Raw genomic sequence first — 114,401 nt, forward strand, 5'->3', positions numbered from 1 at the left:
TGCCGACGATGCCGTTGTCGGTCTCGACTTCCACCACCAGCCAACCGTGAAAGCGGAAAGAGCCCATGGCATCGCCACGTTCGAAAAGGATGTCGCTGGCGTTGGTGCAGAAGTGCGCCTGAGGTGGAACGACTTTGCCTTTCCATTCGAAGACACGGGTACGGATTGCTTTGATTTTCATGAGAAGAGTCCTTGCCACTGCTGGTTGCGCCCAATCGTTCCACGGGGTTCGGAACAGGGCTTCTTGTAATTGTTCTTCGATTCGCAGGCTTTGCATCGCGGCTCGATGGAAGGAATTTAGCCAGTCGCGAAGGGGGTCGGCTAATCACTTATGCGTATCCAGTGATAGCCGGTGGTGATCGGTGGCAAGACATAACCGGTTTGGGAGTTATAGGAGGGACAAAGGTTGTTTGATCGTTGCCGCGCTCCGCGTGGTAACCCGGCGATGGACGCTCCGCGTCACAGGCAACCTCGGACGCAGAGCGTAGGAACCATCACAACGCCCACCTGTAGGAGCGCGCTTGCCCGCGATGACGTCGGTCCAGACACCACCGAAATCCAGACAAAAAAAACCGCAGGACGCTCATCTAACGTCCTGCGGCAAAAACGTGGTCTTTTTTCACTCAGCCCGAAGGCCCGAACCGTTAAACGTTGCTCTGCCCCATCCTGCAGGCGATTTCGAAGGCCTGGCGGATAGCACCGACGTTCGCCTTGCCCTGGCCCGCAATATCAAACGCCGTGCCGTGCGCTGGCGTGGTGATCGGAATCGGCAACCCGCCCTGCACCGTTACCCCGCGAGAAAAGCCCATCAGCTTGATCGCGATCTGCCCCTGGTCGTGGTACATCGTCACCACCGCATCGAACGCGTTGGCGTCGCCCTGCACTTTCAAGAAAATCGTATCGCCCGGATACGGTCCGTCTGCATTCATGCCCTGCGCCTGGGCGGTTTTGACTGCCGGACCGATGATGTCGATTTCCTCGCGTCCGAACGAACCGTTGTCGCCGTTGTGCGGGTTCAGTCCGCAGACACCGATGCGCGGCGCTTTCAGACCGTTGCGTTTGAGCGCGGTATCGATCAGCCGAATCGCCTCGACCACCCGCTCCTGACTCAACATGCCCGGCACCGCTGACAGCGCAACGTGGGAGGTCACGCGAGAGGTCCACAGGTTATCCATCACGTTGAATTCGCAGAACGGCCCGGTGAAGCCCAACAGCTCGGCAAACCAGTGCAACTCGTCGTTGTGATCCATGCCCGCCATGTGCAGCGAGGTTTTGTTCAACGGCCCGAACAACACCGCATTGGTGACTTTTGCGGCCGTCAGCTCAACCGCGATCTTCAGGGTGTCCAGGCAGTAACGGCCGCCAATGGCGCTGGCTTCGCTGCGCGGGAACTCGCCCACCGCGTCCCCACGGAAGTTGTAAAACAACGGCGTGTCGTCAGTGAAATCCAGCGTGTCCAGTGAATCGATCTGTCGATAAGGGAACGACAGCCCGGCAAGGTCCATGCCCCGACGCATTTCGGCTTCATCGGCGATCAGGACCACCTGCGCCTGACTGCGGACCTTTTCATCGCTGAGCAGACGCGCGATCAATTCCGGGCCGATGCCTGCCGGGTCACCGAGCACCATCGCAATTCGGGTTTTATTCATGCCTGACTCCTCATGTGTTCTTGCCGCGGACGGTCCACGGCGCACGGCTCGCAACGGTAAATACGCTGCGCGTTACTGTAGAAAAGACGCTCCTGATCGGCGCGCGGCAGATCACGAACGATGTGTTTGAAACCGCTGTAGATGTCGTCGAACGAGCCGCACAGGCTGTCGACCGGGAAGTTGCTGGCGAACATCGCCCGGTCAGTGCCGAACATCGCGATGATCTCGCGCACGATCCAGCCATTGTCCTGAACGCTCCAGCGTTTGCCGGGCAAACCGAGGCCGGAGATTTTCACGATCACGTTGGGTTGCTCGGCCAGTTTCGCCATCGCCCCATGCCACCCTGCCAGGCCTTCGGTGCTGCGATCCGACGGCAGCCCGGCGTGGTTGAGAATCAGCGTCGTGTCCGGAAAGTCCCGCGCCAGCAACCCGGCTTCCGGCAGGTTCCACCACGGCGTCTGCAGGTCGAAACGCAGGCCCAGGTCGTGCAAGGTCGCGTAACTGCGGCGCCAGTGTTCATTGCTCATCAATGTGTGTTGCGAGCCCACCTCGTTTGGCGACGCAGGGCCACCGGGTTTGTGCCGCACGCTGCGGACGCTGGCGAACAACGCCTGCTCGGCGAGCACGGCAATCGCATCCGGATGATCGAGCCAGGCCTGCGCGACGACCGCATTGGGGACGCCGTACCGCGCGGCGATCTGCTCGATGAAACGGGTTTCACCGATCGGGTCGCTCGGGTCCCACTCGGTCTCGACGTAGACCGTCTGCACCACATTGTGCTCGCCCACATCGGCGAAGTACTCGGGTGGCAGGTAACGCCGCTTGATCGCCGAATAGTCACCGTAGCGGAACGGGATGTTTGCCCCCTCTGCAAGCCACGGATGGTGGTTGGTCTGCGGGTCCCAGAAATGATGATGGGCGTCGACGATCGGGCCGCTGTAGACCTCCTCAGCCATTGCTCACCTCACGCTCGCCGTCGAGGCCGATCAGCAGGGTGGCGAGGACGAACAGCGCAGCGCAGACCGCGAAGAACCCGAGCACCGCACCGAAACCGCCGAAGTATTGCAGGATCAGGCCCACCAAAATGGGTACGAAGATGCCGCCGATGCTGCCCGCCAGGTTCATCACCCCGCCGATCAGGCCGACCCGGGCCGGTGCCGCGAGCAATGCCGGGAAGCTCCAGTAGAGGCTGCCCCACATCAGGAAGAACGCCGTCATTGCCAGCAATGCCACTGCGCCAATCGGATCGCTCAGTTGCGGCAACAACAGCAAGGCACCCAGGGCAATCACACCCGAGAAGGTCAGCAAGCCTTTGACCGCCACACCCCGGCGCACGCCCTTGCGAATCAGGCCGTCGCAGAGAAAACCGCCGGTCAGCGAGCCCAGAGAACCGCAGATGAAAATCACGAACGTTGCGAAACCGATGCCCTTGATGTCGAAGCCTCGTGCTTGAGCCAGGTAGCTCGGCCCCCAGGTCAGCAAACCGAAATACACCATCGCCCAGGTCGAGCGGCCGATGAGCAGGCCCGTCAGCGAGCGAGCGGCGATGCCCAGACCTTTGACCTTGGCCCGCGCCGCTTCAGCCGCCGGGGTTTCACGGCCTTCATTGATTTTCGCCAGCTCCGCTTCGTTGACCTGCGGGTGAACCGAAGGGTCGTCACGCAGATACCGCCACGACACCCAGCCCAACAACAGCGTCGCGACCCCGGCGATCACAAAGGCCGAGCGCCAGGAGTCCAGCGACACGATCAGGAAGGCGATGATCAACCCACCCAGCGCTACGCCCAGCGGACTGCCACTGTCCATCATCACCGCACCACGGCTGCGCTCGCTTGGCGCCAGCCACAGCGAAATCAGCTTGCCGCCCGACGGAAACAGAGGCGCTTCCGCAGCCCCCAGAAACATCCGGGCGAACAACAACGACGCGCCGCCCGTGGCAAAACCGGCCAACACCTGGAACGTGCCCCACAATCCGGTCGACCACGTGATCACACGGCGCGGCCCAAAGCGGTCGATCATCCAGCCCCCGGGGATCTGCAACAGCGCGTAGGCCCAGAAGAAACTGCTGAGGATCAAACCCTGCATCGCAGGTGAGAGGGTGAATTCCTTGGCGATGGTCGGCATCGCGATGGACAGCGAAACCCGGTCGATCAGGTTGACCATGGTCAACACGAAGATGATTGCGAAGATCCGCCACCGCACCGTACTGGCTTTGGCCCCGGAGGCAACGCTGGAAACGGGAGGGGCATACGGTTCACCTGTCGCGGACAGGTTCACGTCGGCGCTGCTGCGAGCCATGGGTGCGTACCTCAATGTTGTTGTTTTTATTGTTGGCGATCTTCTGTGAGATCACCCGTCGTGGCCATCACTATCGAAGGCTCAGCGATAACCGTCTAATCAAAAGTGGAGATAGGGTGATAGCTGGAGGGTATAGCGGCGGGTCCGGGATATTCGCTGTTCACTCATCAGGAACTCGCACATCAATCCCTGAATCCACTCGCAGGCCTGACGCCGCGCATCCCTGACTATCGCAACCGGATGAACAGTGATTCGGTGTGGCGGGGAAGAAGTGATCCATTCTGGAATCGGGCGACCGCTCCCCTTAATCATCCAGAAAGAACGGAAGCCAGGCCCTCCTCGATGAGGGCCTAGCGTTTGTTTTTTTCAGCGCCTCAAGGCCCGTTAACCACTCTGCGGAGAGCAAAACCGCCAAATCAGATGGCAATCTGCCCTAAAGCTGAAACGTTTCAGGTCGATAGGGCAATACATGTATATGAATAGGCTCTTCACAATGAATCTGCGCAGTCTGAATATCGCACCCCGATCATTGATCTGTTTTGGCTTCTTCGCCCTGTTGATTACAGTCGTCGGGCTGTTTTCCCTGCAGCAGGCCTCGCGGCTGAAGGATGCCAGAGAACTGCTGCAGGACAACGTGCTGCCCACCCTGCTCACGATCGATCAGATCAGAAGCGATCTGCTGAGCATTCGCTTGGGCAATACCGGCCTGCGAGCCGCGCAGACTGAAGACGCGAGAGCAGATGCACGAAAACGCGTCGATCAGGGTCGTCAGGATCTGGAAAAAGACGTCCTTGAGCTTAAGCCACTGCTCCTCACCGCTCAGGGTCTGAAGGCTTACGAGGAGATGACGCGCAGCATGTCAGCCTATCTTGAGGTTCATGCCCGTTATCTGCAGGCCGTCGCACAGAAGCGTGAGGAGATCATTACCGCGATGACCCGACCGGAAGGAGAGCAGACGCGGGCAGCGGAGATCCTGGCCAAAAACATTGCAACCGTCTCGCAGTTGGCTCGCGAGAAGATGGATGCCTCTGATGCTGCTGCTGATGACACCTACGCACAGGCGAGCCAAGTGGTCATCGCAGCGATCCTGATCGCACTGGTTGCAACGCTGCTGCTGGCCACGCTCTTCACCCGCAGCCTGACAACGCCGATCCAGAAGGCACTGGCCGTGGCTCAGCAGATTGCCGACAACGATCTGGGCAAACCGATCGTCGTTGACGGTAAAGACGAACCCGGCCGCCTGCTGGCGGCACTGGCGGTGATGCAACAGAACCTGCGCACCACCTTGTCCGAGCTATCCCATTCGTCGAACCAGTTGGCTTCGACCTCCGAAGAAATGAACGCGGTCACCGAAGACGCCTTGCGCGGTATCCAGCGTCAGGACGACGAAATCAATCAGGCGGCCACCGCGATCAATCAGATGAGCACGGCCGTGGAAGAGGTCGCACGCAATGCCGCGCACGCTAGCGAGGCGGCGCGCCACTCCACCCAGTCTGCCGAGAACGGGACACGTCGTGTGGATGAGACCCTGCAGGTAATTCACGAGCTGCACAGCACGGTCGGCGCCACGGCGGTCGAGATCGACGGTCTGGCGGGTGAAGTACAGAACATCAGCGCCGTGCTGGATGTGATTCGCGGCATCGCCGACCAGACCAACCTGCTGGCGCTCAACGCTGCCATCGAGGCCGCCCGCGCGGGCGAAGCCGGACGCGGTTTCGCGGTGGTGGCCGACGAAGTGCGCGCCCTGGCCCACCGCACCCAGCAATCGACCGCGGAAATCGAGAAGATGATCGGCTCCATTCAGGCCGGTGCCAGCAAGGCCGTCACCGCCATGGGCCAAAGCAGCGAGAAGGCCCGAGCGAGCCTCGAAGTCGCAGAAGCCGCCGGCCGTGCGCTGGCGGACATCTCAGCGGCCATCGTGCAAATCAATGAACGCAACACCAGCATTGCCACGGCGACCGAAGAGCAGGCACACGTCGCGCGCGAAGTGGACCGCAACCTGACCAGCATTCGCGATCTGTCGCTGCAGACCTCGGCCGGTGCCAACCAGACGTCCGCGGCCAGTTCGGAACTGTCGCAACTGGCAGTCGGGCTCAATCAACTGGTCCTTAATTTCAAGATGTAACGAGCACAGCGAGCCGCCCATCCTGTTCTGCATCTTGCAGCCGCTCAGCAAGTGGGCGGCCGCCTCTGGAGAATCGCTGCCGCCCATGCCCCGGACCGCCAACGTACTGACCTTGGGTGTGGGCTCATCCACCCTCACCCCTGCGCCGCTATAACCTCAGGCTATCGGTGTATGTGATGTTTTGAGTAGACGCGACATAGCAACTTTCACACACTCGGCGCATGGCTGATCGACACGACAGCCACTCATAACAACTACAAAAATGAGGATCACCATGCGAACCGCATCTTTTCGACGCGCGTCACGTCTGCTGCTCGGTTGCACGCTGATGTGCGCCACAGCACTTCCCACCCTCGCCCTCGCCGCATGGCAACCTGACAAGAACGTCGAGATCGTCGTGGCCGGTGGTCCTGGCGGCGGCACCGATCAACTGGGCCGACTCATTCAGTCGATCATCAGCACCCACAAGTTTCTGGATGTGAACACCATCGTCCTGAACAAGGGCGGCGGCAATGGCGCCGAAGCCTTCCTCGACATGAAAGTCTCCAAGGGCGACGCCGATAAACTGGTCATCGCCACCAACAATATTTACCTGCTGCCTTTGGTCTCCAAGCTCGGCTACGAATGGCAGGAGCTGACCCCCGTTGCTGCCGTCGCCGAAGATGACTTCATTCTCTGGACCTACAAAGACGCGCCGTGGAAGGACGCCAAAAGCTTCTACGAAGCGGTCAAGACCGATCCGTCGAGCATGCGCATGGGGGGCAGTCAGTCCAAGGACGTCGACCAGACCCTGACCCTGCTGCTCAACCAGACCAACAACACCAAGCTGGTCTACATACCGTTCAAGAGCGGCAGCGAGGCCGCCACGCAACTGGCGGGCAAACACATCGCCGCCAACGTAAATAACCCCGCCGAGAGCATCAGCCAATGGCGCGGCGATCAGGTGCAACCGCTGTGCGTGTTCAGTAAGGACCGCATGGGCTACACCGAGAAAGTCGCAGGCGATAAATCCTGGGCCGACGTCCCCACCTGTCACGAAGCCGGACTGGGCATCGACCAGTACCGTTTTCCGCGCACGATCTTCATGCCGGGCAATGTGACGGCCGAACAGCGCACCTTTTACATCGACCTGATGCGCAAGGTGTCGCAGACACCTGAGTTCAAGGCCTACGTGACGCAGAACGCGTTGGTGCCGACCTTCCTGGAGGGCGATCAACTGACCGCCTACATCGAGAAGGACACTGCGCGCGTCACCCCGGTGTTCAAGGAAGCTGGCTGGCTGCGCAACTGATCCGCCCTGCTGCCGCGTGCCCGACGATCAAGGCGCGCGGCAGTCACTCGCTGGAGGTGTTTCATGTCCCATTCTTCTCACTCGACCTCGCTGGTCGGCACCCGCTGGGTGGAGCTCGGCCTGGCCGCGTTCACCCTGTTGATCGGTGCGGTGGTGATGTTCGGCAGCATCGAGCAAGGCATCGGCTGGGGCGACGCCGGTCCCGAGCCGGGCTATTTCCCCTTTTACATTGGCCTGCTGCTGGCCACCGCCAGCGTGGCGAACGGCGTGTTGACGTTCATTCGCTGGAAGCCGCTGAGCATCAGTTTCGTCAGCCGTGGCGAATTCCGTCAGGTGCTGTCGGTGTTCATCCCGATTGCCCTGTTCGTCTGCGCCATGCCCTTCACCGGCATCTACCTGGCCTCGGCCGTGTTCATCGCCTGGTTCATGTGGCGTGACAAAGTCCGCGCCAAGCCCTATGGCCTGATCATGATAGGCACCGTGTCGATCGGCGCGGTGCTCGCCAGCTTCTTGATCTTCGACCTGTGGTTCAAGGTGCCGCTGGACGCAGGCCCTTTGGGCGACCTGATCGCCATGGCCGGGAGATCGCTGAAATGAGCGAATTCGATTCTTTGTTGCAAGGCATGAACCTGATCCTCACACCCGGTCATATCGGGCTGATGGTCATCGGTGTGCTGCTGGGTATTCTGGTCGGCGTATTACCAGGGCTGGGCGCACCCAACGGCGTGGCATTGCTGTTGCCGCTCACCTTCACCATGTCGCCGGTGTCGGCGATCATCCTGCTCTCGTGCATGTACTGGGGGGCGCTGTTCGGCGGGTCGATCACCTCGATCCTGTTCAATATTCCCGGTGAGCCGTCATCGGTCGCGACGACCTTCGACGGCTACCCGATGGCCCGCGAAGGCCGCGCCGCTGAAGCGCTGACCGCTGCATTCAGTTCCGCGCTGATCGGTGCGCTGGCTGGCGTGCTGCTGTTGACCTTTCTTTCGACGCGCATCGCTGCGTTCGCCATGACCTTCAGTTCGCCGGAGTTCTTCGCGGTGTACCTGCTGGCGTTCTGCACCTTCATCGGCATGAGCAAGAACCCACCGCTGAAAACCGTGGTCGCGATGATGATCGGCTTTGCCATGGCGGCGGTCGGCATGGACACCGTCTCCGGCAACCTGCGCCTGACGTTCGATCAACCGGCGTTGATGACCGGCATCAGTTTCGAAGTGGCGGTCATCGGCCTGTTCGGGATTGGCGAGATCCTCTGCACTGTTGAGGAAGGGCTGGTTTTCCGGGGTGAACACGCACGCATCACGCCGATGGTGATCTTGCGCACCTGGGCGAAACTGCCGCGTTACTGGTTCACGATCCTGCGCAGCACCCTCGTCGGTTGCTGGATGGGCGTCACCCCCGGTGGCCCGACCGCTGCGTCGTTCATGAGCTACAGCATCGCCCGCCGTTTCTCGAAAAACCGCGACAACTTTGGCAAAGGCGAAATCGAGGGCGTCATCGCCCCGGAAACCGCCGACCATGCAGCCGGCACCAGTGCGCTGCTGCCGATGCTGACGCTGGGCATTCCAGGATCGGCCACCGCTGCGGTCATGTTGGGCGGCTTGATGATCTGGGGTCTGCACCCCGGCCCTACCCTGTTCGCCGAGCAGCATGATTTTGTCTGGGGTCTGATCGCCAGCATGTACCTGGGCAACGTGGTCAGTCTGCTGGTGGTGTTGGCGACGGTGCCGTTGTTTGCATCGATCCTGCGCATCCCGTTCTCGATCATTGCCCCGATCATCATCATGGTCTGTGCCATCGGTGCGTACTCGGTGCATAACTCGATGTTCGACGTGATGTTGATGCTGGGCTTCGGGGCGCTGGGGTATCTGTTCAAAAAGCTCGGCTATCCGATTGCGCCGCTGGTGCTGGCCGCCGTGTTGGGCGACAAGGCTGAAGACGCGTTCCGTCAGTCGATGCTGTTCTCGGACGGGCAACTGGGCATCTTCTGGTCCAACCCGTTGGTCGGCAGCCTGACCACCGCCGCGCTGTTGATGCTGTTCTGGCCGTTGATCTCGGGTGGCATCAAAGCCGCCTTCGGTTGGCGTAATCGTCACGCAATCAAACCGAAAACGCTGTGATGACAAGCAATGCTGGAAATGCCCTGCAGTTCTTGTCAGGCTCGCCGCAGTCTTTCACGCGAGCCAATCCCATGACCAAGATTCCCGAGGCCAACGTTATCCACAGCCGCCTGCGCTTGCGCCAGTTGCGGCTGATGCTGGCCTTGCAGGAATTCGGCTCGCTGCGTCGCGCCGCCGACAACATCGGCATGACCCAGCCGGCAGCCACCAAGATGCTGCACGAAGCCGAGGATCTGCTCGGTGTCGAACTGTTCGAGCGTCTGCCACGCGGCATGCGCCCGACGCCCTTCGGCGAAACGGTCATCTACTACGCGCGCATGGTCTTCGCCGAGTTGAGCGGCATGCGCGAGGAGCTGGTGGCGCTGGAGTCGGGCAACCTGGGCCGTGTGGCGGTCGGTGCGATTCCCGCACTGGCGTCGGGCTTGCTGACACGCACCATCGCCAACCTCAAACAGAGCCATCCGCGCCTGTCGATGAGCATTCAGGTCGACACCAGTGACGTACTCGTCCAGGCCTTGCTGCAGGATCAACTCGACGTGGTGTTGGGGCGGATTCCCGGCGGCGCACGCGCCGAAGAACTGCTGTTCGACAGCCTGGGCGAAGAAGAACTGTGTGTGATTGCCGGCGCGAAAAACCCGTTGGTGCAGGCCAAGGACCTGAGCTGGTCGGCGCTGCAAAATGAAACCTGGGTGCTGCAACAGCACCCAAGCCCGATGCGCGCGATCGTCAATCAAGTGTTCCACAACGCGCGGGTCGACATCCCCAACAGCATCGTCGAAACCACCTCGATCATGACCCTGCTCTCACTCGTACAGCAGACCGACATGCTCGGCATCACCCCGGTGTCGGTGGTCGAAGATTACGCCGGGCGCGATTTGCTGGCAGTCCTGCCGATCAGCTTTGAAGCCCGCCTGCCGCCGTATGGGTTGATCACGCGTCGTCATCGCATCCAGTCGTCGGCGATGCAGGCGTTCATCAGTTCGGTGAAGGCTGAGCAGGGTGATGCGTAGGAAGTCTCCTCTCACAAAAGTAGGGACGTTCTGAATTTTCTGAAAGCGCGTCCCAGCGCATCGTAAGTACCCTGCCCTTTTCCCTATCCTGCCCCGCTCGCATTCTTCAGGGACAGGAAAATGGCCGTCGGCAGCAAGCCTTATGTGTTCATCAACGATCAGTTTCAGCACTACCCCACCCTCAAATCGAACGTAAGTGGCGGCGCAAAATTCGACGCGCTCAATGCTTACATCCGCAACACCATGGTCATGCCCGGTCAGCTCATCGTGGTGGGCGACGAATCGACCCCGAAGATCTCGGCCGAAGAAGCCGAAATGGTGCGCCTGGCCTACGGCACTCATCATTCCCTGTTCGGGAACCAGGCCAGGGCCGATGGCGACATCATCAAGAACTACGACCTGCTGCAGCAGATGCTCGGTTACGGATCGCTGGGCCTGGGCTCAACCTCCGGAAGCTGGAACACCCACCTCAAGGGCGTTGAACAAACGCTGCAGGATATCGAACGGCTGTATCGACTGTCCCTCAAACGCGGCACCCCGATTGCCCGCCAGGAATTCATCAACCAGCGCAAAGTGCTCTTCACCAAACTCGACACCCAGCTCGAGGGCATTGCCCGCTGGGGCACAGGAATGCACAACAAGGGCTCGATCAAAAAGATGCTCGGCATCTCGACGAAAAGTTACCTGCACACCCAGGAGCTTCGCGGGTACTCGCAGCGGCTTGGTCACATCGCCAAGGCTTCGAAATTGTTGCGAATGGGAACGCCGGTCGGGATTGGGTTGAATGCGTGGTCCACGCATCTGGAAATCAAAGAAGCGTGCTCGACCGGGAGGGAGGAGATGTGCCGCAAGGCGAAATATGTTGAGGGGTCGAAGCTGGTTATGGGTGTTGCGGGTGGAATGGGAGGAGGGGGTTTCGGGACTGTAGTGCTGGTACCGGTTTGTATGATCATCTTCGGCGTGACGACCGCTGGTGTTGGTGCAATCGGGTGCGGGATCGTCGCCGCTACGATGGGCGGATACGCAGGGGGAGTTGCAGGTGAGGCGATTGGCGAGGGTATGGGCGAAATGATTTATGAGTGGAGGCCATAATGCCAGTCTTGGGCCTGTTATGTTTGTTTTGGGGAGTCTCCATGTGGAGCAACCTGATCCTGCTGATGTGCTTCACCTCTAAACAAATCGATTTGCTGGAAACACGTTTGTCCGGATGCCGGTGCATCTCCGACACTAAAACGCTTTGGCAAGGCGGCATCTTTGGCAGACATATGCGACTGAATATGGTGTTTATGGTTATCTACATGCCGGGAGTCATGTACCGCAAGGGCCACATAACCAAAGACGCTCACCTCAATATTCCCCGCCGGTTGAAATGGTGGATATGGGGCCTATATGGTTGGCTTTTGACGAACGTGAGCGCGATGGCCGCGCTGTATTACTTTATAAAAACTTCTTGATATCCCTTCCTTCGGCGCATGCCCCGACGTTAAGAAGGCATGCTCTGAACCATTCCCCGCTCCGCCCCCTCTTAGTCCCAACAGTCAGACGCCGCACCTCCCTCGCCGTCTACACTTCCTACACGACAAAAAGAGGATTCCTCCATGCTCTGGAAAAAAGGACGTCGCAGTGACAACGTCGTCGACGCACGCGACGACACCGGTGGTGGTGGCGGTGGCGGCATGCGCATTGGGGGCAAGGGGCTGGGGATCGGCGGGATTGTGATCATCGTCGCCATCGGCCTGTTGACCGGGCAGGACCCGATGCAGATTCTCGGGCAGCTCACCGGTCAGGTGGGCACGCAGCAGACGTCGGCGGTCAATCCGCAAACGCGGCAGGCGCCGCCCGCCAATGATGAGCAGGCGGATTTCGTGCGGGCGATCCTCGGGGACACCGAGGACACCTGGGGACAGATCTTTCAACAAGGCGGGCGGCAGTACAAAAATCCGACCCTGATCCTGTTCCGTGGTCAGGTCCAGTCGGCCTGCGGCTATGCGACGTCAGCCAGCGGGCCGTTTTATTGCCCCGGCGATCAGCGCGTTTACCTGGACATGGATTTCTTCCGGGAAATGACGCAAAGGTTCAAAGCGGCAGGGGATTTCGCTCAGGCTTACGTGATTGCACATGAAGTTGGCCATCATGTGCAGACCTTGCTAGGGGTTTCAGCTAAAGTTGACGCCGCCCGCCAGCGTGGCATGCGCATGGAGGGCGACAACGGTCTGTTGGTGCGTCAGGAGCTGCAAGCTGACTGCCTGGCCGGTGTTTGGGCCGCGAACGCACAAAAGCGTTTGAACTGGCTTGAGCCCGGTGATATTGAAGAGGCGCTGAACGCCGCCAACGCCATTGGCGATGACCGCTTGCAGCAACAGAACCAAGGGCGTGTAGTACCGGACTCGTTCACCCACGGGACGTCTGCCCAGCGCGTGCGCTGGTTCAAGACAGGTTTTGCCCAAGGACAAATCAACCAATGCGATACATTCGCCGCCAAGAGCCTCTGATCACATGATGAAACCGCTTTCGATCCTGTTGTTGGGCACCCTGATGAGCGTGACGGCTCATGCTGCGGATCAGGCGGTCAAATCCATCAGCCCCGACCGGCTGCTGATCAATGGAACGTCCCAGGCCACGCTGGGGCTGAGTCAGAGCTGGGTGCGCCCTAGCCCTCAGATTCAGCGGGTGGTCATTGTGTTTCACGGGCGCCTGCGCAACGCACAGACCTATCTGCGCAGCGTCGAGCGCGCGGCGAACCAGTCCAAGCAGCGGTCCAAAACCCTGCTGATCGCGCCGCAGTTTCTCGATGAGAAAGACATCGCCGCGCACCATTTGCCGGAAACGATCCTGCGCTGGCACGGCAATGACTGGATGGCCGGTGATAAATCACTCGGTTCCAAGTCAACCGGCGTCAAGCCGATCAGCTCGTTCGTGGTCATCGACCACATCCTCAAGCGTTTGAGCGACAGCAAACTGTTCCCGAACCTGAAAGAAATCGTGATTGCCGGGCATTCCGGGGGCGCTCAGGTGGTGCAGCGCTATGCGTTGATTGGCGGCAAGGAAGACGCGTTGCTGAAGAAGGAAGGCATCAAGCTGCGTTACGTAATCGCCAACCCGTCGTCGTACGCGTATTTCGACGCCACGCGACCCGTGCCGGTCGATGCGGCGACGTGTCCGACGTTCGACACCTGGAAATACGGCCTGAATAAACTGCCCGCCTACGCGGACAAGGAAACCGCCGCAGGGCTTGAAGCCGGCTATGTGAAACGCGACGTCACGTATCTGTTGGGCGAACTGGACACCGACCCGAACCATCCTGCGCTGGACAAGGATTGCGGCGCAGAAGCACAAGGGCCGAACCGGCTGGTGCGGGGGCATAACTACTTCGATTACCTGACCAAGCGCCATCCGGAAGGCCTGAACCAGCGTCTGATCGAGGTGAAGGGCGTCGGCCATAACGGCGAAGGGATGTTCACGTCGCCTGAAGGCCAGGCGGCGTTGTTCAAGGGGAATTAAGGACCGCGTCTGCGGGGGCGAGGAAACGGTCACTGGATGTCGGCTAAGTACCGGCCCTGTGGGAGGTTCTATGGTTCTCAGACCAGTGGTGTCAGTCCGTTTCTTGAGTGGCGAATGCCTGACAGCATGCGCCATATCCCGGATGACGCGGAGCGTCATTGAATGGGTTACCACGCGGAGCGTGGGAACCATCAGGTTGCTCGCGATGGGAGTGAGCCAGTTTCATCAAGGATGAATGACACACCGCATTCGTCAGCAAGCTGACTCCCACAGGTTTTGTGCTCCGCCAGTGACAGGAATTCTTTACCCAAAACAGCGCAAAGCGCGCTTCGCTCTTGATCTTCATACCGCAGCAGCCCAGACACCACAAAACGCGACTTGGGTGCAGGCTGAACGCAGGCGGCGTGGAGTGGGCCGAGCGGCATGGATGCCGCGAGAGCGCCGCAAGGACATGGATGTCCGTTCGGCGCGGGCCCACGGAGCGTCGCCGGAGTGAAGGTATTCCGACGAAGGAGGAACCAAGCCAGGAGCAAAGACACTTGGTTACTTGGTGTCCTTTCAATTAACCCGCCGAAGGCGGAACAGTTTGGCCGTCAGGACAAACCAAACCCTCAGCCGTCACCCCAAACAGTGGAAATGCACACCATAAAAGCGAGCTAGTTCGCGCATGCGTCAATACATTCGATGTATTGATGTCGGCTGTACGTCAGCCTTCGCGAGCTTGCTCGCTCCCACCGGTTGCACAGGTATCAGGTATCGCGTCCTTGCTGCAGCATCTCCCGCAACACCCCACAATCACTCGCATGCCAGTCCGTGAGTTCCGGCCAGGGGTTTTCCGGGAGGTTGACCAGCACCGTATGGGTGCCCGCCGCTTTCCCGCAGGCCAGGTCGAACTGGTAATCGCCGACCATCACCATCTGCGAGGGCTCGACGTTCCAGGCCTGGGCCAGTTTCAGCAATCCGCCGGGATCAGGTTTGGGCAGCGCTTCATCGCGCCCGAGCACGTCTTCCACGTTGAAACAGTCGGCAATGCCAATCGCCTCCAGCGTGACATGCGCCAGTTCTCGCGCATTGCGGGTGAGGATGCCCAATCGATAGCCTCGCACGGCCAGTTCCCGGACCAGCTCGACCGCTCCCGGCGCCGGTTTCGACGCGACGGCGAGCTCGCGCTCATGTTCCAGCAACCACGCATGCTTCTGCGCGGCAACGTCCGCCGGCAATGCCGCCAGATGGCTCAGAATGTCGTCTTCCTGCGGGATGTCCAACGCGCGCTTGATGGCGGGAAAATCATGCACGGCGATGGTCAGGGTGCCGTCCATGTCGAACACCCAGTGACGCAGTTGCGAGAGGCTCACGACCAGTCCTTGCGATGGCGAATCAGGCCTTCCTGACTGACCGACGCGACGAGCTTGCCGGCCCGGTTGTAGACGCTGCCCCGCGAGAAGCCACGCGAGTTGCCCGCCCATGGGCTGTCCATGGCGTACAGCAACCAGTCATCGGCTCGCAGTTCCCCGTGAAACCACAGCGAATGGTCGAGGCTGGCGATCTGCATGTCTTTCTGCCAAACCGTCTTGCGGTGAGGCAGCAGCGAGGTGGTGAGCAGATTGAAGTCGGACGCGTAGGCGAGCATGTACTTGTGCAACGCCGGGATGTCCGGGAGCGTGCCGTCGGCGCGGAACCAGACGTACTTCACCGGATCGGTCGGCTGGGGGTTATACGGGTCGGACTCAGTCATCGGGCGAAACTCGATGGGTTTCGGGCACAGCAGCTTGTCCTTCATGTGCGCAGGAATCAGGTGCTCGCGCTGACGCATCAGTTCGACTTCAGACGGCAGGTTTTCCGGGCCGACCACCTGAGGCATCTGGCTCTGGTGTTCGAACCCTTCTTCGTCGTACTGGAACGATGCACTGCAGGTGAAAATGGGCTGGCCTTTCTGGATGGCCGTCACGCGGCGGGTGCTGAAACTGCCGCCATCGCGCACGCGATCAACCTGATAGACGACCGGAAGATGGGCATCGCCGGGACGCAGAAAATAGCCGTGCAGGGAATGAACATGGCGCTCGTCCTCCACCGTTTTGCTGGCCGCCGACAACGATTGGCCAAGCACCTGACCGCCAAACAGCTGGCGAAAACCAAGGTCCTGGCTACGCCCACGGAAGAGGTTCTCTTCAATCGGTTCCAGGCTCAACAGCGACACCAGATCATCCAGCACATGGCTCATTCGGGGCTCCTCGCACACAGTCGTCACACACCATTCATTGCACAGACCGCCCACGGAGGCCGAAGCACAGCCGTCACGGGGCGGTGGGCGAGATGATACAGGTGTTTGTAGCCCGATTCCCACGATTCACAAGGTCGCCAGCCACTGCTGGCGGTTGATGCGATAGAGCACGTGAGGCCGCAGCGGGTGGCCTTCTGGCAGATTCGGATGATCGAAATCATCGGCCGGCGTGTTCTGCATGCCGATGGCTTGCATGACTTTCTGCGACGGCAGATTACTGACCGCTGTGAACGACACGATTTCGTCCAGCTCGACATGCTCGAACCCGCAGCCCAGGACCGTCCAGGCCGCTTCACTGGCATACCCCAGGCCCCAGTGTTCGCGGGCCAGGCGCCAGCCGATTTCCACCGCAGGGGTGAATGCCGCGTCGAAACCCACCACGTTCAGCCCGGTGAAACCGATGAATTCCCCGGTGTCCTTACGTTCCAGCGCCCACAGACCAAAGCCGTATTCAGCAAAATGCCCCCGCACGCGACCAATCATCTTGGCGCTTTCGAGCCGTGTGAGCAGCGCAGGAAAATACCGCATCACCTGTGGATCGGCGCACATGTGTGCAAAGGCTGGCAAATCATCATCTCGCCACTGACGCATCAACAAGCGTGCGCTGTTGAGCTCAAGTATCGGCTCCATTGAACATCTCCCCTGCCCCGCACCTCAAAGTGTTTACCCGTTACAACCACGACGGCACGCGCCAAATCGCTGTGCGGTCGCGGTCATAACTGGCAAGATTCCCCGTCGAACCCTACGCGTACGCACTATGTCCCTGCCGCTTATCTATCACGAAGACTACAGTCCGGCGTTCCCGCCCGACCATCGTTTCCCGATGGACAAATTCCGCCTGTTGCACGACCACCTTATTGACAGCGGACTGACCACGGATGCTCAGTTATTCCGTCCAGAGGTCTGCCCGGACGATATTCTCGCGCTTGCCCATGACCCTTCGTACATCCGGCGTTACATGGATGGCGACTTGTCGCGCGAAGATCAGCGTCGTCTGGGGCTGCCCTGGAGCGAAGACCTGGCCCGACGCACCGTGCGCGCCGTCGGCGGGTCGTTGCTGACCGCCGAGAAGGCGCTGCAGCACGGTCTGGCCTGTCACCTGGCGGGCGGCACCCATCACGCGCATTACGATTATCCTGCGGGGTTCTGCATCTTCAACGACCTGGCGATCATCAGCCATTACCTGCTGCAAAGCGGGCGGGTCGACCGGGTGTTGATCTTCGACTGCGACGTCCATCAAGGCGATGGTACGGCGCGGATTCTCGAACACACGGACGACGCGATCACCGTCTCGCTGCATTGTGAAAAAAACTTCCCCGCGCGCAAGGCCCAGAGTGATTGGGACATTCCGCTGCCGATGGGCATGGGCGACGACGATTACCTGAAGGTAGTCGATGACACGCTCAATTACCTGCTGCCGCTGTATCGACCCGACCTGGTGCTCTATGACGCGGGTGTCGACGTGCACAAGGACGATGCGCTGGGCTACCTGCAATTGACCGACGACGGCGTGGCGCGTCGCGATGAAGCCGTGATGCGCCATTGCCTGGCGCGAGACATTCCGGTGATGGGGGTGATCGGCGGCGGTTACAGCAAGGACCGCGAAGCCTTGGCGCGTCGGCACGGGATTCTGCATCACAGCGCGCAGCGGGTATGGAGCTCGGAAGGGTTATAGCAACCGGGCGCGAACAGGCTTACCCACATCCACTGTGGAACCGCCTGTGGATAACCTGAGCGCAACGCGACAGACGCCATATGGTGCAAGGTGTAGAGCGGGTTGTATGTTTTTTGCTCAATAGTTGTCCACAGGCCGTTCGTTTGCCCTGCACCTCAGTTAGAATGCGCGCCCCACGTCAACGATCCGCAGCTTGCCCATGACCTCAGACACGTCCTCCCCTGCCCCCACTGTTGCCATCATCGGCGGCGGCCCTGCCGGTTTGATGGCGGCCGAAGTGTTGAGCCAGGCGGGCTTCAAGGTCGATCTGTACGACGCAATGCCGTCGGTGGGACGCAAGTTTCTGCTGGCCGGCGTGGGCGGGATGAACATCACCCACTCCGAGGCCTACCCGGCATTTCTGTCGCGCTATGCCGAACGCGCCCCGATGATTGCGCCACTGCTGCGCGGCTTCGGTGCCGAGGCGTTGTGCGAATGGATTCACGGGCTGGGCATTCAAACGTTCGTCGGCAGTTCGGGCCGCGTATTTCCCACGGACATGAAAGCCGCGCCGCTGCTGCGCGCCTGGCTCAAGCGTCTGCGCGACGCGGGTGTCGTTATCCACACCCGCCACCGCTGGCTGGGCTGGAATGCCGACCACAGCCTGCGCATTGCCCACCCGGAAGGCGAACTGACTCTCCAGCCCGCGGCGACGTTGCTCGCATTAGGTGGCGCCAGTTGGGCACGCCTGGGCTCGGACGGCGCGTGGTTGCCGTTACTTGAGGAACGCGGTGTGCCCGTCGCACCCCTTCAAGCCGCGAACTGCGGTTTCGAGGTGTCGTCCTGGAGCGATCTGTTGCGCGACAAGTTTGCAGGCGCGCCACTGAAGAACATCGCCATCGGCCTGCAAGGGCATCCTCTGCGGCTGGGCGAATGCGTGCTGACCCAGACCGGTGTCGAAGGCAGTCTGGTCTACGCGCTGTCGGCGCAGATCCGTGAGGCGATCAATCAACAGGGCTCGGCCACGGTGGAGATCGATCTGCTGCCGGGGAAAAGCCTGACCGATGTGCAGAAAGCATTGAGCAAACCACGCGGCGCCCGCTCCATGTCCAAGCACTTGCACAGTCAGCTTGGCATCGACGGCGTGAAGGCAGGATTGCTGCGTGAATTGGCGCCTGTCGAGGCGTTCGCTGATCCGGCGCAGCTGGCCCAGGCCGTGAAGCGGTTGCCATTGACGCTGATCAGGCCCCGCCCGTTGGACGAGGCCATCAGCACGGCGGGCGGCGTTCCCTTTGAGGCCCTCGACGAGCGCCTCATGCTCAAGCCTTTGCCGGGCGTGTTCTGCGCCGGAGAAATGCTCGACTGGGAAGCCCCTACCGGCGGCTATCTGCTCACGGCCTGCTTTGCCAGCGGCCGCGCGGCAGGCCTGGGGATGGTGCAATGGTTGCGCGGTTGAAGGACTCATCACACCCGTAGGCGAGCTGAGCCCGCAATGGCTTATGCCACTCGATCAACCCGCTGTTCCATGGCGGGCAGTGCCCCCTGCTTGTCCGCCGCCGTTTTGGCGTTGGCAGAACCTCCAAGCACGCGTTTGCCCAGTTCGTAGCCTTTCATCTCGACGTACTTGTGCGCGAACCCTGCAATCACGACACAAAACACAGCAACCGCCACCACAAACAGGTTGTTGCCGAGCATCGATCCTGTGTCCATGAAGCGCTGACCGCCGATCATCGGCGCCAGCTCCAGGCCCGTGACTTTCTGCGCCACGATGAACACCGTCGAGAGGCAGAACAGGAACGCTGCATGGGTCATGTAGATCGAGTACGACAGTTTGCCCAGCAGGACGAACACGCCGGTCTTAAGCAGCGCAGACACCAGGCCGCCTTCGAACGCGAACAGCAACACCAACCCGCAAAACGTCAGGCTGCCAACGGGCGAGCGATAGTCGAAGTCGTTCATCACGATCCAGTAGGTCGCGTACATCATCGCGCACTCAAGAACGGTCATCAGCCAAGGCCGGGGCACGAACTTGTCCCGGATGAGCAGGTACACCACATAGGTGATGTTGCCCGCGAAGAAGCAGGACAACCCGAGCATTGCCCGCTCGACCAAGGGCTCGTTCTCGGAAAAGATCAAGGCAAAGGCCGTCAGCGATATCGCGGCGAACAGCAGGAAGCGGTTTCTCATGGAGAACATGCACAGGGCGCCGAACAGCATATAGATGTAGAACTCGATGCTGATGGTCCAGGACGGATAATTGAACGACATGGTTTCCGTCAGTGTGGTCCAGGCCTGAACCAGGAACAGGTTGGGCAGGATTTCCTTCGGCGCGAAAAGCCCGGTAAAAGGCACGTTGTTCAGATAGAAACCCTTGTTGTAGGCGATCCAGCGGACCGTCTCGAACAGGATGAATACGGCCAGCATCACCAGGTGCAGCGGATAGAGGCGGAACACGCGGGAAATGAAGAAGGATTTGAACGAAAGATTCGGCTTCATGCCGTAGGTGTGAGCGAGAACAAAACCACTGAGGACAAAGAAGAAATTGAGCAGTACCTCGTCTCGTCGGAAGAACGGCAGCTGGATGAACGTGTCGACCACATGCAGGTGGAAGAACACGACCAGCAATGCGCAAACACCTCTGAAACTGTCGAGTGTGGTGAATCGCTGAACAGGTTTCATAACGCAACTTCCATACTGGTTAGAAGACCGCCACCCTCGGCGGAGACTGAAGCCAGTACACGGTATTTTGTTCGGCCCAACCTCGACAGTTGAAATATTTCATCCCTGATACAGACGAGGGAGGGAAAGTTGACGTCAGCGTTTGACGCGTCTGACTAAAGGGTCATGCACAGACCTGATGGTCAACTGTTCGTCAGATTGCTCGACGAAATGCTGACGCCATCAGGCCCGTCTTCAGGGTCTCGGTACCCGTCACTGTATTGTCTTGCCAGACCGCAGCAACTGACGCGCCGAGTCCGCAATCATCACCACCGCGCCTGCGAGCATCAGCACATCCTTGAGCACCAGACGGCCTCCGCCAGAGAGGTAAGGGAATCCATAGTTGGCATCGCCAAGGTTGGAGACCCAGGCTTCGGGTGTCGTGAAGAGAAACGAAAGGGTCACGATGGGCGTCAGGAAGGCGAGGATCGAACCGAGCATGCCCAGACGACGAGAGAACCCGTATGACAGCACCAGCAAGCCGATCAGGATTTCGACGGTGCCCAGACCGTCGGAGAACGCATAGGTGTGGTTGCTGACCTGCCATTCGCGTTTGACCGGGTCCAGTTGGCCTTCGTGGGTCAGGTGCTCCTTGTACTCGTGCGGGTGTTCATAAAAGAACGACATCACCGGGCTGTTGGCCACGAACGGGGTAATGCTGTCGGCCTCGTAGGGCACGAACTTCAATGCACCGATCCAGATAAAGATGATGGCGACGCCGATCCTGATCAGGTGGATGCCGAGTTTGTCGAGGCGGGAAGCCTTTTGCAGCAGGGTATTGAGCGTGAGCATGGCGTTGAGCCCTTGGTGATTTCAGTGGACTCAAGGTTAAGGAGACGCGGATCTCAGGTTACGTGCGATCCGCTCAAGCTTTTGCGCAATCGTCTCAAACCGGATCGAGGGTACTCCGTGTTTCTTCATTCGCCCGTGGGGACTTTCCCACTATCAACCACAGCGATGATCGCTACCAATACGATTGACTTCTTAATAATCCAGCGCCGCGTAACATTGCCTCCATACCGAGTTAACAACTGACGAATTCTGGAGCAACCCTCATGAAAACCAACTCACTGATCCTTGGCCTGGCCTTCTCCGTACTGGCAAGCAGCGCATTCGCTTTGCCCGCTGTCGATGCCAGCCAACACCTGAATTCGCCGGTCGTTGCCGAAAACGGTTCTGACCACACCGGCCTGGGTCGCATCGCTGCTGACGGCGCCGATCGTGTCGGTGCCAACCGTGTGGCGGCTGATGGCGCTGACCGCGTTGGTGCTAACCGTGTCGCTGAAAACGGTTCTGATCACACCAACATGGGTCGCGTCGCTGCTGACGGTGCTGACCGCGTAGGTGCCAACCGCGTTGCTGAAAACGGTTCTGACCACACCCAACTGGGCCGCATCGCTGCTGATGGTGCTGACCGCGTAGGCGCCAACCGTGTCGCTGAAAACGGTTCTGATCACACCAACATGGGTCGCGTCGCTGCTGATGGTGCTGATCACGTCGGTGCAAGCCGCCTGAGCTGATTCACCCTTCGCTCCCTCCCAGCCCGGCCTTTGCCGGGCTTGATTGTTTTTGGGCTCCGCGAACGCCCATGCCAAGGCTCTCCACGCGTCCCGGTAAGAAAAAATCCCGCCATTGCTCCGACATTTCTTACAGATTTCCCGGTTCCCGCCGATGCATTCGTACATTTGAATGTTTTGCTGGCTTTATAGAACAACAACTCTCCAGCTGACGATTTCAAAAAATGGACATTCTGGAGAATTGTGATGAAGAGCTGGTTCGCCAACATCAGCGTCAATATGAAGCTGGCCCTCGGGTTCGGTGTCGTACTCGTTTTTACTGCCCTGCTTGCACTGATCGGCTGGAACAGCCTGGGCAACATGACGTTCCGCAGTGATCGCGTGGCAGACATCACCAAACTCGGCTACAAACTCACCGACCTGCGCGTGACCCGTCTGCAATACATGCTCAGCAACGGCGATGAGGCCGTGGCCCAAACCGTGCAGACCGCCCTGGACACCTACAAGGCTCAACAGCAATACCTGCAGACCACGTTCAGCAACCCGCTGAACGTACCCGCGATCAAAGCGTTGGGCGATCAGATCAGTGCCTATCAGAACTCACTGAACAAGATGCGCGATGGCTATAAGACCAGCGCCAAAGTACGCGCCGATATGGGTGTCGATGCCGTGAAGGCGGCCGAGTTGATCGCTGCGATCAACGCTGACGTGATGAAGCTGGACCCGACCGACGAACGTCGTTTCGAACAGTACCAGACCATCATCAAGGCCAAAGAAGACGTCATGCTGGTGCGCTACGAAGTGCGCGGTTACACCGGCAACGTCAACGCCAAGACTGAAGAAGCCGCCACTCGTCAGCTGTCTGCCGCCATCAGTGGCCTTGAGAAATTGAATGCGACGTTCGGCAGTACGCATGCCGATCGGTTGAAACAGCTGGAAGCGTCGCTGATCGGGTACCGCAACTCGGTTCAAGGCTTCAAAGCCGCCACCGACAGCATCAACGCCGCGCGCGCCGAGATGACCGAAGAGCAAGCCCAGATCATCAAACTGAGCCAGCAACTGATCGACATTCAGAACACGCTGGGCGAGTCCGATGTTCATGAAGCGCGCACGTTGCAAATCGGCGGTACCCTGCTGGCGCTGATCTTCGGTGCCCTGGCGGCGCTGATCATTACTCGCCAGATCACCGGCCCGTTGCAGGAAACCCTGAAGGTCGTCGACCGCATCGCATCCGGCGATCTGTCACACGACATGATCGTTACCCGCAAGGATGAGCTGGGCGTGCTGCAGCATGGCATTCAACGCATGGGCACCACCTTGCGTGAACTGATTGGCGGCATCCGGGACAGCGTGACGCAAATCGCCAGCGCCGCCGAAGAACTGTCTGCGGTCACCGAGCAGACCAGCGCTGGCGTCAACAGCCAGAAAGTAGAGACCGACCAGGTCGCCACTGCCATGCACGAGATGTCGGCCACCGTTCACGAGGTCGCGCGCAATGCCGAACAAGCGTCGGTCGCCGCCTCCGATGCCGACAAGCAGGCCCGTGATGGCGACAAAGTCGTCGGCGAAGCGATTGCACAGATTGAAAAGCTGGCCAGCGAAGTGGTCCGCTCCACGGACGCCATGAGCGTTCTGGAACAGGAAAGCGACAAGATCGGCAAGGTGATGGACGTGATCAAGGCCGTTGCCGAACAGACCAACCTGCTGGCGCTCAACGCCGCGATCGAAGCCGCTCGCGCAGGCGAAGCCGGCCGTGGATTTGCGGTCGTGGCCGATGAAGTCCGTGGCCTGGCGCAGCGCACCCAGCAATCCACCGAAGAAATCGAAGGCCTGGTTGCCGCCCTGCAGAACGGCACGCGTCAGGTCTCGGACATCATGCTCAGCAGTCGCAACCTCACCGACAGCAGCGTGGCGCTGACCCGCAAGGCCGGTACTTCGCTGGAAAGCATTACCAACACCGTCTCGAACATTCAGGCGATGAACCAGCAGATCGCCGCCGCGGCCGAGCAGCAAAGCTCGGTGGCCGAAGAAATCAGCCGCAGCATCCTCAACGTGCGAGACGTCTCCGAACAGACCGCCGCCGCCAGTGAAGAGACCGCCGCGTCCAGCGTCGAACTGGCCCGTCTGGGCAACCAGTTGCAGATGCTGGTCAGCCACTTCAAGGTGTAAATCGGAAAACAGGCCGCGCCGGGTTCAACACCCGGCGCGGCCTTTTTTTAACTGAACCCAGTGTGGCAAATGGCGTCTGTGAATCCGAGGTCGCAAGAAAGGGATTTACTCAGCGCACATTTGCCACATACTGCCCGCGCTGTTTTTATTCGTCAGATTCACCTCTAACAACGCCAGGTTCATCTTCATGAAAAAAATTCTGCCTTACCTGCTGAGCGCCGCCATCACCTTTATTCCTGCGGCTTTTACCCACGCGGCAACGGCCACCGCCCCTGTTCAACTGATCGTCTTGAGTTCCGGCGGCATCATGGGCGCCTTCAAGGCCGTCACCCCGGATTACGAACAACGCGTGGGCGTCAAACTGCAAGGTGAAGTGGCACCGTCCATGGGCGCAACCCCGCAAGCCATCCCCAATCGCCTTGCGCGTCAGGAACCTGCCGACGTGGTGCTGATGGTGGGTGCCGCGCTGGACAAGCTGATCAAGGACGGCAAGGTCGATCCGAAAACCCGCGTCGATCTGGGCAAATCCTATATCGCCATGGCTGTCCGTCACGGCGCGCCGCACCCTGATATCAGCACCATGGAAGCGTTCAAACAGACCCTGCTCGACGCCAAGACCATCGCGTATTCCGACAGCGCCAGCGGCGTTTACCTGTCACGCGTTCTGTTCAACCAGATGCACATCGCCGACCGCATCCAGAGCAAAAGCCACATGATCCCGGCCGAGCCCGTGGGAGAAGTGGTTGCTCGCGGGGACGCCGAGATCGGCTTTCAGCAACTGAGTGAATTGAAGCCGGTGGACGGGATCGACATCATCGGGCTGATCCCTGATCAGGCCCAGCAGATGACCCTGTATTCGGCCGGTGTCGTGACCAAGAGCAAACACCCAGAGCAAGCCAAACAGTTCCTGGAGTTCCTGAGCTCGTCGGCGGCAGCGCCTGCGATCAAAGCCAGCGGACTGGACCCGATTGCGAAGTAGGGCCTTCGCAAATCTCTGTGGGGGTGAGCAAACTCACGCCCACAGCAGGCATTTCAACTCAGGTCCAGCTCGATCAACTCGCCTCGCACATCGAGGCCGTCGATGTGCAGCATCCCGACCGTGATCGGCAGCTTGAAGCGCCGTGGCCCGGCGCTGCCCGGGTTGATGAACAGCACACCCTGTCGCGTCTGCTGCAGCGGCTTGTGGGAATGCCCGGTCACCACCACGCTCACGTCAGACGGCAAAGTGTCTGGCACGTCCGCCAGGATATGGGTGACGTAGATTGCCAGGTCGCCAATCCTCAGGGTTGCTTCGTACGGCACCTGCGACGCCCAGGCATCGTCGGTGTCGTTATTGCCCCGCACCACCGTCAGCGGCGCGATGTCTCTTAGAGCGTCGAGAATCCCGGGCTCGCCGATATCGCCACCGTGGATCAGGTAATCACAGCCGCGCAACGCCTCAAGCGCCTGCGGTCGCAGCAGACCGTGGGTGTCTGCAATAAGGCCGACCTTGATCGTCATCGGTCAGTTTCCTGCCGATGAAACAGCCGCTTGCCGGGACTGCACCCGCTTCATGCTGAGCATCGCCAGCAAGGCGACCAGCGCCACCAGCGATGCGAAAAACTCGCCGACATGAGGCAAGCCAAACGCCTGCACGCTGAAACCGACCGCCACCACCGGCACCGAAATCGACACGTAGAGCACCACAAAGAATGCGGAGGTCACTGCGGCCTTCTGATCAGGCGGACTGCTCGCGGTCACCGCCCCCATGCCAGAGCGCAGGATCATGCCCTGCCCGATCCCCGCGAGCAGGCCGGCAAGAATGAGCAGCAGTAACTGTGCGGTGGCGATGCTCAGTCCCAGGGAAATCATGCCCAGCATCAAGCCCACACAGCCCAGGTTCATGTGTTGCGATTTAGGAAGCCACTGCAACGACGCCTGACCCACGATCGATGCCACGAAGAACAAGCCGATCACTGCACCGATCACCAGCCCGCCCCGCGCCTCCATGATGTGAATCATCACCGAGGGCACCATGCTGGTGAACAGTCCAGCGACGCTGAAACCTGCCAGTCCGGCAATCGACGCCGAGATGAAAACACCGCGAACCGAAGCCGGGACCGAGGGTTTCTGAATGCCGAGTTTCAATTGCGCCGGACGCTTCACGGTCTCGCGAATCACGGCAATGCCCAGCGCGGCCAGGAGCAACAACACAAGGTGCACGTAGAAAATCAGGTGCAACGGATCGTCCAGGTACTGCGAGGTGAAGCCTGCCAACAAGGGCCCGAGCCCCAGTCCCAGCATGTTCGCGGCGGTCGCCATCAACGTGGCGTTCTTCCAGGATCTTGGCGCCAGTTCAATCACCGCCACCGTCGCCGTACCGGTCATGATGCCGGCCGAAAACCCCGAGAACAGGCGCCCGATCAGCAAGCCGCCTATGGAATCCGTGCACAGGAAAATCACCGCGCTGATGGCCCCCATCGACAACCCGGCGAGCAACATCGGCCGCCGCCCCAACTGATCCGACCAACTCCCGACCGCCAACAACGCTGCGATCACCCCCGCCGCATAAATGGAGAAGATGATCGTCAGCCAGCTGGCATCAAAGCCCAGCCGTTGCTGATAGATCGCATAAAGCGGTGTCGGCAGCGTGGTACCCACCATCGCGATCAATAACGCGGCGGCCGCTATGAAGAAGTCGCGGGAAGAAGGTGAAGCGGGCGAGGTCATGAATCCTCCAGACCAATTAAACGGACACACATTATTCGCGGATTGCGTACAAAGCGCTGGAAAAGTTTCTCCGGGCAATGGACCGCAGCGCTAACCGTTGCGTTCGACTGAACGCCCGGGCATCTGCGCAGAGCCACGGAATATGGCGATGAAAACGTTAACATTAGAGGCCGTGACAGCACCGCGTTCGCCCGCCATCGTGCTAGCCTTGCGCAATCCTGCAACGATGCGGCCTTCCCGCCTGTTGTCCCGTTCCAACGTCGCCAGAAGTCCAATGAGCAAAAAAACGCCCGTCACCATTTCCGACATCGCCCGCCGCGTGAACATGACGCCGGTCACCGTTTCCCGTGCGTTGAACAAACCCGATCTGGTCAAGCCCGCAACCCTGGCGCGGATTCTGGAGGTGGCGCAGGAACTGGACTATGTGCCCAACGCGTTCGCCCGAAGCCTCAAGCGCAGCGAGAGCATGATCATCGGCGTGATCACAGCGTCGGTGGACAACCCGTTTTACAGCGAGATGATCAAGGCGATTTCCCGCGAGGCGAAAAAACACGGCTACACCATCATGCTGGTGGACACCGATGGTTCGGAAGAGCTGGAGCGTAAGGCCGTCGACACCCTGCTCAGCTATCGCGTCGCAGGCATCATCCTGTCTCCGGTGTCGGATGAACCGGAGTATCAGCCCGCTTACCTCAGTCGCCTGAGCAATGGCGAGATTCCTGTCGTGCAACTGGACCGCGCGCTGCACGACAGCCCGTTCAGCCATGTGGTGTTGGACAACTATCACAGCGGATTGAAAGGCGCGCGCTACCTCTTGTCGCAAAACCCGGCGATGGCACGCCTGCTAGTGTTGACGGGCCCGGCGCATTCGCGGATTTCCGAGGAGCGTCTCAAGGGTGTGAAAGCTGCCCTCGCAGAAAGCGGCAAGCAGGTTCAGCTGGATGTGTTTGCCGGTGATTACACCCTGGCGCCTTCGTACCAGAGCACACTGGATTACCTGAGCGAACAGTCAGTGCCCGATGCGATCTTCGGCTTTAACCAATTGATCACGCTCGGTGCGATGAAAGCACTGCGTGACCGAAACATCGCGCACGAGAGCGTGCCCATCTGCGGCATCGACCGGTTGCCGTTCGCCGATATCTTCGGCATCCCCATCGCCTGCATCGCGCACGACGCGTCACGCGCAGGCAGCAGCGCCGTGACCCTGTTGCTGGAGCGCATTCAGGATCGCTACCTGCCGAAGGCGAAGGTGGTGATTGTGGGCGAGCTTGAGAATGGGGTGACGGGCTGAGTGGCTGATGCAGAACCTGTAGGAGCTGCCGGGGTGGCGCTCCACCTTGTCCCGCGAGGGCGATCTATCTGGAACCATCGCGTTGCCTGACAAGACGCCATCGCGGGCAAGCGCGCCTACAGATTGCACGTTATTTGCTGGTATACCCCCCATCAATCGGTAGCGAGACGCCACTGATCATCGACGCCGCGTCGCTCAGCAGAAACAGAATCGGCGCCGCGACTTCCGAGGTCTCGGCAAAGCGTCCAAGCGGGATGGCCGCCAAGGCCGGATCGCGCTTGCTTGGCTCGCTCCAGGCCATCTGCGCCATCGGGGTCAGGGTCACGGTCGGGTTGACGCTGTTCACGCGAATTCCATGTTTGCCCCATTCGCCACACTGCACACGGGTCATGGCGTCCATGGCACCTTTGGATGCGCAGTAACTCAGGTGGTCGTTCAGAGCCACCAGCGACGCCTGGCTCGACACATTGACGATGCTGCCCTTGACGCCCTCGCCAATCATCGCCTTGGCCACGCTGGCCGCCACCATCGCGGCCGCGCGCACGTTGACCGTCATCACCTGATCGAACGCCGAGGCACTGACCTCGGTCGCCGCTTCCAGAATGGAAATGCCGGCGCAATTGACCAGGCCGTGCATCACCGGCAACTGCGCGAGTATGGAAGCCAGTTGCACCTGATCGGCCATGTCCACGCGCAAGACCTTACAGCCCTGACCGGCCAGTGTGTCCAATGCAGCCGCATCGCGCCCCATGGCATACACGCCGGCGCCGGCGCTGAGCAGCTGCTGGGCAACTTCCCAACCGATACCGCTGCTGGCGCCGGTGACCAGCACACGCTGGCCGCTGAAATCAAAACGGGCGGTGTTCACATTCACGCTCCTTGCAGACGATGCATGATCGGTTTCAGCGCCGGGTACAGCGCCACGTAATCGGCGAACAGGCGCGAATAGAGCGCGACGTTGTCCGCTTGAGGCTCTGCCCGACGCTCTAGTTGAACCCAGCCTTTGTGTACCTGCTCTTCATCGACCAGCCCGACTGCATGAGCGGCCAGCAGCGCGGCGCCGAGGGCCGCCTCGACCTCCTGAACGATGGTGTAGACCGGAAAATTAGTGACGTCGGCAATGATCTGCATCCACAGGTCCGAATGGCTCGCGCCACCGACCACGATCAACCGAGGGTCCAGAGACTGCGCGCCTTTGGTCCCGGCCTCGATGTTGTGGCGCAGCGCGTAGGTGACGCCCTCCAGCACCGCGCGGTACAGGTGAATCCGCGTGTGATAGAGGCTCAGGCCGACAAAGCTGCCGCTGGCTTTCGCGTCCCAGACCGGGCTGCGCTCGCCCATCAGATAGGGCTGAAAGAGCACGCCGTCGCTGCCCGCCGGAATCTTCGTCGCCGCGCGTTCGAGGATGACGTGGCTGTCTTCGCCCGTCTCGCGCCCCTGTTGCTCTTCCGCCTGACAGAACTGCTCGCGGAACCAGCTGACAGAAGCGCCAGCGGTAATCGCGCCGCCAAAAATGTAGAGGTCTCTGGCGCCGTTGAAGACGTGGGGAAAGCTGACCAGGCCATGCCGCGCATCGACCTGTTGATTGAGGTAACCCCAGCACATGCTGGTGCCGATCATCGCGACATGGTTGCCGGCTTGCGTGACGCCCGCAGCGAACGTCGCCATTGCGGCATCAACGCCGCCGCCCAGCACAGGCGTACCTGCCGACAACCCCAGACGTTCGGCCCACTCGTTCAGCAGGCCACCGACCACGTCCCCTGAATGCACCAGACGCTCGGGCATCATCGATTGCGGGATACCCAGTGCGTCGAGCATTTCTGTCGACCAGCCTCGTTCCTCGACGTCGTAAACGCCGCCAATATTGCCGGCCGAGCTGTGATCGACCGCCACTTCGCCGGTCAGGCAGTAATTGATGTAACTGTTGGGCGGCAACAGGTACAGGGTTTCAGCCCAGACGCGTGGTTGTTTGTCCTTGAGCCAGAGCATCTTGGTAAAGCCGTAATAGCTGTCCACCGAGTTGCCGGTGATGGCATGCAGGCGTTCCAGATCGACGTTCTGCCTGACCCACTCCACCTGTTCTTCGGCGCGTCGATCCATCCAGATCAGGCACGGGTAGAGCGGTTTGATCTGCGCATCGACCGCAATGCCGGAGCCGCCATACAGGCTGCTCACGCACAGCGATTTGACGCTGTCTTTGGGCACGGCGCTTTTTTTCATACAGGCGGCGACGCAGAGTTCCACCGCGTCCAGCCACACCTGAGGCCATTGCTCGGCCCAGCGCGGTTTAGGGGTATCGACCTTGTAGCTGTGACTGTGCTGCGCGACGATGCGGCCCTGAGCATCGACCAGCAATGCCTTGGTGCTCTGGGTGCCGATGTCGACCCCGATGACGTATTCCATCTTCGTGCGCTCTCTTGTTATTGGGTGTTTTACGACAGTCCGAAGGTGCACCGCTACAGACCTTACATGCCGCCTTCTGTAGGAGCGTGGCTTGTCCCGCGATCGGCGACGGAGTCGTCGTGAATCCAATAAACGCGGTATACCAGGAAGACCGCATTTTCAGGCATTACGACGACTCCGTCGCCGGTCGCGGGACAAGCCGCGCTCCTACAGAGGCCGGTGCATCAACTCACCGGCTTGAGCAGCACCTTGATCGACTTGGTCGAATCCGCCAGGGCAAACGCTTCGGCATAGTCGTCCAGGCCAAAGTCGTGGGTAACGATGCCTTCGGAGGTCACCAGGCCGCGTTCGAACAGGTCAATGGCGATCGGGTAGCAATACGGCCCCAAATGGGCGCCGCGCACGTCCAGTTCCTTGCGGTCGCCGATGATCGACCAGTCGGCGCTGGTTTCAGCCCCGAACACACTGAACTCGACGAAACGACCCAGCTTGCGGATCAGGTCCAGCCCTTGCGTCACGCCGACCGGGACACCCGTGGTTTCGATGTACACGTCGCAACCGTAGCCATCGGTCAGGCCGTTGATGATCTCTTTCGCGTTGTCGCGGCTCGGGTTGATCACCACGTCAGCGCCAAATTTCTTCGCCAGTTCCAGGCGCTCGTCGACCATGTCGATGACCACCAGTTTCTTCGGCGTCTTCAGGGCCGCCACCTGCACCATGCACAGGCCCAGCGTGCCGGCACCGGCAATCACCAGCACGTCATCGAGCTGCACGTCGCCACGGTTGACGGTGTGAATCGAGCAGGCCATCGGCTCGATCAGCGCGGAGTCTTCCAGCGATACCGATTCGGGGATCTTGTGCACGATGGCGGTTTTCGGGATGCGCATGTACTGCGCCATGCCGCCCTCGGCGACGTCCTTCTGGAACCCGAAGATGTTGTGCACTTCGCACATCCAGTACTTGCCGGATTTGCAGAATTTGCACTTCTCGCACGGCACGATCTGCTCGGCGATGACCTTGTCACCCACTTTCACGCCAAAGTGCTCTTCAGCGCCCTCGCCCACCGAATCCACATAACCGAAAAACTCGTGACCCGGCACGACCGGCGCCTTGACCCACGGGCTTTCGCCGCCCCAGAACATCGCGGCGCCCGAATGGCATTTGCAGTCACTGGCGCAGATGCCGCACGCGCCGATGCGAATGACCAACTCGTTGATACGCGCAACCGGCTTGGTGATCTGCTCCAGACGGTAGTCTTTCGGGGCATGACAGACGACGGCCTGCATGGTGGTTTTTGTGTTGTTTTCCATGTCGGTTTACCTGTTGGTTTTTTTGATTTCACTGGCAAATGAAAATCGCGAACGGTAGGAGCCGGCTCCTACGGCCTTCGGCCAGAAGCCGATCATCATGACCCGCCAGAACGGCGCGCCCCTGCTTGGCGATATCAACTCGCTGGTTTATTTATGCCGCTGCCGACTGATGAAAATCGCCAGCAAAATGATTCCGCCTTTGATCACGCTCTGCACGTAAGGCGATACGCCGAGCATGTTCAACCCGTTGTTCAACACGCCCAGCAGCATGGCACCGACCAGGGTGCCGATGATCACGCCACGACCACCGGCAATCGACGCGCCGCCGAGGACCACGGCCGCAATCGCGTCCAGTTCGAAACCGACGCCGGCGTTCGGCTGCCCGCTCATCAATCGCGAGGACAGCACCAGCCCGGCAATCGCCGCCGTCAGGCCGCTGATCGAATACACCAGCAGCTTGAAGCGCGAAGCGCGCACGCCGGACAGACGCACCGCTTCTTCGTTGCCACCGATGGCGTAGACGTAGCGACCGATGCGCGTGTGTTGCAGCAGCACCCAGGCGAAGAAGTACGTCAGGAGCATGATCAGGATCGGCACTTGAATGCCGAACAGCGTGCCGCGACCGAACCAGGCGAACCAGTCAGGCATGCCCGAAATCGGGTACCCGTCGGTGTACATCAGCCCAAGGCCCCGCGCGATGCCCATGGTCGCCAGCGTGACGATGATCGGCGGCATTTTCAGGTAGGCGACGAAGATCCCGTTGCCGACGCCAAAGCCCACGCCAATCAGCAAACCGATGAGGATCGCAATCGGCGCCGGAACGCCTGCGACCATCAGTCCGGTGGTCAAGGTGCCGGAGAGCGCCATCACCGGCCCGACCGACAAATCGATACCGCCGGTGAGGATCACGCAGGTCATGCCGACGGCGATGATGGCGTTGATCGAAACCTGCCGCGCGATATTTTCCAGGTTCGCGCCGGTCAGGAACTTGTCGCTGGCGAAGATCATGAAGACGGTCACCACGACCAGTCCCACGAACGGATAGAACGCCGGCGAGCGGATCAATCGGGCGAAGTTGAGCTTCATCCGGCTGGGTTGCGCGGTCATGGATTTAATGGAGGTGTTCACTGTTCAGACTCCCGGTGGCATGGCGCATCACTTCTTGCGGATTGATGTCGCTTGCCTGCAGCACGTTGACGATGGCGCCCTTGTTGAAGACGGCTACGCGGTCGCACATGCCGATGATTTCCGGCAGTTCCGAAGAGATCATGATGATCGCGAAGCCTTGTTCGGTGAGTTTGCGCATCAGGTTGTAGATTTCCGCCTTGGCGCCGACGTCGATGCCTCGGGTCGGTTCGTCGAAGATCAGAATGTCGCAGTGGTGGTTGATCCAGCGCGCGATGACGACTTTCTGCTGGTTGCCGCCGCTGAGGTTCAACACCCTGCTTTCGCACGTCGGCGCCTTGATCGACAGCTGCTTCATGAGCGCGGCGGTGGTGGTGTCTTCCTTGTGCCGATCGAGCAGATGGGCCGCCCCTTCGTACTTGCCCAGGTTGTTCAGCGAAATGTTCTCGCGAATGCTGAAGTCGACGATCAGGCCTTCGCTCTTGCGGCTTTCCGGCAGCAGACCGATGCCGTTGGCCAATGCATGCGCCGGGTCGCTGAGGTTGACCGACTGGCCGCGCAACAGCACATCCTTGCTGACCACCGGCAGCGCGCCGATGACGCCCAGTGCCAGCTCGGTGCGCCCGGAACCGACCAGCCCGGCAAACCCGAGAATTTCGCCCTTGTGCAGATTGAAGCTGTTGTGCGGGCCGTTACGGGTCAGCTGAATATCGCGCACCTGCAGCACGACCTCGCCCCGGGCTTGCGTCGGTTTGGGCGGAAAACTTGCCTCCAGACGGCGCCCGACCATCATCTCGACCAGCGTGTCGATGTCGCTGTCGGCCACGGTCAACGCCCCTACGTTGGCACCATCGCGCAGCACGCTGATGCGGTCGCAGACCTGAAAGATCTCCTCAAGGTGATGAGAAATGAAGATCACCGCCACGCCCTGGCTTTTCAGCTCGCGCATGATGCCAAACAGCAGCTCGGCCTCCGAAGGCGTTAACGTCGCAGTGGGTTCGTCGAGGATCAACAGGCGTGCTTCGAGGGCCAGCGCCTTGGCGATTTCGACGAATTGCTGCTCGGCCACGCTCAAGTGCTCCACAGAACAATCGAGATTGATCTTCACGCCCAGACGGTCGAACAGGCCGATGGCCTTTTCGCGCATGTCATGTTTGCGCAGCAGCCCGAAGCCATTGACGAGCTCGTGGCCGAGGAAAATATTCTCCACGGCATTGAGATAAGGGATCAGGCTGAATTCCTGAAAGACGATGCCGATGCCGGCAGCGATGGCCTCGTTGTAGGTCGCGAAATGCTGCTCCGCGCCATCGATGCGAATGCTGCCCTGATCCTGATGTTCGACCCCGGCGAGGATCTTCATCAGCGTGGACTTACCCGCGCCGTTTTCGCCAAGCAAGGCATGGATTTCACCGCGCTCGACCGAAAGGTTGATCGACTTGAGCGCGTGCACGCCGGGATAGCTTTTACAGATGTTTTCCAATTGCAGAAGGCAGCTCATACGCACCTCATCGCAGCACGGCTCTCTGTCCCAGCAGAGCCTCAACCCGTGTCGCTCGCCAGACAGACGTCAGGCGAGCGACAACGCACTCATCACCAGGTAAAGGTTTTTGCCTTGGCCTGATCGACCAGCAGGATGTCGACCGGGATGGTCGCCGGGACTTGCGAGCCCCACTTCTTGGCGAGCGCCAGGCCCAACGCCAGACGCACCTGATCGCGAGGGTATTGAGCGGAGGTGGCGATGAACTTGCTGTTTGGCTTCTGGATTTCCTTCACGGCTTCCGGGGCACCGTCGACGCTGGTCAGCTTGACGTCCATGCCGCTGGATTCGATGGCCGCGAGCGCACCGAGCGACCCATTGTCATTGACGCTGAACAGACCTTTCAGGTTGGGCTGCGCCTGGAGCATGTTCTCCGTCACAGTGAGCGCCTGATCACGTTCCTGTTTGCCGTTCTGAATGCTGACGATCTTGATGTCAGGGTGCTTGGCCAATGCATCTTTGCAGCCACGCACGCGCTCAAGAATCGGCACCACAGCAATGCCGTCGAGGATGCCGACATCGCCTTTGCCGCCGATGCTCTTGGCCAGATATTCACAGGCCTGAACGCCCGCGTCGTAGTTCTTGGAGCCTACGAAAGAGTCGAGCGGGCCGTTGGCCTGAGCGTCGACCGCGACCACCACAACGCCTTTGTCATGCACCTGCTTCACAGCGGACTGCACGCCCACCGAGTCAGTCGGGTTGATGATCAGAATGTCGATGCCCTTTTGCAGCATGTCCTCGATGTCGCTGATCTGCTTGGAGACGTCATGACGCGCGTCGGTCACCAGCAAGGTCGCCCCGATGCTGCCCGTGGCGTCCTGAAGGGCATCCTTCATGGTGACGAAGTAGGGGTTGTTGATTTCCTGAAACGAGGCACCGATTTTCAGCGGACCGGCTTTGGCAGCATCGGCAGCTTGAACGGTGAAAGAACCGGCGCACGCTACAGCCACAGCGAGCGAACAAAAAACGGCGGAGAAGCCCTTCTTGAGGCGAATTGTCATAGCGAAAAATCCCGTTGTTTTTATTGTTAAAGCGGAAATGTCATCGTTAACATTTTCGAAATTAGCAGAGAAAGATGGGGTTCGCAACCGCCGTGGGTCGTAGAGACAGACAGGCAGCTTTTGTATATCCCATTGACATATACCTTGGCGCCTCTAAGCTTGCATATCCTCACGGGATATCCCAATGGAGTAAAAAATCATGGAGCAATCCACACTGTTCAAAAGCAATCGAAGCCAGGCCGTACGGCTGCCTAAAGCTGTTGCGCTCCCCGACGACGTCAAGCGTGTCGATGTGATCGCTATCGGCAGAACCCGGATCATTACCCCGGCGGGAGAATCCTGGGACAGCTGGTTCGACGGCGAGAGCGTCAGCGCAGACTTTATGGATGATCGGGAACAACCTGCAGACCAGACGCGCGAGTCGTTTTAATGCTCAGATACATGCTTGATACAAACATTTGTATTTTTACGATCAAGAACAAGCCGACGCATGTGCGGGAGGCATTCAACCGTCATCACGGACAGCTCTGCATCAGCACGATAACGCTGATGGAGCTGATCTACGGTGCTGAAAAGTCTGCCGCACCCGAGAGGAACCTCTCGGTGGTTGAAGGGTTTGCAGCTCGCCTCGACGTCCTGCCCTATGATGCAGACGCCGCCGCTCATACAGGGATGATCAGAGCCGAACTCAGCCGTGCCGGCACCCCGATCGGCTCGTATGACCAAATGATCGCCGGGCATGCTCGATCGCGGGGGCTGGTGGTCGTCACAAATAACGTCAAGGAGTTCGAGCGGGTCCAGGGGCTGAGACTGGAGGACTGGCTTCAGAGCTGAGTGACGGCGCGTCTTCAAACTTCGCAAGTCATCACTGGCAACCTCCGCGAAGCCGCCCATAAGTCGTCGATGCCCCTCACGCCTGAAAATGCGTGGTCAAGCTGACCGGGCACATTCCACCGCGTTGACAAACTTTGTAACGGCTGTTGATAATCCCTCGATATGTCATACGACAACCGATGACACTAATAACAACAACTTTCGATCAGGGCTTCTCACGATGACTCAATCTTCTGCCCAGGCTCCTCTCAATCGCATTCTGCTGACAGGTGCCGCTGGCGGGCTTGGCAAAGTGCTGCGCGAGAGCCTTCGCCCGTTTGCCAAGGTGCTGCGCCTTTCCGACATTGCCGAGATGGCCCCCGCCGCCGGTCCTCATGAAGAAGTTCAGGTCTGCGACCTCGCTGACAAGCAGGCCGTTCATGACCTCGTCGAAGGCGTGGACGCCATCGTGCATTTCGGTGGCGTGTCGGTTGAGCGCTCGTTCGAGGAAATCCTCGGTCCGAACATCTGCGGCATTTTCCACATTTACGAAGCGGCACGTCGTCATGGCGTGAAGCGGGTGATCTTCGCCAGCTCAAACCATGTGATCGGTTTCTATCGCCAGGACGAAACCATCGATGCCAGCGTCGTGCGCCGTCCGGACAGTTACTACGGCCTGTCGAAGTCCTACGGTGAGGACATGGCCAGCTTCTATTTCGATCGCTACGGCATCGAAACAGTGAGCATCCGTATCGGCTCCTCGTTCCCGGAAGCGCAGAACCGCCGCATGCTCAGCAGCTGGTTGAGCTACGACGATCTCACTCAATTGATCCAACGCGGCCTGTTCACGCCCAACGTCGGTCACACCGTGGTGTACGGCGCATCGGACAACGCAACCGTCTGGTGGGACAACCGTCTGGCCAACCATCTGGGCTATGCGCCCAAAGACAGCTCCGAGCAGTTCCGCGCCAAGGTCGAAACCCAGCCGATGCCAGCGGCAGACGACCCGGCGATGGTCTATCAAGGCGGCGCGTTTGTCGCTTCAGGGCCTTTTGGCGACGAGTAAGTCGTTGCACTGAAAGGGTCGTCCACACAGGCGACCTTCCTGAACTCACCACCAAGGAATGAACGTCATGCAGGCTGAGCTGATCCTCGATGCCCGTAACGCCACGGGTGAATGCCCGGTCTGGAATGCACGGGAACAGGCGCTGTACTGGGTGGACATCCCGGCGCGACGCCTTCACCGGTGGAGCCCGCAAGACGGCACAACCTCGAGCTGGGAAGCGCCGCAGATGCTGGCATGCGTGGCGAGTTGCGGCGATGGCAGCTGGCTGGCCGGCATGGAAGACGGCCTGTACCGCGTTCGCCCTCAGGAGGATGGCACGCTGGCGACGACGTTGCTGATCGACGTCACCCACCCTCGCCCCACCATGCGCTTCAACGACGGCCGTTGCGACCGTCAGGGTCGGTTCTGGGCGGGCACGATGTTCATGGACATGGGCGAAGCGTCTGTCGTGGGTTCGCTGTACCGCTACGAAGGCGGCCAGATCGCGCCGCTCAAGGCTCACGTCACCGACATGATCGTGCCCAACGGCCTCGGCTTCAGCCCCGACGGCACGACCATGTACCTCTCGGACTCGCATCCGTCCGTGCAGAAAATCTGGGCATTCGATTACGACATCGACACCGGCACGCCACACCATCGTCGCCTCTTCGTCGACATGAATCAGTACCCGGGCCGACCGGACGGCGCTGCCGTCGATGCCGATGGCTGCTACTGGATCTGCGGCAACGACGAAGGCATGATTCATCGCTTCACGCCTGAGGGAAAACTCGACCGCTCGCTGGCCGTGCCGGTGAAGAAACCTTCGATGTGCGCGTTTGGCGGACGGAATCTGGAGACGCTTTTCGTGACCTCGATTCGTCCTGGCGGCGACCTCAGCGATCAGCCGTTGGCAGGTGGTGTGTTCGCTTTGCAGCCCGGGGTCAGGGGGCTCGAAGAACCCTTGTTCAAAGCCTGAGCCGAATCGATCAGGCTGAAGTTCGGAAATAGAAAGTGACACAAAGCCTTAACACTTTCTCAACGCCGTAGAACGGCCATTGTGCGGCGATCTGTTTCAAAAGCGGACACAAAATCCGTTATTTCGGTGAAAAAATACATATTTTGAAATATTTATTCCGAGCGAATAGATAAAGCTGTGCTAGCTGCTAGGCTGTCGATTCGCCCGGCTGAAACGGTACATCTCAGGCAGTGGTCCGAGGGCTCTAAACGTTCCAGAGACCACGTCATGAGGTTACCCCGATGCCCTACTCGACTTTTTCAGAGGCTCAGGTAAGGAGCCTGATCAAGGCCATCGACAGTGACGGATACGCTGTCTTGCCGGACTGGGCCAGTCCGGCGCAACTCAAGGACCTCCAGGGTCTGGTCACCCAGGCAGTGGCCGCCGCTGGCAACGATTATGTCGCCCTCTCTGGCCGTCAGGCCGTCAAAGGCACGCCACTTCACGATTGGGGCGGCTCACGGGACTTCATTGACCTCTGCCGCCGCATCACGGAAGGCGCCACGGGCGAACGCTCAAGCGACACGACCCTCACCCAGACCCTTCGCTGCCTGACCGGCGACGGGGGTCGCAAGGAGTCGCTGATCTTCCACTATGACTCGTTTGTGCTCACCACCATCATGCCGGTCTGCATGCCTGAGGGCGGCGAACGGGGCGATCTGCTGATGCTGCCCAACCGCCGCCCCCTCAGACGCAGCTATGCGCGCAACCTGATGGACAAGCTGCTGGTGGACAACACGTGGGTGCAGCGCTACCTGAAAAAGAGGTTCGCCAACCACGGCGAGACGTTCACGCGCATCGCGATGCAACCTGGGCACCTGTACTTGTTCTGGGGCTATCGTTCGCTGCACACCAACCTGCCCGTGGCTGAAAACGCACTGCGCGCCACGGCGGTGTTTCACTACCACAACGTGCACGGCAGCAGCTCGCTGGCGAGCAGGCTGAGGAAATCACTGGCGACCGTGAAAGGTCAGCCCGCGCATGAGGATGTGCCTCAGACCTGACCCTTGAGCCTGTGTAAAGGAGCCAGGTCGGACGAAACCATTTTTGGAAATATCCTTATGAAATACGGTTATCTTCATAAATAACCCGCATAAACTCTCCTTCTATATTTATGACAAAAGGTGATTAGCGAAGAGCTGATTTATATCTTTATGATCTGAGCCACAACAACCTAAACAGGCATTCAGGACATGGCGATTCAGATCAAACCCGTAGCAGGAAGAATCGGTGCCGAGTTGAGCGGCATCACACTTTCAGGTGATATCTCCGAGCAAGACTTCGACTTCATCCATCAAGCGTTGCTGAAACACAAGGTGCTGTTCTTCCGCGAACAATTCCTCAGCGACGAACAGCACGAAAGTTTCTCTCGCCGGTTCGGCGATCAGGTCCCACACCCCACCGTCCGCTCGGCAGAACAAAGCAGCGCGATCCTGCACCTGGACGCCAAGGAAACCCGCGCCAACTCCTGGCACACCGACGTCACGTTCGTCGCCAACTACCCGATGATCTCCATCCTGCGCGGCGTGGTGATTCCACCCTACGGTGGCGACACCGTCTGGGCCAACACCGCCTCCGCTTACGCCGACCTGCCGCCCCCTTTGAAACTACTGGCCGACAGCCTGCGCGCGCTGCACACCAACCTTTACGACTATGCCGCCCCAAGGGACACCGGCGATGCTGGCGTGAAGCGCTACCGCGAGCAGTTCACCGCCGAGGTCTATGAGACCGAACATCCGCTGGTGCGCGTGCACCCGGAAACCGGCGAACGCAGCCTGTTGCTCGGGCACTTCGTGAAGCAGATTCAAGGCGTCAGCAGCAACGACTCCAGCCAGTTGATCCGCCTGTTCCACGACCGCATCACCCACCTGGACAACACCGTGCGCTGGCGCTGGAACGAGGGCGACGTGGTGATCTGGGATAACCGCGCCACGCAACACATCGCGATCAATGACTACGGCAATGCCGAGCGTGTCGTGCGTCGCACCACGGTGGCGGGCGACATCCCTGTCGGCGTCGACGGCCGTACCAGCCAGGCCATCAAACCCACACCTGAAACCCTCTCGCCAAAGACAGAAGCCGACAAGAAACACCTGGCTGCCTGATCGATCGTCATTCAACTTTTTAAGGAAGAAACCGTCATGGCAAAGGCCAAGCGAACATCTGTATTCAGCAAAAAAAGCGTAGCTACCGCACTGGCGGCGCTGCTGATGATGCCCTTGGCCGAGGCCGACGTGTTGCGCATCGGCGTGGCCAGCGCAGGGGGCGGCGATCCTGTCACGTTCAGTGGCTCGTCGCTGGGCATCGTGCGCAATCAACGGCTTCTGGAAAAAGCCTTCGAGGGCACCGGCACCGAGATCCAGTGGTTCTTCTTCAAGGGCGCCGGGCCTGCGGTCAACGAAGCGCTGTCCAACCAGCAACTCGACTTCGCCTACGAAGGCGATCTGCCGCAAGTGGTCGGCCGCGCCAATGGCCTGGACACCAAGCTGCTGGCGGCCATCGGCGTTCGGTCCAACGTGTATCTGGCGGTGCCCAAAGGCTCCGACATCAAGTCCGTCGAAGACCTCAAGGGCAAGAAAGTCGCGGTGTTCCGCGGCACCAACGCCCACCTGGTGTCGATCAATCTGCTGGCGGATCACGGCCTGACCGAGCGGGATTTGAAGGTCATCAATCTGGACAGCGGCAGCAGCCAGGCGGCCCTGGCGTCCAAGGGCGTCGATGCTGCATTCGGCGGTCGTGAGCTGTTCAAGCTGCGCGATCAGGGCCTGATTGACATCCTCTTCGACAACCCGAAAAACGAGGTGCGCTACACCCGCCAATGCGCCTTGGTCGTACGTGGCGCCTACGAAAAAGAACACCCGGACAACGTACAAAAAGTCGTCGATACGCTGGTCGACGCGGCCAAGTGGGAGTCCGAGGAAAGCAACCGTGATGCCGTGCTCAATGAATGGGCCAAGACCAACGAGCCGGTGGCATCGCTGAAGGCTGACTTCGGCCACCTGGCATTGCGCGACAGTGCGTCGCCGCTGGTGGACGACTTCCTGCGCTCGCGGTATCAGGCGGTCGCCGACCAGGCTAAGGACGAAAAGATGATTCGTCGTCCGGTCGGCATCGATGGCTGGTTCGAGACCAAATACCTGGGGAACGCACTGAAGTCCAAAGGGCTTGAGCACTACTGGACGGCTTACGGCGCGGACGGCAAGCAGGCCGCCAACACGGCGACCGCGTCCTCGGATAAATCCGTCAATAACGGAGGCTGACCCCATGGCCAGAGCCACCGCTACAGCACTCGACCGATCGCAATCGCCTGCGAAGACCCTCGCGCCGGTCGAGCGCCTGCCTCACTTCCCGACCCGCCCCGCCCGACGGGAGTCGGTCAACGTTCGCCCTCGCTCGACATGGCAAGCACGCGCGCTCAACGGCGCCCTTCCCTGGCTGCTGCCGCTAGCGCTGCTCGGGCTCTGGTACGTGGGCACCGAGCGTGGCTGGCTGTCGGAACAAGTGCTTCCGCCGCCGGCGTACGTGTATCAGACGCTCGTCGATCTGATCAGTACGGGCGACCTGTGGCTCAACGCATCGGCGAGTCTGCAGCGCGTGCTGATCGGATTCCTGATCGGCTCGGGGCTTGGCGTGACCCTGGGTCTGGTGATGGGGTTGTCAAAAACCGTCGAGGATTACCTGCTCCCCACCTTCAACGCACTGGTGCAGATTCCGGTGTTGGGCTGGATGCCCTTCGCGCTGCTGCTGTTCGGCATCGGCGAGCCGCTGAAGTACGTATTGATCGCCCACGCCGCTTTAGTCCCGGTCACGCTGTGCACGCTGCAGGCCTTTCATCAGGTGCCCAAGCGTTTGCTGGAAGTCGGGCGGGCGTATGGGTTCAGTCAGCGCCAGATCGTCACCGACATTGTCCTGCCTTCCGCCGTCGCCCCGATCTTCACCGGACTGCGCCTGGGGTTCACAAAAGCCTGGCTGTCGCTGGTGGTGGTTGAGCTGCTGGCTTCCAGCGAAGGCCTTGGCTACCTGATCGCGTACGGGCGCCAGTTGTTCCAGCTCGACCTGGTGATGGCAGCTGTGGTCGTGGTTGGCACGGTCGGTTTGTTGATTGACCGAGGCTTCGAGCTCATCGAGCGTCGCCTCAACAAAGGCCGGGCGATGACGCCGGGGAGGCTCCTGTGAATTCATTGGCATCCACTCAAGCCCATCGCTCTACAGCCTATCGCGGCTGGGTTGTCCCGGTGGTGGGCGTCGCGGTCTGGTGGCTGGCGGCGAATCAGGGATGGAGCGATTCAGGCCTGCTGGTTTCGCCGCAAAAAGTCGCATTGACCGCCTGGGAGCAGGTGTCTTCCGGGCAGTTCTGGCGTGCGATTTCGTCGAGTCTGGCACGCAACCTCAGCGGCTTTTTCATCGGCACCACGCTCGGCCTGCTGCTCGGTTGCCTGTTGGGCTTCTCACGGCTGTTCGAACGCCTGGTCGGGCCCAGCTTCAATACCTTCAAACAGATCTCGTTATTCGCCTGGATTCCACTGATCTCGGTCTGGTTCGGCCTGGGCGATGTCGCCAAGGTGGTGTTCCTGTCGCTGGCGGCGCTGGTGCCGGTGGTGGTCAACACCTGCGATGGGCTGCGCAACGTCCCGCCCGCGTTTCTCGAGGTGGCGAAGGTGTACGGCTTCAGTCGCTGGCAAACCGTCGTCGGCGTGATGCTGCCGGCGGCGTTGCCTTCTATCTTCACCGGGATCTACCTGGCGCTGGTGTACTCGTGGCTCGCCACCATTGGCGCGGAATACCTGCTCGTCTCGGGCGATGGCATCGGCAACACGCTGATCGATGGCAGCGAACATTTCATGATGGACCTGGTGCTGTTCGGCATGGTCATCATCGGGCTGGTCGGCTGGGCGCTGAACGTCCTGGCCCGACGGCTTGAGCGACGCATGCAACGGCTCTACGGCATCACACCTCGCTAGATTTTCTTTCTCTGCTCATTCAGGACCTTTCCCATGACGGCCAGCCAAGCGCTTCATACTCCGACCCACCAAGGCAACGGTCTGCGCCTTGAAAACATCAGTAAACGGTTTTCCGCCGCCAGCACCGACACGCAACTGCACGTGCTGGACAACGTTCAACTGGACATCGCCCCCGGCGAATTCATCACCATCGTCGGCGCCAGCGGTTGCGGAAAGTCCACGCTGCTGCGGTTGATTCTGGGCCTGGATGAAGCCTTCGACGGGCGCATCCTGCTGGACGACAAGCCGATCAAAGGTACGGGGCTTGAACGCGGCATCGTGTTCCAGGATCACCGGTTGTTTCCCTGGCTCACCGTGGAGCAAAACGTCGCCGTGGGCCTGAAAAACGCACCGCTGACGCCCGCACAGAAACGCGAGACGGTGCGCGAGCATATTCACCTGGTCGGGCTGCAGGACTTCACCGACGCTTACCCGCATCAGATCTCAGGCGGCATGGCTCAGCGGGTGGCGATTGCCCGCGGCCTGGTGAACCGGCCCAGCGTGTTGCTGCTGGACGAACCCTTCGGCGCACTGGATGCACTGACCCGCACGCGCTTGCAGCGGGAACTGCAACACATCTGGCAGCAGGAAAAAATCACCATGGTCCACGTCACCCACGACGTCGACGAGGCGGTTTACCTCGGTGATCGCGTGGTGGTGATGCAGCCGCATCCGGGTCGTATTCGGCGCATCGTCGACATCAACCTGCCTCGCCCGCGCAACCGAAGCGATGCACGATTCATTGCCCTGCGCGATGACGTGCTGAGTGATTTTGCGGAAGTGTCCTAGGGCAGCAGACACCTTTCATTCACTGTGGGAGTGAGCATGCTCACGAAGAGGGCGGCACAACCGGCCTGATCAGCGGCTCAAACGACGCCTTTGTGAGCACGCTCACTCCCACAGATTCTGCATACGTCGGCAATACCGCCCTTCACCCCACCTCATGCAACGACACCTGATTGCGCCCGTTCTTCTTGGACGCATACAACGCCTGGTCCGCCCACTCGATCAAGGTTTTGTGCTCGCTCAACGGCGCGTTCAGATCGGCGACGCCCAGGCTGATGGTGCAGCGAATGATCTCGCCTTCGTGCATGATTTCCGAAGCCTCGATGGCCACGCGCAGCCGCTCGGCAAACATGCCGCCGCCATACTTGTCGGTGTCCGGTAACAGCACCGCGTACTCTTCTCCGCCATAGCGTCCGGCAATATCCGAATCGCGAATGTGCTCGCGGATCACATCGGCGACCCGTTGAATCACTTTGTCGCCGCACTGGTGACCGTAGGTGTCGTTGACGCGCTTGAAGTGATCGATGTCGAACATCACCAGCGCGGCCGAGGTGCCATAGCGAACATGCCGGGCGTACTCCAGGCGCAGGGCTTCTTCCCAATGACCTCGGTTGTGAAGCCCCGTCAGCCGATCCGTACTGGACAGCTTCTGCAGTTCGCGGTTGGCCGCCTGCAACTGCAAACGGTTGGTGGCGACGTCCGTCACGTCGTAGATCACCAGACACACATGGGTGACGTCGCCACTGGTCGCCCGCAGCGGAAACATGGTGGTGTTCTGGTACATGAAATCTTCTTGCCCTGTGATCGGCTGGTAGCTCTTGAAGCGCACCAGGTAGGGACGCTGCTCCCAGATAGTGAACGCCGGGGTGCCAAGGGTAATCACGCTGTCGATCTTCTTTTTCAGCCAGTCCTGGTTGACCTCGGGAAAAAGGTCGAAAAACGAGCGATTGGCCGCCTCGTACGGCAACACCCCGGAGCGGTTCTCCATGAACGTGTTCCACACCTGAACCTGATATTCCTGATCCAGCACCACCACGCCGACGTCGATGCTCTGGGTAATGGTCAGCAGCCAATGCAGCTCTTTGATGTCGATACGATCGTTCATGAATCAGCTCATCAGGTAGGCGAGTTTTCGCGACAGCCGCTCTACCGAGTCCTCGGTGAACAACATCAACAGGTCGAAATGAATGTTGTGCCCCTCCAGGCTGTAACTGATCTCCACGGCGAGGGTTTTCTTCCAGCGTTGCTGGTTGATCCGGATCAGCTCTTCGATCCCGCTGTGCGCGCCAAGCACTTGTGGATGGCCTTGCGAGAAGGCGATATCGAGCTGCTCGGCAATCCCGCTCAGACAGGCGCCAATGAGGATCGATGACAGGTCCAGGAGCATTTCCATGTCGGAGTAATCGCTGTCCCGGATTCTCATCAACTGCGCCATGTCGGCGATTTCGGAATCATGGAACAACAGCAACGCCTCGCCCGCGATGCCGCCGCCGATGTATCCCTGACACACCGCCGTCAGACGGTCGCTGCCTTGGGCGTCGGCTAAAGCCATGTGCAATTCGCCCACTTCCAGCATGTTGACGTTAGGGACCGGCAACTGCACAAAAACACCCAGCACCCGCGCCAGCAACGCAGCCGCACGACCCATGGCGACGTTGACGGTTTCACGGAACGCATCCTGAAAACTGATGGCGGTGCTTTCGACCCTGGGCGCCAACGCGACCGGTTGAGAAGGCTCGCCCAACAGGCCGAGCCGCTGCAGCGTCAGTTGCAGCTCAAGGGGATCGGCCGGTTTCTTGAGAAACGCCAATGCGCCCAGTTCAAGCGTGCGGCGCACCGCTTCTTCCTGAACGTCGCCAGAGACCACGATCACCTTGGCCTGCATGTTTTCCGCGCGCATGGCCGCCAACGCCTGATAACCGTCCATGTCCGGCATGGTCAGGTCGAGCAGCACCACATGGCCCAAACCCTGGCGAATGGCCTCCAGCCCCTCGTGTCCATTGGTCGCTGTCGTGACCGACACCCCCCAATCGGAAGGCAGCGCTCTTATCAACTGTTTGCGCGCCATATTGGAGTCGTCGCAAATCAGTAAGGGAATCATGGGCATTGCTCTCAATCTCACGGCAAAAGAGTTTCAGGCATCGCCCGGAATATCTGCACAGTTAGTTGCCTTGCAACTCAAAAGGAAAGTGGGTCGAATCTTCACTCATTAAGTGCTGGGCTGCGTGGTATGCAATATCCATGCTAAAGACTCTTCAGTGATCGTCAGACCACTTGAATGAACGCCAACGGTTTATTTTATGACGTCAATATTCCAGCTCCCCTCAACGTTGAGCAATCGCACAGGCCACATCGGCCATAACCCGTACTGCAAACTTAATTCTTTTTGATACTCAAGTATTAGTCGGCTGTACCCAGGTAGTAACCGAGTGTATTGACGTAGGAGTGAGCCTGCTCGCGATCTGCTTTATTGTTTCTGTCACCGCGATGATTCAGATCAATGCCCACTTCGGACGCGAGGACAGATCGTCATGAACAGCCATAAAAAAGTGCAGAACAGTCGCCCTCATCCCCTCGCCATGAGCCAATACAGTGCTTTCGCCGAACCGGGGATGTCCGAGCGCATCGCGTTGACTGAATTGCTGCAGGGGTACAGAACGACCACCCTGGAGCTGCGGCACTATGTGCGCAGCCTGGAGGCGAGGCTGCGTAACGTCAGCTTCGTAGACGTGCGACAGTTGTTTCACAGGATCGGCGACGCGTCCGAGCACTGTGCTTCGTTTCTGAGCGAGCGTATTCACGACCTTGGCGGACCTTACCGGCACAGCGCCCTGAACGAACCAGGCGCGGCACACGAGAACAGTGCGGACATGCTCAGTTTCGCCGGCTGTATTCATCAGATCGGCATCCGCACCAACACATTGGCAACATTTGCTTCTCAGACTAAAAGTTTCATGGACCAGGCCGTCATTAATGGGGATTACAACAGCCTGCATGTCATGACCGATTGCGTCTATCAAATAAGCCAGTTGATTGCGCTGATCCAGATTCATTTGCCGACCGAACCTTCAATGCCGGTAACCCCGCCCTCCCCGTCCTTGATGCGCCACTCGATATAGCGGCAGCCACCCTCAGGTTTTGGAACACAGTTGCGCCACACCGTGGCGCGATATTCCCCTGCGCGCATAATCGCGCGCTCAAAAATATAGCGTAATGCAACACCCTGAAAGTTCGGCGCTTTTTAAGAAGTTGGCGGACACTTTCATGCCGCACTCACCCGCCTGTGAATAGAATTAACCTGCTTGCAAGACCCCGTTAAACGAATGTCGATTCCAGACAATCGATCAGGCTTTGCGCCTGAAAGGGTTTACTCAAGAAGCATATTGCGCTGCCCGTCATCGCGCGCTTGCGCACGGACTCTTCAGGAAATGCGGTGATGAAGATGGTGGGGATCTGAATACCCTTTGCGGTCAGATGCTCGTGCAACTCGACGCCACTCATGGTGGGCATCTGCACATCAGTGATCAGGCAATCGGCGCTGCCGAATTCGACAGACGCCAGAAAGTCCTCGGCCGAGGGGAACACGCAGACGAGAAAACCCAGAGACCGAACGAGACTGTCGATGCTGGCGCGGACGGCGTTGTCATCATCGACCACGGCGATCATTGGAGGGCTGGACAAACGAGATACCTTTGATTGCAGACTTAACGCGATGCGCAAGTTTGCGCATCACAACAGCTCACACGTTACCGACCCAGCCGCAGCGCGAGAAGTATACAGGTGTATGACCGCGACGGACGGGGGGTTCCTGACCACTTCGACAACATTCCAGGCCGCTCATCCTGCTGTTCAAACCCACTGCTCAGCGGCAAACGAGGAGGCTATCCGGTCTTCCATGTAGACCGCAAAGTCGCTTGGCGAAACGGCTTTGGCGTAGTAGTAACCCTGGGCCTCGTCACACCCGCGCACGACCAGGGCATCGAGCAGGTCGAAGCTTTCCACGCCTTCGGCAATCACTTTCATGTCGAAGCTGTGTCCCAGCGTGATGACCGCCTGCACGATGGCCGCGTCCTGAGGATTACTCAGCATCCCCCGTACGAAGGACTGATCAATCTTCAGCTTGTCCACGGCCAAGCGTTTCAAATACGCCATGCTCGAATAGCCGGTGCCGAAATCGTCGATGGACATGCGCACACCCAACGCCTTAAGCCCTTGAATCGTCTCAAGGACCCCCTCGGAATCCTCGATCAGGATCGACTCCGTCAATTCCAGCTCCAGCAGATGAGGTTTGAGTCCACTTTCATGAAGCGACCTCCTGACCTCATTCACCAGGTCGCCCTGACGAAACTGCACCGCCGAACAATTCATCGCAACACTCAGCTCGCCAAACCCCGCCGTCTGCCACGCCACGGCCTGATGACAGACCTTGCTCAGCAGCCAGCGACTGATCGGAAGAATCAGCCCGCTGGATTCGGCGACCGGGACAAACTCGCCGGGCGCAATCGAACCCAGGCCCGGGTGCGACCAACGCAGCAACGCCTCAGCGCCGATGACTGTCCCAGTGCCCAGATCGATTTGTGGCTGATAAAAAACCTGCAATTCGTTCTGCTCGAACGCCTGGCGTAACTCGGTCTGAACGTACAAAAACCGCAATTCACGCTCGCCCATCGCGGCTTCGTAGAACACCCAGGTATTGCGACCGTTGCGCTTGGCCTGGGTCAGTGCGGTGTCCGCCGCCTTGAGCAGGGAGCCAAAATCGTGACCGTGAGCGGGATGGACGGCAATGCCGACCGAGGCACTGATCGACAAGGTGTACCCGGCCTGTTCGAGTGGCTGCTGCATGACCTGCAGGATGTGCTCGACTCGCTGCGCCAATCGCACCCGATCGTCGTCATCGACAAGCACCAGAAACTCATCGCCACTCAGCCGTGCGACCGTATCTACCAGAGGCTTCACTGCCGCCAGACGCTGTGCCAGACGCTGAAGGATCGTATCGCCCGCGACATGCCCCAAGGAGTCGTTGATGGTCTTGAAGTTATCCACATCGAAATACAAAAGCGTGAGGCGCTGACCCCGACCACACTGGTTGATCGCCTGGTTGACGCGCTCAAGCAGGTAACGCCGGTTGGGCAGGCCTGTCAGTTCGTCGTGAAACGCGCTGTCACGCAACTCGTCCAGGATCTGCTGACGCCGAATTCGGTTAGCCTGCAGGCGCAACGTAAGACCAATGATCAGTAGGTAAAGCACACTGCACACCGCCGATGATGCAATGACCGTGTATTTCCAGCTCAGGAGGTAATCCTCCGCCGCCAGACCGATCACCAGCACAAGCGGGAATTCGCCGACTTTTTTGAAGCCGTACAGCCGCTTGACCCCGTCGACTCGGGAACGGGAGATCAGCGTCCCTTCTTGAATGCCTTCGCTCAGTCGCCGATCGATCGCATCGGGCGGGTAGGAAGCCATGTGATTGTCGACCTTGGGTACCCGCAATACGACTTGCGGGCTTTCCGTACGGCGCAGTGTGATAACGCCATGCGCTCCCACATCCACCTGCCTGAATATGTCCTGGAGCTTTTCCAGCGACTGACCGGTTGCAATACCGTGCAGCGCAGCGTGGGTATCACGAAAGCTGCTGCTCAGACGCGCTTCCAGTACAAGGCTCAGATTGCTGACATCCGAGCGGGCCTGACGCTGGGCCTGCTGATACAGCAAACCCAGCAGTACTCCCAGCAAAGCGACGATGGCCAGCGCCATCCCGAGCCATAGCCATACCTGAAGCTTGACCACGGGAGGCGCGACGACCTCTCGCCCCGTGTCAGGGGTCAGCAGACACGTGATGCGATCGCCCCCATCGCTCAATGCTTGCTCAGTCATGTCGCCTCACCATGCGAACCGCGCAACCATGCCGTTGAGATCAACCGCCAGACGTGACAAATCAGTGCTGGCCGAGCGGGTTTGACTGGCACCGGCAGCGGACTGAGTCGACAGATCGCGAATCGTAACCAGACTGCGATCAACCTCACGGGCAACCTGAGCCTGCTGCTCGGTTGCACTGGCGATCAACAGGTTGCGCTCGTTGATCTTCGAGACTGCCAAGGTAATCTGCGTCAACGCGGTGCCTGCCGAGCGAGCGCGCTCGAGGGTGCGGCCTGCTTTATCGGCGCTGCTTTGCAATGCGGCAACCGTGGCGCCGGTGCCTGACTGAATACTTTCAATCATCGTGGCGATTTCCAGCGTCGACGCTTGAGTACGCTTGGCAAGCGAGCGAACCTCGTCCGCGACGACCGCGAAGCCGCGTCCGGCATCACCCGCCCGAGCTGCCTCGATGGCCGCATTGAGCGCCAGCAGATTGGTCTGATCGGAAATACTGTGAATCACGCTTAACACCGTGCTGATGTCGTCGGCAAAACGCGATAAATGATCGGCCTGCTGGGCAGCCTCCACCACTTCCTGAACCAACCCCTGAATCAACACGATCGTTTCGCCGACCTGTTCCTGGCCCCTCTGCGATTCGTGATCGGACGCCTGCGACAATTGGGAGGTGCTCACCGCATTGCTGGCGACTTCGTCAACCGCAGAGCTCATCTGCGTCACAGCCTCGGCAGCCTGTTCGATCTGCTCACATTGATGCTGCAACCCCTGGGTGCTGTGCCCCATGACCACACTCATTTCCTCGGCGGCGGCCGCCAGTTGTTTTGCCGAGTCACCGATGCCTTCGATCGTCGAGCGCAGGCTTGTCTGCATCTCGCGCATGGCTTCAAGCAACGCGGCAGGCTCGTCTGCGCCCTGATCGTCAATCGCGCCACCGAGTTCGCCCCGGGCAATGGTTTGCGCTACAGACAACGCCTGACGCACCGGACCGACAATGCTGCGAGTCAACAACCAGGCCAGCGCGACGGTGACCACGACGGAGAGCGTCAGCACCACCCCGATAATCAGCTGCATCCGGGAGTACAACGCATGGGTTTCCTGAGCGGCCGCACCTGCACCGGCTTCGTTGAGTGCGGACAATTGATCCATGGACCGTGTCAGGTCTGTGCCAACGCTGGCAAGCGTGGCATTCAGACGTTCCATCTCCTCGTCATCGGAAAGGCCGTTGCGGATCAGGGAAATCACGTTATCCAGCGTTGGCATATACCGGTCGAGCGAGATCTTGAGTGAGTCCAGCAGCGCCACTTCCTCGGGACCGCCCTGCCGATTGCGATACTCCGCCAGATACCGCTCCAGATCCCCCCGGGCCCGGTTAATCAAGGCCTCACTTTTCTCGCGCACCTGCGGATCGCTGGAGGCGCGCAGGCGCTGTCCCTCCAAGCGAATGGTGTGGATGCTCAGTGAAAGCTTTTGCACTGAAATGATCCCCGGCATCCAGACATCGTTGATCCGGTTGGTGGCCCGGTCCAGCGTTGCCGTCTGCGTCAGGCTGAACAAGCCGACGAACAAGACGATCAGTGTGATGAGTCCAAACCCTATCGCCGCACGGGTTCCAATGCTGACTGCCCTGAGAAGCATGTTGTTATTTCCCCTTACGCACAGCCCTAGTGGCGGGCGCGACGAACTGATGGAGCCTGAGCAGAATTGGCTGTCAGGATCGAAAGGGGAAACTAACACCGGCAGGAAGTGATGCCGATTAGCTATCAGGTTGCTGCCGTCATACTTGAGTATGAGCGACATATGATGGGGACCGGGCATGGCGGCTCAAGCTCAGGCAGCACCTGAGCTCTTCAATGTTCAGACCGCCGAGAGGGCCTGCGACATTTTCACGAGATCGGCGAAGGTGCGCGCCTGCATCTTCTTCATCGCGTGGCCACGATGGATCTTCACAGTGATCTCGCTCAAGCCCATTTCGGAGGCGATCTGCTTGTTCATCAGGCCTGTCACTGCGTAGGCCATCACTTCCTGCTCGCGAGCAGTGAGCGTTTGGTAGCGCGCCAGCAGACCAGCGGTCGCCTTGCCGGTCTCGCGACGCTTGCCATCGGCCTGCAGCGCCAGCGTTACAGCGTCGAGCAAGTCCTGTTCGCGAAAGGGTTTGACCAGAAAATCCAGTGCCCCGGCCTTCATCGCTTTGACCGACATGGCGATGTCACCGTGGCCGCTGACGAACACGATGGGCATCGCCACTTTCATCTCGGCCAGGCGCACTTGAAAGTCCAGGCCACTCTCGCCCTGCAGACGCACATCCAGAATCAGGCAGGCCGGAACGTCCTCGAACGGGTGCTGCAAGAAGTCCGCCCCGGAGGCGTACGTGTAGACGCGCATCCCGACAGAGCGCAACAGGCTGTCCAGCCCCGCGCGAATGGACGGGTCGTCATCGACCACGAAAACCACGGGACTCTGATCAACGGCGGTCGTCACGATACGTGCTCACAGGCGGGTAGAGAGAAGTTCAGCGCTGCGCCATGACCCAGGTCGCTCTCCGCCCATATGCGGCCGCCGTGAGCATCAATGATCGAACGGCAAATCGACAGGCCCATGCCCATCCCCTCTGGTTTGGTGGTGAAAAACGGATTGAACAGGCTGGGCAGGTTCTGCGTGGAAATGCCTGGCCCGTTGTCCTGCACGCGCAACGTTACGTCACCATTGGGTGCCGTGGTCAACGACACCAGAAGCGTCCGCTCCTTGCCGTGCATTCCGGACATGGCTTGCATGGCGTTCATCAACAGATTGATGATCACCTGCTGCAGTTGCACCTTGTCGCCTCTGACCCACATCGGCTCGCTGGCAGGCGTGAAGTCGAAATTGACGCGATGGCGCAGCACTTCCCTGCGCACCAGCGCAATCGACTCCAGCAACACGTCCTGCAGGTCAATCCGGATGTGTTTGGGGTCAGTCTTGCGCGACAACGCACGGATACGCCGAATGACCTCACTGGCGCGATGGGCTTCGCTCTTGATACGTTCGATTGCGCTGCGCACTTCGCCCAGGTCCGGGACATTACGATTCAGCCAGCGCAGGCCGGCCTCGGCGTTGGTGGTGACGGCTGACAACGGCTGATTCACTTCATGGGCGATGGACGCTGCCATCTCTCCCAACGTCGTGACGCGCGTGACATGAGCGAGCTGACTCTGCGAGCGATGCAGCGCCTCTTCAGCATTCTTGGACGCAGTGACATCCATCAGCGCGCCGATGTACTCGCAATCGCCCGACGCATCGTGCACCTGCTGGGCGAGCATGCGCACGAACTTGCAGGAACCATCCGTCATGAGCAGCCGGAATTCGGCTTCCATGTTCGCGTGGCGCGCATAGGCCTGCTCGATAAGGGATTTCAGATCGTCGGTGTCTTCGGGATGCGTGCGACCGATCATGTACTCCAGTGTCGGCTGCAGCTGTTCGTCGAACTGGAAAATGCGCCTCGCCTCGTCAGACCAGTACATCTCCGCGCTGGGCATTTTCAACCCGATGCTGCCGGTCTGGCTTAACCGTTGGGCACCGGCCAGAAACGCCTCGCTGCGATGGAGCAGTTGCACCTGCTCCTGCAACGCGTCCCGCGCGGCCTTGTTCTTCAACGCCAGGAACGCCGTGATCGCAATGGCGCACAGGCTGACCAGACACCGGGCGAAGGGTGGGACAAACAACTGCGGCCCATGAGAAAACAGGAACGCGGCCAGCGTCAACACGCCACAGGCCACCGAGACGAGCGCAACCCCGCGGCGGGAGAACAGATCTCCGGACATGAGAATGACCGCGACGTAGAGCACGGCAATGGCGACATCGAGCGAGCTGAGCCAGTCGATCAGGAAAATGATCAACGCGAGGATTACTGCGCCGAGTCTCAGTAGCCAGACGCTGGGCGAAACCTCAGCCTTGGTTGTAGCCGCAAGTGCGGCAGGGACAGTATTCATTGCGACCGTTTTGCCTTGTTTTGTAATCATTGGGATGGCAGCGCAAAGTAACGTTTCGCGAACGCTGAATGTCCGCGAAGGCCTGGCCCGTCACGACAACGGAGGCGAGGCCAGAATAGTCGTTTTTGTAGTGAATGCTTGTTGTTAAGACAAACGTGTCGACCGGGACACAAATATACGCAGGATTTATACGGGGAGACAGGCTAAGGCTTTAATTCGCGGGAAGTCTAGAGCAGATGTGCTTTATTGATGTGCTGCTTCAATCAGGTGGGCCTGAATAGAACAAGCCCCGACGCGAGCGCCAGGGCTTGTAATGGCCACATCCATATGGCCTTCGCATGAACCTTCAATCGATCAACCAACAGCCTCCCTGGCCGTCAATCGTCCGTTCTACTGGTTCCAGGAATCGAATTACTCAGCTTTCAGGCCGTCAGCCGAAACAGCTTTAACGCCTTTGATTTTCTTGGTGATAGCAACAGCGGTGGTTTTCTGCGATTCGGTGATCGCTACAGTCGACGACAGGGAAACCACGCCTTTGTTGGTTTCAACCTTGATGTCGGAGCCAGGAATGCCTTTCTCAGTCAGCAGGTCGGATTTGACCTTGGTGGTGATCCAGGTATCGGAAGTGGCTTCTTTGGTTTTTGCGACTTCATTTGCAGCGACCACCATCGGAGCTTGGGCAGAGGTCTGGGCCATGGCTACGTTTGCCATGGTCAGAGTCAGAGCAGTGGCGGTAGCGGCAGCAATAGCGAACTTCTTCATACGAGTAACTCCTGTTTTTCTCAGAATCTGCGCCAACCTCGTTGGTCGCAGGGTTACCGTATATATCGCAAGCGCTGTGCCAAACATGCGGATCAATATTTATCCATAAATATCAACAACTTATAAATTTGTGGATCCCGCTTGATCGTGCAGATTGCCCGTTTACAAAAAGTTCCGCTTGCAAGATGCATGTTCGGTACACGCAATGGGCGCTGGTTTTTGCGGTAACCCATTAATTGCACTCGAAAAAAAAGAGCCCCGAAGGGCTCTTTTCTATGCAGCATTGAAGGCGTGCGATTAAACGCCCGACGCCTTGGCAGCAGCGACGTCTTTGATCGAGAGCTTGATACGGCCGCGGTTGTCCACGTCCAGAACCAGCACTTCGACTTCCTGACCTTCTTTCAACACGTCGGTAACCTTCTCAACGCGAGCATCGCTCAGCATGGAGATGTGAACCAGACCGTCTTTGCCAGGCAGGATGTTGACGAATGCGCCGAAGTCGACGATGCGCTCAACCTTACCGACGTAGATCTTGCCGATCTCGGCTTCTGCGGTGATACCCAGAACGCGCTGACGTGCTGCCTCAGCCGCTTCCTTGGTTTCGCCGAAGATCTTGATCGAACCGTCGTCTTCGATGTCGATCGAGGCTTTGGTTTCTTCGCAGATGGCACGGATGGTCGCGCCGCCTTTGCCGATGACGTCGCGGATCTTGTCGGTGTCGATCTTCATGGCGATCATGGTCGGCGCGTTTTCCGACAGCTCGGTGCGCGACTGACCAATGATGGTGTTCATCTGACCGAGGATGTTCAGGCGAGCTTCCAGGGCCTGGCCCAGGGCGATCTCCATGATTTCTTCGGTGATGCCTTTGATCTTGATGTCCATCTGCAGCGCGGTCACGCCCTTGGCGGTACCGGCTACTTTGAAGTCCATGTCGCCGAGGTGGTCTTCGTCACCCAGGATGTCGGTCAGAACAGCGAACTTCTCGCCTTCTTTAACCAGACCCATGGCGATACCGGCAACCGGGGCCTTCATTGGCACGCCTGCATCCATCAAGGCCAGGGAAGCGCCGCAGACCGAAGCCATGGAGCTGGAACCGTTGGACTCGGTGATTTCCGACACCACACGAATGGTGTACGGGAACGCGTCAGCCGGTGGCAGCATCGCTTGAACCGAACGACGAGCCAGACGGCCGTGACCGATTTCGCGACGACCCGCGCCGCCCATACGACCACACTCGCCCACCGAGAACGGAGGGAAGTTGTAGTGCAGCATGAACGGGTCTTTTTTCTCGCCTTCCAGGGTGTCCAGCAGCTGTGCATCGCGGGCGGTACCCAGCGTTGCAACGACCAGCGCCTGGGTTTCACCACGGGTGAACAGAGCCGAACCGTGAGTCTTCGGCAGAACGCCGACTTCGATGTTCAGCGGACGTACGGTGCGAGTGTCGCGGCCGTCGATACGTGGCTTGCCGTTAACGATGTTTTCGCGAACGGTGCGGTATTCGATTTCGCCGAATGCAGCTTTGACTTCGGAAGCCGACGGGCTGCCTTCTTCAACCGCCAGTTTGGCAACGACCTGATCCTTCAGCTCGCCCAGGCGCGCATAGCGATCGGCCTTGACGGTGATGGTGTACGCCTCGGAGATGGCAGCGCCGAACTCGGAGCGGATAGCGCCCAGCAGCTCGGTGGCTTCAGCCTTCGGAGCCCAGGTCCAGGTTGGCTTGGCAGCTTCGGCGGCCAGCTCTTTGACAGCCTTGATAACCGACTGGAATTCGTCGTGGGCGAACAGGACTGCGCCCAACATCTGGTCTTCAGTCAGCTCTTTGGCTTCCGACTCAACCATCAGTACCGCTTCTTCGGTACCGGCAACGACCATGTCCAGGCTCGATGCTTTCAGTTGTTCGTAAGTCGGGTTCAACAGGTAACCGGTGCTTTCGTGGAAAGCAACGCGCGCGGCGCCGATTGGACCGTCGAACGGGATGCCCGAGATGGCCAGGGCAGCCGAGGTGCCGATCATCGCAGCGATGTCCGGATCGGTTTTCTTGCTGGTGGAAACGACGGTGCAGACAACCTGCACTTCGTTCATGAAGCCTTCAGGAAACAGGGGGCGGATCGGACGGTCGATCAGACGCGAGGTCAGGGTTTCTTTTTCGGAAGGACGGCCTTCACGCTTGAAGAAACCGCCAGGAATCTTGCCGGCAGCGTAGGTTTTTTCCTGGTAGTGAACGGACAGTGGGAAGAAGCCTTTGCCAGCGTCTGCTTGTTTGGCGCCGACCACAGTCACGAGAACGGTGACGTCGTCGTCAACGGTGACCAATACTGCACCAGAAGCTTGACGGGCGATGCGGCCTGTCTCCAGGGTTACGGTCGATTGACCGAATTGAAATTTCTTGATTACCGGGTTCACGGTTTCCTACCTTCTTTGTGGCACTTGGGGGAACTGGTTTCTTGCGAATTCTTGGGCAGTGAGGGGAATCGGCCCCTTCGTCAGTCCAGATAAAACGGGTGCAGATAAAACGTGTATCCAGATAAAACTTGAGGCTGGGAGCCTGCCCTACGCCGGTGGGAGACCCACAGACGTAAGACAGACAACCAACCTCTAGCGCAATCGCTGATTAGCGACGCAGACCCAGGCGACCGATCAGAGCGCTGTAACGGCTCACGTCTTTGCCTTTCAGGTAGTCCAGCAGCTTACGACGCTGGTTAACCATGCGGATCAGACCACGACGGGAGTGGTGATCTTTACCGTTGGCCTTGAAGTGACCTTGCAGTTTGTTGATGTTGGCGGTCAGCAGTGCAACTTGCACTTCTGGCGAACCAGTGTCACCAACGGCTTGCTGGTAGTCAGCAACGATTTGAGCTTTTTCTTGAACGTCGAGAGCCATGAGGCAATCCTTTTTATCAGGAAACTGTTTCAAAGAAACAGCTTCAACAGGCCAGGGACAAATCCCTGTATCTATAAGAGAGGAGTGACCGTGCCTGTTAACAGCCACCCTCTTACCGCCGCGTCAGGAACCCCCGACTCGACGGGTTCGGTCACTCTGACCGAATCAGTCGACGTGGCGCAATACGCCCGTCTTCACTCACTTCACCGATCCCGATGAAGCGACCTTCATGATCCTGCACCCGCACCATGCCAAACTTCGGCGCATCCGGGGCTCTGACTGGCTGACCGTGCAACCAGTAAAACGAACTGTGCTCGGAAAACTTCAACAGCGGCCAGTCGAGCAACCCACTGTCGGAAGGCATCAGGAAGCGATCAACCGCTTCATTACCACCTTCGGCGTGCACCGCTTCCAGCTCTTCCAGCGTGACCGTCTGGGCCAACGTGAAAGGTCCGGCTTGCGTGCGACGCAATTCGGCAACGTACGCGCCGCAGCCCAACTTCTCACCGATATCCTCCACCAGGGTACGAATATAGGTGCCTTTGCTGCAGTCGACGGCCAAACGTGCGGTCTCGCCTTCGCTTGCCAATAATTCCAGGCGCGCAATAGTAACAGAACGCGCTTCGCGCTCCACCACTTCCCCTGCCCGCGCCAACTTGTACAACGGCTGGCCATCACGTTTGAGCGCGGAGTACATCGGCGGTATCTGACTGATTTGGCCGCGAAATTCGGGCAGCACAGCCTCGATATCGGTGCGACCAACGGTCACCGGGCGCGTTTGCAAAACATCACCCTCGGCGTCTGCCGTGGTGGTGGTCTTGCCCAACTGCATCAGGGTTTCGTAACCTTTGTCGGAATCGAGCAGGTATTGAGAGAACTTGGTCGCCTCGCCAAAGCATAGCGGCAGTACGCCGGTGGCCAGTGGGTCGAGACTGCCGGTATGACCGGCCTTTTCCGCGTTAAGCAACCAGCGGACCTTTTGCAAGGCAGCGTTGGAGGTGAAACCCAGCGGCTTGTCGAGCAGGATGATGCCGCTGACATTGCGGCGAATGCGCTTGACCTGAGCCACGGCGTTATTCCTCCGAACCGTCTTGCTTGGCAGCGGATTCGTGCTGACCGTCTTCAGCCACGGCGCGCTCGATCAGCGCAGACAAATGCGCGCCACGGGCAACGCTTTCGTCATAGTGGAAGTGCAACTGAGGCACGCTGCGCAGCTTCATTTCACGTGCCAGCTGCATGCGCAGAAAGCCCGCTGCGGAGTTGAGCACCTTGATCGACTGTTTGATTTCTTCAGCGCTGTCTTCACCCATCACGGTGATGTAGACCTTCGCGTGGCCCACGTCACGGCTGACGTCGACGGCGGTGATCGTGACCAGACCCACGCGTGGGTCCTTGACTTCGCGACGGATCAGTTGAGCCAGCTCTCGCTGCATCTGATCGCCGATACGCTGGGTACGGCTGTATTCTTTTGCCATGTCTTGTTACCTGTCACCTACGGCAAAAAAGCCGTACGGTCTGAAAGCGGCAAACGCCCGGCCTGGCAGAAGCCGGACCGGGCGTTGCGTTTAGAGTCCATGGCTGGCGCCGGGCATTTGCATGCGACAACAACCATGACTCCTGAAGCTCGCGATTTAGAGGCTGCGAGCCACTTGGACCTTCTCGAAGACTTCGATCTTGTCACCGACCTTGACGTCGTTGTAGCTCTTGACGCCGATACCGCATTCCATGCCGGCACGCACTTCGGAAGCGTCATCCTTGAAGCGGCGCAGGGATTCCAGCTCGCCTTCGAAGATAACGATGTCTTCACGCAGTACGCGGATCGGACGGTTACGGAACACAACGCCTTCAATGACCATGCAACCGGCGATCGCACCGAACTTCGGCGAACGGAACACGTCGCGAACTTCGGCGATGCCCAGGATGTTCTCCCGGACGTCGCTGCCAAGCATGCCGGTGAGGGCTTTCTTGACGTCTTCGATGATGTCGTAGATGACGTTGTAGTAACGCATGTCCAGACCTTCCTGCTCGACAATCTTGCGCGCGCCAGCATCGGCACGCACGTTGAAGCCGAACAGTACAGCGTTGGAAGCCAGTGCCAGGTTGGCGTCGCTTTCGGTGATACCACCGACGCCGCCGCCCACTACACGCACTTGTACTTCGTCGTTGCCCAGGCCGTTCAAAGCACCCTGCAAAGCTTCCAGAGAACCGCGGACGTCGGATTTGAGGACTATATTGAGCGTCTTCTTCTCTTCCTGACCCATGTTCTCGAAGATGTTTTCCAGCTTGCCGGCGTGAGCACGGGCCAGCTTGACTTCACGGAACTTGCCTTGACGGAACAGAGCCACTTCACGGGCTTTCTTCTCGTCGGCAACCACGCTCATCTCGTCGCCAGCGTCCGGTGTACCGTCCAGGCCGAGAATCTCGACAGGGATGGAAGGACCGGCTTCCTTGATTGGCTTGCCGTTCTCGTCGAGCATGGCGCGAACGCGACCGTAGTTCGAACCGACCAGCACCATGTCGCCCTGACGCAGCGTACCGTCCTGAACCAGAACAGTGGCCACAGGACCGCGGCCCTTGTCCAGACGCGACTCAACCACGACGCCACGGCCAGGAGCCGATGGAGTGGCAACCAGTTCCAGCACTTCGGCTTGCAGCAGAACAGCTTCGAGCAGTTCGTCGACACCGGTACCGACTTTCGCCGACACAGGAACGAATGGAGTATCGCCACCCCACTCTTCGGACGTGACGCCGTGAACCGACAGTTCACTGCGGATACGGTCCAGGTCAGCGCCAGGCTTGTCGATCTTGTTCACCGCAACGACCAGCGGAACGCCAGCAGCAACAGCGTGCTGAACAGCTTCGATGGTCTGCGGCATCACGCCGTCGTCCGCTGCAACAACCAGGATCACGATGTCGGTAGCCTTGGCACCACGAGCACGCATTGCGGTAAACGCAGCGTGACCCGGGGTGTCGAGGAACGTCACCATGCCGCGCTCGGTTTCAACGTGGTACGCACCGATGTGCTGGGTAATACCACCGGCTTCGCCAGCGGCAACCTTGGCACGACGGATGTAGTCGAGCAGCGAGGTCTTACCATGGTCAACGTGACCCATGACGGTAACGACCGGCGCACGAGGAACAGTCTCACCTTCGAACTTCAGCGACTCGGCCAGGGAATCTTCCAGGGCGGTATCGCTGACCAGGGTCACTTTGTGGCCCAGTTCTTCAGCGACCAGCTGGGCAGTTTCCTGATCCAGAACCTGGTTGATGGTGGCCGGAGTGCCCAGCTTGAACATGAACTTGATGATTTCAGCAGCTTTGACCGACATCTGTTGAGCGAGATCGCCCACAGTGATGGTTTCGCCGATCTTCACTTCACGAACCACAGGACCGGTAGGGTTCTGGAAGCCGTGAGCATTGCGCTTCTTCAGCTTGGCCTTGCCACGACCGCCGCGACGGAAGCCATCGCTTTCTTCGTCGGTGGTGCGCGGAGCAACGCGTGGAGCCGGCGCTTTTTCCTTGACCGAAGCACGATGTGGAGCGTTTTTGCGCTCGCCATCGCCACCACTGCCACGACGATTGCTGTCGTCGTTACGTGGCTTGTCAGGACGACGCTGTTCGTCTTTCTTGCGAACGTCGGCCACCGGAGCAGGCGCTGCAGCGGGAACGTCCAGAACAGGCTCGGCCACCGGTTGTGCAACAGGCGCCGGGGAAGGCGCTGCCACAGCTTCAGCAGTTTGCGGAGCAGCAGCAGGCTGGCGGCGTGCTTCTTCTTCGGCACGCTGACGGGCTTCTTCTTCAGCCTTTTGACGGGCGGCATTTTCTACCGCACGGCGCTCGTCCTGCTCGCGCTTGCGCTCGGCTTCGATTTCTTCCGGGCTACGCTGTACAAAGACTTTTTTCTTGCGCACTTCAACGCTGATGCTCTTGCTGCCAGCAACACGCAGAGTACTGGTGGTTTTGCGCTGCAAAGTGATCTTGCGCGGTTCTTCCACTTTCGCCTTGTGACCGCTTTTCAGGTGCGTCAACAGGGCTTGTTTTTCGTTATCGGTCACAACTTGCTCGGCGGCGGTGTGCGGCAAACCTGCCTCACGCATCTGCTGTAACAGGCGCTCTACCGGTGTGTCGACCGTTTTGGCCAGTTCTTTCACCGTGACTTGCGTCATGCACTTCTCTCCTCAGGCCGCATCTACTTACTCGAACCAATGGGCTCGGGCGGCCATGATCAACTTGCCGGCACGATCATCGTCAATGCCGTCGATGTCGAGCAGATCGTCAATAGACTGCTCGGCCAGGTCTTCGCGGGTAATTACGCCGCGCACCGCCAGTTCCATCGCCAAATCCTTGTCCATACCCTCAAGCGAGAGCAGGTCTTCGGCCGGATGGGCGTCTGCCAGCTTTTCCTCAGTAGCGATGGCTTTAGTCAACAAGCGATCCTTGGCACGAGCGCGAAGCTCGTTGACGATGTCTTCGTCAAAGCCGTCGATGTTGAGCATTTCTTCCAACGGTACGTAGGCAATCTCTTCCAGGCTGGTGAAGCCTTCATCTACCAGTACCTGAGCAAGTTCTTCGTCGACTTCCAGCTCGTCGATGAAGTTGCGCAGGATGTCACCGGTTTCCGCTTGCTGCTTGGCCTGGATGTCCGATTCGGTCATTACGTTCAAGGTCCAGCCAGTCAACTGGCTCGCCAGACGCACGTTCTGACCGCCGCGACCAATCGCCTGGGCCAGATTGTCTGCGCCTACAGCGATGTCCATGGCGTGTGCGTCTTCATCAACGATGATCGCTGCCACTTCGGCAGGCGACATGGCGTTGATGACGAACTGTGCCGGGTTGTCGTCCCACAGCACGATATCCACACGCTCGCCGCCCAACTCGCCGGAAACTGCCTGGACACGCGAACCGCGCATGCCGATGCAAGCGCCTTGCGGGTCAATGCGTTTGTCCTTGGAGCGAACTGCGATTTTTGCACGCGAACCAGGGTCACGAGAGGCAGCCATCACCTCGATGAGACCTTCGGCAATTTCCGGAACTTCAATCCGGAACAGCTCGATCAGCATCTCTGGCGCGGTACGCGACAGGATCAGCTGAGGACCACGGTTTTCAGTGCGGATTTCTTTGAGCAATGCACGAACGCGGACACCGACACGGAAAGTTTCCCGGGAAATGATGTCTTCACGCGCCAGCAGCGCCTCGGCATTGTTACCCAAGTCGACGATGACATTGTCACGTGTAACTTTTTTAACAGTGCCGGAAATGATTTCGCCCAGGCGCTCACGATAAGCGTCTACGACTTGAGCGCGCTCGGCTTCGCGGACTTTCTGCACAATGACTTGCTTGGCAGTCTGAGCGGCGATGCGGCCGAATTCGATGGATTCGATTTTCTCTTCTACAACGTCGCCGACATTGGCGCCCGGATGCGTTTCGGCAACCTTGGTCGGCCAGGTTTCAATCGCAGGATCGTCAAGATCGTCTTCTTCGACAACCGTCCAGCGACGGAACGTCTCGTAGGCGCCCGTGTGGCGATTGATTTCCACACGAAGGTCAACTTCGTCTTCAAAACGCTTTTTAGTGGCCGTGGCCAAAGCGATTTCAAGCGCTTCAAAAATCACATCGGCCGGTACGCCTTTTTCATTCGATACCGACTCAACAACCAGCAGTACTTCTTTGCTCATCGTACGCCTCGCCTTTCGCAAGCCATTGGATCCGCGGGATCCGCGTCTCAGTCAAACGTGGGAATAATGTTGGCTTTGTCGATCAGATCGATCGGCAACAGGTATTCGTGATCTTCCACTTGCACCACGACATCCTGCTCCTCCACCCCGCGGAGAAGGCCTTGAAAGTTGCGTCGACCGTCGAAGGGCGAGCGCAGCTTTATCTTCACTTGTTCCCCGGCAAACGAGGCAAACTGTTCGATCGTGAACAGTGGGCGTTCCATGCCAGGAGAAGAAACTTCGAGCGTGTATTCGGAGCTGATCGGATCTTCTACATCCAGAACACCGCTGATCTGACGGCTGACGATGGCACAATCGTCCACCAGCACGCCGCCCTCTTTATCGATATAAACGCGCAACATTGAGTGACGACCCTGGGCCGAAAACTCGATACCCCAGCATTCATAGCCAAGGGCCACGACCACCGGGGCCAACAAGGCCTGCAACTGTTCTAGCTTGCTCGACACCTGAACCCCCTCGTGCATGCTGTGCAAATAAAAAATGGGCAAAGCGCCCATCATGAAAAACGCCGTCAACAGCGGCGTAATAAAGTGTCCAGCTAACAAAAAGCCCCTGAAAAGGGGCTCCGCTAAAACTGGTTGCGGGGGCTGGATTTGAACCAACGACCTTCGGGTTATGAGCCCGACGAGCTACCAGACTGCTCCACCCCGCGACAAAGCTGGGGCGGAAGTATACGACCGATCCCGATTTGGGTCAATCCGACACATCCACCTACAAGAAAGCCCGCTACTGCGGGCTGACTTGTTTAATTGGTACCGAGAAGGGGACTCGAACCCCTACACCCTATGGGCACAACCACCTCAAGGTTGCGTGTCTACCAATTCCACCACCTCGGCATTACAACTCTTTTTGCAGCCCAATATCGACTGCGAATCCTGTGTTACTTCTGCTCTGGAGCGGCAGGAACGTCAGCGGGTACAGCGGCTGGCTTCTGTTGCCCTTCCAGAACCGGAACATCATCTGCTGCCGGCTTTTGCTTAACTTCCAACACCGCTGGATTTGGCAAACCTACTTGAGTCAGCTGGTGAGCTTTCTCTTTAGCAAAGTAACCTAACCCTAAGCTAGTCATGAAGAAACAGGCGGCAAGTATAGCAGTAAACTTACTAAGAAAGGTAGAGGAACCTTGGCCTCCGAAGACAGTATTTGATGCACCTGCCCCGAACGACGCGCCAGCGTCCGCACCTTTACCCTGCTGCAGCAATACGAGAGCAACTACGCCCAAAGCGCCCAGCAGATGAAGAACGACTACGACTGTTTCCAGCATTTTTTCAGTTTCCCGCGGCGCGAATGATCGCACCGAACTCATCTGCATTCAGGGACGCTCCACCAATGAGCCCCCCATCGATATCCGGCATGCTGAACAGCTCGACCGCATTGGCCGCCTTCACGCTGCCGCCATATAGAAGACGCACACCTTGCGCGACTTCAGAATTCTTTTTCGCCAACTGCGCACGAATGGCTGCGTGCACTTCCTGCGCCTGCTCCGGCGAGGCAGTCAATCCGGTGCCAATGGCCCAGACCGGCTCGTAAGCAATTACCGCATTCACGAAAGCATCGATACCCAGCTCTTCGATGATGCTGTCGAGCTGTTGCCCGACAACTTCAAGCGTCTTGCCGGCTTCGCGCTGCTCCAGTGTCTCACCGACACACAGGATCGGCGTCAAACCAACTACCTGGGCTGCAGCAAACTTTCGGTTCAGGACCTCGTTGCCTTCGCCCATGATCTGGCGACGCTCAGAGTGCCCAACCAGCACCAGCTTACAACCTGCATCTTGCAACTGAGTCGGCGAGACTTCACCGGTCAATGCTCCCTGCCCGGCTTCGTGCGCACAGTTCTGTGCACCAACGAGAATTGACCGCCCTTTCAGGTGATCGAGCACCAAACCGATATGCAGACTTGTGGGAAATACCGCAACATCCACACCCTCGGGAATGGCCATCTTCGCCAAACCTTGGACCAGCTCAGCGACGCTGGCGCAGGTACCGTGCATTTTCCAGTTACCAGCTACCATAGGGCGACGCATGCTGTACCTCGTCGGTCAAAGTGGGCGCAGATGTTACCCAACAGTTTCAACACTGGCAAGCCGAAATCAGGCGCAAACTTCAGCAACCAGTTTTGCGAGTTCGTCGGCGTAGCCAGCGACCAGTGTTTCGTCCTCACCTTCAACCATCACACGCACCAGCGGTTCGGTGCCGGACTTGCGCAGCAGCACGCGACCACGACCACCCATGGCCGCCGTCACGCGCTCACACGCTTCCTTGACCGCAGGGTGCTGAACTGGGTCCACACCGCCGCCCTCAAAGCGCACGTTGACCAACACCTGCGGGCATTTTTTCAGTCCTTGACGAGACTCCGCCAGGCTCTGCCCCGAGCGCTTCAGCGCCAGCAGCACCTGCAACGCAGCGATGATCGCATCACCGGTCGTGGTGTGCTGGAAGCAGACGACGTGACCCGAATTTTCACCACCGACCTGCCAGTTACGCTCCAGCAATTCGGCGATGACATAGCGGTCACCCACATTGGCCCGCACGAATGGAATGCTCAGGTCGGCGAGCGCCAGCTCAAGGCCCAGATTGCTCATCAGAGTGCCCACGACGCCGCCCTGCAACCGGCCACGCTCGTGCAGATCTCGGGCGATGATGTAAATCAATTCATCCCCGTCGACGATAGCCCCGGTGTGATCGACCATCAGGACGCGATCACCATCGCCATCGAAGCCAATGCCCAGATCGGCCTTCTCGGCAACGACAGCCGCCTGCAGAGCACCCATATGGGTCGAACCACAGTCATCGTTGATGTTCAGCCCGTTGGGCGCAGCCGACAGCACCGTCACCTGCGCACCCAACTCCCGGAACACGTTTGGAGCCACCTTGTAGGTCGCGCCATGGGCGCAATCGACCACAATCCTGAGCCCTGAAAAACTGGTGCTGGTCGGCACGCTGCTTTTGCAGAATTCAATGTAGCGGCCTGCCGCATCGTTGATCCGGGACACCTTACCGAGATGCTCAGACTCCGCCACCGTCATCGGCGCATCGAGCAACTCCTCAATCATCATTTCGACCTCATCAGGGAGCTTGGTGCCTTTCCCGGAAAAGAACTTGATGCCGTTATCGTAATGCGGGTTGTGTGACGCACTGATCACGATGCCCGCTTGCGCTTGAAAGGTGCGGGTCAGGTAGGCGATCGCAGGTGTCGGCATTGGACCGAGCAACATGACGTCTGCGCCGGCCGCGGACAATCCAGCCTCAAGCGCAGACTCGAACATGTAACCCGATATGCGAGTGTCCTTGCCTACCAGGATGCGGCACGCGCCCATCTTGCGAAATGCCATCCCGGCGGCCCAGCCCAGCTTGAGCATGAAATCAGGGGTGATGGGGAATTGACCTACACGACCGCGAATGCCGTCGGTTCCGAAATATTTCTTAGTACTCATGGGTGCTCCAGATTCTTATTCTGCCGATTCAACAGCGGAAATCATGCGGACGACATCGACGGTTTCAGGGACATCGTGCACACGCAAGATTCGCGCGCCCTTGATCATGGCCATCCCCGCCAGCGCGAGCGCGCCGTAAAGCCGCTGATCAACGGGCTTATCCAGGACTTTGCCGATCATACTCTTGCGTGAGACGCCAACCAGCAGCGGCCGACCCAACGCGTGCAGGGCCTCCATATGCTTGAACAGACTCAGGTTGTGCTCCAGCGTTTTGGCGAACCCGTAACCGGGGTCGAGGATAATCTTCTCTCTCGCAATGCCCGCAGCGATACAGGCGTCCATCCGCTCCCTGAGGAACGAACTGACCTCACCCAACAGATCGTCATACCGAGGATCGTTCTGCATGTCCGTCGGTTCGCCACGCATGTGCATCAGGCACACCGGCAATCCGGTCGCCACTGCCGCGTCCAGGGCACCGTCACGCTGCAACGAGCGCACATCGTTGATCAGGCCTGCACCCAGGCGCGCCGTCTCACGGATGACCGCGGGCGTTGAAGTGTCCACCGAAATAATGACATCCAGCTCACGACTGATCGCTTCAACGATCGGCGCAACGCGCTCCAATTCTTCGACCGAGGAAACCGTACGCGCACCGGGCCGCGTGGACTCACCTCCGACATCGATCAGCGTCGCGCCTGCATTAACCATGGCCTCAGCGTGTCGCAGAGCCAGATCACGCTGTGCGAAACGACCGCCATCGGAGAACGAATCAGGGGTGATATTGAGGATTCCCATGACATGCGTCCGGGATAAATCAAGAACCCGGTTGCCGCAAGGCAACCGGGTTGGGTACAGCGCAGAAGTCATGTCAGGCCTTAGTGGTCAGCAGCAGGGCCGCCAATCGGAGTTTCAGGGCGTGGACCCGCTGGAGCGGTAGGCGTACCGGACGCACCGGAGCCACCTTCCCAGTCACGCGGTTCGCGAGGTGTGCGACCCGCCATGATGTCATCGATCTGCTCAGCGTCGATGGTCTCGTACTTCATCAGCGCATCGGCCATCGCGTCCAGCTTGTCGCGATTGTCCGTCAGGATCTGCTTGGCGGTGCCATAGCACTGATCAATGATGCTGCGCACTTCAGAGTCGATCATGCGAGCGGTGTCTGCCGACAGACTGGCGTTTTGACCGCCGCCGCCCCGACCCAGGTAACCGCCGTCTTCATCTTCCGAGTACATCAGAGGACCCAGCTTCTCGGACAGGCCCCACTTGGTGACCATGTTCCGGGCGATCTGACTGGCCCGCATGATGTCGTTGGATGCGCCGGTGGTGACACCGTCGAAGCCCAGCGTCATCTCTTCAGCGATACGGCCACCGTAAAGCGAACAGATCTGACTGATCAGCGCACGCTTGGAAAGGCTGTAACGGTCTTCCTCAGGCAGGAACATCGTCACACCCAACGCGCGACCACGCGGAATGATCGAAACCTTGTAGACCGGATCGTGCTCGGGCACGACACGACCAACGATCGCGTGACCCGCCTCGTGATAAGCCGTGTTCTGCTTCTCTTTCTCGGACATGACCATGGATTTGCGCTCGGCGCCCATCATGATCTTGTCCTTCGCCAGCTCGAATTCCTTCATTTCAACGATGCGCTTACCGACACGGGCGGCAAACAGCGAAGCCTCGTTGACCAGGTTCGCCAGATCAGCACCGGAGAAACCTGGAGTACCACGCGCGATGACCGCCGGATTGACGTCGTCACCCATTGGCACTTTGCGCATGTGGACTTTGAGAATCTGTTCACGACCGCGGATGTCCGGCAGACCGACCACAACCTGACGGTCGAAACGGCCCGGACGCAGCAACGCAGGGTCCAGAACGTCAGGACGGTTGGTTGCGGCGATGACGATGATGCCGTCGTTCATCTCGAAGCCGTCCATCTCCACCAGCAACTGGTTGAGGGTCTGCTCACGCTCATCGTGACCGCCGCCCATGCCGGCGCCACGGTGACGACCGACCGCATCGATTTCGTCGATGAAGATGATGCAAGGTGCATGTTTCTTGGCTTGCTCGAACATGTCACGAACGCGGCTTGCGCCGACGCCCACGAACATCTCGACAAAGTCAGAACCGGAAATAGTGAAGAACGGCACTTTCGCTTCACCGGCAATCGCCTTGGCCAGCAAGGTCTTACCGGTACCCGGAGGACCGACCATCAAGACGCCGCGCGGAATGCGACCGCCCAAGCGCTGGAATTTGCCCGGATCACGCAGAAACTCTACGAGTTCGCCCACTTCTTCCTTGGCTTCGTCGCAACCTGCAACGTCAGCCAGCGTTGTCTTGACCTGATCTTCGGAGAGCAGACGCGCTTTGCTCTTGCCGAAACTCATCGGCCCGCCCTTGCCTCCCGCGCCACCTTGCATCTGGCGCATGAAGAACATGAAGACAGCAATAATGACAAGGATCGGGAAGCTGGCGACCAGCAACTGAGTCCAGATACTTTGCTGCTCAGGCTGTTTGCCTTCGATCACGACATTGTTGTCGACCAGATCACCGATCAGGCCGTTGTCCTGGATCGCCGGACGAATGGTCTTGAAGGTATCGCCGTCGCTGCGTTTACCCGTGATGACGTAACCGTCAACGGCAACTTTCTCGACCTTGCCATCCTTAACTTGCTGGATGAACTCGGAGTAGTTGAGGGTCTGCGGCTCGTTCGGGCTGGAGAAGTTGTTCATCACCGTCACAAGGACCGCAGCGATGATCAACCACAGGATCAAATTCTTTGCCATATCGTTCAATTAGCTACCCTCTGAAGCAAGCTCCACGCTGGAGCGTGCCTCGCATGATATTCACCGGCCTAACTTACTACAGATCCTACAGGTGTGGCAGGCGGCGTCTGTAACCCTTTGTGAAACTTTGACTACAAGATGTTCGTTATGCTTCACGAATAAAGCCATTTGAAAAAAGCTATCGGCTGACCTCAAAGGCGCTCATCGCTCGCCGAACCTTCGATCCCGCGGAACCCACGACCCAGCAGATATTGCTCTCTGGAACGATCGCGCGATGACAACGGCTTGCGCATCTGGACCTTCTCGAACAGCTTGCGAATATCCTTGTGGTACACATCGAAGCCTTCACCCTGGAAGACCTTGATCAAAAAATCACCACCTGGACGCAGAACCCGACCTGCGAGATCGAGCGCCAATTCACAAAGGAACATGGCGCGTGGCATATCCACAGCGCTCAATCCACTCATATTGGGGGCCATATCGGAAATCACAAGGTCTACTTGAGTATTACCGACCGCTTCCAGGATTTGCGCGAGCACCGCATCTTCAGTGAAATCCCCTTGGATAAAGGTCACATCGGGGATGCTGTCCATTTCAAGGATGTCGGATGCAATCAAACGGCCTTGACCACCAATCAGACGACTGGTCACCTGTGACCATCCACCCGGCGCTGCGCCGAGGTCGATGACGGTCATGCCCGGACGAATGATCTTGCCCTTCTCCTGGATCTCCAGAAGCTTGTAACTGGCACGGGAACGGTAGCCATCTTTCTGTGCCATTTTGACGTACTTGTCGTCGAAATGTTCTCTCAGCCAGTTATGGCTGCTCTTGGAACGCTGCGCCACGGGGCACCTCGATGATATGCGTCGTGATTAACTGGGCGGAGCCACGAGCCCTCGGGTAAAATGGCCGCCAATTTTACAGAATCAGACGAAAAGGGTCAGATTATGCCGCTCACTAACGAGCAGAAGAAACAGTACAAATCCATTGGACATGACCTGAAGCCGGTCCTGATGGTTGCCGGCAACGGCCTGAGTGAGGGCGTGCTGGCCGAGCTTGATCGCGCTTTGGTCGATCATGAACTGATCAAGGTTCAGATCAAGCTGGAAGATCGCGATGACCGCCGTGCCGTCATCGAAGAACTGTGCAAACAAGGTCGCGCGGAGCTGGTGCAGACCATCGGCAAGATGGCGCTGATCTACCGCAAGAACCCACAGCCTAACAAACAGCTGTCGAACATTCACCGCTACAAGTAAGGGTGAACCCTGTCAGGGGCGCGGATTGCGCGCCCTGACCGGAACCACCTGATCATCAGCAAGAAGCAGCACTTCCACCACTTCCCACCCGAACCCGCTCGCTGTCGGAAGCCGCCCTTTGGACGACCTCCCCACGCACCGGTCAGATGTGCTTGACCTCGACAATCTCGTACTCGATCACACCGCTTGGCGTTTTCACGGCCACCACATCACCCTCTTCCTTGGCGATCAAGGCACGGGCGATGGGCGAGCCGACGGAGATCTTGCCCAGCTTGATGTCAGCCTCATCTTCACCCACGATCTGATAGGTCACGCTTTCATCAGTCTCAACGTTGGCGATTTCCACGGTGGAACCAAAAATCACCTTACCGGTGTGCGCGATCGTCGTGACGTCGATGACCACAGCGTTCTGCATGCGGCCCTCGATATCACGGATCCGTGCCTCCACCATACCCTGCTGCTCGCGGGCAGCATGGTATTCGGCGTTTTCCTTCAGGTCACCCAACTCACGCGCAGTACCGATGTCCTGGCTGAGCTTTGGGCGAATCACTTTGGTCAGATGGGTCAGTTCTTCTTCCAGGGCGCGAGCGCCCTGAACGGTCATCGGATATTTGGTAATGCTCATGCTTTCAATCCTGCATGCAGATCCTGCAAGCGGCGAACGGTTTTTTCAGGACCGAACTTCAGCGCTTCACAGATGGCCTCGCCCGCGGCAATGGTGGTGGTGCAGTAAATCTTGTGCTGCAAGGCGTTGCGACGAATGGAATAAGAATCCGCGATCGACTGGCGACCTTCAGTGGTGTTAATGATCAACGTCACTTCGTCGTTCTTGATCATATCGACCACGTGAGGACGGCCCTCCGTCACCTTGTTCACGCGACGAACCTTCAGACCCGCCGCTTCGATGATGCGGGCAGTACCGGCCGTTGCGACGACTTCAAAACCGAGCTCGATCAGGTTGCGGGCCACGCCTGCCACCAATGGCTTGTCGTCGTCACGCACGCTGATAAAGGCTGTACCGCCCGTTGGCAATACTTCGCTGGCGCCCATCTGGGCCTTGGCGAAGGCTTCGCCGAAGGTGTCACCGACACCCATGACTTCACCGGTCGACTTCATCTCTGGCCCGAGGATCGGGTCAACACCAGGGAATTTGGCAAACGGGAACACTGCCTCTTTCACGCTGTAGAAGTTCGGAATGATTTCCTTGGTGAAGCCCAGCTCTTTCAGGGTCTTACCCGCCATGACGCGAGCCGCGATCATGGCCAGGGAGACACCGATGCACTTGGAAACGAACGGCACGGTGCGCGAGGCACGGGGGTTCACTTCGATCACGTAGATGTCTTCGCCCTGCAGTGCCAGCTGGACGTTCATCAGACCGACAACGCCGAGCTCCAGGGCCATTTTCTTGACCTGCTCACGCATCTCGTCCTGGATGTGCGCAGGCAGCGAGTACGGCGGCAGCGAGCACGCAGAGTCACCGGAGTGAACACCCGCTTGCTCGATATGCTGCATGATTGCGCCAATGACGACATCGGTGCCATCGCATACAGCATCCACGTCCATTTCAATGGCGCAGTTGAGGAAGTGGTCCAGCAGCACCGGGCTGTCGTTGGACACTTGAACCGCTTCACGCAGGTAGCGCTTGAGCTCTTCTTCTTCGTAGACGATTTCCATCGCACGACCGCCCAGTACGTAGGACGGACGAACCACCAGCGGGTAGCCAATCTTCGCCGCAGCACGAATCGCTTCGTCTTCGCTGCGCACCGTGGCATTTGGCGGCTGACGCAGGTTCAGACGCTCAACCATCTGCTGGAAGCGCTCGCGGTCTTCAGCGCGGTCAATGGCATCAGGGCTGGTGCCGATGATCGGCACGCCGGCTGCTTCCAATGCACGTGCCAGCTTCAACGGCGTCTGGCCGCCGTACTGGACGATCACGCCTTTCGGCTTCTCGACGCGGACGATTTCCAGCACGTCTTCCAGGGTTACCGGCTCGAAGTACAGGCGATCGGAGGTGTCGTAATCGGTGGATACGGTTTCCGGGTTGCAGTTGACCATGATGGTCTCGTAACCGTCGTCGCGCAGCGCCAGTGCCGCATGCACGCAGCAGTAGTCGAACTCGATGCCCTGACCGATACGGTTAGGACCGCCACCCAGGATCATGATCTTGTCGCGGGTCGACGGATTGGCTTCGCACTCTTCTTCGTACGTGGAGTACATGTACGCAGTGTCGGTGGCGAATTCGGCCGCGCAGGTATCAACGCGCTTGTAGACCGGCAGCACGTCCAGCTTATGACGGTGCGTGCGCACGCTCTTCTCGGTGACGCCCAGCAGCTTGGCCAGACGCGCGTCGGAGAAGCCCTTGCGCTTGAGACGGAACATCACGTCGCGGTCAATGGCCGACATGCCCATGGTCTTGACCTTCTCTTCTTCCTTGATCAGATCTTCGATCTGAACCAGGAACCAAGGGTCGATCATGTTCATGCCGAAGATCTGCTCGACGGTCATGCCTGCACGGAAAGCGTCAGCCACATACCAGATACGCTCGGCGCCCGGCACGGTCAGCTCGCGCTTGAGGATGCTCGCGCTTTCAGGGTTGCTCAGATCCAGTTTCGGATCGAGGCCGCTCACACCGACTTCCAGGCCGCGCAGGGCTTTCTGAAGGGATTCCTGGAAGGTACGACCGATGGCCATGACTTCACCGACAGACTTCATCTGGGTGGTCAGGCGTGCGTCGGCCTTGGAGAATTTTTCGAACGCGAAGCGTGGCAGCTTGGTCACGACGTAGTCGATGGACGGCTCGAACGAGGCAGGCGTTTTGCCGCCGGTGATGTCGTTTTGCAGCTCGTCCAACGTGTAACCCACTGCCAGCTTGGCCGCGACCTTGGCGATCGGGAAACCGGTGGCCTTGGAAGCCAGCGCCGAGGAACGGGAAACGCGCGGGTTCATCTCGATCACGACCATACGGCCAGTGTCCGGGCAAATACCGAATTGAACGTTGGAGCCGCCGGTTTCAACACCGATCTCGCGCAGGACCGCCAGCGAGGCGTTACGCAGGATCTGGTATTCCTTGTCGGTCAGGGTCTGCGCAGGAGCAACGGTGATGGAGTCACCGGTGTGGACACCCATCGGGTCGAAGTTCTCGATGGAGCAGACGATGATGCAGTTGTCCTTTTTGTCGCGGACCACTTCCATCTCATACTCTTTCCAGCCGATCAGGGATTCGTCGATCAGCAGCTCTTTGGTTGGAGACAGATCCAGACCGCGGGCGCAGATTTCTTCGAACTCTTCACGGTTGTACGCGATGCCACCACCTGTGCCGCCCATGGTGAAGGACGGACGAATAATGCACGGGAAGCCCAGTGTTTCGAGGACCGCATTGGCCTCTTCCATGCTGTGGGCGATGCCGGAGCGCGGGCATTCCAGACCAATGGCTTTCATGGCCTTGTCGAAACGCGAGCGGTCTTCAGCCTTGTCGATGGTGTCAGCGTTGGCACCGATCATTTCTACGCCGAACTTCTCCAGAACGCCTTCGCGCTCCAGATCTAGCGCGCAGTTCAGAGCAGTCTGGCCGCCCATGGTTGGCAGCAAGGCGTCCGGACGCTCCTTCTCGATGATCTTGGCGACGGTCGCCCATTTGATCGGCTCGATGTAGGTGGCGTCGGCCATGGACGGGTCGGTCATGATGGTGGCCGGGTTGGAGTTCACCAGGATGACGCGGTAGCCCTCTTCGCGCAGGGCTTTACAGGCCTGGGCGCCGGAGTAGTCGAATTCACAGGCCTGGCCGATCACGATCGGGCCAGCGCCAAGAATCAGGATGCTTTTAATGTCTGTACGTTTTGGCATGGGTTGTCACTCGAATCCTGTGTCAGTCGGCAAGCCGTCTTGAACATTCTCTGAGGTGGCCGGGCGAGCTGTCGGATCTGATCCGGCTCGCCGCAGTCACCTGCTCGCTACAGTCGCAAGTCAGCCGCTTAGCGGCGCTTGGCCATGGCTGTGATGAAGCGATCAAACAGCGGCGCGACATCGTTCGGGCCCGGGCTCGCTTCAGGGTGACCCTGGAAGCTGAACGCTTCCTTGTCGGTGCGCTCGATACCCTGCAAGGTGCCGTCGAACAGCGACTTGTGGATGGCGCGCACGTTGCTCGGCAAGGTGCTTTCGTCCACCGCGAAACCGTGGTTCTGGCTGGTGATCATGACCACGCCAGTGTCCAGATCTTGAACCGGGTGGTTGGCACCGTGGTGACCGTGACCCATCTTGACGGTCTTGGCACCGGAAGCCAGCGCCAGCAACTGGTGACCCAGGCAGATGCCGAACACCGGAATCTCGGTCTGCAGCACGTCCTTGATCGCCTGAATCGCGTAGTCGCAAGGCTCAGGATCGCCAGGGCCGTTGGACAGGAACACACCATCGGGATTCAGCGCGAGCACTTCGCTGGCAGGCGTCTGGGCCGGCACCACGGTCACGCGGCAACCGCGCTCTACCAGCATGCGCAGGATGTTGGTCTTGACGCCGTAGTCGTAGGCAACCACGTTGTACGGCAGATCAGCAGCGGCGATCTCTGGATGGCTGTCGGTTTTCAAACTCCAGACGCTGGAACGCCACTCATAGCTTTGCTTGGTGCTGACTTCTTTCGCCAGATCCATGCCTTTCAGGCCCGGGAAGCCGCGCGCTGCTGCGATAGCGGCTTCTTCGGAAATGTTGTCGCCGGCCATGATGCAGCCGTTTTGCGCACCTTTCTCACGCAGAATGCGGGTCAGGCGACGCGTGTCGATGCCGGCAATGGCGACGACGTTGTTGGCTTTCAGATAGTCAGCCAGGGACATCTTGTTACGCCAGTTGCTCGCTACCAGCGGCAGGTCACGAATCACCAAGCCCGCCGACCACACGCGGTCGGACTCGGCGTCTTCTGGCGTGGTGCCAGTGTTGCCGATGTGAGGGTAAGTCAGGGTGACGATTTGCTGGGCATAGGAAGGATCGGTAAGGATTTCCTGATAGCCGGTCATTGCGGTGTTGAACACCACCTCACCAACGGTTTGACCGTCGGCTCCAATGGCTTCGCCGCGAAAAATGCTGCCATCAGCAAGGGCGAGTATGGCTGGCTTAGTCAAGAAGACCTCCCGTAATAAAGCCTGAAAGGGCGATCGCAGGTTGTAAAAAAGCGGAATGACGTATAGACACGTCACCCCGCTTTTTTTCATCGAATTATCTGCGCGCTTTTAGTGGACACACTAAAGCTGTAGGTTACAGAAAAAGGCTTTTTTAATCCACCGCTAAAACGCCTTAAAGGCAGAGGAATGCGACAGGACATCGCGTAGCGGGTCAAAACTGCGGGCAGGATACAGGTAAAACACCCTTCCTGCCCGCATTGTTGCGCACCAGACCGCGTGAAACGAACCGTTGATCAGCGAAGGTCGAGCACGTCCTGCATGTCGTACAGGCCCGCGGATTTGCCATCAAGCCAGAGCGCAGCACGCACTGCGCCCTTGGCAAAAGTCATGCGGCTGGACGCCTTGTGCGTAATCTCCAGACGCTCCCCCTCGGCGGCGAACAGCACGGTGTGATCGCCTACGACGTCACCGCCACGCACAGTGGCGAAGCCGATCGTTTCGCGCTCACGGACACCCGTGTAACCCTCACGACCGTAGACGGCGACTTTGCTCAGATCGCGACCCAAGGCATTGGCAACGACCTCACCCATACTGACCGCCGTACCCGACGGCGCGTCGACCTTGTTGCGGTGATGAGCTTCGATGATCTCGATGTCGGCATCCTCACCCATCACTCGCGCCGCCAGATCCAGCAACTTGAACGACAGGTTCACACCGACACTGAAATTGGACGCAAAGACGACAGGGATATCCCGGCTCGCGTCCACCAGCAGGTGCTTTTGTTCGACGCTCAAGCCAGTGGTACCAATGACCATCGCCTTGCCCGCCTTGCGGCAGAACGCCAGGTTTTTCAGCATGACGTCCGGCAAGGTGAAGTCGATCAGCACGTCGAACTCGTCGACGACCTGCTCCAGATTACCAGTCAACTGCACGCCGATCCGCCCCAGTGACGCGAGTTCGCCGGCGTCGGCACCGATCATCGTGCTGCCGGGACGCACGATTGCCGCTGTCAGTCCGGTGAGCGGCGCACGATCCTGCACCGCCTCGATCAGGTTCTTGCCCATGCGCCCGGCGGCGCCCATCACAGCAATGCGTCGCATGCCCTGCTCCTTAGAGATCGCCGAAGAAACGCTTCACGCCTTCAAACCAGCCACTGGCTTTGGGCGAGTGAGAGCTGTCACCTTCAAGCGATGCACGGAATTCTTCGAGCAGTTCACGCTGACGACGCCCCAGATTGACCGGGGTTTCGACCGCGACGCGGCACATCAAATCGCCCGCTCCGCCACCACGCACGGGGGCAACGCCCTTGCCGCGCAGACGGAATTGCTTGCCGGTCTGAGTCCCTTCCGGAATCTTCAGCTTGACGCGCCCATCCAGCGTCGGCACTTCAAGCTCGCCACCCAAGGCTGCATCCGTGAAGCTGATTGGCACTTCGCAATAAAGATGTTTGCCATCGCGCTGGAAAATCGCGTGCTCACGCACGTTGATCACCACGTACAGATCGCCGGTCGGGCCACCCTGAACACCGGCCTCTCCTTCGCCCGACAGACGAATGCGGTCGCCGGTGTCGACACCCGCAGGCACCTTGACCGACAGCGTCTTGTACTCTTCCACGCGACCTTCGCCATGGCAGGAGTCGCAAGGATCGGAAATGATTTTGCCGTTGCCGTGGCAACGCGGGCAGGTCTGCTGAACAGAGAAGAAACCCTGCTGCATGCGCACTTGACCGATACCGCCACACGTCGGGCACGTCACCGGCGAGGAGCCTTTCTTGGCGCCGCTGCCATCACACGGTTTGCAATTGACCAGTGTCGGCACGCGGATGCTGACCGTGGTGCCGCGCACGGCTTCTTCCAGGTTCAGTTCCAGGGTGTAACGCAGGTCGCTGCCACGCTGAGCGCCGCCACGACCGCCGCCACCGGCACGACCACCGCCGAAGAAGTCGCTGAAGACATCGCCGAAAATGTCGGAGAAGTTCGCGCCGCCGAAACCGGCACCGCCACCGCCCATGCCTTGATCCACACCGGCATGGCCGTATTGATCGTAAGCCGCACGCTTGCTGGCGTCGGACAGCACTTCGTAAGCCTCGTTGGCTTCCTTGAAGGCGTCTTCCGAGGCTTTGTCGCCTGGATTGCGGTCAGGGTGATACTTCATCGCGAGACGGCGGTATGCCTTCTTCAGGTCCGCCTCGCTGGAGCCGCGCTCCACCCCCAATACTTCGTAATAATCACGCTTTGACATAAGTTTTCTGCACTCTTGAGGACGTCCGACATAACCCTCCTGAGCTTGTCGAACTCGTTGAGCCCCTTTCAGGCCCGGACCCAACTCACGTCAATTCAACGATCCTGGTCTTGGTTCAACGGCCTTCGATCGACCGAGAAAAGCGGCAGAACAAGCCGGATTGCAGGAGCTCCCGGCTTTGCCACAAAGCCCGCAAAGCAACTTTGCAGGCCTTAAAATTTTGGGTATTCCAGACACGCCAACGCGGGAGCAAGCTCCCGCGCGGCGACATCCTACCAGCGACCACTCGAAAGTGGTCAACCGGCGATCAAGTGAGCCTGCGCCTGTTTATGGCCTGTCACTTGTTCTCTTTCACTTCTTCGAACTCGGCATCGACTACGTCGTCAGCCTTGTGCTCTTCCTGTGCAGCCTGAGCACCGGCTTCAGGCTTTTCAGCCTGCTCGGCGTACATCTTCTGAGCGACAGGCGCGGAAACTTTCGACAGCTCCTCGACCTTCGCATCGATGGCAGCCTTGTCGTCGCCTTTGACAGCCGCTTCCAGAGCAACAACAGCGGCTTCGATAGCGGTTTTCTCTTCTGCAGTGACCTTGTCACCCGCGTCAGCAACCATTTTACGAGTCGAGTGGACCAGCGCATCACCCTGGTTACGGGCAGAGGCCAGCTCTTCGAACTTGCGGTCTTCGTCCGAATTCGCTTCGGCATCGCGGATCATCTGCTGGATTTCTTCATCCGACAGACCCGAGTTGGCCTTGATCACGATCGACTGAGTCTTGCCAGTCGCCTTGTCTTTCGCGCCGACGTGCAGAATGCCGTTGGCGTCGATGTCGAAGGTCACTTCGATCTGAGGCACACCGCGTGGAGCCGGCGGAATCTCAGCCAGGTCGAACTTGCCCAGCGACTTGTTCTGAGCCGCTTGCTTACGCTCGCCTTGCAGCACGTGAATGGTCACGGCGCTCTGGTTATCGTCGGCAGTCGAGAACACTTGCGATTTCTTGGTAGGAATCGTGGTGTTTTTCTCGATCAGTGCAGTCATCACGCCACCCATGGTTTCGATACCCAGGGTCAACGGGCTGACGTCCAGCAGCAGAACGTCTTTTACGTCGCCAGCCAGTACCGCACCTTGAATCGCAGCACCCATGGCAACCGCTTCGTCCGGGTTGACGTCCTTACGGGCTTCTTTGCCAAAGAACTCGGTGACCTTCTGCTGAACCAGCGGCATACGGGTCTGACCGCCAACCAGGATCACGTCGTCGATTTTGCTGACGTCGATACCCGAATCTTTCAGCGCAATACGGCAAGGCTCGATGGTGCGCTGAACCAGGTCTTCAACCAGCGATTCCAGCTTGGCGCGGGAGATCTTCACGTTCAAGTGCTTAGGACCGGTAGCGTCTGCAGTGATGTACGGCAGGTTGACGTCGGTCTGCAAGCTCGAGGACAGCTCGATCTTGGCTTTTTCAGCCGCTTCTTTCAGACGCTGCATCGCCAGCGGGTCACCTTTGAGGTTCATGCCGCTTTCTTTCTTGAATTCGTCAACGAGGTAGTCGATCAGACGAATGTCGAAGTCCTCACCACCCAGGAAGGTGTCGCCGTTGGTGGCCAACACTTCGAACTGGTGCTCACCGTCGACTTCAGCGATCTCGATGACCGACACGTCGAAAGTACCGCCACCCAGGTCGTAAACGATGACGGTGTGATCGCCCTTCGCTTTGTCCATACCGTAAGCCAGCGCGGCGGCGGTCGGTTCGTTGATGATGCGTTTTACGTCCAGACCCGCGATGCGGCCGGCGTCTTTGGTTGCCTGACGCTGGCTGTCGTTGAAGTAGGCCGGAACGGTGATGACCGCTTCAGTCACAGTCTCGCCCAAGTAGTCTTCGGCGGTTTTCTTCATCTTCTTCAGGATTTCCGCAGAAATCTGAGGCGGAGACATTTTCTGGCCATTCACTTCAACCCAGGCATCACCGTTGTCAGCCTTGGCGATTTTGTAAGGGACCATTTTGATGTCTTTCTGTACGACTTCTTCTTCGAAGCGGCGACCGATCAGACGCTTTACCGCGTACAGAGTGTTGTGCGGATTGGTGACCGCCTGACGCTTGGCCGACTGACCGACCAGGATTTCGCCATCGTTAGCGTACGCAATGATCGACGGCGTAGTACGCGCACCTTCAGCGTTCTCGATAACCTTGACGTTACCGTTTTCCAGAATGGAGACGCAGGAGTTGGTGGTCCCCAGGTCGATACCGATAATCTTGCCCATCTTTGACTCTCCCGAAACTTTTTAATTAGGTTGCCGCAACTGCGTTTACAAATTGCGGTAATTCTTTAAACGCATGGCCTGTAAATGGGGGCCACTCAGCTGATTTCAAGCCTGCTCGTCAATTGACGGTGCAACAGGCGACGGCGCCTTGCTGACCACGACCATGGCCGGGCGCAGCAGACGGCCGTTAAGCTGATAACCCTTCTGGAACACCTTCAGAACACTGTTCGGCTCGACGTCTGCGCTTTCCTGCATCGCCATTGCCTGGTGATGCTCAGCGTTGAACGGCTGACCGTGCGGGTCGATGGCTTCCAGGTGATAACGCTTGAGGGTGTCCGCAAACATCTTCAGGGTCAGCTCGATGCCTTCACGCATCGGACGGATGCTCTCGTCATCCGGGTTGGACAGGTCCAGACCACGCTCCAGGCTGTCGACGATCGGCAGCAAATCGCCAGCGAACTTCTCCAGTGCGAATTTGTGAGCCTTTTCCACGTCCTGCTCAGCGCGGCGGCGGACGTTTTGCAGATCCGCAGCGACACGCAGAGACTGGTCCTGTGCCGCAGCCAGTTGCTCTTCCAGCACCTGTACACGCGTTGCCAAATCTTCTCCGGAATTCGCCGCGCCTGCAGCCTGATCCTGAGCCTGCGTATCCGGGTTCTGTTCGTCAGCCATAGTTTTCTCCTTCTAATTACGTCCGTGAGCAGAACTCACGCTTCTGCCCGGCTATATGGGGCCTTAATTTTCGGCTTCAAGGGGTTTCGATGCAGGATGGGGCGAATAACCCTACAAATATTCCGACATGATGCGTTTCGTGATCGCGCTCACTAAAACTCGCCAATGGTGCTAAGAAATACCGGAACCCTGCCAAATCGAGCTAAGGCCGGGCATTGTCAGCCCAAAGCAAAACACTGTATAAATAACCAGACAAATCGCTTGGGAGCCGCCCGTATGCTGGTGCACCTGTCCATACATAACTACGCCATCGTTGAACATCTCGATCTGGAACTGGATCGCGGCATGAGCGTGATCACCGGTGAAACCGGTGCCGGCAAGTCGATCATGCTCGACGCGCTCGGTCTGACGCTGGGTGATCGTGCCGACAGCGGCGTAGTACGACCGGGCGCCGACAAGGCTGACATTCTGGCGACGTTCGATGTGTCCGACATCCCGGAAGCAGACGCCTGGCTCAAGGAACGCGATCTCGAAACCGATGGCCCCTGCATTCTTCGCAGGGTCATCACCGCCGAAGGCCGTTCGCGTTCTTATATAAACGGCACGCCGTGCCCACAGGGCGATCTCAAAGCGCTGGGCGAATTGCTGATCGATATCCATAGCCAGCACGAGCATCAGTCGCTGCTCAAGACCGACACTCATCGTCGGTTGCTGGACGAATATGCGGGCGCCACTGACCTCGCCCGCCAAGTGCAGCTGGCCGCTCAACGCTGGCGCCAGACGCGCCAGGAGCTTGAACGACTGTCCAACTCCGGGGACGAACAGCGCGCCAAGCACCAACTGTTGAGTTATCAGCTGGAAGAACTCGAAAGCCTGAGCCTGGGCGAAAACGAGCTCGAACATCTGGAGCAGGAACACACCACACTGACCAACGCAGAAAGCCTACTGGGCATCTGCCGGCAAGTCGTCGAACTGTGCAGCGAGAGCGATTCAGGCAACGCACTGAATGCCCTGACCGCCAGCCTCAACCGGTTGACCAGCGTAAACAACTCGCCAGACGCGCTGAATGAAGCGACCAACCTGCTTTCCAGCGCACAGATTCAGGTGGAAGAAGCCGTCGGCGAAATCAATCGTTTCCTGGATCGTTTCGAAGCCGACCCTGCACGCCTGCAACAGATCGAAGAGCGGCTCGACACCATTTACACGCTCGCGCGCAAACACCGGGTTCAGCCAACCGAAGTACCGGCATTGCATCAGAAGCTGCTGGATGAGATCGAAACACTGAACGCCAATGACGAAGCCATCGAGCGCCTCGAGCACGAACTCGGCTCGTATGCCCGCCACTATCAGGAAAAGGCCCGCGAACTGAGCGACCTTCGCCATCGTGCAGCCCCTGAACTGGCCCATGCCGTGGAGCATGAAATTCAGCGACTGGGCATGCCGGGTGGTCGCTTCAATATCGAATTACGTGAAAACGCGGAGAAGGAGCTGTCGCCTCACGGCCTTGAACAGGTGGAGCTACTGGTCAGCGCCAACCCCGGGCAGCCGCTCAAGGCACTGGCCAAAGTGGCTTCAGGCGGTGAACTCTCCCGGATCAGCCTGGCGATTCAGGTCATTACCGCGCAGACCTCACGCGTGCCCACACTGGTCTTTGACGAAGTCGATGTCGGCATCGGCGGCCCGACTGCGGAAATCGTCGGGCAGCTGCTACGCAGGCTCGGTGAGCGCGGCCAAGTCATGACCGTCACGCATTTGCCGCAGGTCGCCGCGCAGGGGCATCAGCATCTGTTCGTGCACAAGGTTCGCGAGGAAGACGTGACGCGCACCGCCGTTTCCAAACTGAGCAAGAGCGAGCGCGTAGAAGAAGTGGCGAGAATGCTGGGAGGGATCGACCTGACCAAGGAGTCCCTGGCCCACGCGAAAAAGATGGTGATTACCGCCAAATCCTGAAAACAGCGTGCCTGAAACCAAAAAAGGCGACCCGAGGGTCGCCTTTTTTGTGTATCCGAAAAAGACTCAGTCCTGCTTCTCTTTCTTACGTACGTAAAGCACCAGATTGTGATCCACCAGCTCGAAACCGTGCTTGGTCACAATGGCTTTTTGCAGTTTCTCGATTTCTTCGTCGAAGAACTCGATCACCTCACCGGACTCCACGTTGACCATATGGTCGTGGTGGCCTCCATCGGCAAGCTCAAACACGGCATGACCGCCGTCGAAGTTGTGGCGAACCACCAACCCGGCTGCTTCGAACTGAGTCAAAACACGGTAAACCGTTGCCAGACCGACGTCTTCGTTGGCCTCCATAAGTGCCTTGTAGACGTCCTCCGCGCTCATGTGGCGCTGCTCTGCAGAATCGAGCATTTGAAGGATCTTGACCCGTGGCAGGGTCACTTTAAGTCCAGCTTTGCGTAGTTCGCTATTTTCAACCATGGTCAGCTTTCTCGCAGACGCTGCTTCGCAGCTTCTCTTAATGCAGGTATGATCGGGGTTTACGTTGTCCCAGCCAAGATAGTGGAAGTCGCCCACCGATGCAAAACACCAAGCTCTTGCTAACCAGTTTCACCTTCGTGGGACTGCTCGCACTCGCCGGTTGTTCATTCCCCGGGGTTTATAAAATCGACATCCAACAGGGCAATGTCGTCACGCAGGACATGATAGACCAGTTACGGCCCGGAATGACCCGTCGGCAAGTAAGGTTTATCATGGGCAATCCCCTGTTGGCCGATACCTTCCACCCTGATCGCTGGGACTACCTGTACAGCCTGCAGCCCGGTGGCGGTGAACGCCAACAGGAACGCATCAGCCTGATCTTCAATGGTAACGATCAGCTGGCGAGCCTGTCCGGTGACTTCAAACCGGGCGTGAGCCGCGACGAAGCCATCCTTGGCAAGAGCAGCGATACGACGACTACCCCCGAAAACAAAGGGGAACAGCAGCCGAAGGAAGAGCCGCCAAAACCTGGCTCCCTGCTCGAGCAGATCCAGAACGACGTCGACAAGGTCGAAACCGTTCCGGTCCCGACTCAGGAACCGCTGGATACCAATCCACGCTGATCCTCGCGGGCTGCCAAAAGCAGCTGCAAAAAAAAGCCCGGCAATACCGGGCTTTTTTACGCCTTTCAATCCAACCGATAAAAAAGTTAAATCGGTTTTTGCGCTTTTTTCGCTTTGGCCGCCTTCTCCGCGCGCAACCGACGCACTTCTTTGGGATCCGCCAAAAGCGGGCGGTAAATTTCGACCCGGTCGCCCTCTTCCACTCGACGCACTGAAGGATCGGGGATCACCTTGCCAAATATTCCAAGCGCGCATTGATCGAACTGGACATCCGCGAAGCGCTCAGCGATGGCGGAAGCCGTCACGGCGCCCGACACCGTAGTACCCGCGGGCACCTCAATCTTGAGCAGCTCCTGACGATCAACAGCGGCGTACACCACCTCGACGTTGATCATCACCTCAGACATGCAACTCTTTAGCGCGCTGGCAGAACGCATCAACCAAGGTGTTGGCTGCCTGATTGAACAACGGGCCCAGCGTGGCACGCACGATGGAGCCGGAATAATCGAAGGACAGATCCAGGCTGATCTTGCAGGCCTTCTCGCCCAGCGCCTTGAAAGTCCAGATGCCATGCAGTTGACTGAACGGCCCCTCTTCCAGATTCATCTCGATCATCTGCCCAGGCGTCAGCGTGTTGCGTGTCACGAAATGCTGACTCAGACCACCTTTGGCCACCTCGACGCGAGCGCGCATCATCGTATCGCTCTGCTCCAGCACCGTGGCACCGGAGCACCAAGGCAGGAACTCGGAGTAACGAGCCACGTCGTTGACCAGGTCGTACAGCGCCTGAGCGGGATACGGCAACAGGGCCGAACGTTGAATATGCGTAGTCATGTCAGCGTCATTTCCAAAGCTGAGCGGCAAACACAATCAGAATGCCGATCGGCGCCACATAGCGCATCAAAAAAAACGTTAGAGCGAACAGAACCGGACTGCGTACCGACAACTCGTCGCGCACCGCTTCACGGCCCATCACCCAACCCGCGAAAATCACAAAGCACAATCCACCCAGCGGCAGCATGATCCGCGACGTGAAGAAATCGATCACGCCGAAGAAATCCAGGCCAGCCGTTGCGCCCCACTGGTAGAGATGAAACGCGCCGCCTTCGTTCACGAAAAATTTGGCTTGCTTCCAGATGTTGAACGAGAACACCGTTCCCAGCCCCACAAACCAGCAGATGAACGACAGCCAGAAGGTCACCCAGCCACGACGCACCTTGGTGCGCTCTACCAGGTAGGCAACCATCGGCTCCAGCAGCGAGATCGCCGAACTCCACGCCGCCACGGCGACGAGAATGAAGAACACCACGCCCATGACGGTGCCGAACGCTACGTTACCAAACGCATAAGGCAAAGTGACAAACATCAGGCCCGGACCTTCGCTCGGATTCAGACCTGCCGCGAACACAATCGGAAACAATGCCAGGCCGGCGAGCAACGAAACGAAGGTATCCAGCAGCGCCACACCGACAACCGTCGCGCTGATCGAAGCTTCTTTGGTCATGTAGGCGCCATAAATCATGATCGAACCAACACCGACGCTCAGCGAAAAGAACGCGTGCCCCATGGCTGGCAGCAACCCGTCGAGGAGCTTCTCAGGCGTGAAGTCGAACATGAAATGCACGCCTTCCATGAAGTGCCCGGTGGTCAGGCTGTAGCCCAGCAGAATCACTATCAACACGAACAGCAGCGGCATCAGGATTCGCAGGCTGCGCTCAAGACCGGCATTGACGCCCTTGGCGATGGTGATTGCCGACAGCAGCATGAACAGCGTGTGCCATGCCACCAGACGCCACGGGTCGGCGATCAACTCGCCGAAGAACGCCCCTACGCCATCGGGCGTGACGGCCTGAAAATCACCCTTCCCGACATCGATGATGTATTCGAGCGACCAGCCACCGACGACGCTATAAAAAGAAAGAATCAGCAGCGCGGTGATCATCCCGGCAAATGCGCCCCACGACCATTTGCTCGAATGCCCCGCCTCCAGCGCCAGCACCTTCAGGGCATTGGCCGGACTTTGGCGGGCACGACGGCCGATCAGGGTTTCGGCCATCATCACCGGAATGCCGATCAAAGCGATGCACGCCAGGAACACCAACACGAACGCACCGCCGCCGTAGACGCCGACCATGTAGGGGAATTTCCATATACTTCCCAACCCCACGGCCGAGCCGGTGGCAGCCAGGATAAACACCCAGCGGCTCGCCCAGCTGCCGTGAACCGAAACCTTGTCCGTCGACATCGTTGACACGTCCAACACGCAAAAAAGATCGGGCATTGTCCGGGATTCACTCAACGTGCTCAAGCACACTGCTTCACGTTGCCGAGCCCATAGCCGAGAGCACCGTTGATCCCTATAATGCGTCGCCTATGGCTAAGCTCAAGAAACATCCCACAGGGACCATCGCGCAAAATAAAAAGGCGCGTCACGATTACTTCATCGAACACAAGTTCGAGGCCGGTCTGGTCCTGGCCGGTTGGGAAGTAAAAAGCCTGCGTGCCAACAAGGTGCAGCTGGTGGACAGTTACGTGCTGCTCAAGGACGGTGAGGCCTGGCTGATGGGTAGCCACATCACGCCGTTGACGACAGCCAGTACCCACGTCATCGCTGACCCGACACGCACCCGTAAACTGCTGCTCAACAAGCGCGAGCTGGAAAGGCTCAACGCCGCTGTTGCGCAAAAAGGGTACACCGCGGTCGCCCTTGCCCTTTACTGGAAAGCGCACTTGATCAAGTGCGAAATCGCTCTGGGTAAAGGCAAGAAGGAGTACGACAAGCGTGATACCGAGCGCGAACGCGACTCCAATCGCGAGCTGCAACGCGCTGTGCGGAACAAAGGCAAGGAAGACTGATTCTTTCGGGCTTCTACGGTCTGCACAGACCTGTAGGAGCGCGCTTGCCCGCGATTGCGGTGTATCAGACGATTAATTCATGACTGACACACCGCAATCGCGGGCAAGCGCGCTCCTACAGAAAGCCGCCATCACCTAAATCCCGTTACGCCGTTCGGCCCGCGCCGTGCGCTGCACCTGCTGACGCACCTCTTCCAGCACTTCCTGCACGTACAGCAGATGTCGACTGGACACTTCCCGGGCATCGTCCGCCCGACCTTCGATAATCGCCAGATACAGCTCACGGTGCTGACTGATCAGCATGTCGCGTGTCTCGGAGCGTTGTTTGTACATACCGCCGATGTTGGTCACGACATTGCGCCGCAACAGATCGAACAGCCCGCGAATGGTGTGCAGCAGCACCGCGTTGTGGCTGGCTTCGGCAATCGCCAGGTGGAAATTCGCATCGGCCGCGCCCTCCTCCGCACGACTCACCTCATCGACCCGCGCGTAGCAATCCTGCAAGGCGTCAAAGGCCTCGCGCAGCCGTGCACGGTCGACGTCCGTCGCGCGGATCGCGGCGTAGTAAGCACAGGACGCTTCGAGGGTGTGCCGAAACTCCAGCAGGTCGCGTTGCGCATCGGAGCTGCTTTCCAAAAGGTGCAGCAACGGATCGCTGAAGGTAGACCCCAGACTTTCCACCACATAATTGCCGCCACCCTGACGACTGATCAGCAACCCTTTGGCAGTGAGCTTTTGGATCGCTTCACGCAGGGACGGGCGCGACACACCGAACTGCTCGGCCAGCGCACGCTCCGCCGGCAGACGTTCACCCGCCCGCAGCGTGCCTTCGAGAATCATCCTCTCGAGCTGTTCGACAATATCGTCTGACAAACGGCGCTGACGCACCTGATCGAAGCCCATCCCCTTTCTCCACATCCTCAGCTGCCCCGTCCGACACGACTGCGGGGGGCGATTATTCTCGCTGATTGTGATCAGACATTCACCCAGCAGATGTAGGACAAATCTCCGATTCAGGCGAAAACCCAGATAACTGCTACAAAAGTTCTACAGGCTTAAATTGACACACCAATGCCAAGGCTTTTAACCTAGCGACAAGACATTGTAAATTGGTATTACCAATTTATGAATGCCGGCGACTAGTGGTCATCCTCCACGACACGCCGCAAGCAATTCGCGACGGCGGAACGCTTGAGCTGGTGAGCTGTGCGACTTCGTTCGTCAGCACCGGCAGGACGACAGACACGCAGTTGTCCCCTGCAGGAGCAGCGCACGTACGACATAGACACCGGGCCTAACCAACAACAATTAGGGGCCTCATACATGCAAACCTGGCAACAGCTCTACACACCTCTCGGCGGCCTGGGCCTATCGGCACTCGCTGCAGTCGTTCCCATCGTGTTCTTCTTCCTCGCCTTGGCCGTGTTCCGGCTCAAAGGCCATGTTGCAGGCGCCATCACCCTGTTGCTTGCCGTCCTGATCGCGATCTTCGCGTTTCAGATGCCTGCCGACATGGCGGTCGCTTCGGCGGCCTATGGCTTCCTTTACGGCTTGTGGCCAATCGCGTGGATCATCGTTGCGGCGGTGTTCCTCTACAAACTGACGGTCAAGAGCGGCCAGTTCGAGATCATTCGCAGTTCGGTCATGTCGATCACTGACGACCAACGCCTGCAGGTCTTGCTGATCGGGTTCTGCTTCGGCGCCTTCCTGGAAGGTGCGGCAGGCTTCGGTGCTCCGGTCGCGATCACGGCAGCCTTGCTGGTAGGCCTGGGTTTGAACCCGCTGTACGCAGCAGGCTTGTGCCTGATCGCCAACACCGCGCCAGTCGCGTTCGGCGCACTGGGGATTCCGATCATCGTCGCCGGCCAGGTCTCTGGCATCGACGCATTCAAGATCGGCGCAATGGCGGGCCGTCAACTGCCGCTGCTGTCGGTCTTCGTGCCGTTCTGGCTGATGTTCATGATGGACGGCGTGAAAGGCGTGAAGGAAACCTGGCCCGCCGCGCTGGTGGCTGGCGGCAGCTTCGCCGTCGTGCAATTCCTGACCTCCAACTACATTGGCCCGGAACTGCCTGACATTACCTCGGCACTGGTCAGCCTCGTGTCCCTGACCTTCTTCCTGAAAGTCTGGCAACCCGCCCGCGCAACCGACATGCAGGCGGCAAGCGCAGGCGGCGGCGCAGTCGTGATGGGCGGCGGTCCTGGCGGCTTCGGTCAGCCACGCACCACCAAAAAATCCCCGTACTCCGCAGGCGTCATCCTCAAGGCCTGGTCACCGTTCCTGATTCTGACCGTCATCGTAACGATCTGGACCTTGAAGCCGTTCAAGGCCCTGTTCGCCGCAGGCGGTCCGTTGGCGTCGCTGACCATGAACTTCCCGGTTCCACACCTGGATCAACTGGTCATGAAAGGCGCACCGATCGTTGCAACAGCGACGGCCATGCCTGCTGTGTACAAGTTCGACCTGCTGGCAGCCTCCGGCAGCGCCATTCTGATCTCGGCGATTCTGGCGATGATCGTGCTGCGAATCGGCGTCAAAACTGGTCTTACCACTTTTAAAGAGACCCTGTTCGAACTGCGCTGGGCCATCGTGTCCATCGGCATGGTGCTGGCCTTCGCCTTCGTCATGAACTACTCGGGCATGTCCTCGACACTGGCGCTTGTTCTGGCCGGTACGGGTTCAGCATTCCCGTTCTTCTCGCCCTTCCTTGGCTGGCTCGGTGTGTTCCTGACCGGTTCCGACACCTCGTCCAACGCCTTGTTCGGCTCGCTGCAAGCGACCACCGCGCACCAGTTGGGTGTCAGTGACGTGCTGATGGTTGCCGCCAACTCCAGCGGCGGCGTGACCGGCAAGATGATCTCCCCGCAATCGATCGCCGTGGCTTGCGCCGCGACCGGTCTGGTGGGCAAGGAATCGGACCTGTTCCGCTTCACGCTCAAGCACAGCATCTTCTTCGCGGCCATCGTGGGCTGCATCACCTACGTCCAGGCGTACTGGCTGACCGGCATGCTGGTTCATTAACGAGACGAGCGCCGGGTGTGCTCACGCGCACCCGGCGTTGCCCCGCTCACTCAATGTTGCGAGACCCCATGATCATTTCTGCCTCCACCGATTATCGTGCCGCTGCGCAACGCAAGCTGCCTCCGTTTCTCTTTCATTACGCCGACGGTGGCGCGTACGCAGAACACACCCTGCGCCACAACGTCTCGGACCTGTCCGAAATCGCCTTGCGCCAGCGCGTGCTGAAGAACATGTCCGAGCTCAGCCTGGAAACCCGGCTGTTCGATGAAACCCTGAGCATGCCCGTGATACTGGCGCCGGTCGGTCTGTGCGGCATGTACGCCCGCCGTGGCGAAGTACAGGCGGCTCGCGCGGCGGCGTCCAAAGGGATTCCCTTCACGCTGTCGACCGTCTCGCTCTGCCCGATCGAAGAAGTCGCCCCGGCCATCGACCGGCCGATGTGGTTCCAGCTTTACGTCCTCAAGGATCGCGGCTTCATGCGCAATGCTCTGGAGCGCGCCAAAGCCGCCGGGGTCAAGACGCTGGTGTTCACCGTGGACATGCCGGTACCTGGCGCCCGCTATCGCGACCTGCACTCCGGCATGAGCGGCAAGAACGGTCCGATCCGCCGTGTCCTGCAGGCCATGACCCATCCACAATGGGCCTGGGATGTGGGCGTGAACGGCCGCCCGCACGATCTGGGCAACGTGTCGGCCTACCGCGGCAACCCCACCGGCCTGACGGATTACATCGCCTGGCTCGGCAACAATTTCGACCCGTCGATTTCCTGGAAAGACCTGGAATGGATTCGCGATTTCTGGGACGGCCCGATGATCATCAAAGGCATCCTTGACCCCGAAGACGCCCGCGACGCCGTGAAATTCGGCGCGGATGGTATCGTCGTCTCCAACCATGGCGGCCGCCAGCTCGACGGTGTGCTGTCCAGCGCCCGTGCCTTGCCCGCCATCGCCGACGCTGTAAAAGGCGAGATCAAGATCCTCGCCGACTCCGGCATTCGCAGCGGCCTGGACGTGGTGCGCATGATTGCCATGGGCGCCGACGCCGTGCTGATCGGCCGCGCGTTCATTTACGCCCTCGCCACGCACGGCGAAGCAGGCGTGAAGCATTTGCTCGAACTGTTCGAAAAGGAAATGCGCGTAGCCATGGTGCTGACAGGCGCCAAATCCGTCAGCGAAATCACCCGCGACTCACTGGTTCGCGAGCTCGGCGCCTGAGCGCACGCTGTAGAAAACGCACGCGGCACGCCAGATGCCGCGGCGCCACGAAGATGACCCCGTGAGGAAGACCGTATGAGCCTGCCCGCCTCGTTTCTGGACGATGTGAAGCGCCTGATTCCTGCCGACCGTCGTTTCGACGACCCGCTGTCGACGCTCGCCTTCGGCACCGACGCCAGCTTTTACCGGCTGATCCCCAAACTGGTGATCCGCGTCGAATCCGAAGAGGAAGTGGTCACGCTGCTCAAGCTGGCGCAAGTCGACCGGGTTCCCGTGACGTTTCGTGCGGCGGGGACCAGCCTCTCGGGCCAGGCCATCAGCGACTCGGTGCTGATCGTCCTCGGCGATAACTGGAACGGGCGCGAAGTCCGTCGTGAAGGCGAACAGATTCGCCTGCAACCAGGCGTGATCGGCGCACAGGCCAATGCCTGGCTGGCACCGTTCGGACGCAAGATCGGACCTGACCCGGCCTCCATCAACGCCGCGAAGATTGGCGGGATCGTCGCCAACAACTCCAGCGGCATGTGCTGCGGCACGGCGCAAAACACGTATCACACGCTGGCAGGCATTCGCCTGGTGCTGGCCGACGGCACACGCATCGACACCGAAGACGCCCAGAGCGTCGCCGCGTTCCGCGCCAGTCACGGCCCGCTGCTCGAGCGTCTGCGCGAACTGGGTCGCGAAACCCGCGCCAACCCCGAACTCGCCGCAAAGATTCGCCACAAATACCGCCTGAAAAACACCACCGGTTTGTCTCTGAACGCCCTGGTCGACTTTGAAGAGCCGCTGGATATCCTCAGCCATTTGCTGGTCGGTTCCGAAGGCACCCTTGGGTTCATCAGCGCAGTGACCTACGACACCGTGCTCGATCACCCGAACAAGGCCTCCGCGCTGATTGTGTTTCCAGATGTGGAAACCTGCTGCAACGCCGTCACCGTGCTGAAAACCCAGCCGGTCTCCGCCGTCGAACTGCTCGACCGGCGCAGCATGCGCTCGGTGCAGAACAAACCGGGCATGCCCGCCTTCGTACGAGAGCTGTCGGAAAACGCCTGCGCGCTGCTGATAGAAGCCCGCGCGGCCACGCAGCCTATGCTGCACGAACAACTGGCGCAGATCATGGCGTCGATCGCGCACTTCCCGGTGGAAAAGCAGGTGGACTTCACTGAAGACCCCGCTGAAAACGCGCGACTGTGGGCCATCCGCAAAGACACATTCCCCGCCGTCGGCGCCGTGCGCGAAACCGGCACCACGGTGATCATCGAGGACGTCACCTTTCCGGTCGAACAACTGGCGATTGGCGTGCGACGCCTGATCGAGCTGTTCGAAAAGCATCACTACGACGAAGCCATCCTGTTCGGCCATGCGCTGGAGGGCAACCTGCACTTTGTCTTTACCCAAGGCTTCAACGACCCCGAGGAAATCGCCCGCTACTCGGCCTTCATGGACGACGTGACACAGCTGGTCGCCGTCGAGTTCAACGGCTCGCTCAAGGCTGAACACGGCACCGGGCGCAACATGGCGCCGTTCGTGGAGCTCGAGTGGGGCAGCGACGCCTATCAATTGATGTGGCAACTCAAGCGCTTGCTCGACCCCAACGGCATCCTCAACCCCGACGTGGTGCTCAGTGAAGACCCGCAGATCCACCTCAAGCACCTCAAGCCAATGCCGGCTGCCGACGCCATCGTCGACAAATGCATCGAGTGCGGTTTCTGTGAGCCGGTTTGCCCGTCCAAAGGACTGACCCTGAGCCCGCGCCAGCGCATCGTGATATGGCGCGACATCCAGGCCAAAAAACGCGCCGGCACCGACACCACCGACCTTGAGCGCGATTATCACTACCAGGGCATCGAGACCTGCGCCGCCACCGGCTTGTGCGCACAGCGGTGCCCAGTCGGTATCAACACCGGGGAGCTGGTGAAAAAGCTGCGGGGACAAGAAGCCACGCACGGCAGGACCGCCGACTGGCTGGCGCATCACTTCACAACGGCGCTCAAAGGCGCGCGCTTTACCCTGCATGCCGCGAACGGCGCCCGCATGTTGTTGGGTGCGCCGAGACTGGCGAAGATTTCCGCTGCGCTGACCAAGGCCTCTTCGGGTCGTGTCCCGCTATGGACACCCGCCATGCCACAGCCGGAAAACGCCATCCGCTTCAATCCACCGGTCGACGATCAACGCCCGCGCGTGGTCTACCTCGCCGCGTGTGTCTCACGGGTCATGGGCCCGGCAGCCGCGGATCACGAACAAATGTCCCTGATGGACAAAACCCGTGGCCTGCTGGAAAAAGCCGGTTACCAAGTGGTGTTCCCCGACGATCAGGACAGCCTGTGCTGCGGCCAGCCTTTCGCCTCCAAAGGTTACGCAGCGCAAGCCGAAGAGAAGCGTCAGCAACTGCTCGCGGCGCTGACCAACGCCAGTCGTGGCGGACTCGACCCGATCTACTGCGACACCAGTCCCTGCACGCTTCGACTGGTCCAGGACCTGAAGGACACCCGCCTCGACCTTTATGATCCGGTGCGTTTCATCCGCACGCATCTGCTCGACAAACTGGAGTTCACACCTCAACAGGAAGCCATCGCGGTTCACGTCACCTGCAGCACTCAACACCTCGGCGAAAGCCAGGCGCTGATCGAACTGGCGCGGTTGTGCAGCGTCAACGTGGTTATTCCCGAAGGCATTCACTGCTGCGGCTTTGCGGGTGATAAAGGCTTCACCACGCCGGAGCTCAATGCCCACTCGTTACGCACCTTGAAGGATGCCGTGCAGTACTGCAGCGAGGGCATCTCCACCAGCCGCACCTGTGAAATCGGCCTGACCCAACACGGCGGAATCGACTACCACGGGCTGGTGTACCTGGTTGACCGCGTGACCCGGCCAAGAACCGCTTGATGCACTCATATGGAGCGATTTTCGCTCCATATGAATGAAACATCCTGCAACATGGCTTTTTCACACCATCTCGAAAATAAATAGAACCCCTGCGTTTGAGGGCAGTCCATCTCTTTAAGCGCCACAACACGGGACGCTTATTCCTCTATCTCGGACATCGGCCACTGTTAACCGGCCATACCGAGTCCCCAGGCTTAAGGAGATACACATGAAACGCACAGCACTGACTGGTTTGTTTCTGACCGCTGCACTGATGGGTTCCCCGGTATTCGCTGCTGATGACCTGTGCGGCGCCAACCTGCAGACCCTGAAGGATGCCCACACGTCCACCAGCACCAATATGAGCGCGGACAGCAAGCAGGAGCTGGAAAAAACGATGACCGATGCCATGGCGGCTCAAAAGGCTGGCGATGACAAAAAATGCATCGAGTTGACCACCAAAGAAATCACATCGTTGAAAACCGGCGGTGATGGTTCGGACGGCGGCGCCACCAAGTAATGCCCGGCCTGGGCCGGCCGTGAGTCGGCCTGCCGATCTGCGAAAGGCTCAAGGTGACGTATCCCGTTGATTCGGGTACACTCCGCGGCCTGACTGCTAGAGCAGCAGAATTGGGGCCGATTAGGATTCGACGCCGGTGATGAAACTCTAGGGGCATGCCGACTTGGTAACAGAAGTCGTAAATCCACTGTTGCAACTTTCTATAGTTGCCAATGACGAAACCTACGGGGAACAAGCTCTCGCTGCGTAAGCGGCGCTAGCCTTCCTTCTGGTAGCTTCGGCTCCAGCAATCATCAGGGGATGCCTGTAAACCCAAAATGATTGTCATACAGAACAGGATCGCCGTGCAGTACGCTGTGGACGAATCGGCTAAAACTTACACAGCTCGCCCAAAGCACCCTGCCCGTCGGGTCGCTGAGGGTTAACTTAATAGACACGGCTAAGCATGTAGGCCCGACAGCGGAGTACTGGCGGACGGGGGTTCAAATCCCCCCGGCTCCACCATTTGACCCAACGAAACCCAGCGTTTCCAAGGGGTAGGTTGTTGAAGGTTGCTGTGGATTCATGTGAATTCATTCAGCCTTCAGCGACTTTTCAACAACATCCATCTACGGCGTTCTGCCGACCTTCCCCACCATCAAATGCAACTCGTCACCTTGGCTGGCATTTTTCCGCCTGCCTCGATTACTGTATATCCAAACAGTATTTGAGTTTGCCAAATGGAAGCCACACCAGAGGCCGAATGGCCCGATGAATTCACCCGAGAGGAAATGCTCGAGCAGCAGTCGCGCCTGCTCATCGAGGAATTGCGCTTGCTTCAGGATGAAGTGAGCCGGCAGCGGAAGAACATCGCCAAGCTGGTCGACATGAACGGCGAGGCTACGAAAGAGCGAGAAGCGGCGCGCGCAGATCTGGCGAAAGCAAAAGAAACGATCACCAGGCTGAACACCGAAAGCTGCGAGCAATCGCGGGAGGTGCGAACGCTCAAGGCGCAACTCAATCAGCACAAGGCGGTCATGCGTGAGCACAAAATCCCCGGCTACTACTTCGAGCCGAATTGTGGCGATCCTATTCCGATCAAGGTCGTGCCCTGATCACCAGCTTTCCCATGACGTCTCCCAGTCAGGCAGGTCAACCGTCTGACCTGCCAGCGCGTGCGTACTATCGCTCAAGTACTGGATGCGGCCTTCAGTGACGAACGAATGGCAAACGAACGGCCGCGGCTCGACATGCCCGCCAGCCATCAGCGTTGCATGCTCTTCCTCGGTTACATGTTCAAACCCGGTCGTCAGTACGCTTGGAGTGAAGGTTGGCGAATCCGGATTGCCGTTGTAACCCCAGTTCGGACCGGGCGTGTTGGGCGAATTGACCTTGATGCTGTGAGGTCCCTTGCAACCCGGGCAGAAAAACCAGATCGATCCCTCCGCACCCTGCCCGAGGCAAGCGCCAACTGTTTTGATTTCGCTCATGGCACGTCCCTGAAGAAGATATGATTCCCCAGCGTGAGCGTCTTCTTCGCGCCGTTCGCCCACTTCGGCGCCGACGGCATGCTGGCGGCGTAATAGTGAGTCGCCCCGTTGGTTGGGTCCTCCACCTTTCCGTCGATCACCTGATCAGCCGCGATGCGGCACTGCGCCAGTTCGCGAAACGGGATCGGCTTCGCGCCACTGAGCATCGGGTAGTTCGGGTCGTTCTTGTTCCAGCAACTGAACTGGTAGGGCTTCTGGCACACACCGGCGTACCCCTCACCCCACCACGACTTTTCCTTTCCATCCTCGACCCGGTTCCGGATAGACCAGGCTACGGCGATCATTCCTGACAACCCTTCCCCGCGTGCTTCACCCCAGAGCGTTCGCGCCAGTATATACCGGTCATTTTCGGTAACATTCATCAACTACTCCGCGTATAATGAAATATCTCTAATGGGGGTCTGTATGAAGAAACTTTTCAATATTTTTGTATGTGTTTTAACTGCTATATCAACACAGGTTTTCGCAGCTGTAGGAATAGAGCAGTTTGGCGACTCCACAACCCAAGCGCTAACATATAACGGTACGATAATAACCCTTGCTGACATATCGGCGCCCGGACAATTGTTCACGGATCTTCAATCAAGATTTGGACAAAGCTCAATAATTGTGTACAACAGGGGGGAAGCATCTACTTGCGCAAAAGACTTACTAAATGGAAACCCTAATTTTTATACAAAAATGCAATCGTCTACCGCAAGCATAGTAACATTCAACTATGGAATGAATGATGGGTATTACTGCCTGCAGACGGTAGATCAATATTATTCGCAGATGGATCAGCTCGTTAAAATTGCTAAAGCTTCTGGTAAGACCGTTGTACTCATTGAGCCAAACCCGACAACAAACCCGAAGAATCCAAATCTTTACGATTATGTTTCCGCACTATCCATGGTGGCAGTGAATAATAACGTACCAATCGTGCAGCACTATAAGATATGGAAAAGCACGGGGCTTTGGCGCGCCTTGCTCAGTGACGGCATACACCCAACGAATGACGGGTACAGAACGAAAGGTGATACTGAGTTTCAGGTAATATCACCAATTGTTCAGCAGCTAATGCAATGAAAAAAGCCCCGAGAGGGGCTTTTTATTTCAGCATCTCTGCCACATCTGGGTTTTCTGAAAGAAACGTTTTCAGCTTGTCCATCGGGTCAATATCAACAGGAGCTGGTGGGTTTAGCAACAAAAGCAGACGCGGATCATCGTCGTCAATCTCCACGATTCCAGGCCACACATCTGGATCTTGATCCGCCGCAAAATACGACTTTATTGATGTTTGTTTTTCATCTGTAAACTGCACAAACATATTTCACCTCAAAACTTGTAGCCAGTGATATCGGCGTTCAGCAGGACGGTGCCCGAGGTAGCGCCACCTTTGTAAAACAACTGGTTAGGTGTTATGGACGGTACATCAACAAAACTTATCTGTGCTTGAGATCCGCCGGGCGTGTAGGCGCCTAAATATTCTCCACCAGTACCTGCTGCTGACCCTGCGACATCCATAACAACCTGAGTGGTGACGGAAGGGATTGCTCCGATATTACCATTTACGGTTTTTGCATTGAGGGGAACGACGCCTGTTACGTTGAACGGCACAAAGGAGGCTGATGCAGTAGTGGTGCCCAGCGTTAAAACGACATCGAATTGGACTAGCCGATCAGTAATCGAACCTGGCTTGAACAACCTCGCAGCAGTAGTCGGATAAATGCCAACAAGGCCGGACGCTGTGTACCCGGCAGGCATGTTCGCCCCACCATAGATCTCGGGCGCAAGCAGTCCGCTGGTGTCCTTCGCGATCAACATCGGGTTGGTAGAAGATGGGGCAGCATTAGGATTGTAGGCCGCGTAAATGGCTACGAATCCACTAACGGGCGCCAGACCAATGTCCATCCCGCCGGCGCCTACACCCGCCAAGTTGATAGACTTGGTGAACGATGGCAGCAACCAAGCGGTTCCGCCAAGACCCGACTTCACAACCACTTCGTCAGCGTTGTAGGTGGCAGTTGCGGAAGCCGCTGTCACGATCATGCGTCCGTTACGCACTGCACCCGCGAGGCCTGTCCCTATTTTGCGGATAGCCTGCAGAATCTGATTCTGCGTACCCTTCACCGGCGTGATTGCAGCAGCAGAGAGAACGCTAACCATCTCCTCCTGCATGTCATTTAGCCACGGGGCTGTGACTACGGTTGCTTGAACACCGCCTGTTGGATCGCCCTCTGTGAACTTGTTGTCGACCGTGGCCCCTGGGCCGTCGATTCTGTGCATGCGTCAGTCTCCGTACGCGAAGAGCGCAATGGTGTGCGCGGGCTTCAATTGGTTGATCTTGCATTCGAGGGTGTCGTTGCCCCATGTCCGCAAGCGCTCGCCGGCGGCAGACATCCCGGCTCGGAAAGAAATCACCGATGTTTCAGCGGCGTGTATGCGCCAGGTGAAAACCCAGGCACCGTTTGTGAGCGCATCGCCTGCGTGGGAAAGCCCTGCGCGGAAAGGTCTGAATTGCTCAATGGTCACGTCGTAACCGAGAGCGCCAGCAAGATCGATAAAGTAAGCGGGCGATTGGCCGCCGGTGCTGGTCAGCTTTGCGATCAGGGCGTTCTTCCTGCCTTGAATCGTTTGCTCAAGTGCGCCGGAGCATTTGTCGGGAAGTCCTGCCACGCGCTCCCAATCACTGAGCAATTCGTTCGTGCTGGCCGGGTTCGCCTCAGTAGGGAGCGCCTCGCCCCTGCCGTCAACTCTGGCCAGCTCAATGGACATCCCATCGAGCAGACTGTGTAGCGTGGTTCCGGCTTCCCGCGGGAATGCCTGACCGGGAGGCAGCAGCGTTTTCAGCTGCTCCAGGTAGTCGGCAGCTGTCGGCATTACGCCTCCTTAAAAGCTGGAGAAGGTGATTGTTCCGGGAATGGCCATATGGCCTGTTGCATGCGCAACATCCGCGGTCGGCGAGGTGATGACGTTGTCCGACTCGCCCGCGGCCACCGAGACGGCTTCGCGAAGATGGCTTATCAGCGTCGGGCTGCCGGGTTTTGAATCACGCATGATCAAATCGGCTACCTCCGCTCGAACGGCGGCCTGGACTGCAGCGGTGTTCGGCGAAAGCTTCACGGCCATGTTGAGTGGGTCAGCGACAGGCGCTGCTACAAACACTTCAGCAGTCACCGGCGCGCGGGCATTGATGTAGGTCTGAACCTCGGCCACCTTTGCCGGGCTTGGGATGATGTTTGTTTCACCGTCACAGACGAACAACACGGTTACCGTGCCCGCGCCCATCTGAAGCGGATAAACCCAGACACGCGTCACACCGGGCACTTCGAGCGCCCACTGTTCGTAGTCCGTCGCCGCACCACCGTGAGGGGGCTGGCGGATTCTCTGCAGCAGTCGGCTTAGCAACTGAGGATCGGTCTCGACGTCTAGACCACCCTCAATATCAGTAGCAGCCGCGCCAGTTGACTGGACACCGGCTACGGGAGAGAGCAGGAACAACGGCGTGCCGGCAGGCGCATCACCGTCCGCGCCAGCCTCCACCGCCACAACAGTTGGCTGCAGCGTGGTGCCAGTGAAAGTACTTTCAGCCAGAACTCGATATTGCACCCCGTCCTGTCGTTGCAGAATTATTCCGGCCGGGACCACGGATCCGATCGAGCCAGCGAGCAAGGCGGCGCCGGTTGAGTAGTCGGCAGCCTTACGGAAAACCTTCCAAATCTTTGCCCAGCGCTCCAGGTATTCTTTTTCTGCGGTGTCGATGATCGCCTGCTTGGCCGCCCATTCAAGGAAGCCGTACAGCATGTGAACGGCGCCCGCTTCGGAGCGCCCCAGGATGCCCAGCAGAGAGCGGCGCAGAACCGCACTTTCGACACCGGTGACCCGGCCGCTGATATCTGTTGTAACCCGATCAATGAGTTCGGTTAACGTGGGTCGAGCAAATGGCATCAGGCAGCCCTCTTGCCGGCCTGAGCCGACCATTCGTAGTTGTACCGGTACCGCACGGCAGGGCCAGTCGGACGGTAGATGTCGATTACCAGCAGCATCACGCCCATTGAATAGAAGGACGCTACGACTTCAATCCTCGTGGCAACCAGGTCGTCAATCATCCAGGCGAGCGCATCGCGGCAGTACTGCTCCGCGCGGCTCAGTGTTTGAGGTAGCTGTTTTTCCCGCGCCAGCAGCCAAAGCAGCGAGCCGGTCTGATCCGTGGCAGAAGCATTTGTGATGTCGCCCCAGTAGCCCCGCAGATCATCCTGCGGATACTCGGGCGGGATCTGCTCCGCGCTGGCTCGCGCGTCGGTGAACAGGCTGATGATCACGGCCGTCTCAAGGCCGTCATCCCGTTCAAGGTCGAATCCGAACAGCACCACGTCGCCGCCGAACTCGGTCATTACCATTGCGGCGTCGGCCATCAGTTGGGTACTCCCGCGCCACCACTGGCGTGCGTGTGGGTGCTGTCAACATGCTTGCCGTTGTTGATGAGCGTTCCGGTGCTGGTGATGTTGCCCTGCACGTCGAGGTTGCCGACGATCTGGATGTTGGGTGCCTCGATGAGGACCTTCGTCACGGCGGTGACCTTGAGCTGGTCACGCAGCAGTTCCACCTTGTTGCCCAGGTCGTCATAGATGGCAACCTCGCCAGCCTCAAGCGGAATCCGATAGCGGCGATCATCGACCACCAGCACGATGCCCTGCTCGCGGTTGCCGCCGACGGAAGCAAACGCCACGTCGCCTCCGGTCGGATGGCTGGTGAAGCCGTAGTTCTGCATGTGCTCGACGTCGTCGCGCAACTCGTCCTTCAGCAGTTCGACCTGCACCTGCTGCCGGCCGTTTGCGTCATTGACACGACGCAGCACGCCGCGCGAGAACATCATCATCACGCGCTGGCTGACGTCACGAAGGGGATTACCCATCTTTTTTATCCTCTTCCCCAATGGCTTCTGACCAAATGTTTCGCCCGCCCTTCTTGCCCTTCTTCCCTTTTTTGGAATCAGGCGGCTCGGGCGAGAATGCTTGCGGGCTTACGATGTCCAGCTTTGTCGTGGTGCCGCCGTCGCCCCGCTCGTACGTGGCTTGGCGGATGATCATTTGCCCATCCATCCGCAACCATGCGGACTTCACCTGCACCAACATGCCGGGCTCCCACAGCGGACCGCCCGGCTTCTGGCGCCAACCCTGAACAGTCACGGATGCCGAGGCCGACTTCCCGAGACGACTATTCGCCTCCCAAGTCGCGCGCTCCTGAGCGGTCGCCCCCGTGCTGCCCGACTCGGCAACGATGAGCATGGGGCGGTAACGCTTAATGCCACTGTCTGAGGCACCGCCCTCGATATGGGCTTCGGTCGCGCCCTCGCTGTAAGGGTTGTAGGCGGCTTGGCCTTTTACGATGTACTGGCTAAACCGCTGGCTGTGATCGATGCTTCCGGACGCGCTCAGGATGTTTTCGCCCTGAACCAGTCCGACCACTGCGCGCTTGTTCCCGGCCCGTGTGATCAGCAGTCCGCCTGCACCATCAGGCATCAGCAGGAGCCGACGCTGCTTGGCGTAACGGTCGATTGCCTCAAAGGCCGTTTCGCCCTGCTGCAGCTTGCAGACGGAAAAGGCGTCTCCGACAGGTACGTCAGCCGAAACGCCGACGCCAAATGGCCGTGCCAGAATCTGGGCGAAGCGCAGCAAGTCGATATTTTTCCACTCGTCAGGCGTGTGCACCGCGCTGCAATCGATAAGGTCCGAAGTGCGGTCTCGCCCCTGAATGTTGATCGTGTGGTCGGTCGAGCTGAACGACGGCTTAAAGATGTCGACGTACCCGATGACCATCGGAATGCCAGCCAGACGGACTTCGCACTTGTCGCCCGGCAAGATCGGCCACGGCTCGGTTTGGGCGCCCTTGCCGTCCTGGCCTTCCCAGCGCTCAGTCAGCGTCGTCGTGAATGCGCCAGACGAAGCGTCAACCGCTCGGGTGACACCGATCTGCGTCCAGCCTGAGTACTTCATGCCATTGACCAGCAGTTCAAGGTCATCCATTTGCGAGAACCTCAAGTGGTTGGCCGCCGGTCAAGAAGCCAGGTCGGCGAGGATCATTGCGCGCCACGATGTCGTCGGCCCGGCTGGCATCGCCGTAAAGCTGATAGGCAACCAGCAACGACGGCAGCGTCTGCCGGGGTGAGAACTTCGCCAGCCTGGGCAGATCCAGTTCGGGATCCGGCACGGCCTGGACTACCGCGGTCCGAAGGTCAGTGAGCGCGACATAAACCAGATCGTTGTTGGTGATCTCGCTTTCTTCATCAAGGTTGTCAGCCAGTTCGGTGCGCACCTTGATTGCAGCTTCGTAGCTGTCGTATTTGGCTGGTGCTGACGCGGTCTTTGTCCCGCCGTTCGAAACGGTCTCGGTTGTCTGGGTTACGACCGCCGCAATAGCTGCCTGCGCAATAGCAGCCTGACGAACCAATGCGGAGACCGCAGATTCGTTCTTCACGACCTGCTGACGACTCGGCGTCAAAACCGCCAACACCGAACCGGCGTCATCGTCATCATCTTTGCTCGGGAAATACTGGTTGTAGAGATCGACCAGCATTCCAAAGGCGCTGCTACCGAAGGCCGAACGCACACTTCCAATGGCGTCAACGACCTGGTTGGCAAAATCAAATGGCTGCTGGATCAGGTCGAAGGCATCGCTGCCGATACTTTTGACCTTGTCGTAATAATCGGAGGGCGCCTGAATGTCGCTGGACACGATAAATTCCGGCGAGCTCAGGTAGTCGCTCAGCTCTTTGATCTTGGTGGTTGCAGCGTCTGCGACGAATGACGGGTAACCCTTGGTCAGGAAGTCAGATACGAAGTTTTCCTTCGCCGTTTCGGTGACCTCATTGCCCTTCTCGCTGATCGCATTGACGCTGTCGACCTTGGCAGATGGGTATGAGGCCTCGCCCGCTTCGAGGAACGTCATGGATAGAGTGCACTTGCCACCCTCTTCCGATGTTTCGTTCACATTGAGTCCGCGACACACCACGGTCAGTTCGCCGCGGTAAGGGTGAACCAGAACGCCCGGACCTTGCTGCTCGCAAGCCTTGATCAGCTCTTCGCGAGCAACGTCGTATTCCTTGCCCAGCAAATACCCGGTAATGCTGAACTCTCTGGACTTGCGCCCAAGGTCTTCGGTGTAGGGGATATCGCGCTGCGCTGTTTCGTGAACTGCCTGGCGACGGCCATGACTGCTGTCCGCCGTGGCCACAAAAAAGCCCACGCCGCGAAAGGTCGCGGCGCGGTAGTTGTCTCGCCAAGCCATGGGGAGCTCCGGTTATGGGGCCATCATCGAGAAGCCAATGTTGGTATCGAATTGAGCGCCCTGGCTGCCTTCGGTTTTAACCTTCGAACCGGGAGGCAGGTTGTTCAGATCGACTTTCACCAGCACCTCTTGTTGAGGCTGTTGCAGTTGCTGGACTGCGGCCTGCCCGACTTGCGCGGCACGCCGCCCAAGATCTGGATCAGCTGCACCCGCCACTGGCGCACCGCCTTCGCCTCCTGCGCTAACGCTCAGACCGTCAATGCCGAGCAGCTTTTTCGCCCAGTCCGGTAGCCCATTCTTGATGGCAGCAACAGCGTCGGTGATCTTCGAGCCGAGAATCGCCCCAAGGTCCCAGCCAGTCAGGTATTTGATCAAGCCGTTGAAGGCCTCCATCATCAGCCTGACCGGGTTGTACTCGAGCCAGACCTTTGTGATGCCATTGATGATCCCGTCGGAAAACGCGGCCTTGACCCGTGCCCATTTCTCTTCGAAGAACTTGGCGATGGAATCCCAGTTTCGATAAACGATGAAGGCAGCGGCTGCGATCGCAGCGATAGCAGCAAGGAACCAGCCCACGGGTGTGAGCCCGATCGCCAGCCCCAAGCCCTTCAACGCGACAGCCAGGTTCAGCACAGCCACAAGAAAACCACCGCCGATGTACAGACCCAGCGCCGTGAAGATCAGGTTGGCGCCGCCAAAGGTGTTCGACAGCGACCCCATGATCTGAATCACCGGCTGAATCCCGTCGTACAGATCACCAAGGAAACCGGTTACCTTCTCAATGTTTCCGGGCAGGTTCTCGGCAAACGCCATGGCGAATGCCTCGATCTGAGGCCGGTACTTGACGATGGTCTCAATCAGTTTCCCGCCGAGCTTGTTCAACTGCGGGACCAGGGCGCTGCCGATGCTATTGCCAACCCCGGTCAGCGCAGCATGCAGGGTATCAAGCGTGTCGCCGAACGCTTCGCCGTCGCGCACAGCATCTTCCGAGATGACCAGCCCGAGGCGGCGGGCCTCGTCAGACATTTCCTTAAGACCGGCGCTGCCGCCTCGAATCAGTGGCAGCAGTTCAGTCGCGCTCTTACCAAAGATTTTCACCGCCGCCTGCGCCTGCAGGGATGGGTCTTTGATCTTGGAGATTCGGTCAACAAAGGTATCGAACAGCTGATCAGAGCTTTTGAGATGACCTGAGGTGTCCTTGATGTTGATCCCGAGGCCCTTGAACATCTCCTTGAGCTCTTTCGATCCAGCCGTAGCGGCGCCGATGTTGATCTGCATTTTCTGCAGGGCGCCACCCAGTGTTTCGGCGGACGACCCTGAAAGCTTGGCCGCAAAGCTCAGCTCCTGGAATCGCTCGCGGCTGATCCCGGTACGTTCTGCGGTATCACCGATTGCGCCCGTCGCATCCGCGAACCCCTGAAAGAACGAAGTAAGGGCCGCGCCGGTTAGCCCCAGAGTCGCGCCGAGACCAAGCAGTCGTTTGGCGCTGGAGGACACGGCGGTACCGAGCCCACCCACCGCGCTGCCGACACCCTTCAAACTGTTCGCAAAGATCGGCAGTCCAGTGCGGTCGAGCGCACCAGTGACGCCAGCGCTAGCCGCCTTGACCTTGCCGAAGATCCCTCGCAGCGGTGATGTAATCCGGTCCACCGCCTTGATAATGACGTTTAGGGAGTATCCTTTTTCTGCCATTCAACCCATTCCTCGGTGCGCTCAAGCCACCATTTCAACTCCTCGAAATCCATATCCATGACTTCCGAGGGTTGAACGCTCATGACCTTGACGACAACAGTCACTCCTGACTGCCACCCCCGAGGTGCGTCAGCAAAAAATCGCGCGCTTCCTGAATCAGCGATGCCTGGTCCTCTTCCTCCAGCTCTTCAATGAGTGCTGGAGGGTGCTCGACCATCTTCGCCGCGAGGTCGATCAGGGTGGCAAAGTCGATATCGACACCACCGCTGCCTTTGCCGTCGGAAGTCACGCGCAACGCGTGGCCGCGCAAGTACTTGAGCTTGCGAGTGACGGTCAGTTCGGTGAGCGTTTCTTTACCGAAGGTGACCGGGGCCGACAGCGGTAGATTTTTTTCCTTTGCCATTACGAGACTTCCTCGGCAGACATGCCTTCAAAACGGCAAGCGATGTTGCCTTCTTCGGTGTTGCCGGTGCCCTCGCCAGCGAACCAGGCTTCACTCAGCGTGATGACCTTGCCGTTGGAGAGTTCCAGCGTGATGGTGGCGTCGTCCAGCGTGACCAGGTCTTCGAGGCTCAGCTCTTGCCGGTCAGTGATTTCGCCCTCGATGAAAGGAACCTGCGGGGTCTCCTTGTAACCGTGGACCGTATCGGCGCCGACGACGCCTTCGCGTTTCGGCTTGCCGAGGTTGTAGGTAAAGTTGCCCTTGGCGAAATAGATATCGCCGTTCACCTTCAGGGCGATGATTCCCCCGATGCGGTTTTTGCCTGCCATGTGCTATCTCCTGGCCGTCGCCGTTACAGGCGGAACTGAATTTTGTTGGCGACGATTCGCAGTTGATTGACCAGGTCCGGAGGCAGCAGCATGTCTGCGCGGTTCGGATCGCTTTCGTTACGCTCGGAAATCAGGTTGGCCTTGAAGTCCGGCATGTTTTCTGCGAGCCCCAAACGCTCCCACTCCCGAAACTTCGAAATGGCCTCGGCCTTCAAGACAACCGGCGTGACCACGGGCTGGCCCGCGCCGTAGCGCGTGCCATCGTCCGCCAGCTTGTGGCGCGGGTACTTGCGCAAGATGTAGTCGCGCCAGTCATGTCGGATGTACATCAGGGTGAACAGCGTCTCGCTGTCCAGGTAGCTGATGTCTGCGCCTCCGGCGGTGTTGGTCTTGTACGTTGTGATCAGACGCTCAACGACCATGGTGCCGTCGTTGTTGACCTTGCTGGTTGCAATACCGTCAAACAGCAGCAAGTTGCGCTCTTGGTTGGTGAGCTTGTCGGCGGCAGACGGCGCCAGGCACCACGCGTACTGCAAGTTCTGAATCGGACGGGCCGGATCGATTGCGGCATACAGGGCGGCAATGGCCATGGTTTCAGCCGCTTTCTCGTAAGCCGGCATCGGCTCATCGTTGGCCATCATGATGACCAGGTGCTGGTTGTTGTGGCTGTCGCCCAACGTGCCAAGCGAACCTTGCGTGCCGCGCGCGGCCGTGAAAGCGTGCGCCTCAATCTCGCGATCCCATGCAAACCGGCTGTTGAGCTCGGTCTTCACAGTCGCCAGCGTGGCGGAATCGGCGTACGCCAAAGCCCATACCTGAAACCACTCATCACCGAGCGCGGCGAGAGCGGGTGCCAGATCCGGGTTGCCGGTGCCACCTGTAAAAGCGCTGATGGTGACAGCAACCCCAGCAGGCAGGACCTGCCCTACGTAGTAGTTCACGCGCGCGTTCAGGGTGTTGCCCGGTTCGCCCTTATGGCGGCTGGTCAGGGTAACGGTGCCAGTGGCGGCCGTTGCAGTCACAGGCATGTCATCGGCAGCCGTAACAGCAGCAACCACTGCAGTCGCGATAGCCGTGGCCGTGTCGCCGCTCAGCACGCCGACGGATACACGCCGCCCGGCGATTAGCAGCTCAATGGTGCCCGATGCAGTGGCGGGACCCGTAAAAGCGAGCGTGGCGGTTGCGGCGACACCCGATGCAGGATCCACCACCGGCATAACCTGCAGCTCGGTATAGGTGTCGATCTTCATGGCAGCGCGAACCATGCCCGCCAGCATGGAGCCTTTGCCGAACTGGACATCGGCCTGCGCAGGGCTGGTGATGCGGATCAGCGTGTTCGCAGCGGCCAAGCCATCAGCGAGCTTCTGCCCGATCAGCAGGCGGCGATAGCTGACGGGCTGGGGGCCACGTACAGCCTTGGTGTTATCAATCTCGCTGTAGACACCGGGCTTGCGAAGCGTGCCGGCGCTAGGGATCGTATCGAATCCGATAGCCATTATTTCTCACCCTTGGTTTCGGCCGGTACAGCAGCCTCTTTGATCGTTACGTCACCGGCCTTTTGCTTGCGGATCCAGTAACTGTTCAGTTCAACAGGCAGGCCTTCCGGCTTGATCTGCTCGTAGGTGTCGGGATGTCGCACCAGGCGACCCTCGACCGGCTTCACGATCACACGCGTGGTCATGGGTTCAGGTCCTCGATGATTGTTTTCGCACGGTCGGCCGGGTCTGGCTGGGCATTGCCCAGGCTGTACTCGGTGTTCAGCGTGTTGAAGTTGGGGAGTGAATCGTTGAAGTTGTCGTCGGGGTGACGATCGAGGTATTCGGCGTTGAAGACGATCCGGCATCCGCCGAGCAACTCGTCGCCCTCGTCACGGATCACCATGCGGGTCTGTGCGTAACGCAGGTCGTTGACGGTGTCGCCAAGCGTGTCGTCCTGCAGCAGCAGGTTTTCAACTTGCCGGCATATGGCATCCAGCGTGTCGTCCAGGGCAGCGTCTGCGCTGGCATGAATCTCGACCACGAGCTGCACCGTGCGCAGGTACTCGCGCGGCGCCGAGTTGAAGATCACCCCGCTCTCATCCATCGTGTAGACGATGATCGCCGGTAACTCGTCCTGCCATCCATTGGTGATCAGCGGAGCAACGCGGCTTGCGAAAACACTGGCGCCTGCGGATGTTCGCCCAAGCAACTGCGCAACCGCCTGTTTGCGGATGAGCTCTCGCGGGTGAGCCATGGATTAAGCCTTCTTGAGGATGATGGTCACGCCAGCGACGCCGTCAGGTTGCACGTCGTTGATCCGGTAGAGCTGACCGCGAGCTCGGACACGATCGCGGTTAGTCGGCTCGTTCGGAAGATCGACCAGACACACGCCGAGCACCGGGTTCAAACTCGATATCGGCGCCCCCGTTTCTGTATCAACAGTGATGTGAGCGGAGTCGAACACGGCCTTTGGTAGCTGGACGCCCGGCTCAACACCATCAGTAAGCCACCAGACAGTGCCGGGCTCTTCGTTGAAGGTTTTCACCGCAACGCCCAGCATGCGGCCAGCCATGCTGGCCCAGCCCATTACGGCACCGCTACGGGTGCGGACACACCGTTCAGGCGGCAGGCGCCGGTGGCTGATGGGTTTGCAGCCACATCAGTGGCAACGCCGACCAGTACCAGACCGGTAGCCGACACGTTGGTCAGCGCACGGCTGGACGTGTTCATGTAGATGGGATCGCCAATTGCCCAGGCTTGAGCACTGATCTTGGCCAGGCCGAACACACCGTCAAGCTTGAGCACAACGGGGTCGCCTGCAGCTTCAGTGGTTGCGGCTACACCGATGATCGAACCGACTTTGTAAAGTTGGCCCGAGATGGTGCCCCCAGCGGGAGCCGGTACGGTCAGGCAATCGCCGTGCTGGATAAAAGTCTTCATGCAAGGTCCCCTTTAGAGACTGGAACTGGAAAACAAAAGGGCGCCGCGCGGCGCCCTTTGGGGTTCAGGTCGATCTGGCGAGTTACGCGCCTGGGTTCTTGTACGCGCCGCGGAAGTCGATCCAAGCTGCACCGAACACCAAGCGGGCCTTGATCTCCATGCCATCGACCTCGAAGCCTTCGCGGGTTTCAGTGAAAACACCTGGCTCGCCTTCGAGGTATGCGTATTCGAAGGTATCGACGCCGCCCGGTGCCGCGTACAGGTACCACTGGTTGCCAGTGATGCGGGCATCGACGATCACCGTCAGCGACGCGTTACGCACATCGTTGATGTCGGCGTTCTTCGCTGGCACGTAATTGGAACTGGTGAACTGGTAAGCCTCAAGCTCCTTGTCAGGACCGACAACCAGGAACTCTGGGGCAAGGTTGAGGAACTCACCCGCCTTGCTTTTTTGTTTGCGCATTGCGGCGCGAGCAGCGGCCAGAGTGGCAGTGTTGATGGCACCACCACTGGCCGCAACGTTACCGTGGTTTACGTCAAAGAACGGAGTGCCGTCGGTGAAGTTCGGGTTACCCAACAGCAGAGCCCAAACTACGTTCGACTCGGTTGCAGCTGCAGCGTTACCCAGTGCAGCAGGGACACGAGTCAACGCACCAAGGTCATCGTTAACGATGGTTTCCCATGTGATCGCGATGATCTTGCCGAACTTGGCGACCTTGATCGGCGCGCCGTCTTCAGAGAGAGTGCCGTACTTGTATTCGCCATGTTCTTTGACGAGTTCCAGCGCTGAAATATCGCCCAGCGCAGCGCGGGTTACGGCGCGGAAGTCCGGCACAGTGGTCTGACGGCCAAGCGGGCGCCAGGTTTGCGGGGCGTTCTCGTAACCAGCACGTAGCGTGCGGTTGACGGTGCTGCCCAGCAACAGCGGGAAATCACTGGTGGTGTGCATACCGGCGGCGCGGACTGCTTGGCGATCACAGCCCAATGCGGCGCGGGCCACCTCTTGCGGAGTCATGCCGCGAGCGTTACCGCCGGCCATCTCGATGAACTCACGCGCCATGTCCACCATACGCATGCCGCGGAACTCGCGACCAGCCTCTTCCAACTGGACCCCGTTATCGCAACGGTTGAGCAGCGCGTTCTGCATCGCAGCGCGCTTGGCGGTAAGGACTGCCATGTCTTGGCCGCCGGTGACGGTAGGCTGGCTGTTTCGGGTGTTAGGCTGATCCTTGGCCTGGCGCTCGGCAAGCTTGTCGATGATCGCGGCGCTGGCATCGGAAACAGGCACAGCACGGGCGATAATATCTTCGACGAATTCCTCGTCATCCAGACTCACCTTGCGCGCCATTGTGCGGATGGTGAGGCTACGGAGGCGCTCGGACTCAGTGGCTTCACGGCGAAGCTTTTCCTCGGCCGCGCGCTTCTCTTCTTCGGTCATCTCTTCTTCCTCTTCGGTGTCAGGCACGGCGGCCGGTTTCTCGGAGGGCTCAGACGCCTCCCGAACTTCAAAAATGGTTTTGAATCGCTGGCCTTCGTACTCGGCCGGGGTCTTGGCGCTGCGAACCTTTGCGCCATCGTCGAAGCCTATCGGAACGAGGGAAAGCTCCAACGGCTCCCAATCGACTGCGCGGTAAGTGGGGAGCTTGTCGTCTTCTTCCTCAACAACCTCATAACGGTGCACGGCGTAGCCAACGCTGATATTTCGAAGGATGCCGTCCACAACATCCTTGAAGACCACGTCTGCATCTTCACGCTTGCTGAACCTGACGAGAGCGTGACCCTCGCCACCCTCAAGCCATGCCCGTTCGACAACCGCCAGTACTGCACTCAGCTGGTACTGGTTGTGGGTATCGAGTAGCGGCGCGCCGTTGTTGAGTCGGTCGAGGCGCACAGCGCCGTCGCTGACATCAAGCTCTTCCATGTAGCTGCCGACATCCCAGGACCAGCGGCGGCCTTTCGCGCCGGTGGTCCACGTCAGCTCAACGGTTCGGGCATCAATGTCAACTGAGCCAGGCCGCACCGCAGCGCGCAGGCTGAGCATCGGCGTCTCATGTGTCTTGCGAGTCATCACCTGATTCGGCATTGGCATCGTCTGGTATCTCTTCCGGTGGTGGCGGCTGACTGGCTGCGCCGGCGGCGGCAACCATGCGAGGGTCGCAGTCAAGGACCAGGCCCAGGCTGTCGATCAGTGCGTTGGAGTCAGCGATGTCTTGCGCGTGTTGTTTCGGATCGGTCACGCCCAGTTCTCGCAGTGCGTCCGGCCAAGTGGTCAGGCCGTTGCGCACGCGATCCTTGACGTTGTCGGTTTCGGTTTTCGGGTCGACCATGTCGCGGCGAGGTGGAACCCACTGTGCTTTTACGTCGTCACGAACGCCGCCGGGCAGTAGAACCTGCCCTTCCATGAACCAGCGCCAAACCGGATCGCAGAGCTGTGGGATCAACATCCGCCACTGCCAGACGTCTATGCGTCGGGCAAAGTGCAGCCAGCCCAGCCGGCCGCTTGAGAAGTTGACCCCCTTCAAGTCGCCCGTAAGCAGCTCGTAGGGAATACCCATACCCACGGACATGGCGTGCAGTTGCTGCCATGCGTAGGTGGTGTAACCGTTGAATGAAGGTGGTGTACCAAAGCTGACGCTTTCGCCGAAGCCCAGCTCCTGGATGATCCCTGGCTCGACACGATCCAGTAGCGGCGGTTTCTTGCCGCCGGGCGTGCCCGAGTTTTCGTCCTTGGTGATGAATGCCGCGAAGCAGGAGGCGATTTTCGCCTGCTCCATCACCGCATCTTCCATCTCATCAAAGCTGCGCATGCGCTGCATGACGGGAGCAAACCAGGTGTAGCCGCGGGCTTGGCCAGGGCGCTTCGGCAGGAAGATGTGAATCACGTCTTCGGCCGGAACCCGCTTCGATAGACTCGAGCCCCAGACACGGTTACCGCCTGGGTGCTCATCGAACAACCAGTAGGCGACTCGACGCCCCAAGGCATCGAACTCAATACCCTGGATGATCCGGTTGAGGCCGACGAGTTCGGCCTTGCTCTCATCGAGAAAATCAGGCTCAAGGATCTGCAGCTGCATCGGAACGGGCAGACCGTCGGAACTAAAGCGACGGCGACGGCGCAGCAAACATTCGCCAGATTCAGCGACCGTTTCCATGATCTTGTGCTGCAGGCCGTAGAAGTTCTCCAGGCCATCTGCATCGCAAAGGGTGGTTTCGGCCCAGGCCTTCCAAAGCCCTACCAGTGTTTTGTTATCACGATCCTTGCCCAGGGGGCGAGGCACGACACCCGCGCCGACAACGTTGTCAGCGATGCCGGTTACGGCGCGCTCGGCATACGGGTTGTTACGTCGCATGTCTCGCGCCCGGTTCCGCAGCACCGCGAGCGCCGGAGCGTTCTCGGCATTCGCATCAGTGCCCGCGCTTCGCCAACCATCGTTACGACGGCCGCCAGCGGCGCCCTCAAACCTGCGCTTGATCATGTCCATTGCCATGTCTGTGCGCAGCTTCTTCAGCCTCATTTCCGAACGCTTGGCCGCGAGTCCGGGGAACAGATTGTCAATCATCCCCATGTCAGTACCCCTTGGAGAACGCGGCGTATCGGCGGCCGCCATCGTTGCAGGCGTTCAGACCAAGCTCGGTGGCCATCAACTTGAGGATCCGCATCATTTCATCGAGCGATCGGTAGGTGACGCTCTTGTCTGCATAGCGGACCGACAGCGCCCCCTCTGCAATGGCTGCGGCCAAGGCAGTGTGTTGCTCGATCGTGAATGCCATCGGGTCTATTTCCAGTGAGATGATTTTTTGCGTGGGCGTTCCGCCTCCGGCTCAGCCCCTCCACTGATTGCCGGAATCAGCAGGTCCAGATCCAACCCGAAACGCTGCTGACAAATGCGCAGCGCGGCGAGCGCATACACAAAGCAGTCGAGCGCCTCGTTTCGGCGATGGTTGTTGTCCCATTTCATGACCCGCTTGCCTTTTGAAATAGCCGCCTTCTTGCGTTCAGAGGTCAGTTGCTTCACCTCCGATTCGTCGCAAACCGCGTCATTTGCGGGCAAGTGAACAACACCAGGTTGAGCGACACCGGCCTGTGATCGAGAGGTGTCGATCGGCAAGGCCATGCGGCTGTACAGCAGCTCCTTGGCGTTGTCGGTACCAATTTCGGTCAGGAAGACCTTGTGAACTTTGTTCTTCGTGCGCGGGAAGTTGGCGATGGGTTTGCCGTATACGGTCGCACCGCGAATCGGGATAACCCAATGCACGCCGTGCTTCCGGCTTTCTGCGTAAACCTCGTCGGCATAGTGTCCGCCGGCGTCCCACGTCCAGCGCTCCACCTTCATGATGGTTCCGTCGGCTCGAGCAAACTGCCGGTGCAGCTCAAGGCCTACCTTGCGGCGAAGCTCTTCGCTTGCGGGGTCACCCATCAGAATGAAGCGGTGAACCAGCCAGCACTCCTCGCCCTGGCCGAATGCCCAGACCCTGCCTTCGTATCGGTCGTCCTGAGTGTCGACCCCACCGACGAGAACAAGGCCCAGATTCGGGACTGTCGGATAGACCTCGCGGCGCCCGTAGAGAACTTCGGAGTCAAGCTTTTCGCCTTGGTCGTCGTCCCATGTTTCGCCGCGGGTGGTGTTCATGAAGGTGATGAGCTTCGACACATCACCTTTGATCTTCAGCCATTCCTCAACGAGGCTGAGCCAAGTGCTCCAGGTGCTGTAGATGGCCCAGATGCTGAAGCTTACCGAGCGCGGCGTGCGGATGACTTCATCATCAGCGCCGAACCAATCCATTCCGTCGCGCGTCCAGATGCCTGTGTGATCACAGATCCAGCGCCCCGTCTTCGATGACTCGACCATCTCTTGGTGCCAGATCACGCAGGCGTTGTGCTCACAGACGTACCAGGCCTTTTCAGCCTCGCCCAGCGCGTTCTTTTCCCACTTCAGTCCAAATTCCACATCCTTCCCGCCCCACTTGAGCGTTTGCTCTTGGCGGCAGTGCGGGCAATCGATGTGAAAGCGGAGCAGGTACGGCGACTCCTCGACCGCTTTGGTGATCTGGCAGGAGCCGACACGCTTGGGCGTTGAGCCGCGAATCGATTTCGGATACGTCGCACCGTTGAGACGCTTGTCGCCCAGGGTAATCGGCGCACCCTCGCCCTCGACGCTTTCGTCGAAGTTCGACAGCTCGTCGTAGATCACCTCGTCCGCCGACTTCTCGCGGTAGTTGCGCGAGGCCTTGCCGCCGCGAATCCACAGCGTTCTGCGGTTGGAAAAGATCTTCTGATTGAGCGTGTTGTCGCTGTGCTTTCGCCCGAACCATGGGGCCAACTCGCCCAGCAGCGGTACGTCGCGGATCATCCCGCT

108 protein-coding genes, 2 tRNA genes, 1 other RNA gene and 2 pseudogenes (2 of these 113 cut by a window edge) are annotated in these 114,401 nt (G+C 59.1%); 38 read left to right on the top strand and 75 right to left on the bottom strand.

Features of this window, described 5'->3' with window-relative positions; all coding sequences use genetic code 11:
• From BLS87_RS23690 to BLS87_RS23705, 4 genes are all read right to left on the bottom strand, one after another.
• A protein-coding gene (locus BLS87_RS23690) for an L-rhamnonate dehydratase (RefSeq protein WP_074756263.1) crosses the window boundary here: on the bottom strand, window positions 1-181 show its beginning. It extends 995 nt beyond the left edge of the window; 181 of the gene's 1,176 nt are visible here — the first part of the coding sequence; it begins with the start codon at window positions 179-181; its stop codon lies beyond the left edge, outside the window.
• Window positions 182-644: 463 nt separating this feature from the next.
• Window positions 645-1,649 (bottom strand): 4-hydroxythreonine-4-phosphate dehydrogenase PdxA, encoded by a 1,005-nt coding sequence (locus tag BLS87_RS23695; RefSeq protein ID WP_074756264.1) that lies wholly within the window; start codon window positions 1,647-1,649, stop codon window positions 645-647.
• Entirely contained in the window at window positions 1,646-2,605 is a 960-nt protein-coding gene (locus BLS87_RS23700) for an amidohydrolase family protein (RefSeq protein WP_074756266.1), read from the bottom strand. Before BLS87_RS23700 ends, BLS87_RS23695 begins: the two co-directional genes overlap by 4 nt.
• Complete coding sequence (locus tag BLS87_RS23705) at window positions 2,598-3,947, bottom strand: MFS transporter (protein ID WP_074756268.1); 1,350 nt, start codon at window positions 3,945-3,947, stop codon at window positions 2,598-2,600. Before BLS87_RS23705 ends, BLS87_RS23700 begins: the two co-directional genes overlap by 8 nt.
• Window positions 3,948-4,440: 493 nt before the next feature.
• On the opposite strand from BLS87_RS23705, the gene BLS87_RS23710 reads away from it, so the two are divergent.
• From BLS87_RS23710 to BLS87_RS23750, 9 genes are all read left to right on the top strand, one after another.
• Window positions 4,441-6,072: a methyl-accepting chemotaxis protein gene (locus BLS87_RS23710; RefSeq protein ID WP_074756270.1), complete on the top strand. Its 1,632-nt coding sequence runs from the start codon at window positions 4,441-4,443 to the stop codon at window positions 6,070-6,072.
• Window positions 6,073-6,346: 274 nt separating this feature from the next.
• Complete coding sequence (locus BLS87_RS23715) at window positions 6,347-7,363, top strand: Bug family tripartite tricarboxylate transporter substrate binding protein (RefSeq protein WP_074756272.1); 1,017 nt, start codon at window positions 6,347-6,349, stop codon at window positions 7,361-7,363.
• A gap of 63 nt (window positions 7,364-7,426) precedes the next feature.
• Window positions 7,427-7,960 carry a tripartite tricarboxylate transporter TctB family protein gene (locus tag BLS87_RS23720; RefSeq protein WP_074756274.1) on the top strand — a complete coding sequence of 178 codons (534 nt, stop codon included), beginning with the start codon at window positions 7,427-7,429 and terminating at the stop codon, window positions 7,958-7,960.
• On the top strand, window positions 7,957-9,483 hold the full coding sequence (locus BLS87_RS23725) for a tripartite tricarboxylate transporter permease (RefSeq protein WP_074756276.1): 1,527 nt from the start codon (window positions 7,957-7,959) through the stop codon (window positions 9,481-9,483). Before BLS87_RS23720 ends, BLS87_RS23725 begins: the two co-directional genes overlap by 4 nt.
• 71 nt (window positions 9,484-9,554) lie before the next feature.
• Window positions 9,555-10,493, top strand: a complete 939-nt coding sequence (locus BLS87_RS23730) for a LysR family transcriptional regulator (RefSeq protein ID WP_074756527.1) — start codon at window positions 9,555-9,557, stop codon at window positions 10,491-10,493.
• A 120-nt stretch (window positions 10,494-10,613) separates the two neighbouring features.
• Entirely contained in the window at window positions 10,614-11,585 is a 972-nt protein-coding gene (locus tag BLS87_RS23735; protein ID WP_074756278.1) for a hypothetical protein, read from the top strand.
• A 41-nt stretch (window positions 11,586-11,626) separates the two neighbouring features.
• On the top strand, window positions 11,627-11,947 hold the full coding sequence (locus BLS87_RS23740; protein ID WP_143024470.1) for a hypothetical protein: 321 nt from the start codon (window positions 11,627-11,629) through the stop codon (window positions 11,945-11,947).
• A 144-nt stretch (window positions 11,948-12,091) separates the two neighbouring features.
• Window positions 12,092-12,985: a KPN_02809 family neutral zinc metallopeptidase gene (gene ypfJ, locus BLS87_RS23745; protein WP_074756282.1), complete on the top strand. Its 894-nt coding sequence runs from the start codon at window positions 12,092-12,094 to the stop codon at window positions 12,983-12,985.
• 4 nt (window positions 12,986-12,989) lie between these two features.
• On the top strand, window positions 12,990-13,994 hold the full coding sequence (locus tag BLS87_RS23750) for a hypothetical protein (RefSeq protein ID WP_074756284.1): 1,005 nt from the start codon (window positions 12,990-12,992) through the stop codon (window positions 13,992-13,994).
• A gap of 749 nt (window positions 13,995-14,743) precedes the next feature.
• On the opposite strand, the gene BLS87_RS23755 is transcribed toward BLS87_RS23750, so the two are convergent.
• From BLS87_RS23755 to BLS87_RS23765, 3 genes are all read right to left on the bottom strand, one after another.
• The gene (locus tag BLS87_RS23755) at window positions 14,744-15,349 is read right to left on the bottom strand and encodes an HAD family hydrolase (RefSeq protein ID WP_074756286.1); all 606 of its coding nucleotides are present in this window, start codon (window positions 15,347-15,349) and stop codon (window positions 14,744-14,746) included.
• Window positions 15,346-16,215, bottom strand: a complete 870-nt coding sequence (tesB, locus tag BLS87_RS23760; RefSeq protein ID WP_074756288.1) for an acyl-CoA thioesterase II — start codon at window positions 16,213-16,215, stop codon at window positions 15,346-15,348. The genes BLS87_RS23755 and tesB overlap by 4 nt, the downstream gene beginning before the upstream one ends.
• Before the next feature lie 126 nt (window positions 16,216-16,341).
• The gene (locus BLS87_RS23765; protein ID WP_074756290.1) at window positions 16,342-16,905 is read right to left on the bottom strand and encodes a GNAT family N-acetyltransferase; all 564 of its coding nucleotides are present in this window, start codon (window positions 16,903-16,905) and stop codon (window positions 16,342-16,344) included.
• 127 nt (window positions 16,906-17,032) lie between these two features.
• On the opposite strand from BLS87_RS23765, the gene BLS87_RS23770 reads away from it, so the two are divergent.
• Both BLS87_RS23770 and BLS87_RS23775 read left to right on the top strand, forming a co-directional pair.
• Window positions 17,033-17,950 (top strand): histone deacetylase family protein, encoded by a 918-nt coding sequence (locus tag BLS87_RS23770; protein ID WP_074756292.1) that lies wholly within the window; start codon window positions 17,033-17,035, stop codon window positions 17,948-17,950.
• A gap of 199 nt (window positions 17,951-18,149) precedes the next feature.
• The gene (locus BLS87_RS23775; protein WP_074756294.1) at window positions 18,150-19,385 is read left to right on the top strand and encodes a TIGR03862 family flavoprotein; all 1,236 of its coding nucleotides are present in this window, start codon (window positions 18,150-18,152) and stop codon (window positions 19,383-19,385) included.
• A 41-nt stretch (window positions 19,386-19,426) separates the two neighbouring features.
• Here BLS87_RS23775 and BLS87_RS23780 read toward each other — a convergent pair whose 3' ends face one another.
• Complete coding sequence (locus BLS87_RS23780) at window positions 19,427-20,608, bottom strand: acyltransferase family protein (RefSeq protein ID WP_074756296.1); 1,182 nt, start codon at window positions 20,606-20,608, stop codon at window positions 19,427-19,429.
• Between the two features lie 252 nt (window positions 20,609-20,860).
• On the bottom strand, window positions 20,861-21,439 hold the full coding sequence (gene rclC / locus BLS87_RS23785) for a reactive chlorine resistance membrane protein RclC (protein WP_074756298.1): 579 nt from the start codon (window positions 21,437-21,439) through the stop codon (window positions 20,861-20,863).
• Window positions 21,440-21,702: 263 nt separating this feature from the next.
• On the opposite strand from rclC, the gene BLS87_RS34745 reads away from it, so the two are divergent.
• The 4 genes and pseudogenes from BLS87_RS34745 to BLS87_RS23800 all read left to right on the top strand — a co-directional run bounded on the left by BLS87_RS34745 (window position 21,703) and on the right by BLS87_RS23800 (window position 25,312).
• Window positions 21,703-22,167 (top strand): hypothetical protein, encoded by a 465-nt coding sequence (locus BLS87_RS34745; RefSeq protein ID WP_074756299.1) that lies wholly within the window; start codon window positions 21,703-21,705, stop codon window positions 22,165-22,167.
• 357 nt (window positions 22,168-22,524) lie between these two features.
• Window positions 22,525-23,478, top strand: a pseudogene (locus tag BLS87_RS35340) (methyl-accepting chemotaxis protein); the annotation flags it as partial.
• A 141-nt stretch (window positions 23,479-23,619) separates the two neighbouring features.
• The gene (locus BLS87_RS35345; protein WP_425262249.1) at window positions 23,620-24,333 is read left to right on the top strand and encodes a methyl-accepting chemotaxis protein; all 714 of its coding nucleotides are present in this window, start codon (window positions 23,620-23,622) and stop codon (window positions 24,331-24,333) included.
• Window positions 24,334-24,520: 187 nt separating this feature from the next.
• Window positions 24,521-25,312, top strand: coding sequence for a substrate-binding domain-containing protein (locus tag BLS87_RS23800; RefSeq protein ID WP_074756303.1), 792 nt, complete (start codon window positions 24,521-24,523; stop codon window positions 25,310-25,312).
• 53 nt (window positions 25,313-25,365) lie between these two features.
• On the opposite strand, the gene BLS87_RS23805 is transcribed toward BLS87_RS23800, so the two are convergent.
• Entirely contained in the window at window positions 25,366-25,833 is a 468-nt protein-coding gene (locus BLS87_RS23805) for a metallophosphoesterase family protein (RefSeq protein WP_167362096.1), read from the bottom strand.
• A 3-nt stretch (window positions 25,834-25,836) separates the two neighbouring features.
• Window positions 25,837-27,042 (bottom strand): MFS transporter, encoded by a 1,206-nt coding sequence (locus BLS87_RS23810; protein ID WP_074756305.1) that lies wholly within the window; start codon window positions 27,040-27,042, stop codon window positions 25,837-25,839.
• Between the two features lie 274 nt (window positions 27,043-27,316).
• Here BLS87_RS23810 and BLS87_RS23815 point away from each other — a divergent pair, with 274 nt between their 5' ends.
• Window positions 27,317-28,333, top strand: coding sequence for a LacI family DNA-binding transcriptional regulator (locus BLS87_RS23815; RefSeq protein WP_074756307.1), 1,017 nt, complete (start codon window positions 27,317-27,319; stop codon window positions 28,331-28,333).
• Between the two features lie 130 nt (window positions 28,334-28,463).
• Here BLS87_RS23815 and BLS87_RS23820 read toward each other — a convergent pair whose 3' ends face one another.
• The 6 genes from BLS87_RS23820 to BLS87_RS23845 all read right to left on the bottom strand — a co-directional run bounded on the left by BLS87_RS23820 (window position 28,464) and on the right by BLS87_RS23845 (window position 35,709).
• On the bottom strand, window positions 28,464-29,201 hold the full coding sequence (locus BLS87_RS23820; protein WP_074756309.1) for an SDR family oxidoreductase: 738 nt from the start codon (window positions 29,199-29,201) through the stop codon (window positions 28,464-28,466).
• A gap of 2 nt (window positions 29,202-29,203) precedes the next feature.
• Window positions 29,204-30,736, bottom strand: coding sequence for an FGGY-family carbohydrate kinase (locus tag BLS87_RS23825; protein ID WP_074756311.1), 1,533 nt, complete (start codon window positions 30,734-30,736; stop codon window positions 29,204-29,206).
• A 224-nt stretch (window positions 30,737-30,960) separates the two neighbouring features.
• The gene (locus BLS87_RS23830) at window positions 30,961-32,046 is read right to left on the bottom strand and encodes an alcohol dehydrogenase catalytic domain-containing protein (protein ID WP_074756313.1); all 1,086 of its coding nucleotides are present in this window, start codon (window positions 32,044-32,046) and stop codon (window positions 30,961-30,963) included.
• Between the two features lie 147 nt (window positions 32,047-32,193).
• On the bottom strand, window positions 32,194-33,153 hold the full coding sequence (locus BLS87_RS23835; protein ID WP_074756315.1) for an ABC transporter permease: 960 nt from the start codon (window positions 33,151-33,153) through the stop codon (window positions 32,194-32,196).
• Between the two features lie 4 nt (window positions 33,154-33,157).
• Entirely contained in the window at window positions 33,158-34,669 is a 1,512-nt protein-coding gene (locus tag BLS87_RS23840; RefSeq protein WP_074756317.1) for a sugar ABC transporter ATP-binding protein, read from the bottom strand.
• Between the two features lie 92 nt (window positions 34,670-34,761).
• Window positions 34,762-35,709 carry a substrate-binding domain-containing protein gene (locus BLS87_RS23845; protein ID WP_074756319.1) on the bottom strand — a complete coding sequence of 316 codons (948 nt, stop codon included), beginning with the start codon at window positions 35,707-35,709 and terminating at the stop codon, window positions 34,762-34,764.
• Window positions 35,710-35,908: 199 nt separating this feature from the next.
• Between BLS87_RS23845 and vapB the strand changes: the two genes are divergently transcribed.
• The 10 genes from vapB (at window position 35,909) to BLS87_RS23895 (ending at window position 44,371) form a co-directional block, all read left to right on the top strand.
• Window positions 35,909-36,139, top strand: coding sequence for a type II toxin-antitoxin system VapB family antitoxin (vapB, locus tag BLS87_RS23850; RefSeq protein ID WP_074756321.1), 231 nt, complete (start codon window positions 35,909-35,911; stop codon window positions 36,137-36,139).
• The gene (gene vapC / locus BLS87_RS23855; RefSeq protein ID WP_074756323.1) at window positions 36,139-36,543 is read left to right on the top strand and encodes a type II toxin-antitoxin system tRNA(fMet)-specific endonuclease VapC; all 405 of its coding nucleotides are present in this window, start codon (window positions 36,139-36,141) and stop codon (window positions 36,541-36,543) included. Before vapB ends, vapC begins: the two co-directional genes overlap by 1 nt.
• 220 nt (window positions 36,544-36,763) lie before the next feature.
• Window positions 36,764-37,588 carry an NAD-dependent epimerase/dehydratase family protein gene (locus BLS87_RS23860; protein ID WP_074756325.1) on the top strand — a complete coding sequence of 275 codons (825 nt, stop codon included), beginning with the start codon at window positions 36,764-36,766 and terminating at the stop codon, window positions 37,586-37,588.
• 67 nt (window positions 37,589-37,655) lie between these two features.
• Window positions 37,656-38,543 (top strand): SMP-30/gluconolactonase/LRE family protein, encoded by an 888-nt coding sequence (locus BLS87_RS23865; protein ID WP_074756327.1) that lies wholly within the window; start codon window positions 37,656-37,658, stop codon window positions 38,541-38,543.
• 281 nt (window positions 38,544-38,824) lie between these two features.
• A complete protein-coding gene (locus BLS87_RS23870) occupies window positions 38,825-39,586 on the top strand; it encodes a hypothetical protein (protein ID WP_074756329.1) in 762 nt (253 codons plus the stop codon).
• Window positions 39,587-39,775: 189 nt separating this feature from the next.
• The gene (locus tag BLS87_RS23875; RefSeq protein ID WP_074756331.1) at window positions 39,776-40,687 is read left to right on the top strand and encodes a TauD/TfdA dioxygenase family protein; all 912 of its coding nucleotides are present in this window, start codon (window positions 39,776-39,778) and stop codon (window positions 40,685-40,687) included.
• A gap of 36 nt (window positions 40,688-40,723) precedes the next feature.
• On the top strand, window positions 40,724-41,842 hold the full coding sequence (locus BLS87_RS23880) for an ABC transporter substrate-binding protein (protein WP_074756333.1): 1,119 nt from the start codon (window positions 40,724-40,726) through the stop codon (window positions 41,840-41,842).
• Between the two features lie 4 nt (window positions 41,843-41,846).
• Window positions 41,847-42,758, top strand: coding sequence for an ABC transporter permease (locus tag BLS87_RS23885; RefSeq protein WP_074756335.1), 912 nt, complete (start codon window positions 41,847-41,849; stop codon window positions 42,756-42,758).
• A 5-nt stretch (window positions 42,759-42,763) separates the two neighbouring features.
• Entirely contained in the window at window positions 42,764-43,543 is a 780-nt protein-coding gene (locus BLS87_RS23890) for an ABC transporter permease (RefSeq protein WP_425262250.1), read from the top strand.
• A 33-nt stretch (window positions 43,544-43,576) separates the two neighbouring features.
• Complete coding sequence (locus BLS87_RS23895; protein WP_074756339.1) at window positions 43,577-44,371, top strand: ABC transporter ATP-binding protein; 795 nt, start codon at window positions 43,577-43,579, stop codon at window positions 44,369-44,371.
• A gap of 142 nt (window positions 44,372-44,513) precedes the next feature.
• Here the strand turns inward: BLS87_RS23895 and BLS87_RS23900 are convergent, their stop codons facing one another.
• Together BLS87_RS23900 and BLS87_RS23905 are read right to left on the bottom strand one after the other, a co-directional pair.
• On the bottom strand, window positions 44,514-45,473 hold the full coding sequence (locus tag BLS87_RS23900; RefSeq protein WP_074756341.1) for a sensor domain-containing diguanylate cyclase: 960 nt from the start codon (window positions 45,471-45,473) through the stop codon (window positions 44,514-44,516).
• A gap of 3 nt (window positions 45,474-45,476) precedes the next feature.
• Window positions 45,477-46,475: a response regulator gene (locus tag BLS87_RS23905; RefSeq protein WP_074756343.1), complete on the bottom strand. Its 999-nt coding sequence runs from the start codon at window positions 46,473-46,475 to the stop codon at window positions 45,477-45,479.
• Between the two features lie 424 nt (window positions 46,476-46,899).
• Here BLS87_RS23905 and BLS87_RS23910 point away from each other — a divergent pair, with 424 nt between their 5' ends.
• Window positions 46,900-47,487 (top strand): hypothetical protein, encoded by a 588-nt coding sequence (locus tag BLS87_RS23910; protein WP_074756345.1) that lies wholly within the window; start codon window positions 46,900-46,902, stop codon window positions 47,485-47,487.
• A 196-nt stretch (window positions 47,488-47,683) separates the two neighbouring features.
• Here the strand turns inward: BLS87_RS23910 and BLS87_RS23915 are convergent, their stop codons facing one another.
• The 22 genes and pseudogenes from BLS87_RS23915 to rlmE form a co-directional block, all read right to left on the bottom strand.
• Window positions 47,684-48,049 (bottom strand): response regulator transcription factor, encoded by a 366-nt coding sequence (locus BLS87_RS23915; RefSeq protein ID WP_074756347.1) that lies wholly within the window; start codon window positions 48,047-48,049, stop codon window positions 47,684-47,686.
• Window positions 48,050-48,217: 168 nt separating this feature from the next.
• Window positions 48,218-50,242: a putative bifunctional diguanylate cyclase/phosphodiesterase gene (locus BLS87_RS23920; RefSeq protein ID WP_074756349.1), complete on the bottom strand. Its 2,025-nt coding sequence runs from the start codon at window positions 50,240-50,242 to the stop codon at window positions 48,218-48,220.
• Window positions 50,243-50,248: 6 nt separating this feature from the next.
• The gene (locus tag BLS87_RS35350; RefSeq protein ID WP_425262251.1) at window positions 50,249-51,121 is read right to left on the bottom strand and encodes a methyl-accepting chemotaxis protein; all 873 of its coding nucleotides are present in this window, start codon (window positions 51,119-51,121) and stop codon (window positions 50,249-50,251) included.
• Window positions 51,107-52,057: pseudogene (locus BLS87_RS35355) on the bottom strand (MCP four helix bundle domain-containing protein); the annotation flags it as partial. The pseudogene BLS87_RS35355 and the gene BLS87_RS35350, both read right to left, overlap by 15 nt.
• 39 nt (window positions 52,058-52,096) lie before the next feature.
• Complete coding sequence (locus BLS87_RS23930; RefSeq protein ID WP_244165893.1) at window positions 52,097-52,720, bottom strand: response regulator transcription factor; 624 nt, start codon at window positions 52,718-52,720, stop codon at window positions 52,097-52,099.
• Complete coding sequence (locus BLS87_RS23935; protein ID WP_074756355.1) at window positions 52,717-54,207, bottom strand: PAS domain-containing sensor histidine kinase; 1,491 nt, start codon at window positions 54,205-54,207, stop codon at window positions 52,717-52,719. Before BLS87_RS23935 ends, BLS87_RS23930 begins: the two co-directional genes overlap by 4 nt.
• A 411-nt stretch (window positions 54,208-54,618) precedes the next feature.
• Entirely contained in the window at window positions 54,619-54,969 is a 351-nt protein-coding gene (locus tag BLS87_RS23940; RefSeq protein WP_074756357.1) for a BON domain-containing protein, read from the bottom strand.
• A 297-nt stretch (window positions 54,970-55,266) separates the two neighbouring features.
• Window positions 55,267-57,372, bottom strand: coding sequence for a polyribonucleotide nucleotidyltransferase (gene pnp, locus BLS87_RS23945; protein ID WP_074756359.1), 2,106 nt, complete (start codon window positions 57,370-57,372; stop codon window positions 55,267-55,269).
• A gap of 208 nt (window positions 57,373-57,580) precedes the next feature.
• Entirely contained in the window at window positions 57,581-57,850 is a 270-nt protein-coding gene (gene rpsO, locus BLS87_RS23950) for a 30S ribosomal protein S15 (protein ID WP_046820615.1), read from the bottom strand.
• Between the two features lie 151 nt (window positions 57,851-58,001).
• Window positions 58,002-58,919: a tRNA pseudouridine(55) synthase TruB gene (gene truB / locus BLS87_RS23955; RefSeq protein ID WP_074756361.1), complete on the bottom strand. Its 918-nt coding sequence runs from the start codon at window positions 58,917-58,919 to the stop codon at window positions 58,002-58,004.
• A gap of 4 nt (window positions 58,920-58,923) precedes the next feature.
• Window positions 58,924-59,325, bottom strand: coding sequence for a 30S ribosome-binding factor RbfA (gene rbfA / locus BLS87_RS23960; protein WP_074756363.1), 402 nt, complete (start codon window positions 59,323-59,325; stop codon window positions 58,924-58,926).
• Window positions 59,326-59,481: 156 nt separating this feature from the next.
• A complete protein-coding gene (gene infB, locus BLS87_RS23965; protein WP_074756365.1) occupies window positions 59,482-62,016 on the bottom strand; it encodes a translation initiation factor IF-2 in 2,535 nt (844 codons plus the stop codon).
• Window positions 62,017-62,043: 27 nt separating this feature from the next.
• Window positions 62,044-63,525: a transcription termination factor NusA gene (gene nusA, locus BLS87_RS23970; protein WP_074756367.1), complete on the bottom strand. Its 1,482-nt coding sequence runs from the start codon at window positions 63,523-63,525 to the stop codon at window positions 62,044-62,046.
• A 47-nt stretch (window positions 63,526-63,572) separates the two neighbouring features.
• Entirely contained in the window at window positions 63,573-64,031 is a 459-nt protein-coding gene (gene rimP / locus BLS87_RS23975) for a ribosome maturation factor RimP (RefSeq protein ID WP_074756531.1), read from the bottom strand.
• A 129-nt stretch (window positions 64,032-64,160) separates the two neighbouring features.
• Window positions 64,161-64,237, bottom strand: a tRNA-Met gene (locus BLS87_RS23980).
• 98 nt (window positions 64,238-64,335) lie between these two features.
• Window positions 64,336-64,421: transfer RNA gene (locus BLS87_RS23985), tRNA-Leu, on the bottom strand.
• A gap of 44 nt (window positions 64,422-64,465) precedes the next feature.
• The gene (gene secG, locus BLS87_RS23990) at window positions 64,466-64,849 is read right to left on the bottom strand and encodes a preprotein translocase subunit SecG (protein ID WP_074756369.1); all 384 of its coding nucleotides are present in this window, start codon (window positions 64,847-64,849) and stop codon (window positions 64,466-64,468) included.
• Between the two features lie 4 nt (window positions 64,850-64,853).
• Window positions 64,854-65,609 carry a triose-phosphate isomerase gene (gene tpiA / locus BLS87_RS23995; protein WP_074756371.1) on the bottom strand — a complete coding sequence of 252 codons (756 nt, stop codon included), beginning with the start codon at window positions 65,607-65,609 and terminating at the stop codon, window positions 64,854-64,856.
• A gap of 66 nt (window positions 65,610-65,675) precedes the next feature.
• On the bottom strand, window positions 65,676-67,019 hold the full coding sequence (gene glmM / locus BLS87_RS24000) for a phosphoglucosamine mutase (protein ID WP_074756373.1): 1,344 nt from the start codon (window positions 67,017-67,019) through the stop codon (window positions 65,676-65,678).
• A gap of 15 nt (window positions 67,020-67,034) precedes the next feature.
• Entirely contained in the window at window positions 67,035-67,886 is an 852-nt protein-coding gene (gene folP / locus BLS87_RS24005; RefSeq protein WP_074756375.1) for a dihydropteroate synthase, read from the bottom strand.
• Between the two features lie 8 nt (window positions 67,887-67,894).
• On the bottom strand, window positions 67,895-69,805 hold the full coding sequence (ftsH, locus tag BLS87_RS24010) for an ATP-dependent zinc metalloprotease FtsH (protein ID WP_074756376.1): 1,911 nt from the start codon (window positions 69,803-69,805) through the stop codon (window positions 67,895-67,897).
• Between the two features lie 191 nt (window positions 69,806-69,996).
• Complete coding sequence (rlmE, locus tag BLS87_RS24015) at window positions 69,997-70,650, bottom strand: 23S rRNA (uridine(2552)-2'-O)-methyltransferase RlmE (protein ID WP_074756378.1); 654 nt, start codon at window positions 70,648-70,650, stop codon at window positions 69,997-69,999.
• A 102-nt stretch (window positions 70,651-70,752) separates the two neighbouring features.
• On the opposite strand from rlmE, the gene yhbY reads away from it, so the two are divergent.
• Window positions 70,753-71,061: a ribosome assembly RNA-binding protein YhbY gene (yhbY, locus tag BLS87_RS24020; protein WP_062390112.1), complete on the top strand. Its 309-nt coding sequence runs from the start codon at window positions 70,753-70,755 to the stop codon at window positions 71,059-71,061.
• 142 nt (window positions 71,062-71,203) lie between these two features.
• Here the strand turns inward: yhbY and greA are convergent, their stop codons facing one another.
• From greA to grpE, 7 genes are all read right to left on the bottom strand, one after another.
• Window positions 71,204-71,680, bottom strand: coding sequence for a transcription elongation factor GreA (gene greA, locus BLS87_RS24025; protein ID WP_074756533.1), 477 nt, complete (start codon window positions 71,678-71,680; stop codon window positions 71,204-71,206).
• Window positions 71,681-71,682: 2 nt separating this feature from the next.
• Complete coding sequence (gene carB, locus BLS87_RS24030; RefSeq protein ID WP_074756380.1) at window positions 71,683-74,904, bottom strand: carbamoyl-phosphate synthase large subunit; 3,222 nt, start codon at window positions 74,902-74,904, stop codon at window positions 71,683-71,685.
• 128 nt (window positions 74,905-75,032) lie between these two features.
• Entirely contained in the window at window positions 75,033-76,169 is a 1,137-nt protein-coding gene (carA, locus tag BLS87_RS24035) for a glutamine-hydrolyzing carbamoyl-phosphate synthase small subunit (protein WP_074756382.1), read from the bottom strand.
• A 293-nt stretch (window positions 76,170-76,462) separates the two neighbouring features.
• Window positions 76,463-77,269 (bottom strand): 4-hydroxy-tetrahydrodipicolinate reductase, encoded by an 807-nt coding sequence (dapB, locus tag BLS87_RS24040; RefSeq protein ID WP_074756384.1) that lies wholly within the window; start codon window positions 77,267-77,269, stop codon window positions 76,463-76,465.
• A 10-nt stretch (window positions 77,270-77,279) separates the two neighbouring features.
• Window positions 77,280-78,410: a molecular chaperone DnaJ gene (gene dnaJ / locus BLS87_RS24045; protein ID WP_074756386.1), complete on the bottom strand. Its 1,131-nt coding sequence runs from the start codon at window positions 78,408-78,410 to the stop codon at window positions 77,280-77,282.
• Between the two features lie 337 nt (window positions 78,411-78,747).
• On the bottom strand, window positions 78,748-80,664 hold the full coding sequence (dnaK, locus tag BLS87_RS24050) for a molecular chaperone DnaK (RefSeq protein ID WP_074756388.1): 1,917 nt from the start codon (window positions 80,662-80,664) through the stop codon (window positions 78,748-78,750).
• Window positions 80,665-80,769: 105 nt separating this feature from the next.
• A complete protein-coding gene (gene grpE, locus BLS87_RS24055; protein WP_074756390.1) occupies window positions 80,770-81,336 on the bottom strand; it encodes a nucleotide exchange factor GrpE in 567 nt (188 codons plus the stop codon).
• 276 nt (window positions 81,337-81,612) lie between these two features.
• Here grpE and recN point away from each other — a divergent pair, with 276 nt between their 5' ends.
• A complete protein-coding gene (gene recN, locus BLS87_RS24060) occupies window positions 81,613-83,286 on the top strand; it encodes a DNA repair protein RecN (RefSeq protein ID WP_074756392.1) in 1,674 nt (557 codons plus the stop codon).
• A gap of 66 nt (window positions 83,287-83,352) precedes the next feature.
• Here the strand turns inward: recN and fur are convergent, their stop codons facing one another.
• Window positions 83,353-83,766: a ferric iron uptake transcriptional regulator gene (gene fur / locus BLS87_RS24065; protein ID WP_074756394.1), complete on the bottom strand. Its 414-nt coding sequence runs from the start codon at window positions 83,764-83,766 to the stop codon at window positions 83,353-83,355.
• 98 nt (window positions 83,767-83,864) lie between these two features.
• On the opposite strand from fur, the gene BLS87_RS24070 reads away from it, so the two are divergent.
• Entirely contained in the window at window positions 83,865-84,389 is a 525-nt protein-coding gene (locus BLS87_RS24070) for an outer membrane protein assembly factor BamE (protein ID WP_074756396.1), read from the top strand.
• An 86-nt stretch (window positions 84,390-84,475) separates the two neighbouring features.
• Here the strand turns inward: BLS87_RS24070 and BLS87_RS24075 are convergent, their stop codons facing one another.
• The 3 genes from BLS87_RS24075 to BLS87_RS24085 are packed head-to-tail and all read right to left on the bottom strand — an operon-like array spanning window position 84,476 to window position 86,634.
• A complete protein-coding gene (locus BLS87_RS24075) occupies window positions 84,476-84,796 on the bottom strand; it encodes an RnfH family protein (protein ID WP_074756398.1) in 321 nt (106 codons plus the stop codon).
• On the bottom strand, window positions 84,789-85,223 hold the full coding sequence (locus BLS87_RS24080) for a type II toxin-antitoxin system RatA family toxin (RefSeq protein WP_074756400.1): 435 nt from the start codon (window positions 85,221-85,223) through the stop codon (window positions 84,789-84,791). Before BLS87_RS24080 ends, BLS87_RS24075 begins: the two co-directional genes overlap by 8 nt.
• 7 nt (window positions 85,224-85,230) lie before the next feature.
• Complete coding sequence (locus tag BLS87_RS24085) at window positions 85,231-86,634, bottom strand: sodium-dependent transporter (RefSeq protein ID WP_074756535.1); 1,404 nt, start codon at window positions 86,632-86,634, stop codon at window positions 85,231-85,233.
• A gap of 128 nt (window positions 86,635-86,762) precedes the next feature.
• On the opposite strand from BLS87_RS24085, the gene smpB reads away from it, so the two are divergent.
• On the top strand, window positions 86,763-87,245 hold the full coding sequence (smpB, locus tag BLS87_RS24090) for an SsrA-binding protein SmpB (protein WP_062389795.1): 483 nt from the start codon (window positions 86,763-86,765) through the stop codon (window positions 87,243-87,245).
• Window positions 87,246-87,380: 135 nt separating this feature from the next.
• Here the strand turns inward: smpB and BLS87_RS24095 are convergent, their stop codons facing one another.
• Complete coding sequence (locus BLS87_RS24095; protein WP_074756402.1) at window positions 87,381-88,148, bottom strand: GntR family transcriptional regulator; 768 nt, start codon at window positions 88,146-88,148, stop codon at window positions 87,381-87,383.
• Between the two features lie 420 nt (window positions 88,149-88,568).
• Between BLS87_RS24095 and BLS87_RS24100 the strand changes: the two genes are divergently transcribed.
• From BLS87_RS24100 to BLS87_RS24125, 6 genes are all read left to right on the top strand, one after another.
• A complete protein-coding gene (locus tag BLS87_RS24100) occupies window positions 88,569-90,266 on the top strand; it encodes a lactate permease LctP family transporter (protein WP_074756404.1) in 1,698 nt (565 codons plus the stop codon).
• A gap of 68 nt (window positions 90,267-90,334) precedes the next feature.
• Entirely contained in the window at window positions 90,335-91,480 is a 1,146-nt protein-coding gene (gene lldD, locus BLS87_RS24105; RefSeq protein ID WP_074756406.1) for an FMN-dependent L-lactate dehydrogenase LldD, read from the top strand.
• Window positions 91,481-91,555: 75 nt separating this feature from the next.
• Window positions 91,556-94,366, top strand: a complete 2,811-nt coding sequence (locus BLS87_RS24110) for an FAD-binding and (Fe-S)-binding domain-containing protein (RefSeq protein WP_074756408.1) — start codon at window positions 91,556-91,558, stop codon at window positions 94,364-94,366.
• 208 nt (window positions 94,367-94,574) lie between these two features.
• Window positions 94,575-94,865, top strand: a complete 291-nt coding sequence (locus BLS87_RS24115; RefSeq protein WP_074756410.1) for a hypothetical protein — start codon at window positions 94,575-94,577, stop codon at window positions 94,863-94,865.
• 112 nt (window positions 94,866-94,977) lie between these two features.
• Window positions 94,978-95,369: a transfer-messenger RNA gene (ssrA, locus tag BLS87_RS24120) on the top strand.
• A gap of 215 nt (window positions 95,370-95,584) precedes the next feature.
• Window positions 95,585-95,959, top strand: a complete 375-nt coding sequence (locus tag BLS87_RS24125) for a hypothetical protein (RefSeq protein WP_074756412.1) — start codon at window positions 95,585-95,587, stop codon at window positions 95,957-95,959.
• On the opposite strand, the gene BLS87_RS24130 is transcribed toward BLS87_RS24125, so the two are convergent.
• Together BLS87_RS24130 and BLS87_RS24135 are read right to left on the bottom strand one after the other, a co-directional pair.
• Complete coding sequence (locus BLS87_RS24130; protein WP_074756414.1) at window positions 95,960-96,334, bottom strand: ubiquitination-like system serine protease family protein; 375 nt, start codon at window positions 96,332-96,334, stop codon at window positions 95,960-95,962. It abuts the gene before it with no gap.
• Window positions 96,331-96,756 carry a cell wall hydrolase gene (locus BLS87_RS24135; protein ID WP_074756416.1) on the bottom strand — a complete coding sequence of 142 codons (426 nt, stop codon included), beginning with the start codon at window positions 96,754-96,756 and terminating at the stop codon, window positions 96,331-96,333. The genes BLS87_RS24130 and BLS87_RS24135 overlap by 4 nt, the downstream gene beginning before the upstream one ends.
• Window positions 96,757-96,799: 43 nt before the next feature.
• Between BLS87_RS24135 and BLS87_RS24140 the strand changes: the two genes are divergently transcribed.
• Window positions 96,800-97,462 (top strand): SGNH/GDSL hydrolase family protein, encoded by a 663-nt coding sequence (locus BLS87_RS24140; protein ID WP_167362097.1) that lies wholly within the window; start codon window positions 96,800-96,802, stop codon window positions 97,460-97,462.
• A 22-nt stretch (window positions 97,463-97,484) separates the two neighbouring features.
• Here the strand turns inward: BLS87_RS24140 and BLS87_RS24145 are convergent, their stop codons facing one another.
• The 20 genes from BLS87_RS24145 to BLS87_RS24240 all read right to left on the bottom strand — a co-directional run.
• The gene (locus BLS87_RS24145; protein WP_074756420.1) at window positions 97,485-97,703 is read right to left on the bottom strand and encodes a hypothetical protein; all 219 of its coding nucleotides are present in this window, start codon (window positions 97,701-97,703) and stop codon (window positions 97,485-97,487) included.
• Window positions 97,704-97,711: 8 nt separating this feature from the next.
• Window positions 97,712-98,662, bottom strand: a complete 951-nt coding sequence (locus BLS87_RS24150; protein ID WP_083370747.1) for a hypothetical protein — start codon at window positions 98,660-98,662, stop codon at window positions 97,712-97,714.
• 3 nt (window positions 98,663-98,665) lie between these two features.
• Window positions 98,666-99,256, bottom strand: coding sequence for a YmfQ family protein (locus BLS87_RS24155; RefSeq protein ID WP_074756422.1), 591 nt, complete (start codon window positions 99,254-99,256; stop codon window positions 98,666-98,668).
• A gap of 9 nt (window positions 99,257-99,265) precedes the next feature.
• Window positions 99,266-100,324 (bottom strand): baseplate J/gp47 family protein, encoded by a 1,059-nt coding sequence (locus BLS87_RS24160; RefSeq protein ID WP_074756424.1) that lies wholly within the window; start codon window positions 100,322-100,324, stop codon window positions 99,266-99,268.
• The gene (locus BLS87_RS24165) at window positions 100,324-100,791 is read right to left on the bottom strand and encodes a phage GP46 family protein (RefSeq protein ID WP_074756426.1); all 468 of its coding nucleotides are present in this window, start codon (window positions 100,789-100,791) and stop codon (window positions 100,324-100,326) included. The genes BLS87_RS24160 and BLS87_RS24165 overlap by 1 nt, the downstream gene beginning before the upstream one ends.
• On the bottom strand, window positions 100,791-101,291 hold the full coding sequence (locus BLS87_RS24170; RefSeq protein WP_074756428.1) for a phage baseplate assembly protein V: 501 nt from the start codon (window positions 101,289-101,291) through the stop codon (window positions 100,791-100,793). The genes BLS87_RS24165 and BLS87_RS24170 overlap by 1 nt, the downstream gene beginning before the upstream one ends.
• Window positions 101,284-102,402 (bottom strand): phage baseplate assembly protein, encoded by a 1,119-nt coding sequence (locus BLS87_RS24175; RefSeq protein ID WP_074756430.1) that lies wholly within the window; start codon window positions 102,400-102,402, stop codon window positions 101,284-101,286. Before BLS87_RS24175 ends, BLS87_RS24170 begins: the two co-directional genes overlap by 8 nt.
• Window positions 102,395-103,663 carry a DNA circularization protein gene (locus tag BLS87_RS24180; RefSeq protein ID WP_074756432.1) on the bottom strand — a complete coding sequence of 423 codons (1,269 nt, stop codon included), beginning with the start codon at window positions 103,661-103,663 and terminating at the stop codon, window positions 102,395-102,397. Before BLS87_RS24180 ends, BLS87_RS24175 begins: the two co-directional genes overlap by 8 nt.
• A 12-nt stretch (window positions 103,664-103,675) precedes the next feature.
• A complete protein-coding gene (locus tag BLS87_RS24185) occupies window positions 103,676-105,355 on the bottom strand; it encodes a phage tail tape measure protein (protein WP_143024472.1) in 1,680 nt (559 codons plus the stop codon).
• Window positions 105,356-105,455: 100 nt separating this feature from the next.
• Window positions 105,456-105,758 (bottom strand): hypothetical protein, encoded by a 303-nt coding sequence (locus tag BLS87_RS24190; protein WP_074756436.1) that lies wholly within the window; start codon window positions 105,756-105,758, stop codon window positions 105,456-105,458.
• Window positions 105,758-106,126, bottom strand: coding sequence for a phage tail tube protein (locus BLS87_RS24195; RefSeq protein ID WP_074756438.1), 369 nt, complete (start codon window positions 106,124-106,126; stop codon window positions 105,758-105,760). Before BLS87_RS24195 ends, BLS87_RS24190 begins: the two co-directional genes overlap by 1 nt.
• A gap of 23 nt (window positions 106,127-106,149) precedes the next feature.
• Window positions 106,150-107,622: a phage tail sheath subtilisin-like domain-containing protein gene (locus tag BLS87_RS24200; protein WP_074756440.1), complete on the bottom strand. Its 1,473-nt coding sequence runs from the start codon at window positions 107,620-107,622 to the stop codon at window positions 106,150-106,152.
• Window positions 107,622-107,807 (bottom strand): DUF2635 domain-containing protein, encoded by a 186-nt coding sequence (locus BLS87_RS34255; RefSeq protein WP_074756442.1) that lies wholly within the window; start codon window positions 107,805-107,807, stop codon window positions 107,622-107,624. Before BLS87_RS34255 ends, BLS87_RS24200 begins: the two co-directional genes overlap by 1 nt.
• Window positions 107,804-108,358, bottom strand: coding sequence for a hypothetical protein (locus tag BLS87_RS34260; RefSeq protein ID WP_074756444.1), 555 nt, complete (start codon window positions 108,356-108,358; stop codon window positions 107,804-107,806). Before BLS87_RS34260 ends, BLS87_RS34255 begins: the two co-directional genes overlap by 4 nt.
• A gap of 3 nt (window positions 108,359-108,361) precedes the next feature.
• Window positions 108,362-108,691: a head-tail joining protein gene (locus BLS87_RS24215; protein ID WP_074756446.1), complete on the bottom strand. Its 330-nt coding sequence runs from the start codon at window positions 108,689-108,691 to the stop codon at window positions 108,362-108,364.
• Window positions 108,691-109,044, bottom strand: coding sequence for a DUF2190 family protein (locus BLS87_RS24220; RefSeq protein WP_074756448.1), 354 nt, complete (start codon window positions 109,042-109,044; stop codon window positions 108,691-108,693). The genes BLS87_RS24215 and BLS87_RS24220 overlap by 1 nt, the downstream gene beginning before the upstream one ends.
• An 82-nt stretch (window positions 109,045-109,126) precedes the next feature.
• Window positions 109,127-111,112 carry a prohead protease/major capsid protein fusion protein gene (locus BLS87_RS24225; protein WP_244165894.1) on the bottom strand — a complete coding sequence of 662 codons (1,986 nt, stop codon included), beginning with the start codon at window positions 111,110-111,112 and terminating at the stop codon, window positions 109,127-109,129.
• Window positions 111,093-112,610 carry a phage portal protein gene (locus BLS87_RS24230; RefSeq protein ID WP_074756452.1) on the bottom strand — a complete coding sequence of 506 codons (1,518 nt, stop codon included), beginning with the start codon at window positions 112,608-112,610 and terminating at the stop codon, window positions 111,093-111,095. The genes BLS87_RS24225 and BLS87_RS24230 overlap by 20 nt, the downstream gene beginning before the upstream one ends.
• Window position 112,611: 1 nt before the next feature.
• Window positions 112,612-112,815, bottom strand: a complete 204-nt coding sequence (locus BLS87_RS24235; RefSeq protein WP_074756454.1) for a phage head-tail joining protein — start codon at window positions 112,813-112,815, stop codon at window positions 112,612-112,614.
• Window positions 112,816-112,820: 5 nt separating this feature from the next.
• Window positions 112,821-114,401, bottom strand: the 3' portion of a protein-coding gene (locus BLS87_RS24240) for a phage terminase large subunit family protein (RefSeq protein ID WP_074756456.1). 357 nt of this gene lie beyond the right edge of the window; 1,581 of the gene's 1,938 nt are visible here — the last part of the coding sequence; its start codon lies off the right edge, out of view; the stop codon is at window positions 112,821-112,823.

Origin of the sequence: Pseudomonas abietaniphila (assembly GCF_900100795.1) — a bacterium.
Taxonomy (GTDB): domain Bacteria; phylum Pseudomonadota; class Gammaproteobacteria; order Pseudomonadales; family Pseudomonadaceae; genus Aquipseudomonas; species Aquipseudomonas abietaniphila.

Excerpts from the sequence above, each read along its gene's own strand:
- BLS87_RS23720 (WP_074756274.1), top strand. The coding sequence starts at position 7,427 with ATGTCCCATTCTTCTCACTCGACCTCGCTGGTCGGCACCCGCTGGGTG.
- BLS87_RS24140 (WP_167362097.1), top strand. The coding sequence starts at position 96,800 with ATGAAGAAACTTTTCAATATTTTTGTATGTGTTTTAACTGCTATATCA.
- BLS87_RS24125 (WP_074756412.1), top strand. The coding sequence starts at position 95,585 with ATGGAAGCCACACCAGAGGCCGAATGGCCCGATGAATTCACCCGAGAG.
- BLS87_RS24175 (WP_074756430.1), bottom strand. The coding sequence starts at position 102,402 with ATGGATGACCTTGAACTGCTGGTCAATGGCATGAAGTACTCAGGCTGG.
- BLS87_RS23860 (WP_074756325.1), top strand. The coding sequence starts at position 36,764 with ATGACTCAATCTTCTGCCCAGGCTCCTCTCAATCGCATTCTGCTGACA.
- BLS87_RS23905 (WP_074756343.1), bottom strand. The coding sequence starts at position 46,475 with ATGCCCATGATTCCCTTACTGATTTGCGACGACTCCAATATGGCGCGC.
- folP (WP_074756375.1), bottom strand. The coding sequence starts at position 67,886 with ATGACTTCTGCGCTGTACCCAACCCGGTTGCCTTGCGGCAACCGGGTT.
- BLS87_RS34260 (WP_074756444.1), bottom strand. The coding sequence starts at position 108,358 with ATGGCTCACCCGCGAGAGCTCATCCGCAAACAGGCGGTTGCGCAGTTG.
- BLS87_RS23715 (WP_074756272.1), top strand. The coding sequence starts at position 6,347 with ATGCGAACCGCATCTTTTCGACGCGCGTCACGTCTGCTGCTCGGTTGC.
- BLS87_RS24080 (WP_074756400.1), bottom strand. The coding sequence starts at position 85,223 with ATGACTACGCATATTCAACGTTCGGCCCTGTTGCCGTATCCCGCTCAG.
- BLS87_RS23900 (WP_074756341.1), bottom strand. The coding sequence starts at position 45,473 with ATGAACGATCGTATCGACATCAAAGAGCTGCATTGGCTGCTGACCATT.
- BLS87_RS24070 (WP_074756396.1), top strand. The coding sequence starts at position 83,865 with ATGCAAAACACCAAGCTCTTGCTAACCAGTTTCACCTTCGTGGGACTG.
- BLS87_RS23895 (WP_074756339.1), top strand. The coding sequence starts at position 43,577 with ATGACGGCCAGCCAAGCGCTTCATACTCCGACCCACCAAGGCAACGGT.
- rpsO (WP_046820615.1), bottom strand. The coding sequence starts at position 57,850 with ATGGCTCTCGACGTTCAAGAAAAAGCTCAAATCGTTGCTGACTACCAG.
- infB (WP_074756365.1), bottom strand. The coding sequence starts at position 62,016 with ATGACGCAAGTCACGGTGAAAGAACTGGCCAAAACGGTCGACACACCG.
- BLS87_RS23800 (WP_074756303.1), top strand. The coding sequence starts at position 24,521 with ATGAAAAAAATTCTGCCTTACCTGCTGAGCGCCGCCATCACCTTTATT.
- BLS87_RS23815 (WP_074756307.1), top strand. The coding sequence starts at position 27,317 with ATGAGCAAAAAAACGCCCGTCACCATTTCCGACATCGCCCGCCGCGTG.
- secG (WP_074756369.1), bottom strand. The coding sequence starts at position 64,849 with ATGCTGGAAACAGTCGTAGTCGTTCTTCATCTGCTGGGCGCTTTGGGC.
- BLS87_RS23885 (WP_074756335.1), top strand. The coding sequence starts at position 41,847 with ATGGCCAGAGCCACCGCTACAGCACTCGACCGATCGCAATCGCCTGCG.
- BLS87_RS24230 (WP_074756452.1), bottom strand. The coding sequence starts at position 112,610 with ATGGGGATGATTGACAATCTGTTCCCCGGACTCGCGGCCAAGCGTTCG.
- carB (WP_074756380.1), bottom strand. The coding sequence starts at position 74,904 with ATGCCAAAACGTACAGACATTAAAAGCATCCTGATTCTTGGCGCTGGC.
- ftsH (WP_074756376.1), bottom strand. The coding sequence starts at position 69,805 with ATGGCAAAGAATTTGATCCTGTGGTTGATCATCGCTGCGGTCCTTGTG.
- BLS87_RS23875 (WP_074756331.1), top strand. The coding sequence starts at position 39,776 with ATGGCGATTCAGATCAAACCCGTAGCAGGAAGAATCGGTGCCGAGTTG.
- smpB (WP_062389795.1), top strand. The coding sequence starts at position 86,763 with ATGGCTAAGCTCAAGAAACATCCCACAGGGACCATCGCGCAAAATAAA.
- BLS87_RS23750 (WP_074756284.1), top strand. The coding sequence starts at position 12,990 with ATGATGAAACCGCTTTCGATCCTGTTGTTGGGCACCCTGATGAGCGTG.
- tesB (WP_074756288.1), bottom strand. The coding sequence starts at position 16,215 with ATGAGCCATGTGCTGGATGATCTGGTGTCGCTGTTGAGCCTGGAACCG.
- BLS87_RS35345 (WP_425262249.1), top strand. The coding sequence starts at position 23,620 with ATGCACGAGATGTCGGCCACCGTTCACGAGGTCGCGCGCAATGCCGAA.
- BLS87_RS23880 (WP_074756333.1), top strand. The coding sequence starts at position 40,724 with ATGGCAAAGGCCAAGCGAACATCTGTATTCAGCAAAAAAAGCGTAGCT.
- BLS87_RS24195 (WP_074756438.1), bottom strand. The coding sequence starts at position 106,126 with ATGGCAGGCAAAAACCGCATCGGGGGAATCATCGCCCTGAAGGTGAAC.
- BLS87_RS24100 (WP_074756404.1), top strand. The coding sequence starts at position 88,569 with ATGCAAACCTGGCAACAGCTCTACACACCTCTCGGCGGCCTGGGCCTA.
- lldD (WP_074756406.1), top strand. The coding sequence starts at position 90,335 with ATGATCATTTCTGCCTCCACCGATTATCGTGCCGCTGCGCAACGCAAG.
- BLS87_RS24135 (WP_074756416.1), bottom strand. The coding sequence starts at position 96,756 with ATGAATGTTACCGAAAATGACCGGTATATACTGGCGCGAACGCTCTGG.
- BLS87_RS23870 (WP_074756329.1), top strand. The coding sequence starts at position 38,825 with ATGCCCTACTCGACTTTTTCAGAGGCTCAGGTAAGGAGCCTGATCAAG.
- BLS87_RS23805 (WP_167362096.1), bottom strand. The coding sequence starts at position 25,833 with ATGACGATCAAGGTCGGCCTTATTGCAGACACCCACGGTCTGCTGCGA.
- BLS87_RS24160 (WP_074756424.1), bottom strand. The coding sequence starts at position 100,324 with ATGCCATTTGCTCGACCCACGTTAACCGAACTCATTGATCGGGTTACA.
- dapB (WP_074756384.1), bottom strand. The coding sequence starts at position 77,269 with ATGCGACGCATTGCTGTGATGGGCGCCGCCGGGCGCATGGGCAAGAAC.
- dnaK (WP_074756388.1), bottom strand. The coding sequence starts at position 80,664 with ATGGGCAAGATTATCGGTATCGACCTGGGGACCACCAACTCCTGCGTC.
- BLS87_RS35350 (WP_425262251.1), bottom strand. The coding sequence starts at position 51,121 with ATGCGCGAGATGCAGACAAGCCTGCGCTCGACGATCGAAGGCATCGGT.
- BLS87_RS23695 (WP_074756264.1), bottom strand. The coding sequence starts at position 1,649 with ATGAATAAAACCCGAATTGCGATGGTGCTCGGTGACCCGGCAGGCATC.
- vapC (WP_074756323.1), top strand. The coding sequence starts at position 36,139 with ATGCTCAGATACATGCTTGATACAAACATTTGTATTTTTACGATCAAG.
- rclC (WP_074756298.1), bottom strand. The coding sequence starts at position 21,439 with ATGCTCACGCTCAATACCCTGCTGCAAAAGGCTTCCCGCCTCGACAAA.
- BLS87_RS23730 (WP_074756527.1), top strand. The coding sequence starts at position 9,555 with ATGACCAAGATTCCCGAGGCCAACGTTATCCACAGCCGCCTGCGCTTG.
- BLS87_RS24165 (WP_074756426.1), bottom strand. The coding sequence starts at position 100,791 with ATGGCCGACGCCGCAATGGTAATGACCGAGTTCGGCGGCGACGTGGTG.
- BLS87_RS24235 (WP_074756454.1), bottom strand. The coding sequence starts at position 112,815 with ATGGCATTCACGATCGAGCAACACACTGCCTTGGCCGCAGCCATTGCA.
- BLS87_RS23735 (WP_074756278.1), top strand. The coding sequence starts at position 10,614 with ATGGCCGTCGGCAGCAAGCCTTATGTGTTCATCAACGATCAGTTTCAG.
- dnaJ (WP_074756386.1), bottom strand. The coding sequence starts at position 78,410 with ATGTCAAAGCGTGATTATTACGAAGTATTGGGGGTGGAGCGCGGCTCC.
- BLS87_RS23865 (WP_074756327.1), top strand. The coding sequence starts at position 37,656 with ATGCAGGCTGAGCTGATCCTCGATGCCCGTAACGCCACGGGTGAATGC.
- BLS87_RS23765 (WP_074756290.1), bottom strand. The coding sequence starts at position 16,905 with ATGGAGCCGATACTTGAGCTCAACAGCGCACGCTTGTTGATGCGTCAG.
- BLS87_RS34255 (WP_074756442.1), bottom strand. The coding sequence starts at position 107,807 with ATGACCACGCGTGTGATCGTGAAGCCGGTCGAGGGTCGCCTGGTGCGA.
- BLS87_RS24180 (WP_074756432.1), bottom strand. The coding sequence starts at position 103,663 with ATGGCTTGGCGAGACAACTACCGCGCCGCGACCTTTCGCGGCGTGGGC.
- BLS87_RS24200 (WP_074756440.1), bottom strand. The coding sequence starts at position 107,622 with ATGGCTATCGGATTCGATACGATCCCTAGCGCCGGCACGCTTCGCAAG.
- BLS87_RS23705 (WP_074756268.1), bottom strand. The coding sequence starts at position 3,947 with ATGGCTCGCAGCAGCGCCGACGTGAACCTGTCCGCGACAGGTGAACCG.
- BLS87_RS23935 (WP_074756355.1), bottom strand. The coding sequence starts at position 54,207 with ATGAATACTGTCCCTGCCGCACTTGCGGCTACAACCAAGGCTGAGGTT.
- BLS87_RS23825 (WP_074756311.1), bottom strand. The coding sequence starts at position 30,736 with ATGGAATACGTCATCGGGGTCGACATCGGCACCCAGAGCACCAAGGCA.
- BLS87_RS24155 (WP_074756422.1), bottom strand. The coding sequence starts at position 99,256 with ATGCCGACAGCTGCCGACTACCTGGAGCAGCTGAAAACGCTGCTGCCT.
- BLS87_RS24170 (WP_074756428.1), bottom strand. The coding sequence starts at position 101,291 with ATGGGTAATCCCCTTCGTGACGTCAGCCAGCGCGTGATGATGATGTTC.
- vapB (WP_074756321.1), top strand. The coding sequence starts at position 35,909 with ATGGAGCAATCCACACTGTTCAAAAGCAATCGAAGCCAGGCCGTACGG.
- nusA (WP_074756367.1), bottom strand. The coding sequence starts at position 63,525 with ATGAGCAAAGAAGTACTGCTGGTTGTTGAGTCGGTATCGAATGAAAAA.
- fur (WP_074756394.1), bottom strand. The coding sequence starts at position 83,766 with ATGGTTGAAAATAGCGAACTACGCAAAGCTGGACTTAAAGTGACCCTG.
- BLS87_RS23770 (WP_074756292.1), top strand. The coding sequence starts at position 17,033 with ATGTCCCTGCCGCTTATCTATCACGAAGACTACAGTCCGGCGTTCCCG.
- BLS87_RS24130 (WP_074756414.1), bottom strand. The coding sequence starts at position 96,334 with ATGAGCGAAATCAAAACAGTTGGCGCTTGCCTCGGGCAGGGTGCGGAG.
- BLS87_RS23700 (WP_074756266.1), bottom strand. The coding sequence starts at position 2,605 with ATGGCTGAGGAGGTCTACAGCGGCCCGATCGTCGACGCCCATCATCAT.
- BLS87_RS23740 (WP_143024470.1), top strand. The coding sequence starts at position 11,627 with ATGTGGAGCAACCTGATCCTGCTGATGTGCTTCACCTCTAAACAAATC.
- BLS87_RS23710 (WP_074756270.1), top strand. The coding sequence starts at position 4,441 with ATGAATCTGCGCAGTCTGAATATCGCACCCCGATCATTGATCTGTTTT.
- grpE (WP_074756390.1), bottom strand. The coding sequence starts at position 81,336 with ATGGCTGACGAACAGAACCCGGATACGCAGGCTCAGGATCAGGCTGCA.
- BLS87_RS24075 (WP_074756398.1), bottom strand. The coding sequence starts at position 84,796 with ATGTCTGAGGTGATGATCAACGTCGAGGTGGTGTACGCCGCTGTTGAT.
- BLS87_RS23910 (WP_074756345.1), top strand. The coding sequence starts at position 46,900 with ATGAACAGCCATAAAAAAGTGCAGAACAGTCGCCCTCATCCCCTCGCC.
- BLS87_RS23845 (WP_074756319.1), bottom strand. The coding sequence starts at position 35,709 with ATGACAATTCGCCTCAAGAAGGGCTTCTCCGCCGTTTTTTGTTCGCTC.
- BLS87_RS23780 (WP_074756296.1), bottom strand. The coding sequence starts at position 20,608 with ATGAAACCTGTTCAGCGATTCACCACACTCGACAGTTTCAGAGGTGTT.
- BLS87_RS34745 (WP_074756299.1), top strand. The coding sequence starts at position 21,703 with ATGAAAACCAACTCACTGATCCTTGGCCTGGCCTTCTCCGTACTGGCA.
- BLS87_RS23830 (WP_074756313.1), bottom strand. The coding sequence starts at position 32,046 with ATGGAAAACAACACAAAAACCACCATGCAGGCCGTCGTCTGTCATGCC.
- glmM (WP_074756373.1), bottom strand. The coding sequence starts at position 67,019 with ATGAGTACTAAGAAATATTTCGGAACCGACGGCATTCGCGGTCGTGTA.
- tpiA (WP_074756371.1), bottom strand. The coding sequence starts at position 65,609 with ATGCGTCGCCCTATGGTAGCTGGTAACTGGAAAATGCACGGTACCTGC.
- BLS87_RS24225 (WP_244165894.1), bottom strand. The coding sequence starts at position 111,112 with ATGACTCGCAAGACACATGAGACGCCGATGCTCAGCCTGCGCGCTGCG.
- yhbY (WP_062390112.1), top strand. The coding sequence starts at position 70,753 with ATGCCGCTCACTAACGAGCAGAAGAAACAGTACAAATCCATTGGACAT.
- BLS87_RS24085 (WP_074756535.1), bottom strand. The coding sequence starts at position 86,634 with ATGTCGACGGACAAGGTTTCGGTTCACGGCAGCTGGGCGAGCCGCTGG.
- BLS87_RS23725 (WP_074756276.1), top strand. The coding sequence starts at position 7,957 with ATGAGCGAATTCGATTCTTTGTTGCAAGGCATGAACCTGATCCTCACA.
- BLS87_RS24215 (WP_074756446.1), bottom strand. The coding sequence starts at position 108,691 with ATGGGCTGGGCCAGCATGGCTGGCCGCATGCTGGGCGTTGCGGTGAAA.
- BLS87_RS24145 (WP_074756420.1), bottom strand. The coding sequence starts at position 97,703 with ATGTTTGTGCAGTTTACAGATGAAAAACAAACATCAATAAAGTCGTAT.
- recN (WP_074756392.1), top strand. The coding sequence starts at position 81,613 with ATGCTGGTGCACCTGTCCATACATAACTACGCCATCGTTGAACATCTC.
- BLS87_RS23940 (WP_074756357.1), bottom strand. The coding sequence starts at position 54,969 with ATGAAGAAGTTCGCTATTGCTGCCGCTACCGCCACTGCTCTGACTCTG.
- BLS87_RS24220 (WP_074756448.1), bottom strand. The coding sequence starts at position 109,044 with ATGAAGACTTTTATCCAGCACGGCGATTGCCTGACCGTACCGGCTCCC.
- BLS87_RS23920 (WP_074756349.1), bottom strand. The coding sequence starts at position 50,242 with ATGACTGAGCAAGCATTGAGCGATGGGGGCGATCGCATCACGTGTCTG.
- BLS87_RS24150 (WP_083370747.1), bottom strand. The coding sequence starts at position 98,662 with ATGCACAGAATCGACGGCCCAGGGGCCACGGTCGACAACAAGTTCACA.
- BLS87_RS24190 (WP_074756436.1), bottom strand. The coding sequence starts at position 105,758 with ATGGCAAAGGAAAAAAATCTACCGCTGTCGGCCCCGGTCACCTTCGGT.
- BLS87_RS24110 (WP_074756408.1), top strand. The coding sequence starts at position 91,556 with ATGAGCCTGCCCGCCTCGTTTCTGGACGATGTGAAGCGCCTGATTCCT.
- BLS87_RS24115 (WP_074756410.1), top strand. The coding sequence starts at position 94,575 with ATGAAACGCACAGCACTGACTGGTTTGTTTCTGACCGCTGCACTGATG.
- rbfA (WP_074756363.1), bottom strand. The coding sequence starts at position 59,325 with ATGGCAAAAGAATACAGCCGTACCCAGCGTATCGGCGATCAGATGCAG.
- BLS87_RS24185 (WP_143024472.1), bottom strand. The coding sequence starts at position 105,355 with ATGGCAGAAAAAGGATACTCCCTAAACGTCATTATCAAGGCGGTGGAC.
- ypfJ (WP_074756282.1), top strand. The coding sequence starts at position 12,092 with ATGCTCTGGAAAAAAGGACGTCGCAGTGACAACGTCGTCGACGCACGC.
- BLS87_RS23775 (WP_074756294.1), top strand. The coding sequence starts at position 18,150 with ATGACCTCAGACACGTCCTCCCCTGCCCCCACTGTTGCCATCATCGGC.
- BLS87_RS24095 (WP_074756402.1), bottom strand. The coding sequence starts at position 88,148 with ATGGGCTTCGATCAGGTGCGTCAGCGCCGTTTGTCAGACGATATTGTC.
- BLS87_RS23810 (WP_074756305.1), bottom strand. The coding sequence starts at position 27,042 with ATGACCTCGCCCGCTTCACCTTCTTCCCGCGACTTCTTCATAGCGGCC.
- BLS87_RS23835 (WP_074756315.1), bottom strand. The coding sequence starts at position 33,153 with ATGACCGCGCAACCCAGCCGGATGAAGCTCAACTTCGCCCGATTGATC.
- BLS87_RS23840 (WP_074756317.1), bottom strand. The coding sequence starts at position 34,669 with ATGAGCTGCCTTCTGCAATTGGAAAACATCTGTAAAAGCTATCCCGGC.